The organism is Nocardia aurantia, from assembly GCF_009604425.1.
In the GTDB taxonomy this organism is placed as follows: Bacteria; Actinomycetota; Actinomycetes; order Mycobacteriales; family Mycobacteriaceae; genus Nocardia; species Nocardia aurantia.
Genome location: NZ_WEGI01000002.1, coordinates 396929 through 512271, shown reverse-complemented (window position 1 = coordinate 512271; position 115343 = coordinate 396929). Strand labels below are relative to the sequence as shown.

Annotated in this window: 100 protein-coding genes (2 of these 100 running past the window's edge); 78 read left to right on the top strand and 22 right to left on the bottom strand. The window is 70.4% G+C overall.

Annotated features, from left to right (window positions below):
• The 4 genes from qcrC to NRB56_RS05740 all read left to right on the top strand — a co-directional run.
• A protein-coding gene (gene qcrC / locus NRB56_RS05755; RefSeq protein ID WP_194290733.1) for a cytochrome bc1 complex diheme cytochrome c subunit crosses the window boundary here: on the top strand, positions 1–788 show its 3' portion. 91 nt of this gene lie to the left of the window's left edge; 788 of the gene's 879 nt are visible here — the last part of the coding sequence; the start codon falls outside the window, past its left edge; its stop codon occupies positions 786–788.
• A gap of 26 nt (positions 789–814) precedes the next feature.
• The gene (gene qcrA / locus NRB56_RS05750) at positions 815–1945 is read left to right on the top strand and encodes a cytochrome bc1 complex Rieske iron-sulfur subunit (protein ID WP_153339615.1); all 1131 of its coding nucleotides are present in this window, start codon (positions 815–817) and stop codon (positions 1943–1945) included.
• The gene (qcrB, locus tag NRB56_RS05745; protein WP_153339398.1) at positions 1942–3573 is read left to right on the top strand and encodes a cytochrome bc1 complex cytochrome b subunit; all 1632 of its coding nucleotides are present in this window, start codon (positions 1942–1944) and stop codon (positions 3571–3573) included. The genes qcrA and qcrB overlap by 4 nt, the downstream gene beginning before the upstream one ends.
• Before the next feature lie 177 nt (positions 3574–3750).
• Positions 3751–4110, top strand: a complete 360-nt coding sequence (locus tag NRB56_RS05740; RefSeq protein WP_153339397.1) for a hypothetical protein — start codon at positions 3751–3753, stop codon at positions 4108–4110.
• Positions 4111–4116: 6 nt separating this feature from the next.
• Here NRB56_RS05740 and NRB56_RS05735 read toward each other — a convergent pair whose 3' ends face one another.
• Both NRB56_RS05735 and NRB56_RS05730 read right to left on the bottom strand, forming a co-directional pair.
• A complete protein-coding gene (locus NRB56_RS05735; protein WP_153339396.1) occupies positions 4117–4392 on the bottom strand; it encodes an Lrp/AsnC family transcriptional regulator in 276 nt (91 codons plus the stop codon).
• Between the two features lie 273 nt (positions 4393–4665).
• Positions 4666–6585, bottom strand: a complete 1920-nt coding sequence (locus NRB56_RS05730; protein ID WP_153339613.1) for a DEDD exonuclease domain-containing protein — start codon at positions 6583–6585, stop codon at positions 4666–4668.
• 623 nt (positions 6586–7208) lie between these two features.
• On the opposite strand from NRB56_RS05730, the gene NRB56_RS05725 reads away from it, so the two are divergent.
• From NRB56_RS05725 to NRB56_RS05680, 10 genes are all read left to right on the top strand, one after another.
• Entirely contained in the window at positions 7209–7856 is a 648-nt protein-coding gene (locus NRB56_RS05725) for a C40 family peptidase (RefSeq protein WP_153339395.1), read from the top strand.
• Between the two features lie 240 nt (positions 7857–8096).
• A complete protein-coding gene (locus tag NRB56_RS05720; RefSeq protein WP_153339394.1) occupies positions 8097–9131 on the top strand; it encodes an NlpC/P60 family protein in 1035 nt (344 codons plus the stop codon).
• Positions 9132–9216: 85 nt separating this feature from the next.
• Positions 9217–10215: a hypothetical protein gene (locus NRB56_RS05715; RefSeq protein WP_153339393.1), complete on the top strand. Its 999-nt coding sequence runs from the start codon at positions 9217–9219 to the stop codon at positions 10213–10215.
• Positions 10216–10456: 241 nt separating this feature from the next.
• Entirely contained in the window at positions 10457–11620 is a 1164-nt protein-coding gene (locus NRB56_RS05710; RefSeq protein WP_153339392.1) for a glycosyltransferase family 4 protein, read from the top strand.
• Positions 11621–11630: 10 nt separating this feature from the next.
• Complete coding sequence (locus tag NRB56_RS05705) at positions 11631–12035, top strand: polyketide cyclase / dehydrase and lipid transport (protein WP_153339391.1); 405 nt, start codon at positions 11631–11633, stop codon at positions 12033–12035.
• A 59-nt stretch (positions 12036–12094) separates the two neighbouring features.
• Positions 12095–12532, top strand: coding sequence for an SRPBCC family protein (locus NRB56_RS05700; RefSeq protein WP_153339390.1), 438 nt, complete (start codon positions 12095–12097; stop codon positions 12530–12532).
• 20 nt (positions 12533–12552) lie between these two features.
• Positions 12553–13911 carry a TRC40/GET3/ArsA family transport-energizing ATPase gene (locus NRB56_RS05695; protein ID WP_153339389.1) on the top strand — a complete coding sequence of 453 codons (1359 nt, stop codon included), beginning with the start codon at positions 12553–12555 and terminating at the stop codon, positions 13909–13911.
• Positions 13904–14272 carry a hypothetical protein gene (locus NRB56_RS05690; RefSeq protein ID WP_153339388.1) on the top strand — a complete coding sequence of 123 codons (369 nt, stop codon included), beginning with the start codon at positions 13904–13906 and terminating at the stop codon, positions 14270–14272. The genes NRB56_RS05695 and NRB56_RS05690 overlap by 8 nt, the downstream gene beginning before the upstream one ends.
• The gene (locus tag NRB56_RS05685; protein ID WP_153339387.1) at positions 14269–15354 is read left to right on the top strand and encodes an ROK family glucokinase; all 1086 of its coding nucleotides are present in this window, start codon (positions 14269–14271) and stop codon (positions 15352–15354) included. Before NRB56_RS05690 ends, NRB56_RS05685 begins: the two co-directional genes overlap by 4 nt.
• A 159-nt stretch (positions 15355–15513) precedes the next feature.
• On the top strand, positions 15514–16239 hold the full coding sequence (locus NRB56_RS05680; protein WP_153339386.1) for a lysophospholipid acyltransferase family protein: 726 nt from the start codon (positions 15514–15516) through the stop codon (positions 16237–16239).
• 159 nt (positions 16240–16398) lie between these two features.
• Here the strand turns inward: NRB56_RS05680 and NRB56_RS05675 are convergent, their stop codons facing one another.
• The gene (locus tag NRB56_RS05675; protein WP_319942653.1) at positions 16399–16893 is read right to left on the bottom strand and encodes a polyadenylate-specific 3'-exoribonuclease AS; all 495 of its coding nucleotides are present in this window, start codon (positions 16891–16893) and stop codon (positions 16399–16401) included.
• A 143-nt stretch (positions 16894–17036) separates the two neighbouring features.
• Here NRB56_RS05675 and NRB56_RS05670 point away from each other — a divergent pair, with 143 nt between their 5' ends.
• Both NRB56_RS05670 and NRB56_RS05665 read left to right on the top strand, forming a co-directional pair.
• Positions 17037–18422 carry a class II 3-deoxy-7-phosphoheptulonate synthase gene (locus NRB56_RS05670; protein ID WP_319942598.1) on the top strand — a complete coding sequence of 462 codons (1386 nt, stop codon included), beginning with the start codon at positions 17037–17039 and terminating at the stop codon, positions 18420–18422.
• Positions 18423–18440: 18 nt separating this feature from the next.
• Complete coding sequence (locus tag NRB56_RS05665; protein ID WP_153339384.1) at positions 18441–18740, top strand: hypothetical protein; 300 nt, start codon at positions 18441–18443, stop codon at positions 18738–18740.
• On the opposite strand, the gene pknB is transcribed toward NRB56_RS05665, so the two are convergent.
• The gene (gene pknB, locus NRB56_RS05660; protein WP_153339383.1) at positions 18741–20702 is read right to left on the bottom strand and encodes a Stk1 family PASTA domain-containing Ser/Thr kinase; all 1962 of its coding nucleotides are present in this window, start codon (positions 20700–20702) and stop codon (positions 18741–18743) included.
• 137 nt (positions 20703–20839) lie between these two features.
• Here pknB and NRB56_RS05655 point away from each other — a divergent pair, with 137 nt between their 5' ends.
• Positions 20840–21208, top strand: coding sequence for an Rv2175c family DNA-binding protein (locus tag NRB56_RS05655; protein ID WP_319942597.1), 369 nt, complete (start codon positions 20840–20842; stop codon positions 21206–21208).
• Between the two features lie 29 nt (positions 21209–21237).
• Here NRB56_RS05655 and NRB56_RS05650 read toward each other — a convergent pair whose 3' ends face one another.
• A complete protein-coding gene (locus NRB56_RS05650) occupies positions 21238–22101 on the bottom strand; it encodes a hypothetical protein (RefSeq protein ID WP_194290732.1) in 864 nt (287 codons plus the stop codon).
• 450 nt (positions 22102–22551) lie between these two features.
• Positions 22552–23472, bottom strand: a complete 921-nt coding sequence (locus NRB56_RS05645; RefSeq protein ID WP_319942652.1) for a methylenetetrahydrofolate reductase — start codon at positions 23470–23472, stop codon at positions 22552–22554.
• Positions 23473–23750: 278 nt separating this feature from the next.
• Between NRB56_RS05645 and NRB56_RS05640 the strand changes: the two genes are divergently transcribed.
• The 4 genes from NRB56_RS05640 to NRB56_RS05625 all read left to right on the top strand — a co-directional run bounded on the left by NRB56_RS05640 (position 23751) and on the right by NRB56_RS05625 (position 29476).
• A complete protein-coding gene (locus tag NRB56_RS05640) occupies positions 23751–24890 on the top strand; it encodes a polyprenyl synthetase family protein (RefSeq protein ID WP_227837191.1) in 1140 nt (379 codons plus the stop codon).
• A gap of 389 nt (positions 24891–25279) precedes the next feature.
• Positions 25280–26815: a phytoene desaturase family protein gene (crtI, locus tag NRB56_RS05635; protein WP_319942651.1), complete on the top strand. Its 1536-nt coding sequence runs from the start codon at positions 25280–25282 to the stop codon at positions 26813–26815.
• A gap of 166 nt (positions 26816–26981) precedes the next feature.
• Entirely contained in the window at positions 26982–28544 is a 1563-nt protein-coding gene (locus NRB56_RS05630) for an alpha-(1->6)-mannopyranosyltransferase A (RefSeq protein ID WP_153339381.1), read from the top strand.
• A complete protein-coding gene (locus NRB56_RS05625) occupies positions 28541–29476 on the top strand; it encodes a phytoene/squalene synthase family protein (RefSeq protein ID WP_319942596.1) in 936 nt (311 codons plus the stop codon). Before NRB56_RS05630 ends, NRB56_RS05625 begins: the two co-directional genes overlap by 4 nt.
• Before the next feature lie 153 nt (positions 29477–29629).
• Here the strand turns inward: NRB56_RS05625 and NRB56_RS05620 are convergent, their stop codons facing one another.
• The 3 genes from NRB56_RS05620 to NRB56_RS38745 form a co-directional block, all read right to left on the bottom strand.
• On the bottom strand, positions 29630–30820 hold the full coding sequence (locus NRB56_RS05620) for a glycosyltransferase (RefSeq protein WP_319942595.1): 1191 nt from the start codon (positions 30818–30820) through the stop codon (positions 29630–29632).
• Positions 30817–31452: an LppM family (lipo)protein gene (locus tag NRB56_RS05615; protein WP_153339608.1), complete on the bottom strand. Its 636-nt coding sequence runs from the start codon at positions 31450–31452 to the stop codon at positions 30817–30819. Before NRB56_RS05615 ends, NRB56_RS05620 begins: the two co-directional genes overlap by 4 nt.
• A gap of 189 nt (positions 31453–31641) precedes the next feature.
• Positions 31642–32586, bottom strand: a complete 945-nt coding sequence (locus NRB56_RS38745; RefSeq protein ID WP_319942594.1) for a carotenoid biosynthesis protein — start codon at positions 32584–32586, stop codon at positions 31642–31644.
• 208 nt (positions 32587–32794) lie between these two features.
• Here NRB56_RS38745 and NRB56_RS38740 point away from each other — a divergent pair, with 208 nt between their 5' ends.
• Entirely contained in the window at positions 32795–33052 is a 258-nt protein-coding gene (locus NRB56_RS38740) for a hypothetical protein (protein ID WP_227837189.1), read from the top strand.
• A 142-nt stretch (positions 33053–33194) separates the two neighbouring features.
• Here NRB56_RS38740 and NRB56_RS05600 read toward each other — a convergent pair whose 3' ends face one another.
• Both NRB56_RS05600 and NRB56_RS05595 read right to left on the bottom strand, forming a co-directional pair.
• Positions 33195–34799 carry a phytoene desaturase family protein gene (locus tag NRB56_RS05600; RefSeq protein WP_319942593.1) on the bottom strand — a complete coding sequence of 535 codons (1605 nt, stop codon included), beginning with the start codon at positions 34797–34799 and terminating at the stop codon, positions 33195–33197.
• Complete coding sequence (locus NRB56_RS05595) at positions 34796–35422, bottom strand: GNAT family N-acetyltransferase (protein WP_153339380.1); 627 nt, start codon at positions 35420–35422, stop codon at positions 34796–34798. Before NRB56_RS05595 ends, NRB56_RS05600 begins: the two co-directional genes overlap by 4 nt.
• A 240-nt stretch (positions 35423–35662) precedes the next feature.
• On the opposite strand from NRB56_RS05595, the gene NRB56_RS05590 reads away from it, so the two are divergent.
• From NRB56_RS05590 to ileS, 22 genes are all read left to right on the top strand, one after another.
• Positions 35663–36103, top strand: a complete 441-nt coding sequence (locus NRB56_RS05590) for an SAV_6107 family HEPN domain-containing protein (protein WP_153339379.1) — start codon at positions 35663–35665, stop codon at positions 36101–36103.
• 125 nt (positions 36104–36228) lie between these two features.
• Complete coding sequence (locus NRB56_RS05585; RefSeq protein WP_026343131.1) at positions 36229–36648, top strand: DUF3040 domain-containing protein; 420 nt, start codon at positions 36229–36231, stop codon at positions 36646–36648.
• A gap of 426 nt (positions 36649–37074) precedes the next feature.
• Entirely contained in the window at positions 37075–37506 is a 432-nt protein-coding gene (gene mraZ, locus NRB56_RS05580; RefSeq protein ID WP_225053231.1) for a division/cell wall cluster transcriptional repressor MraZ, read from the top strand.
• 150 nt (positions 37507–37656) lie between these two features.
• Positions 37657–38673: a 16S rRNA (cytosine(1402)-N(4))-methyltransferase RsmH gene (gene rsmH, locus NRB56_RS05575; protein ID WP_319942592.1), complete on the top strand. Its 1017-nt coding sequence runs from the start codon at positions 37657–37659 to the stop codon at positions 38671–38673.
• Entirely contained in the window at positions 38670–39551 is an 882-nt protein-coding gene (locus tag NRB56_RS05570) for a hypothetical protein (RefSeq protein WP_153339377.1), read from the top strand. Before rsmH ends, NRB56_RS05570 begins: the two co-directional genes overlap by 4 nt.
• Positions 39548–41455 (top strand): peptidoglycan D,D-transpeptidase FtsI family protein, encoded by a 1908-nt coding sequence (locus NRB56_RS05565; RefSeq protein WP_194290731.1) that lies wholly within the window; start codon positions 39548–39550, stop codon positions 41453–41455. Before NRB56_RS05570 ends, NRB56_RS05565 begins: the two co-directional genes overlap by 4 nt.
• Before the next feature lie 153 nt (positions 41456–41608).
• Positions 41609–43207, top strand: a complete 1599-nt coding sequence (locus NRB56_RS05560; protein ID WP_406603436.1) for a UDP-N-acetylmuramoyl-L-alanyl-D-glutamate--2,6-diaminopimelate ligase — start codon at positions 41609–41611, stop codon at positions 43205–43207.
• Positions 43204–44748: a UDP-N-acetylmuramoyl-tripeptide--D-alanyl-D-alanine ligase gene (locus NRB56_RS05555; protein ID WP_153339375.1), complete on the top strand. Its 1545-nt coding sequence runs from the start codon at positions 43204–43206 to the stop codon at positions 44746–44748. The genes NRB56_RS05560 and NRB56_RS05555 overlap by 4 nt, the downstream gene beginning before the upstream one ends.
• Positions 44745–45821 carry a phospho-N-acetylmuramoyl-pentapeptide-transferase gene (gene mraY, locus NRB56_RS05550; RefSeq protein WP_153339374.1) on the top strand — a complete coding sequence of 359 codons (1077 nt, stop codon included), beginning with the start codon at positions 44745–44747 and terminating at the stop codon, positions 45819–45821. Before NRB56_RS05555 ends, mraY begins: the two co-directional genes overlap by 4 nt.
• Before the next feature lie 48 nt (positions 45822–45869).
• Positions 45870–47291, top strand: a complete 1422-nt coding sequence (murD, locus tag NRB56_RS05545) for a UDP-N-acetylmuramoyl-L-alanine--D-glutamate ligase (RefSeq protein ID WP_153339603.1) — start codon at positions 45870–45872, stop codon at positions 47289–47291.
• Positions 47288–48784 carry a putative lipid II flippase FtsW gene (gene ftsW / locus NRB56_RS05540; RefSeq protein WP_153339373.1) on the top strand — a complete coding sequence of 499 codons (1497 nt, stop codon included), beginning with the start codon at positions 47288–47290 and terminating at the stop codon, positions 48782–48784. Before murD ends, ftsW begins: the two co-directional genes overlap by 4 nt.
• A gap of 8 nt (positions 48785–48792) precedes the next feature.
• The gene (locus tag NRB56_RS05535) at positions 48793–49992 is read left to right on the top strand and encodes a UDP-N-acetylglucosamine--N-acetylmuramyl-(pentapeptide) pyrophosphoryl-undecaprenol N-acetylglucosamine transferase (protein WP_153339372.1); all 1200 of its coding nucleotides are present in this window, start codon (positions 48793–48795) and stop codon (positions 49990–49992) included.
• A 479-nt stretch (positions 49993–50471) separates the two neighbouring features.
• On the top strand, positions 50472–51905 hold the full coding sequence (gene murC, locus NRB56_RS05530; protein ID WP_227837290.1) for a UDP-N-acetylmuramate--L-alanine ligase: 1434 nt from the start codon (positions 50472–50474) through the stop codon (positions 51903–51905).
• Positions 51902–52756: a cell division protein FtsQ/DivIB gene (locus NRB56_RS05525; RefSeq protein WP_153339371.1), complete on the top strand. Its 855-nt coding sequence runs from the start codon at positions 51902–51904 to the stop codon at positions 52754–52756. Before murC ends, NRB56_RS05525 begins: the two co-directional genes overlap by 4 nt.
• Before the next feature lie 355 nt (positions 52757–53111).
• Positions 53112–54350 (top strand): cell division protein FtsZ, encoded by a 1239-nt coding sequence (gene ftsZ / locus NRB56_RS05520; RefSeq protein WP_153339370.1) that lies wholly within the window; start codon positions 53112–53114, stop codon positions 54348–54350.
• Positions 54351–54622: 272 nt separating this feature from the next.
• Positions 54623–55387 (top strand): peptidoglycan editing factor PgeF, encoded by a 765-nt coding sequence (gene pgeF, locus NRB56_RS05515; RefSeq protein ID WP_319942649.1) that lies wholly within the window; start codon positions 54623–54625, stop codon positions 55385–55387.
• A complete protein-coding gene (locus NRB56_RS05510) occupies positions 55384–56157 on the top strand; it encodes a YggS family pyridoxal phosphate-dependent enzyme (RefSeq protein ID WP_153339369.1) in 774 nt (257 codons plus the stop codon). Before pgeF ends, NRB56_RS05510 begins: the two co-directional genes overlap by 4 nt.
• A gap of 105 nt (positions 56158–56262) precedes the next feature.
• Positions 56263–57120 (top strand): cell division protein SepF, encoded by an 858-nt coding sequence (locus tag NRB56_RS05505; protein ID WP_153339368.1) that lies wholly within the window; start codon positions 56263–56265, stop codon positions 57118–57120.
• A 150-nt stretch (positions 57121–57270) separates the two neighbouring features.
• The gene (locus tag NRB56_RS05500; protein WP_319942591.1) at positions 57271–57573 is read left to right on the top strand and encodes a YggT family protein; all 303 of its coding nucleotides are present in this window, start codon (positions 57271–57273) and stop codon (positions 57571–57573) included.
• A 74-nt stretch (positions 57574–57647) separates the two neighbouring features.
• Complete coding sequence (gene wag31 / locus NRB56_RS05495; protein WP_153339367.1) at positions 57648–58484, top strand: DivIVA-like cell division protein Wag31; 837 nt, start codon at positions 57648–57650, stop codon at positions 58482–58484.
• Between the two features lie 113 nt (positions 58485–58597).
• The gene (locus NRB56_RS05490) at positions 58598–58795 is read left to right on the top strand and encodes a hypothetical protein (protein ID WP_153339366.1); all 198 of its coding nucleotides are present in this window, start codon (positions 58598–58600) and stop codon (positions 58793–58795) included.
• Positions 58796–59163: 368 nt separating this feature from the next.
• Entirely contained in the window at positions 59164–62355 is a 3192-nt protein-coding gene (gene ileS / locus NRB56_RS05485; protein WP_153339365.1) for an isoleucine--tRNA ligase, read from the top strand.
• A gap of 104 nt (positions 62356–62459) precedes the next feature.
• On the opposite strand, the gene NRB56_RS05480 is transcribed toward ileS, so the two are convergent.
• Entirely contained in the window at positions 62460–63080 is a 621-nt protein-coding gene (locus NRB56_RS05480) for a VOC family protein (protein WP_319942590.1), read from the bottom strand.
• Positions 63081–63432: 352 nt separating this feature from the next.
• Between NRB56_RS05480 and NRB56_RS05475 the strand changes: the two genes are divergently transcribed.
• Positions 63433–63912, top strand: coding sequence for an NlpC/P60 family protein (locus NRB56_RS05475; protein ID WP_153339600.1), 480 nt, complete (start codon positions 63433–63435; stop codon positions 63910–63912).
• A gap of 199 nt (positions 63913–64111) precedes the next feature.
• On the opposite strand, the gene NRB56_RS05470 is transcribed toward NRB56_RS05475, so the two are convergent.
• Entirely contained in the window at positions 64112–64987 is an 876-nt protein-coding gene (locus NRB56_RS05470; protein WP_153339363.1) for a UTP--glucose-1-phosphate uridylyltransferase, read from the bottom strand.
• A gap of 262 nt (positions 64988–65249) precedes the next feature.
• On the opposite strand from NRB56_RS05470, the gene NRB56_RS05465 reads away from it, so the two are divergent.
• From NRB56_RS05465 to NRB56_RS05455, 3 genes are all read left to right on the top strand, one after another.
• The gene (locus tag NRB56_RS05465; protein ID WP_406603435.1) at positions 65250–66590 is read left to right on the top strand and encodes a DNA polymerase IV; all 1341 of its coding nucleotides are present in this window, start codon (positions 65250–65252) and stop codon (positions 66588–66590) included.
• Between the two features lie 99 nt (positions 66591–66689).
• Positions 66690–67214, top strand: coding sequence for a hypothetical protein (locus tag NRB56_RS05460; protein WP_153339362.1), 525 nt, complete (start codon positions 66690–66692; stop codon positions 67212–67214).
• Positions 67215–67420: 206 nt separating this feature from the next.
• On the top strand, positions 67421–70693 hold the full coding sequence (locus NRB56_RS05455) for an arabinosyltransferase domain-containing protein (protein ID WP_319942589.1): 3273 nt from the start codon (positions 67421–67423) through the stop codon (positions 70691–70693).
• Between the two features lie 928 nt (positions 70694–71621).
• Here NRB56_RS05455 and NRB56_RS05450 read toward each other — a convergent pair.
• The 3 genes from NRB56_RS05450 to lspA form a co-directional block, all read right to left on the bottom strand.
• The gene (locus tag NRB56_RS05450; protein ID WP_153339361.1) at positions 71622–72296 is read right to left on the bottom strand and encodes a hypothetical protein; all 675 of its coding nucleotides are present in this window, start codon (positions 72294–72296) and stop codon (positions 71622–71624) included.
• Positions 72289–73197, bottom strand: a complete 909-nt coding sequence (locus NRB56_RS05445) for an RluA family pseudouridine synthase (protein WP_153339360.1) — start codon at positions 73195–73197, stop codon at positions 72289–72291. Before NRB56_RS05445 ends, NRB56_RS05450 begins: the two co-directional genes overlap by 8 nt.
• 92 nt (positions 73198–73289) lie before the next feature.
• Positions 73290–73937, bottom strand: a complete 648-nt coding sequence (gene lspA / locus NRB56_RS05440) for a signal peptidase II (protein WP_153339359.1) — start codon at positions 73935–73937, stop codon at positions 73290–73292.
• A 630-nt stretch (positions 73938–74567) separates the two neighbouring features.
• On the opposite strand from lspA, the gene NRB56_RS05435 reads away from it, so the two are divergent.
• The 18 genes from NRB56_RS05435 (at position 74568) to NRB56_RS05350 (ending at position 94041) form a co-directional block, all read left to right on the top strand.
• On the top strand, positions 74568–75494 hold the full coding sequence (locus NRB56_RS05435) for a hypothetical protein (protein ID WP_319942588.1): 927 nt from the start codon (positions 74568–74570) through the stop codon (positions 75492–75494).
• On the top strand, positions 75482–76204 hold the full coding sequence (locus tag NRB56_RS05430; RefSeq protein ID WP_153339358.1) for a hypothetical protein: 723 nt from the start codon (positions 75482–75484) through the stop codon (positions 76202–76204). Before NRB56_RS05435 ends, NRB56_RS05430 begins: the two co-directional genes overlap by 13 nt.
• 210 nt (positions 76205–76414) lie before the next feature.
• A complete protein-coding gene (locus tag NRB56_RS05425; RefSeq protein ID WP_319942587.1) occupies positions 76415–77137 on the top strand; it encodes a TetR family transcriptional regulator in 723 nt (240 codons plus the stop codon).
• Between the two features lie 450 nt (positions 77138–77587).
• Positions 77588–78874 (top strand): cytochrome P450, encoded by a 1287-nt coding sequence (locus NRB56_RS05420; RefSeq protein WP_153339357.1) that lies wholly within the window; start codon positions 77588–77590, stop codon positions 78872–78874.
• A 64-nt stretch (positions 78875–78938) separates the two neighbouring features.
• Complete coding sequence (locus NRB56_RS05415) at positions 78939–80237, top strand: MlaD family protein (RefSeq protein ID WP_153339356.1); 1299 nt, start codon at positions 78939–78941, stop codon at positions 80235–80237.
• A complete protein-coding gene (locus NRB56_RS05410) occupies positions 80237–81274 on the top strand; it encodes an MCE family protein (protein WP_153339355.1) in 1038 nt (345 codons plus the stop codon). Before NRB56_RS05415 ends, NRB56_RS05410 begins: the two co-directional genes overlap by 1 nt.
• 4 nt (positions 81275–81278) lie before the next feature.
• Positions 81279–82331 (top strand): MCE family protein, encoded by a 1053-nt coding sequence (locus NRB56_RS05405; protein WP_153339354.1) that lies wholly within the window; start codon positions 81279–81281, stop codon positions 82329–82331.
• On the top strand, positions 82328–83431 hold the full coding sequence (locus NRB56_RS05400; RefSeq protein WP_153339353.1) for an MCE family protein: 1104 nt from the start codon (positions 82328–82330) through the stop codon (positions 83429–83431). The genes NRB56_RS05405 and NRB56_RS05400 overlap by 4 nt, the downstream gene beginning before the upstream one ends.
• On the top strand, positions 83428–84561 hold the full coding sequence (locus tag NRB56_RS05395) for an MlaD family protein (protein WP_153339352.1): 1134 nt from the start codon (positions 83428–83430) through the stop codon (positions 84559–84561). The genes NRB56_RS05400 and NRB56_RS05395 overlap by 4 nt, the downstream gene beginning before the upstream one ends.
• Positions 84558–85838 carry an MlaD family protein gene (locus NRB56_RS05390; RefSeq protein WP_153339351.1) on the top strand — a complete coding sequence of 427 codons (1281 nt, stop codon included), beginning with the start codon at positions 84558–84560 and terminating at the stop codon, positions 85836–85838. Before NRB56_RS05395 ends, NRB56_RS05390 begins: the two co-directional genes overlap by 4 nt.
• Positions 85839–85871: 33 nt before the next feature.
• Positions 85872–86681: a hypothetical protein gene (locus NRB56_RS38225; protein ID WP_194290730.1), complete on the top strand. Its 810-nt coding sequence runs from the start codon at positions 85872–85874 to the stop codon at positions 86679–86681.
• 1 nt (position 86682) lies between these two features.
• Complete coding sequence (locus NRB56_RS05380) at positions 86683–87549, top strand: MlaE family ABC transporter permease (RefSeq protein ID WP_319942586.1); 867 nt, start codon at positions 86683–86685, stop codon at positions 87547–87549.
• Positions 87550–88404 carry an ABC transporter permease gene (locus NRB56_RS05375; protein ID WP_153339350.1) on the top strand — a complete coding sequence of 285 codons (855 nt, stop codon included), beginning with the start codon at positions 87550–87552 and terminating at the stop codon, positions 88402–88404. It begins immediately after the preceding gene.
• Between the two features lie 307 nt (positions 88405–88711).
• Entirely contained in the window at positions 88712–91054 is a 2343-nt protein-coding gene (locus tag NRB56_RS05370; RefSeq protein ID WP_319942585.1) for a xanthine dehydrogenase family protein molybdopterin-binding subunit, read from the top strand.
• Positions 91051–91926 (top strand): FAD binding domain-containing protein, encoded by an 876-nt coding sequence (locus NRB56_RS05365; protein WP_153339349.1) that lies wholly within the window; start codon positions 91051–91053, stop codon positions 91924–91926. Before NRB56_RS05370 ends, NRB56_RS05365 begins: the two co-directional genes overlap by 4 nt.
• A 13-nt stretch (positions 91927–91939) precedes the next feature.
• Positions 91940–92437 carry a (2Fe-2S)-binding protein gene (locus tag NRB56_RS05360; protein ID WP_153339348.1) on the top strand — a complete coding sequence of 166 codons (498 nt, stop codon included), beginning with the start codon at positions 91940–91942 and terminating at the stop codon, positions 92435–92437.
• Positions 92434–93126: an SRPBCC family protein gene (locus NRB56_RS05355; RefSeq protein WP_319942584.1), complete on the top strand. Its 693-nt coding sequence runs from the start codon at positions 92434–92436 to the stop codon at positions 93124–93126. Before NRB56_RS05360 ends, NRB56_RS05355 begins: the two co-directional genes overlap by 4 nt.
• A gap of 75 nt (positions 93127–93201) precedes the next feature.
• Positions 93202–94041: a mycofactocin-coupled SDR family oxidoreductase gene (locus tag NRB56_RS05350; RefSeq protein ID WP_153339347.1), complete on the top strand. Its 840-nt coding sequence runs from the start codon at positions 93202–93204 to the stop codon at positions 94039–94041.
• Positions 94042–94113: 72 nt separating this feature from the next.
• On the opposite strand, the gene NRB56_RS05345 is transcribed toward NRB56_RS05350, so the two are convergent.
• Complete coding sequence (locus tag NRB56_RS05345; protein ID WP_153339346.1) at positions 94114–94749, bottom strand: TetR/AcrR family transcriptional regulator; 636 nt, start codon at positions 94747–94749, stop codon at positions 94114–94116.
• 114 nt (positions 94750–94863) lie between these two features.
• Between NRB56_RS05345 and NRB56_RS05340 the strand changes: the two genes are divergently transcribed.
• The 3 genes from NRB56_RS05340 to NRB56_RS05330 all read left to right on the top strand — a co-directional run bounded on the left by NRB56_RS05340 (position 94864) and on the right by NRB56_RS05330 (position 98950).
• Entirely contained in the window at positions 94864–97278 is a 2415-nt protein-coding gene (locus NRB56_RS05340) for a cation-translocating P-type ATPase (RefSeq protein ID WP_153339345.1), read from the top strand.
• Positions 97279–97379: 101 nt separating this feature from the next.
• On the top strand, positions 97380–98195 hold the full coding sequence (locus tag NRB56_RS05335) for a PhzF family phenazine biosynthesis protein (RefSeq protein ID WP_153339344.1): 816 nt from the start codon (positions 97380–97382) through the stop codon (positions 98193–98195).
• A 371-nt stretch (positions 98196–98566) separates the two neighbouring features.
• Complete coding sequence (locus NRB56_RS05330; protein ID WP_153339343.1) at positions 98567–98950, top strand: group I truncated hemoglobin; 384 nt, start codon at positions 98567–98569, stop codon at positions 98948–98950.
• Between the two features lie 245 nt (positions 98951–99195).
• Here NRB56_RS05330 and NRB56_RS05325 read toward each other — a convergent pair whose 3' ends face one another.
• The 3 genes from NRB56_RS05325 to NRB56_RS05315 form a co-directional block, all read right to left on the bottom strand.
• Positions 99196–100419: an RtcB family protein gene (locus NRB56_RS05325; protein ID WP_153339342.1), complete on the bottom strand. Its 1224-nt coding sequence runs from the start codon at positions 100417–100419 to the stop codon at positions 99196–99198.
• Between the two features lie 68 nt (positions 100420–100487).
• The gene (locus NRB56_RS05320) at positions 100488–100955 is read right to left on the bottom strand and encodes a cupin domain-containing protein (protein ID WP_153339341.1); all 468 of its coding nucleotides are present in this window, start codon (positions 100953–100955) and stop codon (positions 100488–100490) included.
• A complete protein-coding gene (locus NRB56_RS05315) occupies positions 100952–101884 on the bottom strand; it encodes an MBL fold metallo-hydrolase (protein ID WP_319942583.1) in 933 nt (310 codons plus the stop codon). Before NRB56_RS05315 ends, NRB56_RS05320 begins: the two co-directional genes overlap by 4 nt.
• Positions 101885–102080: 196 nt before the next feature.
• Between NRB56_RS05315 and NRB56_RS05310 the strand changes: the two genes are divergently transcribed.
• The 4 genes from NRB56_RS05310 (at position 102081) to NRB56_RS05290 (ending at position 107353) form a co-directional block, all read left to right on the top strand.
• Positions 102081–103568: an amidase family protein gene (locus tag NRB56_RS05310; RefSeq protein ID WP_319942582.1), complete on the top strand. Its 1488-nt coding sequence runs from the start codon at positions 102081–102083 to the stop codon at positions 103566–103568.
• Between the two features lie 48 nt (positions 103569–103616).
• Positions 103617–104369, top strand: a complete 753-nt coding sequence (locus NRB56_RS05305; protein ID WP_153339339.1) for a cysteine hydrolase family protein — start codon at positions 103617–103619, stop codon at positions 104367–104369.
• A 490-nt stretch (positions 104370–104859) separates the two neighbouring features.
• Entirely contained in the window at positions 104860–106323 is a 1464-nt protein-coding gene (locus tag NRB56_RS05300) for an HNH endonuclease signature motif containing protein (protein ID WP_153339338.1), read from the top strand.
• Between the two features lie 634 nt (positions 106324–106957).
• Positions 106958–107353 (top strand): DUF6188 family protein, encoded by a 396-nt coding sequence (locus NRB56_RS05290; RefSeq protein ID WP_153339336.1) that lies wholly within the window; start codon positions 106958–106960, stop codon positions 107351–107353.
• 626 nt (positions 107354–107979) lie between these two features.
• Here NRB56_RS05290 and NRB56_RS05285 read toward each other — a convergent pair.
• Entirely contained in the window at positions 107980–108927 is a 948-nt protein-coding gene (locus tag NRB56_RS05285; protein ID WP_153339335.1) for a PDR/VanB family oxidoreductase, read from the bottom strand.
• 57 nt (positions 108928–108984) lie between these two features.
• Positions 108985–109590, bottom strand: a complete 606-nt coding sequence (locus NRB56_RS05280; protein ID WP_319942581.1) for a helix-turn-helix domain-containing protein — start codon at positions 109588–109590, stop codon at positions 108985–108987.
• Between the two features lie 192 nt (positions 109591–109782).
• On the opposite strand from NRB56_RS05280, the gene NRB56_RS05275 reads away from it, so the two are divergent.
• The 5 genes from NRB56_RS05275 to NRB56_RS05255 all read left to right on the top strand — a co-directional run.
• The gene (locus NRB56_RS05275) at positions 109783–111042 is read left to right on the top strand and encodes an amidohydrolase family protein (protein WP_194290729.1); all 1260 of its coding nucleotides are present in this window, start codon (positions 109783–109785) and stop codon (positions 111040–111042) included.
• A complete protein-coding gene (locus NRB56_RS05270; protein WP_153339333.1) occupies positions 111039–111809 on the top strand; it encodes an ABC transporter ATP-binding protein in 771 nt (256 codons plus the stop codon). The genes NRB56_RS05275 and NRB56_RS05270 overlap by 4 nt, the downstream gene beginning before the upstream one ends.
• Before the next feature lie 224 nt (positions 111810–112033).
• Positions 112034–112870: an ABC transporter permease gene (locus NRB56_RS05265; protein ID WP_406603439.1), complete on the top strand. Its 837-nt coding sequence runs from the start codon at positions 112034–112036 to the stop codon at positions 112868–112870.
• Positions 112871–112924: 54 nt separating this feature from the next.
• Positions 112925–114082 (top strand): substrate-binding domain-containing protein, encoded by a 1158-nt coding sequence (locus NRB56_RS05260; protein WP_227837187.1) that lies wholly within the window; start codon positions 112925–112927, stop codon positions 114080–114082.
• Positions 114079–115343, top strand: the 5' portion of a protein-coding gene (locus NRB56_RS05255) for an FAD-binding oxidoreductase (RefSeq protein WP_319942579.1). The gene runs 55 nt beyond the window's last position; 1265 of the gene's 1320 nt are visible here — the first part of the coding sequence; it begins with the start codon at positions 114079–114081; its stop codon lies beyond the right edge, outside the window. Before NRB56_RS05260 ends, NRB56_RS05255 begins: the two co-directional genes overlap by 4 nt.

Sequence of the window (115343 nt, the reverse complement as noted above, 5' to 3'; positions counted from 1 at the left end):
GGCTGCGCCGCAAGCTGGCGGGCAGCCTGGTTCTTCTGATGGGCCTGGTCGGAGCCGGTTTCGCGGCGTCGGCGCTGACCCCGCACGCACAGGTCGCCACCGCCGACCAGGATCAGGCCGCACTGATCCGCGAGGGCAAGCAGCTGTACGACACCTCGTGTGTCACCTGCCACGGCGCCAACCTGCAGGGTGTGCAGGACCGGGGTCCGAGCCTGATCGGCGTCGGCGAGGCGGCCGTCTACTTCCAGGTGTCCACCGGCCGCATGCCGGCCGCGGCGAACAGCTCGCAGATCGTCCGCAAGCCCCCGAAGTTCGACGAGCACCAGACCGACGCGCTGAGCGCCTTCGTCGCCTCCAACGGCGGCGGACCCTCGCTGGTGCGCGACCCGGACGGCTCGGTCGCGCAGGACTCCCTGCTGAAGGGCGCCGACCTGGGCCAGGGCGGCGAGCTGTTCCGGATGAACTGCGCGTCCTGCCACAACTTCACCGGTAAGGGCGGCGCGCTGTCCTCCGGCAAGTTCGCGCCGCCGCTCGAGCCGGCCAGCGCGCAGCAGATCTACGCCGCGATGCTCACCGGCCCGCAGAACATGCCCAAGTTCTCCGACCGCCAGCTGACGCCGGAGGAGAAGCGCGACATCGTCGCGTACCTGAAGAACCGGATGGATTCGCACCCCGAGGGCGGCTACGGTCTGGGCGGACTCGGCCCGGCCACCGAGGGCCTGGCCATCTGGATCATCGGCATCGTGGCTCTGGTCGGGTCTGCGATGTGGATCGGGTCCCGATCATGAGTTCTACAGAACAGGAGCGCAGCGACATGCCCAGCGGGCACGACGACCTGAACCCCACCGAGGACCAGCTCGACGCGATGTCGCAGGAGGAACTGGTCGCCCTCGGCACCAAGCGCGACGGCGTCGAGGTCGTCTATCGCGAACCGCGGTGGCCCGTCCCGGGCACGCGCGCCGAGAAGCGCGCCGAGCGTCAGGTGGCGTTCTGGTTCCTGGTGTCGGCCCTGTCGGGCGCCGGTCTGATCGGCGTCTTCCTCTTCTGGCCGTGGCGCTACAAGTCCCGCGACGAGTCGGGCGCGGGCATCTACTCGCTGACCACGCCGCTGTACGGCCTGCTGCTGGGCCTGTCGGTGCTGGCCATCGGCGTCGCGATGGTGCTCATCCGCAAGAAGTTCATCCCGGCCGAGATCTCGATCCAGGACCGTCACGACGGGCCGTCGGACGCGGTCGAGCGCCGTACCCTGGTCGCCCAGCTGCAGGACTCCCTGGAGACCTCCACGCTGGCCCGCCGCAAGATGATCACCCGCACCGCGGGCCTCGGCATCGGCGTGCTCGGTGTCGGCGCGCTGCTGGTGTTCGTCGGCGGCCTGATCAAGAACCCGTGGGCGCAGCGCGAGAAGTCGCCGCTGTGGGTGTCGGGCTGGACCCCGGACTACCCGGGCCAGACCGTGTTCCTGCGCAAGGACACCGGCCGTCCCGACGACATCGTGCTGGTCAAGGCCGAAGACCTGGACGCCGGCGCGATGGAGACGGTCTTCCCGTGGAAGGAAGAATGGCGTGGCAACGAGGAGGAGACCCTCCAGTCGCTGCGCGGCATCCGCAACGCGGTCATGCTGATCCGCTTCCGCACCGAGGATGCCCAGAAGGCGATCAAGCGCAAGGGCCAGGAGAGCTTCAACTACGGCGACTACTTCGCCTTCTCGAAGATCTGCACCCACCTGGGCTGCCCGACCTCGCTGTTCGAGCAGCAGACCAACCGCATCCTGTGCCCGTGCCACCAGTCGCAGTTCTCGGCGCTGGAGTGGGGTAAGCCGATCTTCGGTCCCGCCGCCCGCGCCCTGCCGCAGCTGCCGATCACCGTCAACACCGAGGGCTACGTGGTCGCCGCCGGCGACTTCATCGAGCCCCTCGGCCCGGCCTACTGGGAGCGTCGTTCATGAGCCCGAGTAAAGCGGCCGCACAGGCCAACGAAATGGACGAGCGCTATCGGGCAGCGGCTTTCGTCAAGCGGTCGATCAACAAGGTCTTCCCGACCCACTGGTCGTTCCTGCTCGGCGAGATCGCGCTCTACGCGTTCATCATCCTGCTGTTGTCGGGTGTCTACCTGACTCTGTTCTTCGATCCGTCGATGACGGATGTCGTCTACAACGGCTCGTACCAGCCGCTGCGCGGCGTCACCATGTCGCGGGCGTACGAGACCGCGCTGAACATCAGCTTCGAGGTGCGCGGCGGCCTGTTCGTCCGCCAGGTGCACCACTGGGCGGCGCTGTTGTTCGCGTGCTCGATCATCATCCACCTGTTCCGCATCTTCTTCACCGGCGCGTTCCGCAAGCCGCGCGAGGCGAACTGGGTGATCGGTTCGCTGCTGCTGGTCCTGGCGATGTTCGAGGGCTTCTTCGGCTACTCGCTGCCGGACGACCTGCTGTCCGGTACCGGCCTGCGTGCCGCGTTCGGCGGTATCACGATGGGCATCCCGCTGGTCGGCACCTGGATGCACTGGCTGATCTTCGGCGGTGACTTCCCGGGCACGATCATCATCCCGCGTCTGTACGTGGCGCACGTGCTGCTGTTCCCGGGCATCATCCTGGCCCTGATCGGCGCGCACGTGGCGCTGGTCTGGTACCAGAAGCACACCCAGTTCCCCGGCCCGGGCCGCACCGAGAAGAACGTGGTCGGCGCCCGCATCATCCCGGTGTTCGCCGCCGACCAGGGCTCGTTCTTCATGTTCACCCTGGGCATCGTCGCGATCATGGGTGGCGTGCTGCAGATCAACCCGATCTGGAACCTGGGCCCGTACAACCCGTCCCAGGTGTCGGCGGGTTCGCAGCCCGACTTCTACATGATGTGGACCGACGGCATGGCCCGCCTGATGCCGCCCTGGGAGCTCTACCTGGGCCGGTACACCGTGCCGGCGGCGTTCTGGGTGGCGCTGATCATGGGTCTGGTGTTCACGGTCCTGATCGCCTACCCGTTCATCGAGAAGCGACTGACCGGCGACGACGTCCACCACAACATCCTGCAGCGGCCGCGCGATGTGCCGGTGCGGACCGCGATCGGCGCGATGGCCATCGCGTTCTATCTGGTGCTGACGCTGGCCTGTGTCAACGACATCCTGGCGATGAAGTTCGACATCTCGCTGAACGCGACGACCTGGATCTTCCGGATCGGCCTGCTGGTGGCCCCGCCGCTGGCGTACCTCGCCGCCTACCGGATGTGCCTGGGCCTGCAGCGCAGCGACCGCGCGGTGCTGGAGCACGGCATCGAGACCGGCGTGATCAAGCGCCTGCCGCACGGCGAGTACATCGAGGTGCATCAGCCGCTGGGCCCGGTCGACCACCACGGTCACCCGATCCCGCTGGAGTACCAGGGCGCCCCGGTGCCCAAGAAGATGAACAAGCTCGGCGCGGCCGGCAAGCCCGGCATCGGGTCCTTCCTCCGCGCGGATCCGCTCGACCAGCAGCAGACGCTGGTCGAGGTGGAACACGAGCAGGAGCACAAGCAACTGGCGATCCTGGCCGACTACCAGGCGCAGATCACCGGCGGCAGTGCGGATCACGACCACCACTGACGAAACACTCGTCCGGAACACCGGGGCCTCGAATCGAATTCGGTTCGAGGCCCCGGTGCGTTTCGATATGTCGTGTTTCGCTGTGCCGCAGACGAAGCCCGCACATTCGAGCCGAATTCCGTGCACACCGGGCGTAATTCTCCCGGCCGGCGGGTGACTGGGATTAAAGTCTGTCGCGTGAACAGGCCGATTGCCCGAGATGTGCGGGGTGACCGCATCCCGATGCCCGCGGCGGGCGCCGGGCCGAAGACCGGCGCCGCGCTGGCGCTCGGTGTATTCGCCGCAGTCGTGATGACTTTCGCGGTCCCCGGTGTCGCCCAGGCGAGCCCGAGCGGCGTATTGATCAACGAGCGTACGTATTCCGGCGCCCGGGGCTGTGTCACCGTGCGCGGCTTCCCGATTCGGCTGCGCGTGGACAACCGCGGCGCCGCACCCGCCCGGGTCTATCTCCTGCCCGGTTGCACGGGCGGCGTCACGAAGACGATCGAGGCCGGTCGCAAGGCGGCCCCGATCGGCGCCTCGGTCCTGTTCGGCTAGCCTCGTTCACTCTCCGATGGAGAATCCGGCCTCGACGTCCGCGCGCGCGTACGACTTGAACGCGATGTGGGTATCGGTCCGCAGCACCCCGGCCGTCTTGTTGATCCGCTGGGTGACCACCTCGGCGATCTGCTCGTGATCGCGCACCCGCACGACCGCGATCAGATCGACGTCCCCCGCGCACGAGTACACCTCGGCAACCCCCTCGAGATCGGCCAGCGCCTGCGCGGTCTCGGGGATGCGGGCAGCCTCGGCGTGGATCATCACGATCGCGGTAATCATGCGACCGAGTCTAGATCGCCCCAGCTCGCCGCCCTGCCACGACCGAGCCGATGAGCTCGCCCGGTGCGTCAGGTGCGGCCCGCCGGGAACAATGCGGACGCACATGCCCTGCCGACCGTCATCGTGCAGCTCGATCACGCTCGAACCTTGATCTGTCGCCGCACGCCCGGTCACCTCGGGACCCGATGCGGTCCGGACGACGTGAATGGTGAGCCCGCCCGCCGGTCGACGGTCCGCATCGCTACGGCACCGCCGGAGACGCACAGCGTCCGATCACTCGTGCACGGAATCCGCCTGCGTCGCGGCCTCGGCCAGCGCCACCCACTCCGTCCACGCTGCGGCGCCGAACCGCGGCACCGCGTACCCCTCGGTGGTCCGCACGATCCGCACCCCCGGCTGCTCCAGCCAGCGCACGATCAACCCCGTCTCCTCGGGCGAGGCACCGCGCAGCGGCGGGTAGACCCCGTCCTGCCCGCACCACCCGCGCCGCACGTCGTCGTCCTTGCCACACCGCAGGCACACATCCCCGAGACCGTCCAGCACACCGTCCAACAACTCACCCCCGGAGTCCGGAACGCGCCGCCCGATCTCGAGAGCACATGGGTAACTCCCCGGGAAACTCCCACCCGAGCGCTCCTCACGCAAGACCTGAGACCGACCACCGAGGCTCCTACTCGTATGGCCTGAAACGCGGAGAGGCGGGCAGCCGGAGTCCGGGGGCGGCACAGCTTCTGCTGAGGCGGTCAGGGCGGCCACGACGGGCATGGGTGGGGTGCCACGGCGGGCGGTGCCGGCGGCGGCGAGGCGGCCGTAGCGGACGATCGCGAATTCCCAGCCGCCCGCGCCGTCGGGGCGGGCGGCGACGAATTCGGCGAGGCGGGCCAGGGCGGCGAGCCGCTGGGTGCGGCGCAGGGCGCGGATCACGGTGACCGTGCGGTCGCGCAGCCGGGCCGCGGTCTCGAATTGTTCTGTGGCGGCGCAGGTTTCGATGCGGTCGCGCATCGCGTGCAGTGGCGCGTCGGTGCGGCCGGCGAACAGATCCCGGACCAGATCCGTGGCGGCCGCGTATTCCGTTGCATCCGAGAGCTTTCCGCCGACACTGGCCGGACATCCGCCGACCGCGGCGGGCGGGCAGTCGGGGCCGTGGCGGCCGTCGCGGGGGATCCGGGTGGTGCAGGTGCGCACGCCGCACCGGTCGGCCAGCGTGCCGGCCACCTCCACGGCGTCGGCGCGGGAATTGAAGGGGCCCAGCGCATCCGGGGTCGGTGTACGAGTCGTGGTGAAACGCGGGAAGGCCTCGTCGGTGAGGGTGAGCCACCAGGCGCGGCGTGGGAATTTCGAGCGGCGGTTGTAGGGCGGGGTGTGCGCGACGAGCAGGCGTAGCTCGCGGACGCCCGCCTCGAGGCCGTGCGCGCATTCGACATGATCGACACACGTCGCGAGCGCGACCATCTCGCGCATCCGGGTGCGGGTGTCGGAACCGGTGAAGTACGAGTGCACCCGGCGGCGCAGATTCACCGCGGTGCCGATGTAGAGGACCTCGTCGCCCGGACCGCGGAACAGATACACGCCGGGGGTCGTGGGCAGTTCGGCGGCGAGATGCCGTTTGGCGCGCTGCCGACGGGTGACCTCCGGTAGATAGTCGATCAGTTCGGCGAGGGTGCCGACCCCGAGGTTGCCGACGCGCTCGATGAGCGCGTGCAGCACGTCGACGGTGGCGCGGGCGTCGTCGAGCGCCCGGTGGGTGGGGCGGGTCCGGGAGCCGAGCACCTGCGCCAGCACCGACAGCCGGACGGACGGCGCCTCGTCGCGGTCGAGCACGCGCCGGGCCAGCTGGACCGTGCACAGCACCGGCGCGCCCGGCCACGGGGTGCCGCAGCGTTCCGCGGCGGCCTTCAGGAAGCGGGTGTCGAAGCGCGCGTTGTGGGCGACCAGTACGGCGCCGGCGGCGAACTCCAGGAAGCCGGGTAGCACGGCCTCGATGTGCGGCGCGTCGCGGACCATCGCCGTGGTGATGCCGGTGAGTTGCACCACCTTGGGCGGGATCGGGCAGCCCGGGTCGACCAGGGTGGCGAATTCGCCGAGGATCTCGCCGCCGCGCACCTTGACCGCGCCGATCTCGGTGATGGCATCGCCGTCCGCGCTGCCGCCGGTGGTCTCCAGGTCGACGACGACGAAGGTGGTGTCGTACAGCGGGAGGTCCGGGTCGTCGCGGGGGTGCTCGTCGGGGAACGCGAGGGCGAGCTGGGCCTGGCGCGGCCGTCGAGCGGGCTGGGACACGGCCTGGAGCGTAGGGGAGGGGGACGACACATCCGGGCGCCGCGAAGGGTACCCGCGCTACCTGAAAGGTCCCTACGTGCAAGGTTCGGATCCCCCGAATACACCTCACTGTGACCAGGCTCACATATATTCGTTTTCGAGATCAGTCCCGGGTGTGGCGCCCCCGGACGCACCCCCTGTCGCCGGGCGGTTCGGCGCCTGCCCGCTGATCGATTCTTTTCAAGAACCATTCGGTCTGTTTCAAGGTCGCCGGGGCGTTGCCGACCTGGCTCCGAGGGGTTTCCGCCCGGTCCCGCCCCGGGCGTGTCCGCGGTCCGGCGACCCGTGCCGGCGGCCCGCCGGTATTCGGAAGTTACGCTTTTGTGATTGGTGTGAGATACATCTCGAGGCTTAGAGGGAACGTTTATGTATTTCCGGCCTTCCGCATCGCCGCAGCTTTACAGCGCACTGTTATGCGTTCGTAATTTCTCCGAGACCTCACGGAGTTCGACGCGTCACCCGGCGCAGTGCCGTGGGGCAGATGAGGAGAACGCAACATGGCGATCAAGCGACAGGGCCGGTTACACCGGGCCGTTGCGGCCGGAGCCGTCGGAGCCGCCACCCTCAGTGGGCTGCTCGTGCCCGCGGTTCCCGCTGGGGCGCAGACGATCACGGTGGCCGGCATCGGACAGGTCGATCTGCCCGACGGCATCCCGGTCCCGGCCGACATTCCCGGCGTGAACGTCGATCCCGCCGCCGGCGGCCCCGCCGACATCGTCCCCGGACCCGCGCTGCCGCCCCCGCCGCCGCTGCCGTTCGCGCTGCCGCCGCTGCTGTTGCCACCGCCGCCCGCCGCGTTCGAGACGCCCGGTCAGCGGGCCGCCGACGCCGCGCTGAGCAAGATCGGCTCGCCGTACAGCTACGGCGCCACCGGACCCGACGCGTTCGACTGCTCCGGCCTGGTGCAGTGGTCCTACGAACAGGCCGGGGTCGACGTGCCGCGCACCAGCTACGAGCAGGAGAGCGCGGGTGCGCCGGTGTCGCTGGACGATCTGCAGCCCGGCGATGTCATCACCTTCTACGGCGGCAGCCACTCCGGGATCTATGTCGGCGACGGCAATGTCGTGCACGCCGCCGACTACGGCCAGCCGGTCGATGTCGCGCCGCTGTACTCGATGCCGGTGACCAGCGCGCATCGGTACTGAGCGCACTCGGCAGCGGTACCGGACGCGCTCGCGCGGCCGTCCGGGCGCTGCCGCGCAGGCGGTCCCGATGCGCCTGCGCGAGATCGGTAGCGGCCGTGGTCCGTCCGTGGTCCACTGGACACGCCCCGCTGCCGTTTCGTAACCTCATCGAGACCTTCCGATCCACCTGAATATCAGTTCGAGAACGGGGCACGGCAGCTCGTGGCAGCACACCCGGACACCAACCGCACCAAACGCCTGATGAGCGGCTCGCTCGCAGTCGGGGCACTGGTCCTCGGCGTCTGTGCCGCCGGCGGTGTCTCGGCCGACCCACCGGCCACCGCCGGGGATGCCGTGCAGCGACTGTTCGACCTTTCCCGGCAGTCCGAGCAACTCGGCCAGCAGGCCCTTGCCGCCCAATCGGATCTGGACGCCAAGGAGGCCGTCGCCCGCGACGCCGACGCCAAGCAGGCCGTCACGGGCCAGGCGCTCGACGCGGCCGAGGCGGAGGTCGCGCGGTACCAGCCCGACGTCGACGTGGCCGCGATCGCCGCCTACACCGGCGCCCGCACCGATCGGCTGTTCTCGATCCTGGTCAGCGATTCGCCGCAGCAGATGCTCGACCAGATGTCCGCGCTGGACGTGATCTCCGCCCAGACCGCGCAGCAGTACGGCAGTCTCGCCAAGGCGGACAAGGCCGCGACGGTCGCCGACACCGCCGCCCGGTCCGCCTCCGACGCCGCGCACAGCGCGGCCGAGCAGGCCGACGCGGTGCGGGCCGATCTGGAGAAGAAGCGCTCGGACCTCCAGGCCGCCATGGCCCAGACCATCCAGGCGTGGGGCCAGCTGTCGGCGGGGGACAAGTCGAGCCTGAGTGGTTCGCTGTTCCCGCCCGGTTTCGACCGGGAGACGTTGCTGCGCGGGCTCGTTCCCGGCAGCGGCACCAGCGCGCTGGCCGCCGGGCTCACCCGGATCGGCGACCCGTACGTGTGGGGCGCGACGGGCCCCGACGAGTTCGACTGCTCGGGTCTGGTGCAATGGGCCTTCCACCAGGTCGGCATCAACCTGCCCCGCACGAGTTACGCACAGGCCGCGGTCGGCACGCCGGTCTCCCGCGACAACCTGCAGCCCGGCGATGTGGTGTTCTTCTATTCGGATGCCTCGCATGTCGGCATCTACGCGGGCAACGGGCTGCTGTTGCACGCGTCGACGTTCGGAGTGCCGGTCGCGGTCGCGCCGATGGGTTCGACCCCGTTCCACTCGGCCCGCCGGTACTGGATGGGAATGCAGCAGTAACCCGGACGCGCGTCACCGGGAGCCGCCCCGCGCGGCGGTCGGCCGTTCGCCCGGCGAGCGGAGCCCATCGAACTCAGAGGTGAGGATGAGCGCACTGCGGCGGTTCCGAGGGTGGCTGGCGGCTCGGCAGCGATTCGAGTTCGTCGTCACCGTCGCGATGGTGGTGGCGCTGACCGCCGTGGGCGGCGCGCTGATCCTGCTCCCGAAATCCGTTCTGCCCGCGGTCGGGCCGGCGCCGGCGCGGGCCGCCGGCGAGGAACCGGCCGCCGACCCGCAACTGCCGGAGGTGCGCCGGCTGATGGAGAGCTACGGGCCGGTGGTGGCCCAGCAGGTGTCGGCCGAGGACGGGCGGCTGTCGGTGGTCTTCGGTCATGCCCGGCAACGCGGCGACGTGGATCTGCTGGCCAAGGAGGCCGGGCCCGCGGTCGCCGCGGTCACCGAACTGTGGGGTGCGGACTGGTCCCGGGCCGCGGTCGTCGTGGTGGCTTCCAGCACCGCGGAATTCGCGTCGCTCACCCACGCCACCGGCCCGGTGTCGCCGGAGGTGGCCGCCGCGTCGGTCTCCGATCCGTACCTGCCCGGCTCCCGGCCCGCCGGTCAGCGGGTGGTGTTCGCCCCCGACGCCGCGCGCCGGCTCGGGCCCGACGGTCTGCGGGAAACCCTGCGGCACGAGCTGACCCACGTGGCGGCCCGCGCGCGGACCACCGACGGATCGCCGCAGTGGGTGCTGGAGGGGTTCGCCGAATACTCCGGCCATCGCGGCGAAGACCGCTCCCTCGCCCAGCAGGCCCCCGCCCTGACCGCCCGCATCCGCTCGGGCGCCCTGCCCGCCGACCTGCCCCGCGACGCGGATTTCGCGCCGGGCCCCGGCGCCGCCCTCGCCTACGAGACCGCGTGGTCGGCGAACGCCTTCGCCGCCGCCGGATTCGGCGAGCCGAGGCTGGTGGACCTGTACCGGCACGCGGCCACCGGCCCGAAGGCTCCGGCCGCACTCGACACCGCTTTCCGCGACACGCTCGGGGTCGGCCACGACGAATTCGTCGCGGCCTGGCGGGACTGGCTCGCGGCGCACACCGCGGCGTAAGAGGTCGGCTCCAACGGGACCGGCTCGCGGCGCGCACCGCGGCGTGAGTGGTCGGTTCGGGCGGGACCGGCTCGCGGCGTGAGTGGTCGGTTTCGGCGGGAACGGCTCGCCGCGCATCTCGGCGGGCGTGTGGCGGCGGCGCCGTCCCGGCCTCCGGTGCTCGATCCCCGTTGTCCCGCAAGCGGTTCGCGGCGGCGGGGGCTGGGATACGGCGATTCGGGCAGGGCAATAGACTCGCGGCATGGCGCGCACTCTGTTGGTGACCAACGATTTTCCGCCTCGGCCCGGCGGCATCCAATCGTATGTGCACACCCTGGCGATGCAGCTGCCGCCGGATCAGCTCGTGGTGTACGCGCCGCGCTGGCGGGGCGACAGCCATCTGCGGTTCGACGCGCAGCAGCCGTTCCAGGTGGTCCGCCACCCCACCACGCTGATGCTGCCGTCCCCGCTGGTGCTGCGCCGGGCGGCCAAGCTGCTGCGCGACGAGCGCTGTGACAGCGTGTGGTTCGGGGCCGCGGCGCCGCTGGCGCTGATGTCGCCGCTGCTGCGCCGCGCCGGAGCCCGGCACATCGTGGCCAGCACCCACGGGCACGAGGTGGGCTGGTCGATGCTGCCCGCGGCGCGGCAGGCGCTGCGCGCGATCGGCGAGAACACCGACACCGTCACCTACGTCAGCAAGTACACCCGGCGCCGGTTCGCGGCCGCGTTCGGTCCGCAGGCGGCGCTGGAGTATCTGCCGCCGGGGGTCGACAGCACGGTGTTCCGGCCGGATCCGGCGGCGCGGCAGGAACTCCGGGCCCGGTACGGGCTGGGCGACCGGCCGACGATCCTGTGCCTGTCCCGGCTGGTGCCGCGCAAGGGCCAAGACGCGCTGATCGTGGCGATGCAGCAGATCCGGGAGCGGATCGACGGCGCGGTGCTGGTGATCGCGGGCGGCGGCCCGTACGAGGACCGGCTGCGCGGCCTGGTCGCCGCCACCGGCCTCACCGACGACGTCGTGTTCACCGGCCGGGTGCCCGCGGCCGAACTCGCCGCGCACCACACCGTCGCGGACGTGTTCGCGATGCCCAGCCGCACCCGGGGCGCGGGCCTGGACGTGGAGGGGCTCGGCATCGTCTATCTCGAGGCGTCGGCCACCGGCGTGCCGGTGGTGGCCGGAAGTTCCGGCGGCGCCCCGGAAACCGTGCTCGAGGGCCGGACCGGCACCGTGGTCGACGGCCGATCGCAGCGGCAGATCGTGGACGCGATCGTCGACATCCTGTCCGATCGCGACGCCGCGGCGGCCATGGGCGCGGCGGGTCGCGCCTGGGTCGCGGAGCAGTGGCGGTGGGACGTGCTCGGGAACCGGCTGCGGGAACTGCTCGACCTCACCGTGCCGTCCGGTTCGGTGGGGTTCTCGAGCTAGGCTCACCGGCATGAGCAGTATCCAGATCGCCGACCAGACCTTCGTCGCGGCGCCGGGCGTCGCGGTGGCCGGGCTGCTCGGCGACCGCGGGCGCTGGCGCGGGTGGTGGCCGGATCTGGTGCTCGAGGTCCGGGAAGACCGCGCCGACAAGGGAATTCGCTGGACCATCGGCGGTTCGCTGATCGGCACCATGGAGGTGTGGCTGGAGCCCTGCCTGGACGGCGTGGTGCTGCACTACTTCCTGCACGCGGAGCCGCAGCAGGCGCTGTCGCCGCGCGCGCTGCCCGCCGCCAACCGGGCCCGCCGGGTGGCCGGCCGCAAGATGGCGTTCGAGATCAAGGCCCGGCTCGAGGCCGGCCGCCCGGCCGGTGTCGCCCCCGGCGCGCCGCCCCGGGCCGTCGCCGCCGTGCCCTGAGTCCTGTTCCCGCAGAACGAAATCCAGTCCCTACTACCGATAAGGAAGCGCTGTCTGTCATGGCCGACCGCACCCAGAGGTCGATCATCATCGACGCCCCGTCGGATCGGGTGATGGCCGTCATCGCCGACCTCGAGTCGTATCCGGAGTGGGTATCGGCGGCGCGTTCGGTGGAGATCCTCGACAAGTCCGGCGACGGTCGCGCTCGGACCGCGCGGTTCGTGCTGGACGCGGGGGTGGTCAAGGACACCTACGTGCTGTCCTACACCTGGCGGCCCGACGGCAGGGCCGTGAGCTGGCACCTGGTCAGCGGTGAGCTGCAGAAGGCGCAGGACGGCAGTTACGAGCTGATCGACCAGCCCGACGGCGCCACCCAGGTCGTCTACGAGTTGACCGTCGACCTCACCATCCCGATGATCGGCATGTTCAAACGGAAAGCCGAGAAGGTCATCACCGATACGGCGCTCAAGGAACTCAAGAAACGGGTCGAAGGCTGACGGACGCTCCGGCAACTCCTCTGGAACTCTTCATCGGCAAGGGCGGGGTCGGCAAGACCACGCTCGCGTGCGCCACCGCGATCACCCGGGCCCACGACGGCCGGCGGGTGCTGCTGGCATCCCTGGACCAGGCGCATTCGCTCGGCGACGCGCTCGGCCGATCGATCCCGCGCGATCCCGCGCCGGCCTCGGTCCTGCCGAATCTGGATGTGCTCGAGCTCGATTCGCTGTCCCTGGTCGAAGACCGGTTCGCGGCGGCCGTGCCGCTGCTGTCCGGTGTCGGCCGCGACCACGGCGTCGACCTGACCGCGCTCGATCCGGCCGAACTGACCGGACTGCCGGGTGTCCAGGAGTTGCTGCTGCTGCTCGAGATCACCCGCCTCGCGGACACCGGCGACTGGGACGACATCGTGCTGGACTGCCCGCCGACCGCCGATCTGCTGCGCATCCTGTCCACACCCGCGACCCTGCTCGGCTATCTCGACCGGGTCTGGCCGACCGCGGCGCGGATGCCCGGCCTCAGCGGCGGCGATCTGCGCCGCGCGCTGGTGGCGCTGGCCGTGGACCGGATCGCCGCCGAGGTGGCCGCCGCCCGTGACCTGTTCGCGGATCGGAGCCGGACCATCGCGGTGCTGGTCACCGCCGCCGAGCGGGTGGCGCTGGCGGAGACCGCGCGGGTGCGGTCGGCGGCGACGCTGCTGGGCCTGAACCTGGACCATGTGGTGGTGAACAAGGTGTTGCCGCCCCAGCCGCCGGTCCCGCCCGACGCGCATCCGGCCGCCCACTGGTACGAGCGGCGACGCGCGGCGCAACTCGCCGCGATCGAGGGGCTGCGCGCGCGTTTTCCGGGTATCCCGGTGTCGACCGTGGAATACGGTGGCGCCGAACCGATCGGGATCGAGGAACTGACCGGGCTGGTTCCGCCGCCGTCCGGCGGGACCGGCGACGGGACTTCTATGCTGGGCCACGACGTGGGCACCGAGTCGCGAGACGGCGTCGGTTCCCGGCAGCACGGCGAGGCCGGTACCGGCCGGAGCGGCGGCGGGCAGCGTGGCGAGGCCGACACCGGCTCGGAGCGCGGCGTCGGCGGCCGGGGGAGCGACCGGCGCGCCCGGGCCGGGGAGCCGTACGTCGGACTCGAATCCGGCACGGGCCTGGGTTCGGTGTTCGCACTGCGCATGCAGATGCCCGTGGCCGATCCGGCGACGTTGCGGCTGGGACGAGTGGAGGACGATTTGATCGTGGGAGCGGACGGGGTCCGGCGCCGGTTGCGCCTGGCTCCGGTGTTGCGGCGATGCGTCGTCGACGCCGCCGAACTCGACGGTGATCAGCTGATCGTGCGCTTCCGTCCCGATCCCGAGGTGTGGCCCGATGAATGACGCCGGCGCCGGGCACTCGCCCGCGGACCACATGGCCGAATTCACCGAGGAACTGCGGCTGCTCGCGGAGGCGGTCCTGGAACGGGTCGAGCCGATCCTGCGCCGCGCCACCGAGGACGACCGCCCCGAATGGGACGGATGCGGCTGGTGCCCGGTGTGCGCGACGGCGGCGCTGGTCCGCGGCGAGCACCACGAGGCGATCGCCACCATCGCCCAGCACGGCACCGCGCTGGTCACCGTGCTGCGGGAGGCGCTGGCCGGGGTGCCGGTGGACCCGGTGATGCCGGACGAACCCGAACCGGCCGCGGATCGGCCCGCACCCGCTCGCTACCAGCCGATTCCGGTCCAGATCAAGTCATGACGACACAGCTCGGGCGGGAACGGCCGCTGACCGTCGGCATCGATGTCGGCGGCACCAACATCCGGGCCTCCGTGGTCGACGGCGCCGGCGAGGTGCGCGACACCGTGCAGGCCCAGACCCCGCACTCGGAGCGGGCCCTGGAGGACGGGCTCGCGCGCGTGGTGCGGGAACTGCTGGCGCGGCACGACATCGGCGCGGTCGGCCTGGCGGTCGCGGGCTTCGTCGACGAGACCCGGACCTCGGTGCGCTTCGCCCCGCACCTGCCCTGGGAGGACACGCCCGTGGCGCGGCGGCTGTCGGAACGCCTGGGGCTGCCGGTGATCCTGGAACACGATGCGAACGCGGCGATGTGGGCCGAATACCGGTTCGGCGCGGCGGCCGGCGCGCGCAACGGGGTGCTGGTGGCGATCGGCACCGGCATCGGGGCGGCGCTGCTGGTCGGCGGCGAGCTGTACCGCGGCAGTTACGGCGTGGCGCCGGAACTCGGCCATTTACAGGTGGTTCCGCACGGCCGGGCCTGCCCGTGCGGCAAGCGCGGTTGCTGGGAGCGGTACTGCAGCGGGACCGCGCTGGTGGACACCGCGATCGAGGCGCTGGCCACCGATCCGATGCGCTCGACGATCCTCGCCCGCGAGGTGACCCGCGACCCGGGCTCGCTGACCGGGCGGCGGGTGGCGGGGGCCGCGCAGGACGGCGATCCGGTGGCGCTGCAGGTGCTGGCCGAGTTCGCGCGCTGGCTGGGGCTGGGCCTGGCGGCGGTCAGCGACCTGTTCGATCCGGACCTGATCGTGATCGCCGGGGGCGTGAGTTCCTCGGCGCCGCTGTATCTCGACGACGCGCGCGAACACTACGCGGCGGCCATCACCGGCGCCCGGCACCGGCCGCTGGCCCGCATCCGGACCACGCAGCTCGGGGAGGCGGCCGGCATGATCGGCGCCGCGGAACTCGCCCGGACCGCCCTGGCCCCCGGTCGCGACGCGGGAATTCCGGCGGGCCGTGGTGGTACCGCGGCGAGCCGGGGTAGTACCACTGCGAGGGGCCGGGATTCGGCCGGCGACGGCAAAGCTCCGGCACACCGCTGAACACCTCGAAACAGCGGTGGTTCACCGTTGTGAATTCCCCGTTGCGGGCTTGGTCACGGCTGCTACGCGGCGGTAGAGTCGGCAACATATGGCGGGGACCGCGGGCGGCCGACGATGCTCCCCACGGGTGGCGAGATTTGATCCTCCGGAAAGGACGCGATGTTCTACTGGCTGCTGAAGTTCGTGTTGGTCGGACCTTTTCTACATTTTTACAATCGGCCCCGAGCCGAGGGTGTGGAGAACATTCCTGCCAACGGCGCAGTCATCCTCGCCGGGAACCATCTGTCGTTCACCGACTGGTTGTTCACCCCGTTGATGAGCCCGCGCCGCATCACCTATCTGGCGAAGGCCGAATACTTCACCACCCCGGGACTGAAGGGCCGGCTGCAGAAGTTCTTCTTCTCCGGCACCGGCCAGTACCCGATCGACCGCAGCGGCGCCGACGCCGCGGAGGACGCGCTCAACACCGCTCGCAAGTTGCTGGAGGAGGGCCGCGTCGTCGGCCTGTACCCGGAGGGCACCCGTTCCCCCGACGGCCGGCTGTACAAGGGCAAGACCGGTGTGGCCCGGCTGGCCCTCGAGGTCGGCGTCCCGGTGATCCCGGTCGCGCTGACCGGAACCGACGAGGTCTGCCCGCCCGGACCGTTCAAGTTCCGCCGTCGCCAGGTCACCGTCCGCTTCGGTAAGCCGATCGACTTCTCCCGCTACGAGGGTATGGGCGGCAACCGCTTCGTCGAGCGCGCGATCACCGACGAGATCATGTACGAACTGATGCGGATGTCCGGTCAGGAGTACGTGGACGTCTACGCCGCCAGCCTGAAGAAGGACGTCCCCTCCGGCAGCCGCCCCCAGTCCGCCCGAGTCCCGGAGTCCCTGGCGGGATAGGGTTTCCGCCGCCGACACCCCCCGCAGTGCTCACCCCGTTGTTCGCGGCCCGTCTCGGTCCTGGACTGACGGAGGGAGGGAGCGCAGCGACTGACCGGAGGAGGGAAGGACCGAGACTAGGGGGGCCGCGAACCCGCCGAAGCGAAGCGGAGGCCAAAACTACAGCCTGCGGTACGCCTCTATCGCCTCGAATTTCGCGAAGTTGTGGCGGGCGTCCGCGAGGGCGTCGTGGGCGTCCGGGGGGACCGGCGGCAGGGGTGGGCGGCCGTGGTAGTCCCAGTGCTGGCGCAGCTCGTTCGTGTAGCGCGGCAGGGTGGTCGGCAGGTCCACCATCGAGCCCCACAGCTGGCACAGGGCGACGTGATCATAAGCACTCACCCAGGCCCACAGTTCGGGGTTGACACCGGAGCGCGGAACGAGGAAGCGGTACAGGTCGTCCCGGATGCGTTCCCGGCTGCGCCACAGCGGCGACTGCGGGGAGGGCAGTTTCGGGAGCACATTGCGGCGCACCCATGGGCCCGCCCGGTCGGGATCGAATTCCGTTGACACCGCGTAATATTCGCGTCCGTCCTCACAGACCACGCCGATCGAGATCAGGTCGATCGTGATCCCGTCCTCGACGAATTCGCAATCGTAGAAGTATCTGAGTGCGATCGGTCCGCTCCTAGTCGTCCGCGCCGCCGGATCCGTCCGATCCGGCGATCGCCTCGAGGTTACGACCTCGGCGGACCGTGATCATTGCGCACCCCCTACCTCCGGGTTACCGTCCGGTTCCGAGGGGTATCTATTCTTGACTGGTGAACTGGACTGTCGACGTACCCATCGACCGCCTGCCGGAGTTGCCCCCGCTGCCCACCGAGCTGCGCCGGCGACTGGACGACGCCCTGTCGCGTCCCGCTCTGCAACAGCCGTCGTGGGACCCGGAAGTGGCCGGACAGATGCGCACCGTACTGGAGAGCGTGCCGCCGATCTGCGTGCCCGCCGAGGTGGAGGAGCTGCGGCTGCGGCTCGCCGAGGTCGCCCGCGGTGAGGCGTTCCTCCTGCAGGGCGGCGACTGCGCCGAGACCTTCGCCGACAACACCGAGCCCCACATCCGCGGCAACATCCGCACCCTGCTGCAGATGGCCGTGGTCCTCACCTACGGCGCCAGCCTGCCGGTGGTGAAGGTGGGCCGCATCGCCGGCCAGTACGCGAAACCGCGCTCGGCGGACGTCGACGCGCTCGGTCTCAGGTCCTACCGCGGCGACATGATCAACGCGCTGGTCGCCGACGCGACACTGCGCGAGCACGATCCGTCCCGGCTGGTGCGCGCGTACGCCAACGCCAGCGCCGCGATGAACCTGGTCCGCGCCCTCACCGGCGCCGGCATGGCCGATCTGCACGCGGTGCACGACTGGAACCGCGACTTCGTCGCGCAGTCCCCGGCCGGCGCCCGGTACGAGCAGCTGGCCGAGGAGATCGACCGCGGCCTCCGGTTCATGACCGCCTGCCGGGTGCAGGATCCCAGCCTGCAGGCGGCGAAGATCTACGCCAGCCACGAGGCGCTGGTGCTCGACTACGAGCGGGCCATGCTGCGCCTGGCCGAGAACACCGCGGGCGACCCGGTGCTGTACGACCTGTCGGCGCACTTCCTGTGGATCGGCGAGCGCACCCGCCAGCTCGACGGCGCGCACATCGCCTTCGCGGAGCTGCTGTCCAACCCCATCGGCCTGAAGATCGGCCCGACCACCAGCCCCGAGCTGGCCGTCGAGTACGTCGAACGGCTCGATCCGAACAACGAGCCGGGCCGGCTCACGCTGGTCGCCCGGATGGGCAACGGCAAGGTGCGCGACGTGCTGCCGCCCATCATCGAGAAGGTACAGGCCACCGGCCATCAGGTCATCTGGCAGTGCGATCCGATGCACGGCAACACGCACGAGTCCTCCACCGGGTACAAGACCCGGCACTTCGACCGCATCGTCGACGAGGTGCAGGGCTTCTTCGAGGTGCACCGCGCGCTGGGCACCCACCCGGGCGGCCTGCACATCGAGCTGACCGGCGAGAACGTCACCGAATGCCTCGGCGGCGCCCAGGACATCTCCGATCTGGACCTGGAGGATCGCTACGAGACCGCGTGCGACCCCCGGCTCAATACGCAGCAGTCCCTGGAACTCGCGTTCCTCGTGGCCGAGATGCTGCGATGAGGGACCGGTAGCCCGGCATTGTTCGTGCTCTTCCGCGGCGATTTCACCCGATGGGTGGAGGAGGCCGACCGAACCATTCTGCGGCTGTTGCGCGACCGCGACCGCGACGGTGTCCCGTCGGAGGTCGTCCTGCGCGACGGCAGCCGCTTGCTGACCTTCAACATCTCCTGGGGTTACGACCCGAACGGGGCGACCGCCCAGGTCGCGACGAACATGAGCCCGAGCATCGAGGGCGTGGCCGTCGAATTCTTCACCACCAACGCGGTGGTGGCGATCAACGACCCGGAGACCGGGGCGCCGCTGCTCGCCGTCGCCTGATCAGAACGGCAGTACGGTCAGCGAGACCGTACTGCCCGGCTCGACCCGCGCCCCGGCGCCCGGTGACTGGAGACGCACCGTGCCGCGGTCGTTGCTGAAGATCTGGCTCACGTTCACCTGCAGGCCCGCGGCCTCCAGCAGGGCCCGCGCGGCGGCCACGTTGCGGCCGCCGACATCGGGCACCTTCACCGCGTTCGATACGAACAGGGTCACCGAATCGCCGGACAGCAGGCTGGTGCCGTTGTCCGGATCCGTGCCCACCACGTCGCCGGCGTCGAAGCCGCGGTCGAACTGCGACTGGATGCCGCGCACGCTCAGCCCGGCGGCGGTGAGCGCGCTGGTGGCCTCCTCCTGCGTCTTGCCGCGCAGGTCCGGCACCTTCACCTGCTGGGAACCCTTGCTGCGGTAGACGTTCACCGTCGCACCGCCGGGCAGGACTGTGCCGGGGGCCGGGTCGAGCTGCATGACCGTGCCCTTCGCGGCGGTGCTCGGCCGCTCGCCGCCGTCGACCGGGACCAGTCCGGCGTCGCGGATGGCCTGGTTCACCGATTTGCTGTCCTGGCCGACCTGAAAGTCCGGCACCCTCGGCTGGCCGCTGGACACCAGCACCGCCACCGTCGAGCCCTTGACGATGCGGGTGCCGGCCGGCGGATCGGTCCCGACCACCCCGCCGACGGGGACGACGTCGGAGGCCTTGTTGCGGACCGTGGTCGCGAAGCCGGCGTCCTGCAGCGTGACGGTGGCACGGTCGGCGTTCAGGCCCGCGATCGGCGGTACCGCCGCGTACCGTTCCACGCCGAGCCACCAGCCGCCGCCACCGAGGACCAGAGCCAGCACCACGACCACCGACGACCAGATCAGCACCCGGCGCCGGGACCGTTCCCGCTCGGCCGTGTACGGATTGTGCGGGGGCGGAGGACCGTAGCCGTCGGCGCCGGGATAGCGATCGTCCGGGAAATAGGTGGCCCGGGTCTGCGGCTGCGCGGCGGTCAGCACCCGGGTGCTGCTCGCCCGCGGTTCGGCCGGTGGCATCCGGGTGGTCGCCTCGGTGTAGACCGGCTGCGGCACGGGCTGGATCCGGTACCGCGCGGACTGATGTTCGGCCGAGTCGCGCGGCGCGGGCACCCGATAATCGGGCAGCCGCAGCTCGGTGGCGATCCGGCGCAGCTCGGCGGCCATCTCGGCGGCGTCGGCGAAGCGGTGCGCGGGCTCCCGGCTGGTGGCGCGCGCGACCAGCTCGTCGAATTCCGGTGGGACGCCCCCGATGAACTCGCTCGGCCGCGGCACGTCGCGCTCCACCCGCTGATAGGCGATCGACAGCGAGGTGTCGCCGGTGAACGGGGTGCGGCCGGTCAGCAGTTCGAAGATCAGGACGCCGAACGAGTACACGTCGCTGCGGGCATCCGACTGCCCGGAGGTGACCTGTTCCGGCGCCAGATACGCGGCGGTGCCGAGGATGACGCTCGCGGAGGTCATGTTCGAGGCGGCCACGGCCCGGACCAGGCCGAAATCGGCGATCTTCACGTCGCCGGCGTCGGAGACGAGCACGTTCTCCGGTTTGATGTCGCGATGGACCAGCCCGGCGTGGTGCGCGACGCCGATGGCCTGCAGCACCGGTTCGGCGACCGCGCGCACCGCGTGCGGCGGCATCGGGCCGCGCTCGCGCAGCAGTTCGCGCAGCGTGCCGCCCTCCACCAACTCCATGATCAGGAACGGGTGCTCACCGTCGACACCCTGGTCGTACACGGCCACCAGCGAGGGGTGCTTCAGTTTGGCGACCGCGCGGGCCTCGAATTCGAACCGGGTCAGGAACTGGGGATCGCCGGCGAATTTCGGGTCCATCACCTTGATCGCGACCGGCCGGTCCAGCCGGGTGTCCACACCCCGGAACACCATCGACATGCCCCCGCGTGCGATCGGCGCGTCGATGCGATAACGCTCGTCCAGCAGCTGGCCGATCAACTCTGGTGCCCTCGACTTTCCACAGCGGTCTCGCTCGCGAGCGACAGCCGCCGGGACGACGGCTCACCCGATGGTAATGGTGGAATCCGTCAGGGGCTCTCAGGACGTGACTTCGCACACGTACTACCGTTGTCGGCGTGAGTGCATTTCCCTGCAGCGATGACGTCCTCCCGGAGTCGGCGGCCCTGCTCCCGCTGCCGGATGTGGCCGATCAACTGGGTCTCGCGGTGACCCGAGTGCATCAGATGTTGCGCGATCACGAGCTTCTCGCGGTGCGGCGCGACGGCGTCGCCGGGATCCCGAAGGATTTCTTCGATTCCACCGGCGCGGTCGCCAAGCACCTCACGGGCCTGATCACCGTGATGCGCGATGCCAAATACACCGATGAGGAAATCCTCGAATGGATCTACACCGAGGACGACACCCTGCCCGGCCGGCCCATCGACGCGATCCACGGCCCGCTGGCGCGCGAGGTGCTGCGCCGCGCCGCCGCCGATCCGTTCTGAGCCGGACGTCACGTCAGTCGCCTTGACGCTCAGGGCACCTCGGTGATGCCCACGGTGGGCAGGAACCAGCAGGTCCGGTTCCCGTTGCGGATCGATCCGAAGACCGCGGCGAGCACCGTGCCGGAACCGGTCTCGACCGGCACCGCGCGAATCCCGCCGACGGGCAGGGCCTGCCCGAACACGCCCTGCACCACCTGTTCGGCCAGCGGCCGCAACGCCGGTGGCACCTGCGGCGGGACCATCGTGCCCAGCACATCCGACAGCGTGCCCATGGTGGCCGAGCCGGCGCGGTGGGTGTCGGCGTTCCACCAGATCACCCGCATCCCCGAGGTGTCGGTGCCGTCCGGATCCACGCCGTACGGCACGAACGCGAACATGGTCTGCCCGGATTTCACCGCCGCCAGGTCGAGACCCGGCAGCGTGACATTCGTCTTCGGCCACGGCCCCGGCACCGCACCGGCGTAGGCCGGGACCAGGCCGAGGGTGCTGCCGTCGTTGCAGAACGGCGACGCCGACGGATAGAGGAACGGCTTCACCCCGAGCGCCTCGAGCGCGTCGAGCCCGCCCGCGGTAGGAGCCGGGTCGGCGATCTGTCCAGCGGCGTTCAGCGCACCGCCGGTCCGCGCACTGCCGTTCGGTGCACTGCCGTTCGGCCCACTGCCGGTCGACGCGATGCCGTTCGGTACGGCGTCGACAGGAGCCGCGCTCCGAATGCCGGTCGTGCCCGCGGCCGCTGTCGCGGTTCCCGGCGGGGGCGTCGTGTCCCGCCCCGCGGCGGTCGTGGCGGTACCGGCGACAACTGCCAGGATCGCCCCCGACACGACGAGCGGTGCGGCCATCCGGCTTCGACGGCCGGCGGCGGAGCGACGGGTGACGCGGGACAGCAGGGGCATCCGGAAGCTCCTCGGATTCGACGCTCGGACAGGACGAGCCGAACCGTAGCCAACGGCCGGATCATCGCCCGGGCGAAACGCCGGATCGGACCCTGACTGCGACCGGCCGCACCCGACCGCCGGGATTCGCCGATCGGCCCGGGCAAGGTGAGCGCACCGTGGCCGGCCCGCCACCGGCAGCCGCTCGGCGGCGGGCCGGAATCGAACGCCAATCAGACCTGACTGCGGCCGGAACTGATCACCCGGGCCGGCCCGACTGTGGCCGGAATCGAACGCCGGGGCCGGCTTGACTGTGGCCGGACTCGAACGCCGGGGCCGGCTTGACTGTGGCCGGAATCGAACGCCGGGGCCGGCTTGACTGTGGCCGGACTCGAACGCCGGGGCCGGCCTGACCGCGGTCGGAACTGAACGCCGGAGCGGGCCCGACCGGGGCCGAAATCGAACGCCGGATCAGGCCCCGACCGCGGCCGGCCGCACGGTGTAGCCGAGATTGGCCAGCACCTCGCCGGTCGCCTTGGCGAAATTGAGCGTGATGAAGTGCAGGCAGGGGGCGCCCTCGGCGATCAGCCGCTGCCCGAGTTCGGTCGCGATCTCGATGCCGACCGCCCGCACGGCGGCCCGATTCCCTTCGGGATCGTTGCCCGCCGCCCGCTCGAGCCGCTCCCGCAGGGCCGCGGGCAGGGGCCGCCCGGACAACTCCTCCGCACGCTGCACGGTCCGCAGCGAGGTGATCGGCATCAGCTCCGGGATGATCGGCTTCGCGCCCTCGACCGGATCGGCGGCGGCGACCCGATCCCGCAGCCGCAGATAGTCGTCCGCCTCGAAGAACATCTGGGTGATCGAATACTCCGCGCCCGCACGCAGTTTCGCGATGAGGTGCCGGGTGTCGTAGTCCAGGTCGGGGGAGCGGTGGTGACCACGCGGGAACGACGCCACGCCCACATGGAAATTGCCGAGGCCGCGCACCAGCCGCACCAATTCCTCCGCGTACTCCACCCCTTCGGGATGCCGGTGCCACTCGCCGAGCGGATCGCCGGGCGGATCGCCGCGCAGGACCAGCAGATTGTGAATCCCGGCGTCCGCGTAGGCGCCGACGATCGATCGCAGCTCCGCGATGCTGTGGTCGACGGCGGTGAGATGCGCCACGGTCAGCAGCGTGGTCTCCTGGGCGAGCCGGCCGGTGAGCCGGACCGTCCGGTCGCGAGTGGAACCGCCGGCCCCGTAGGTCACCGACGCGAACGCCGGATGCATGCACTCGAATTCGCGTGCGGCACGCCACAGCCGGTCCTCACCGGCGGCATCGCGCGGCGGATTGAATTCGATCGAGAAGGGAACGGTCCCGTCCGGGCGTGGGCCGAGCCGGCCCACCACGGACCGGGCGGCGGTGACCGGCGACGTCCGGGAATGCCGGCCGGTGACCGAGGGGGTGATACGGCCGTGCGCCCGCACGTTGTCGACACTCACCGGTCCAGTGTAGTGGGAACGGTGTCCGGTTCGGCCCGGCCACCGCCCGGATGTCGTCCCCGCCGGACCTGGACCGACATCCCGGGGGGAGCGCGCCCGGAATGCGCGGATGCGACTCGGTAGAGTTCCGGTCGGGACGCCCCCGCGCCCCGAACCACATGTCGTGAGCAGGGATCACGCCCGGCATGTCGAGGACACCCTGGGAGGTTCCGTTGTCCGCTGGACCGAGCGCCCCGCCCCGTCCGGCGCCGACCGACCGGGCGGCGGTGGTCACGGCCGTCGAACGCGCGCTGACCGACTTCTTCGCCGACCGCCGGGCCGCCGTCGCCGAGATGGGCCCCGTCGTGGTCGCCGCCGCCGAAGCGCTGCAGGATTTCGTGCTGCGCGGCGGCAAACGCACCCGTCCGGCGTTCGCGTGGACCGGCTGGCTCGGCGCGGGCGGCGACCCGGACGCCCCGGCGGCTCCCGCGGTGCTGACCGCCTGCGCCGCCCTGGAACTCGTGCAGGCGTGCGCGCTGATCCACGACGACATCATCGACTCCTCCCGCACCCGCCGCGGCTTCCCGACCGTGCACACGGATTTCGAACAGCGCCACCGCGATCGCGAATGGGGCGGCGGCGCAGCGCATTTCGGCACGAGCGTCGGCATCCTGGTCGGTGATCTCGCCCTGGCCTGGGCCGACGACATGATCGCCGCCGCGGGCCTGGACCCGGCGGCCTTCGCCCGCTTCGGCCGCGTCTGGGCGGCGATGCGCACCGAGGTGCTGGGCGGCCAGCTGCTCGACATCCACGGCGAGGCCGGCGGCGACGAATCCGTCGAAGCGGCCCTGCGGATCAACCGCTACAAGACCGCGGCCTACACCATCGAACGCCCGCTGCACCTCGGCGCCGCCCTCGCCGACGCCGACCCGGCCCTGATCGCCGACTATCGCGAATTCGGCACCGACATCGGCATCGCCTTCCAGTTGCGCGACGACCTCCTCGGCGTCTTCGGCGACCCGGCGGTCACCGGCAAGCCCTCCGGCGACGACCTACGCGAGGGCAAACGCACGGTCCTGATCGCCGAGGCCCTGCAACGCGCCGACCGCACCGACCCGGCCGCCGCCGACCTGCTGCGCACCAGCCTGGGCACCGACCTCGCACCCGACGAGGTCACCCGCCTCCGCACGCTCATCGCCCGCCTCGGCGCGGTCGACGCCGTCGAACAACGCATCACCACCCTCACCGACCGCGGCCTCGCCGCCCTCGACCGCAGCGCCACCACCCCCGCCGCCAAACAACACCTGCGCACCATGGCGGTAGCCGCCACCTCCCGCGTCGCATGACAGCCCGCCGGGCCGGTACGGACGGCGGCCGGGCTAGTGCGGACGGCGGCCGGGCCAGTGCGGATGACGGCCGGGTCGGTGTGAGCGGCGGCCAGCCTGGTGCGGATGGCGGCTGGGCCGGTACGGACAGCGGCCGGGACGGTGCTGATGACTGTCGGGCCGGTGCGGGCGGCAACCTGTCCGGGGTGGACGGCAGCCGGACCGGGGCAGACAGCCGCCCGGTCGATCTCGATGAGGACTGTGCTGAGGTGCGCGACAGGGGAGGCCGCGGGGGTGGCACCCGGTCCGGTGCGGGCGACGGTCGGGTTGTGCTGGGGGGCAACGGGATCGGTGTGGATGACGACCGGGCGGGTCGGCCGGTCGGCGGAAAGGGCTTGCGGCGTCGGAAGATTCGGACCGTCGGCGGGCCGACCGACCGGGTGGTGGTGGTCGGGGCGGGGCTCGCGGGGCTGTCGGCGGCGTTGAATCTGACCGGGGCCGGGCGGACTGTCACGCTGCTGGAGCGCGCCGACCATCCCGGTGGCCGGGTCGGTGTGTACCGCGGCCCCGACTACGAGATCGATTCCGGTGCAACGATTCTCACCGTGCCGGAGCTGATCGGTGACGCGCTGGGGGCGGTGGGTGCGCGGGCGGAGGCACTGGGGTTGCGGATCCGTCCGCTGGCACCGGCGTACCGGGCCCGGTTCGCCGACGACTCGGTCATCGACGTGTACTCGGATCCCGAGGCGATGGCCGCCGAGGTCGCCCGGACCTGCGGGCCCGCCGAGGCGGAACGCTACCGCCGGCTGCGGGCCTGGCTGGCGGCGATCTACGACGCCGCCTACGACGAGTTCATGGACACCAACTTCGATTCGCCGCTGGACATGGTGCGGGTCCCGGCCAAACGCGCGGCGCTGCTGCGGCTGGCCCGGCTCGGCGGCTTCGGCCGCCTCGGCCCCCGGGTCGGCCGCATCCTCGGCGACGAGCGGCTGGCCCGGCTGTTCACGTTCCAGGCCCTGTACGCCGGCGCCGCGCCCGCGCAGGCGCTCGGCGTCTACGGCGCGATCCCGCACATGGACACCTCGCTGGGCGTCTACTTCCCCGAAGGCGGGATGCGCGCGGTCCCGGCCGCGCTGGCCGCCGCCTTCACCGCGGCCGGTGGACGGCTCGAACTGGACACCGAGGTGACCGGCATCGACTACGTCGCCGGCCGCGCGGAGCGGGTGCGAACCGCCGACGGCCGCCGCCTCGACTGCGACGCCGTCGTGCTCACCGCCGACCTCGGCAGCCTGGCGCGGTTCGGCCTGCCGCGGCGATCGGTCCTGCCACCGCGCCGGCTGCGCGCCGCGCCCTCCGCGGTGGTCGCGCACGGCACGGTGCCCGCCGAGGTGGCGGCGGGCTGGCCGGTCCAGGCGCATCACACCATCGACTTCGGCCGGGCCTGGGATCGCACGTTCGCCGAGATCGCGGCGCGGCCGGGCCGGGGCGCGACGATGAGCGATCCCTCCCTGCTGCTGACCCGCCCCGCGCTCACCGATCCCGGGATGTTCGTGGATCGCCCGACCGGCCGCCACGAACCCCTGTCGCTGCTCGCGCCCTGCCCGAACCTCGACGCCGCGCCGCTGGACTGGGATCGGACGGGCCGCGCGTACCTCGACGGCCTCCTGGAGTTGCTGGAGGATCGCGGATATCACGGTATAGCCACCCATTTCACCGTCGACCACCTCGATACCCCGTCCACCTGGCAGGCCAAGGGCATGCTCGCGGGGTCGCCGTTCTCGGCCGCGCACCTGTTCCGGCAGACCGGCCCGTTCCGCACCCGAAATTTGCCCGCAACGGCCACGAATGTGGTGCTGGCAGGTTGCGGAACGACCCCCGGAGTGGGGGTGCCCACCACCCTGCTGTCCGGAAAACTGGCCGCTGAGCGGGTCGCGAGTGAACTGTGACCGATGCCTGAGCGAGATCCGGGCGAACCGGCGCGCTAGTGTTGCCGACATACCACTAAACTAGCGGCGACCTATCAGCCGCGGTTTCCCGACCGCACCGACTTTCCGGGGGGAACGACGAACTATGCCGACCCCTGAACCGGATACCGCCACCAGGCCCCGACCGATGACCGCCCAGGTCACCGGCCTGGAGTCGGTCGTGCTGCCCGACCCTCCCCGCCGGCGGATGCGTACCGCCGCCGACTTCTTCCGCAGCCCCGAGGGCCATGCGGCGTTGCTCGGCTTCTGGGGTTCTCTGATGATGACCGCCGGCGGACTCGGCGCGGGCGCCGTCCGCCGCCGCGACCCGCTGCTCGAGGAGGCGCACCTGTCCTGGCTGCGGTTCGGGCACGGGTACGCGCTCGCGACCATCGTGGTCTGGCTCGGCGTCCTGGCGATGATCCTGGCCTGGGTGCGGCTCGGCCGCATCACGCTCGGCTACGCCGGTTACGAGAGCACCGTGAGCCTCACCGAGCTGCGCTGGATCGTCGGCATCTGGATCTTCCCGCTGCTGTTCTCGGTGCCGATGTTCAGCCAGGACGTCTACTCGTATCTCGCCCAGGGCGCGCTGCTCCGCGACGGGTTCGACCCGTACCGGGTCGGCCCGGTGGTGAATCCCGGTGTGCTGCTGGACAACGTGAGCCCGGTCTGGACCACCACCACCGCGCCCTACGGCCCGATCTTCCTGCTGATGGGCCGGCTCATCACCATGGTCACCGGCTCGAACGTGGTGGCGGGGACCATCGCCATGCGGCTGGTGATGCTGCCCGGCCTGGTGCTGATGATGTGGGCGGTCCCGCACCTCACCAAACACCTCGGCGGCAAGCCCACGGTGGCGCTGTGGCTCGCGGTGCTGAACCCGCTGGTGCTCATCCACCTGATCGGTGGCGCCCACAACGAGATGCTGATGGTCGGCCTGATGGCCGCCGGTATCGCGCTGGTGCTGGAACACCATCACGCGGGCGGGATCGTCGTGGTCGCCGTCGGCGTCGCCATCAAGGCCACCGCGGGAGTCGCGCTGCCGTTCCTGGTGTGGATCTGGATGATCCACGAACGAGAGAGACGCGCGGCCGAGAACAAGGGCCCACTACCGCATCCGCTGTGGACCTTCGCGAAGATCGGCGGACTGGGCCTGTCGGTGTTCGCGGCGGTGTTCGTCGCCGCCTCCGCGGCCGCCGGGGTCGGCCTCGGCTGGCTGAGCGCGCTGTCCGGCTCGAAGAAGATCATCAACTGGCTGTCGCTGCCGACCATCCTGGCGCACATGGTCACGTGGGTGACCCCGCTGCATCTCGGTGACGTCCTCGTCTATACCCGGCTGTTGTGCATGCTCGGGCTGGTGGCGATCCTGGCGTGGGCCTGGTGGCGATTCAAGCACTCCGAGCGCGAGGCCGTCCTCGGCATCCTGATCGCGTTCGTCGGCATCGTGATCCTCTCTCCGGCCGCGCTGCCGTGGTACTACTCCTGGCCGCTGGCCCTGGCCGCCGGGTTCACCCTGTCGACCCCCACGCTCATGCTGCTGGTCGGCCTGTGTACCTGGCTGATGCTGGTGTTCCAGCCGGGCGGATCCATCGGCCTGTACAACTTCTGGCACGTCGCGGCCGCCACCTTCGTGGCGCTGGTCGCGGCCTTCTCACTGCGGACGGTGGACCCGCTGCGGTTGCGGGCCGACACGGGTAAGCCCCGGCCGTGAGCGCCGGCCCGGCCGGATCACTCACCGATCGGGAGACCCTGGCCGCCGCCTACCGGTATTGCCGGGCCGTCGCCGCCGCCCACGGCCGCACCTACTTCCTGGCCACCCGGCTGCTGGCACCGGACCGCCGCGTCGCGGTGCACGCGCTCTACGCCTTCGCGCGCACCGTCGACGACATCGTCGACCACGCCACCCCCGATGCTGCGGCCCGTCTCGACGACATCGAGACCCGCCTGCGCGCCCGTCTGCGCGACACCGCGCATCCGGACCCGGACGACCCCGTCCTGTCCGCCACCGCCGACACCGTCGCCCGTTTCGGCGTGCCCCCGGCCCACCTGTGGACCTTCCTGGCCTCGATGCGAATGGACGTGCCCGGCACGACCCGATTCCGCAACCGCTACGCCACGATGACCGAACTACGCGAATACATGAGCGGCTCGGCGGCCGCCATCGGCCTGCAACTGCTCCCGATCCTCGGCACCGTCGTCCCCACCGCCGACGCGGAACCGGCCGCCACCGCCCTCGGCGAGGCCTTCCAGCTGACCAACTTCCTGCGCGACCTCGCCGAGGACCTCGACCGCGACCGCGTCTACCTCCCCCTGGACGAACTCGCCGCCTTCGGCGTCGACCCCGGCCTGCTCACCCACTGCCGCCGCACCGGCCACACCGACCCCCGCGTCCGCCGCGCCCTGGTCCACCTGATCGCCACCAACCGGGCCCTCTACCGGTTCGCCATCCCCGGCATCGACCTCCTGAACCCCCGGGTGCGTCCCGCCATCCGCACCGCCGCGATCCTCTACGCCGAAATACTCGACGAGATCGAGAAGTCCGGCTACGCCGTCTTCCAGCACCGCGCCACCGTCCCCCGCCACCGCCGATATCGCGTAGCCGCAACCCAATTCGCGACCGCCACCCTGCGCTCCGCCCGATAGCCGCTGCGATACGGCGCGTCCGGTCGAGCCCGCCGACCGGCTACCGGGCCGGCGCGGATGGGGATCGTTCTTTCTCACGAAACAGGCTGTCGCAGTCCGCTTCCGGCCGGACTTCGCCTGGCAGGTCGGGTACCGCCGGTCATTTCGCTCCGCCTATTGCGGCTGAGCGCTTTTCGCTGCCTCAGGGGGCTGCGGGAGGAGACGGCCCTTCCATTGCAGCGTCCCCGCCCGATGGCGGCGGTGTGATCGGGCCGAGAGCGCGAGGTAAGCGGCGATCGACAACGGATGGGCCAGTGCGGCGCCGGCGTCGGAAAGGCTCGGGGCGCGACCGGATTCCAGGGAGCGGGCCAGCAGCCGGCCGCCGGCGGCGCTCGCGTAACCGAGCAGGCCGAGGCGGCGGGTGGGGCCCCGGCCGAACAGGGCGGCCGCGGGCGGAACCAGGTAGGCGAGGCCGGTGAGGGCGCCGACGGCGACGCTGCCGGTGGGGGAGCCGTACGCCGACCACAGCCAGCGGGTGTAGCCGTTCTCCAGTTCCGTTGCGCCGGAGTACATCCGGGTGCTCGCCAGCCGGCCCGCGGCGACCAGGGCGGTGCGGTGGCCGGCGCGGCGCAGCAGGCGGGCCAGGGCCAGGTCCTCGGTGACGGCGCCCGCCACCGCGGCATGCCCGCCCACCGCCCGGTACGCGGCGGCGTCGAGGGCGAGGAACTGCCCGCAGGAGACCACCGTCGACGGTCGGCGGCTGCGGTTGGCGAGGGCGATCGGCAAAGTGGTGGCCCAGGACCAGCAGAGCAGCGGCTGCACCAGTGCCTCCGCCGCCGAGCCGGTGCGCTGGAACGGCCACGGGGCCACCAGAGCCGCCGCGCCGGAACGCAATTCGCCGACCGCCGCCGCCAGCGCGCTGGGTTCCAGTCGGACATCGGCGTCCAGGAAGATCAGCACCCCGGCCGGCCCCTCCTCGGGATCGTCGGTGGCGAAGGCGAATTCGGCCAGCCGGGTGCAGGCGGCCGTCTTGCCGGTCCAGCCGGGCCCGGGGCCGGCGGCGCTGTCCAGGAGGGTGAACCGGGTGTCGTCACCGATCGCCTCCAGGGCCGCGGCGTTGGTGTCGTCGGCGGAGTCGTCGTCCAGGATCAGCACCCGCAGCCGCGAGATCCCGCGCTGCGCCTGCAGATCGGCGATCAGGCCGGGCAACCTGCGGGCCTCGTCGCGGGCCGGGATGCACACCGTGACCGGTTCGATCACCGCCGGAGTCCGGGGTCCGAGCCGCCGCACGGTCAGCCGGTTCACCGCCGCGAGCGCGCAACCCACGGCCGCGATCCCGGTCCCGGCGGCGACGAGGATCTTCACACGTGCTGCCGCCGCCGGACGGGCCGCTGTGGGTCGGGATTGCGGCTGACATAGGCCAGCACGGCCGCGAGCGCGGCGGCGGCGAGGGTGATGCCACCGACGATGCCCGCCCAGGCGGCGAACGACCGGGTGTTCGGATCGGCGTAACTGGCCTCGGCGCGCAGGGTGCTCACATCACCGGCCGGCACCTTCCAGGACACGATCGAATCACCCTCGCGGGTGCCGTTGGTGGTGGCGACCCGGGCCGGGAACGCGACCTTGAATTGGATGTCGGAACCCTGCTCCGGCACCGACTTCAGGTCGACGCGGCCGGTGAGCGAGACATTGTCGCCCGAACGGACGAACGTGAGACTGAACATGCCCTGGGTCTGGTCCGACAGGCTACCCAGCTGCTGCACCTCACCGAAGGTCAGATCGTCGAAGTAGACCTGACTGCCGGAATAGCCGTCCTGCGAATACGGTTCGACTCGCACCTTGCTACTGAGGCTGTCCGGCACCTTGAGCTGCGGCCCCTTGTCGGCGGGCCCGTTCGGTACCACCGCGGCGACGATGCGCCCCGACACCCGATCGTTGGACGACACGCCCATCGACACCTGCACCCGCAGGCATCCGGCCAACAGCGGCGTCAACATCGCCACCAGCAGCAACACCGACCAGATCCGGCGGCGTCGCGGCCCCGGAGTTCTGTCCCGTTCGTGCCGGGCTGGTTCGGGCTGGAAATGAGTCGGACTCGGCTGCACGGCTCTTATCGTGCCACGATCGGCCGGTCCGAGCCGCATACAGCGGGACGCAGCATGATCACGTTCGGCGCGCCCGGTTGGTCACGTTCGCCGGGACGTGCCGAGCGACCACATCAACGGCACCCCGAGCACACCCATCCCGGCAAACCCGTACCCCGCCGACCACGGCAAGTGCAAGAACACCCCATGCGCCAGCGCCGACCCGAGCCACGTCCACAAGAACATCCCAATCGGCACCACAACGAGCGGATCCACCTCGCGCCCGCCACCCCGCCGCCCGAGCGAAGCCTCCCGATACCGGCCCGGAGCCACCCGACACCGGACTCGCTCCCGACCCGAACCCTCCAGGTGCCGGATACGGCGCCGGCCGGACGGAACCGTCGCACTCGGGGCCGGTTCTCTCCCATGTCCGGTCGATCGCCGATCGCGCGGAACCCGCTCGCTCGCGATCCGCCGGCGATCGACCCCCTCCCACAGCCCGGCCATCACCAGCGCCACCGCGAACCACCCCAGGAAGTTGGTGAACGGAATCCCGGTCAGCCCCGGAAGCCCGCGCCAGGTCGAACACCACACCCATTGCCCGTCCGCGACCATCTGCGGATCGAGGAACAGATCCCAGCCGACGGCCCCGACGGCCGTCAGCACCACCCGCACGGTGGCCCGCTGGGACAACCGCCCGGCCACCACCCGCACCGGATACCACCCGCCGACCCACGCGAGCGGCACCACCGCAGGCACCCCCGCGATCTCCGGTCCGAGCCGCCCGGCCGCATAGCCGTAGCACCCGAACGGGAATCCCCAAGCGGTACCGGCGATTTCGGCCACCAGTCCGATCCCCGCCACGACCACCAGCAATCCCAGCGCCCGCCGCGCTCCACCGCTCGTCCAGGCATGCCACCCCGCGATCCCGGCCGCCAGCACCACGACCACGACGGTCACCGCATCCCGGCCGCTCCCCGCGGTCAACGGATACGCGATCTGCGCGAGTACCCAGATCGTCACCAGCCCGCCCAAGCCCCACCGCACCCCCGCGCCGGGACCCGCAACACCGGCACCACGGACATGGGGGATATCGGCGGTAATGCGACTCGGGACACCGGCACCGGGGGCATGAGGGACCGTTCCTGCCGGACCGCTCGGCTCAGGCGGACGAACGCGATTCGCCGCGCCGATCGAACGTGTCGCAGTCGGCCCCGCCGCGGTCGCTGCCCCGGTTCGTCCGGGTGTGTCCTCGATGGATCGCGCCGAATCGCTCAGCTGCGGTGAGGTGGATCGCGCGGAATCGCTGAGCGGCGGTGAGGTGGATCGCGCGGAATCGCTCGGCTGCGGCGAAACGGATCGGGCAGAGTCGCTCGGCTGCGGCGAGTCGGCGCGACGTCCCCTACGGGTCGGCGATGCCGATGCGGCCGGTGATCCGCCGCCGGCCGCTCGCGCCCCGGCGCGCCCCGAGGCGCGACGCAGCGCGGCCGGATCCGGCGCGGTCACGGCGTGAGCGACCGGTCGCCCCGACTCGCCGGATGCTGCGCCCGGCGGATCGGCGCGTTGTCCGGCCTGCCCGGTCGAACAGGTCGTGCCCGGAGGCATCGAGGCGGCACCCCGCGGTGACAGCGGATCGGGCTGGGCGAGCGGCGGATTCATCGGCGGCGGGACAGGCGGGAGAGCAGGGTGCGGCGGGTGCGGTCGCGGAGGACCAGGCGAGCGGCGGTCCGGCCGCTGGCGCCGGAGACGCCGCCGCCCGGATGGGTGGAGGCGCCGGTCAGGTAGAGCCCGGGGGCGCCCGGCACCCGCTGACCGGCGAGTTCGGGCAGCGGCCGCCAGAAGAACATCTGGTCCAGCGACATCTCCAGGTGCATCACGTTGCCGCCGTGCAGGCCCAGTTCGCGTTCCAGCTCGGCGGGGGTCTGCACGTACCGGTCGAGCACGGTGCCGGCGAAACCCGGTGCGGCCGAATCGACCTCGGCGATGATCCGGTCGGCCTCGCGCTCGGCGTGGTCGGACCATGTACTCCCGTCGGCGAGCCGATAGGGATGCCACTGCGACCACAGCGACAGCTGATGCTGTCCCGCCGGCGCGATCGAGGGGTCGAGGGCGCTGAAACTCATCGCCAGCACCACCGGGCGCGGCGGCAGGCAGCCCGCCAGCGCGGCGCCGTGGGCCAGCCGCAGCTGCTGCCGATCGGTCGCGAGCAACTGCAGCCCGTGCGCGGATTCGGCGGCGGTGGCGCCGGGATAGTGCGGCAGGTCGCTGGTGGCCGCGCGGACCACCATGCCGAGACCCGGCCCGACCCGGATCCGCCGTCGCCAGTCCTCGACCACGCCGGGGTCGAAACCGCCGCGCCGCAACAGATCCAGGGTGGTCAGGATGTGGGTGCCCGCGATCACGGTATCGGCGGCGAGGTCCCGGCCGGACGCGGTGCGCACCCGCCAGCCGCCACCGGCGCGCCGCAGTTCGGTGACCGCGTCACCGGCGGTGACCGTCCCGCCGTCGGCGCGCAGCCGCGACACCAGCGCGGTGGTCAGCGCGCCGCTGCCACCGACCGCGCGTCCGGGCGGCAGCGTGTGCATCGCGGCGGCGAAGCCGACCATCGACGCGGTCCCGGGTTCGGACATCGGCGGCCCGGACTGGGCGCCGAACCAGGCCAGCGCCGCCTTCAACCGCTCGTCGGTGAACAGCTGGTCCAGCAGCGCGTCCCCGGGTTGCAGGAAGTCGCGCGACAGCGCGCTACCGGCGGCGGCGCTCGGGCGACCGCCGCCGGTCCCGTTCATGTCCAGCCCCCAGAACGCCCGGAGGAAACGCCCGGGCCCGGGTGCGCCGGCGAACGCGCGCATGACCCGTTCCGCGCGCGGCGCCCACACCCTGACGAAGCGGCGGTAGGCGTCGGCATCGCGAGATCCGCACGCGGCCTCGATCGAGGCGCAGGTGCGGTCCAGGTCGCGATGGAAGACGATCGGCGGCTGATGCGAGCCCGGCGGCGCGGGCGCGAAACCCCAGGGGTCGCAATCGAGATAGCGCAGGCCGTGGCGCTCGAGTTCCAGCTCCTCGACGATCCCGGTGTGCCGGATCATGATGTGCGCCGAGGAGCCGCGGTCGACCAGATGCCCGGGGAACCGCGCGACCGTGGACACCGCGCCGCCGAGCACCTCGTCGCGTTCCAGCACCTCCACCGGCTGCCCGGCGCGGGCCAGATAGCACGCGGCCACCAGGGCGTTGTGCCCGGAGCCGACGATCAGGATCGTCACTGCGGCGGGTCTTCCAACGGCAGCCGCCGGCCGAGCACCGCGAACCGGCGGGTGTCGCCCGCGAAGACGAAATGCCGCACCACGTCGGTGAATCCCTGCCGGCGGTACAGCCGCCAGGCCCGGTTGTCCTCCCGATCGACCTCGGGGGTGGACAGCAGCGCCGCCCGCTCGGGCCGGTCGCGCAGCAGTCGCATCAGCAGGTTCTCCCCGATCCCGAGACCCTGTGCGGCGGGATGCACGTGGAGTTCGGTGAGTTCGAAGTAGTCCGAGAGCAGTTCGCGGATGGCGTATTCGGGCCAGCCGCTGCGGCGCATCCCGTTGTGCACCTGCTGATGCCACCACTGGTGCGGGGCGCCGTGGTAGCCGTAGGCGATCGCGATCAGCGGCGAGGTGCGCAGGTCGACGGTGCCGCTGTCGTCCGGGATCACCGCGCCGACGGCCTGCCAGCCGGGGCGCGTGGTGTGCTCGGTCCACATCGGCGCGCGGTGGTATTCGGTGCCGCGCGGATAGTCCATGGCCGCGACGTAGATCGACAGCGCGTCGTGCAGCCGCGCTCGTAGCGCCGCGACGGACAGGTCGACGACGACGGGGGCTGGGGTGGAGCGGGGTCTGGCGGCGGTCATAGGGGTCGGCGCGGCTCTCGTGATCCGAGTTTGTCGGTGGTCGACTCTATATTCACACCTGTCGAACATTCGAATGCCTGTTCGGTCCCTTGGATGTCCACTGCGTGCCCGTGCGGTCGGTTTGATCCGCCGGCGGTGATGCGGCCTCATCCGGGTTCGCGCTCGCCGGACACGCCGGGAAAAGCCCTGGCACGGTGGGGTCGCGGGGCCGCAGGCATGAGATGGGCTGGAGGAACGGCAATGGCAGGTCGAGTGGAGCGCCCGGCTTTCTCCGGGCGCGCAGGCGGGTTACTGGATCGTGCGGACGGGCTGCTGCTTCAGGCCGGGGGCGAGCCCGACCCCCGGGAGCGTTTCCGCACCGCGTATCTCGCCGCACTGCGCGGCGCGGGTGCGGTGCTCGCGCTCACGGGGGCCGATCGCGCGCCCCGGGCCAGGTCGCGGAACGCCTGGGTGCTGATGCAGCAGGCGGCCCCGGAATTCGTGATGTGGGCGGATTACTTCAGTTCCCACTCCGAGACCAGGGCCGCGCTGGAAGCGGGACTGGACAGACCGGTGGACACGGCACGTGCCGATGAGTTCGCCTCGCGGGTCGGCGCCTTCCTGCACGACGTGGCAGATCTGATCAATGCGGCCGCCCGTTTGCGACCCGCCGCGGAATGGGTTGGGGACGGTACCGCTTGAAGATGTGAGACTAGGTGGTAGCGCACTGATCGAACTCGTATCATTGGTGACAGATAGCCGCCAAGGTCGGCTATCTGTCGTCTACCCGGAGACGACAACCACTACCTAGTGCCGGGGGAGGTACCGTGCCACTCTCCGAGCACGAGCAGCGCATGCTCGAACAAATCGAGAGCGCGCTCTATGCTGAGGACCCCAAGTTCGCATCCACCGTCCGAGGCGGGCGGCTCCGTTCGGCCACCGGTAGACGCAGACTTCAGGCGGCCGCGCTCTTCGTCCTCGGCCTGGTCCTACTCGTCGCGGGAATCGCCCTGCCCGTCAAGCCGGGCGGCTTTCCCGTGATCAGCCTGCTCGGGTTCATCGTGATGTTCGGTGCGGGCGTGCTGCTGTTGATGGGCGGCTCGGGTATCCCGGGCGTCGGCCGTCGCGGCGGTGACGCACAACCCGGCACGGGTCCCGCCGGCGGCCGCGGCAAGCAGCGCAAGTCGGGCGGATTCTCCGCCCGCATGGAGGACCGCTTCCGCCGCCGCTTCGAACAGGACAACTGAATCCACGCCCGGGCTCCGGCCCGGGCCCGGAGGGGAGCCGCGACGGACAGCGCCGCGACACCACCGGAACTAGCGAGACCACAGCGACACGCCGTGCGATGCACGGCGTGTCGCTTTTGTGTATCCGGCCACTCCTCGGCCCCGCCGGCTCTCGCGCCACCACCCCCCACCACGCCCCACCACCGGCCATCCAGCCGGGGGATTGCTGCTGGTTGTCGGGGCCACGGCCGTGTCGTGGCCGCGTGTCGCGGGAACTCGCAGAAACCTCCCCACCCCGGTGATAGCTGACATGACCTGCGAGATTCGTTGCGCCGAGGTCCGGATCGGGGACGCTTTCGATTGAAAGTGGGGGAAAGTGGGGTAATGTGGAGCCCGCACTGACGAAGACCGACCAGGCCGAGGTGATCGAGCGGGAGGTGTCGAGACGTGTTTCTCGGTACCTACATGCCTCGCCTGGACGACAAAGGGCGACTGACGTTGCCTGCGAAGTTTCGCGACGAGCTGGCAGGAGGGTTGATGGTCACGAAGGGCCAGGACCACAGCCTTGCCGTGTACCCGAAGGACGAGTTCACCGCGCTGGCGCGGCGGGCCGCCGAGGCGTCGCGAAGCAATCCGCAGGCGCGGGCGTTCGTCCGGGCACTCGCGGCCTCCACGGACGAGCAGCGTCCGGATGCGCAGGGCCGGATCATGTTGTCGGCGGAACACCGTCGCTACGCGAACCTCTCGAAGGATTGCGTGGTGATCGGCTCGGTCGACTTCCTCGAGATTTGGGACAAACAGGCGTGGGAGTCCTACCTCGCTGAGCACGAGGAGGACTACTCGCAGGCCAGAGACGAGTCGCTGGGCGGAATCTTCTAGCCCCGCGCGAGGCGGGTGCCCTGCGGCCTCTGCCCGACGGCGGACCCTGACGTACTTCCCCAACGCCAGGTGCCGTCGCTCGGTCAGAGACCAGGGGGCATCGGTCACCGACGCGCGCACCATCGTGAGGCAGGATCCCGGGAGGTCGAGGTGAACCGTGAGAACACCAGCTCCCGCCATGTTCCGGTGCTGCTCCGCCGAGCCGATGAAATCCTCGGTCCCGCACTGGAATCCGGCGGCGCCCTGATCGATGCCACGCTCGGCCTGGGCGGGCACGCCGAGCATTTCCTGCGGACCTATCCGGAGATCCGGCTGATCGGCCTGGACCGCGACACCGAGGCACTGCGCCTCGCCGCGGACCGGCTGCACCCGTTCGCGGACCGGATCACCCTGGTGCACACCCGATACGACGGCATCCCCGCCGCGCTGGCGCAGGCCGGGCTGCCGGACCGGCGCTCGGTGCGCGCGGTCCTGATGGATCTCGGTGTGTCGTCGATGCAACTGGACGAGGCCGATCGTGGTTTCGCCTATTCGGTCGACGCGCCGCTGGACATGCGGATGGATCCCAGCACCGGCCCCACCGCCGCGGACGTGCTCAACACCTACACCCACGGCGATCTGGCCAGGGTGCTGAAGGTCTACGGCGAGGAGCGATTCGCCGGGCGGATCGCGTCCGAGGTCGTGAAGCGCCGGGACCGGCAGCCGTTCACCACCAGCGCGCAGTTGGTCGAACTGCTCTACGACGCGATCCCGGCGGCCACCCGCCGGACCGGTGGCCATCCGGCGAAGCGCACCTTCCAGGCGCTGCGCATCGAGGTCAACCGGGAGCTGGAATCCCTCGAGGCCGCCCTGCCGGCGGCCCTGGACGCACTGGAGATCGGCGGGCGGATCGTCGTCATGTCGTATCAGTCCCTGGAGGACAAGCTGGTCAAGCAGCTTTTCGCGCAGGAGTCCGCCTCACGGACCCCGGTCGATCTGCCGATGGAACTTCCCGGCATGGGCCCGGTGTTCCGGACGCTGACCCGAGGCGCGGAGAAAGCCACGCCGGACGAGATCGAGGAGAACCCGCGCGCCGCACCGGTCCGGATGCGCGCGGTGGAACGGATCGCGGACGGCACGGATCGGGGCGACAGTCATCCGAACAGGTCAGGGGAGGCGAGACGATGAGCGTGCGGACACGGGTGGACGCACCGAAGCGGCGAACTGCGGCATCGAAACAGACCGCGCAGCAGGCTTCGGGTCAATCAGCGCAGCAGGCACCGCATCCGGCGCTGCCGAAACCGGCGGGCAAGCCGGTGACCGGATTGCCGGCGATACCGGACCAGCCGCCGGTGGGCCCGCGGCGCGTGGCGGCCGACCGGGAGAAGTCCGGTGCGGCCGAACGGGCCTACGCCAAGCGGCAGAACCGCACGACGCGGCGGGAGAAACTGCCCCCGTTGCCCGCCCGGACCGGTTCGGTGATGTCGGGCCGGATCCCGTTCGTGACCGCGATCCTCGCCATGCTCGGCTGCGGCCTGGCCGCGACGCTGCTGCTGACCACCCGGGCCGCCGAGGACAGCTACCAGCTCGGTGACGCCCGCCGCACCAACCGCGAGCTCGCCGACGAGCAGGCGGCGCTGCAACGCGAGGTGGCCAAGGACGATTCGGCCCCCGCGCTGGCCGACCGCGCCCGCGAACTGGGCATGATCCCGGCCAAGGATCCGGTGCGCCTCGTGGTGGCGCCGGACGGCAGCGTCACCGTGATCGGCAAGGAGACCCCGCAGCAGGGTGGCCCGGTGCCGCCGCTGAACGTGTCGCCGACCGCGCCGACCGCGCCGCCGCCGAAACTGGCCCAGGCACAGGGCGAACGGGTCGTCCCGGTCAGCCCGCCGCGGGCGTCCACCAGCGTCCAGGCGGCCCCGACGGCGGGGGTGCCGGCGGCGCCCAACGCCGTCGCCTCGCCCGCCGCGCACGCGGTGGCCCCGCAGGCGGCGCAGGCGGTGCCCGGCCAGGTGATCCCGAACCAGCTGGTGACGGCGCCGGCAGCCGCCGGGGCCGTTCGATGAGTCCGGGCGGCCGGGCCCAGCAGCCCCGCGGCCGGGCTCCGGCTCGGGTGCCGCGGCCGGGCCGGCCGCGCAAGTCCACCTCCCGATCCGGAGCCGCAGCTGATTCCTCGCTGCGGCTCCGGTTCGGAGTGGGCCGCATCATCATGCTGATCGCACTGCTGATGGTCGCGGTGCAGCTGCTCTGGATCCAGACGGTGTCGGCGCCGAAGCTGTCGGCGGAGGCCGCCAGCCAGCGCATCGTCAACACTCCCGACTACGCGTTGCGCGGGCCGATCACGGATCGGTACGGCAAGTCGCTCGCGTTCACCATCACCACGAAATCGCTGACCTTCCAGCCGGTCACGGTCCGCAAACAGCTGGCCGCCGCGCACGCGAAGAATTCCAAGGCCCCCGAACCGGACCAGCGGCTGCAGGCGATCGCGAAGGGCATCCGGCAGCGGCTGGGCCCGGACGGCCCGTCGGAGAACGATCTGCTGGCGAAGATGCGCGGCGACGACACCTTCACCTATCTGGCCCGCAACGTCGACGCGCGCGTGGCGACCGAGATCACCGACCAGTTCTCGGAGGTGGGTGGCGACCGGCAGGACACCCGCATCTATCCCGGCGGATCACTGGCCGCGAACGTGCTCGGCGCCACCGGCTGGGACGGCCACGGGCAGATCGGCCTGGAGTCGTCGCTGGACGCGGTGCTGGCCGGCACCGACGGGTCGCACACCTACGACCAGGGTTCCGACGGCGCGATCATCCCCGGCAGCGAGCGCGATCGGCAGCCCGCGGTCAACGGCAACGGCGTGGAACTGACCCTCGACTCGGACCTGCAGTACTACGTGCAGCAGCAGATCCAGCAGGCCAAGGAGATGTCCGGCGCGCAGGACGCGTCGGCGGTCGTGCTCGACGCGCACACCGGGCAGGTGCTCGCGATGGCCAACGACAGCACGTTCAATCCGAGCCTGAACGCGCAGTACTGGGGTTCGACGAATATGGGCAACCCCGCGGTGACCGACGGTTTCGAACCCGGTTCGGTGAACAAGATCGTGACCGCGGCCGCCGCCATCGAGTACGGGCTCACTACCCCCGACGAGGTGTTCGAGGTGCCCGGCAGCATCGATATGGGCGGCGTCACCGTCGCCGACGCCTGGCAGCACGGGGTCACGCCGTTCACCACCACGGGCATCTTCGGCAAGTCGTCCAACGTCGGCACGCTGATGCTGGCGCAACGCGTCCGTGAGGACCGCTACGCCGACATGCTCAAGCGGTTCGGGCTCGGCCAGCGCACCGGGGTCGGCCTGCCCGGCGAGAGCGCCGGCATCGTGCCCGCGCGCGACCAGTGGTCCGGCTCCACCTTCGCCAACCTGCCCATCGGCCAGGGCCTTTCGATGACCCTGCTGCAGATGACCGGCATGTACCAGGCGATCGCCAACGACGGCGTGCGGGTGCCCCCGCGCATCGTGCGGGCGCGGGTCGGGCCGGACGGCACCCGCACCGAGGAACCGGCGCCGCCGGGCACCCGGGTGGTCGGCGTGGACACCGCGCGCACCCTGCGGCAGATGTTCGAGGCGGTGGTGCAACGCGATCCGATGGGATACCAGCAGGGCACCGGTCCGTCGGGAGCCGTGGAGGGCTATCAGATCGCCGGGAAGACCGGGACCGCGCAGCAGATCGATCAGCACTGCAAGTGCTACTCCAACGATCGGTACTGGATCACGTTCGCGGGCATCGCACCGGCCGACGAGCCGCGCTACGTGGTCGGCATCATGCTCGACGCGCCGATCCGCAGCTCCGACGGCAGCGGCGGTCAGTCGGCGGCGCCGCTGTTCCACAACATCGCCTCCTGGGTGTTGCAACGTGACCGCATCCCGCCCTCCACGGAACCGGTGAAACAGCTTGTCCTACAGGGCATGTAGCCTTCCCAGGGGTAGGGCCGCAGCGCGGCGGCACGGCGATTCGGCGGCCGCGTTGCCCGACCGTGATCGATCGTCGGTAACCTGACTCGTCGATCCGATTCCGTCCGTTGTGAGATAGCACCACCAGACCCTGCCCCGATCGAGAGGAGCCACGTGCCCGTGCCGCCCAGCCCGCCGGCGCTGCGCCCCGCCGTGCCGCCGTCGACGGCGTTGCGTGCGGTCGCGGACCTGGCCGCAGCCCGCTACAGCGGCGATCCGGACCGGCTCGCGCGGGTCGTCGTCACCGGGATCGAACAGCGCTCCCAGGCGGTGCGGCCGGGCGATCTGTTCGCCGGGCTCGCCGGGGCGCATGCGCACGGGGCCCGGTTCGCGCCCGACGCGATCGCCGCCGGCGCGGTGGCCGTCCTGACCGATCCGGCCGGCGCCGAACTGATCGGCGAGGTGGACGTTCCCGTGCTGGTGCACGACGATCCGCGCGCTGTCCTCGGCGGCCTGTCCGCCGCGATCTACGGGCATCCGTCGCGGCGGTTGCAGATCATCGGCATCACCGGCACCTCGGGCAAGACCACCACCTCGTACCTGGTGGAGGCGGGCCTGACCGCGGCCGGCGTGCGAACCGCGCTGATCGGCACCATCGAGACCCGCATCGACGGGCAGCGGGTGCCGAGCGCGCTGACCACTCCCGAAGCCCCGCAACTGCACGCCATGTTCGCGCTGATGGTCGAACGCGGGGTGCAGGCGGTGGTCATGGAGGTGTCCAGCCACGCACTGGTGCTGGGCCGGGTCGACGGGGTCGAGTTCGAGGTCGGCGCGTTCACGAATCTCTCGCAGGATCACCTGGACTTCCACGCCGATTTCGAGGACTACTTCGCCGCCAAGCGCCGGCTGTTCGAGCCCGAGTCGCCGACCGCCGCCCGCACCTGCGTGGTCTGCGTCGACGACGCCTGGGGCCGGCGGCTGGTCCGCGAGGTCGGCGGCCGCACCACGGTCGTGACGACGGCGACCCAGCCGCAGAGCCCCACCGGTGAGGCCGAACCCGACTGGACCCTGGTCGGCGCCACCACCGTGCGTGGCGGCGGCCAGGAGTTCACCATCGCCGGTCCCGGCGTGAAAACCGATGTGCGCCTTCGGCTCCCGGGTCACTACAACGTGGCGAACGCGCTGCTGGCGGTGGCCGTGTGCGCGACCGCGGGCATCGACGCCACGGTGGCCGCGGCGGCGCTGGCCGAGGTCGACGTGCCCGGCCGGATGCAGCGGGTCGACGCCGGCCAGGACTTCCTCGCCGTGGTCGACTACGCGCACAAGCCGGCCGCGGTGGAATCGGTGATCGCCACCCTGCGCGAGTACTCGAAGCAGACCGCCGGTCGGCTGGCCGTGGTGGTCGGCGCCGGCGGCGATCGCGACGCCGGCAAGCGCCCGCTGATGGGCGCGACCGCGGCCCGCGGCGCCGACCTGCTGATCATCACCGACGACAATCCGCGCAGCGAGGACCCGGCCGAGATCCGGGCCGCCGTGCGGGCCGGTGCGCTCGGGATCCCGGAATCCGAACGCGGCGAGGTGGCCGAGATCGGCGATCGCGCCGCGGCGATAACCGCCGCCGTCGACTGGGCCCGGCCCGGCGACATCGTGCTGGTGGCGGGCAAGGGCCATGAGACAGGGCAGGAGATCGCCGGGGTGAAGTATCCGTTCGACGACCGCGAGGTAGTGGCGGCGGCCCTGCATCGGAAGACGAAGGACCAGACAGCTTCATGATCGAAATGACTCTGCGGGAGGTCGCGGAGGTCGTCGGCGGGACACTGCACGACGTCCCCGATCCCGCGGTGACGGTAACCGGCGCGGTCGAATTCGACTCGCGCCGCATCACTCCCGGCGACCTGTTCCTGGCCCTGCCCGGCGAACACGTCGACGGGCACGATTTCGCGGCGGCCGCGGTGGCCGCCGGTGCGGTGGCCGTGCTGGCCGCCCGGCCGGTCGGGGTGCCGGCGATCGTCGTCGAGCCGTCGGCCGGGCAGTCCGGCCGCGCGCTGGCGCTCGCGCACGACGTCGGCGGGTCCGGCGCGGCGGTGCTGGCGGCGCTGGCCGCCTTGGCCCGCGCCAACGTCGACCGGCTGGTCGCGGCCGGCGGGCTGACCGTCGTCGGCGTCACCGGCTCGTCCGGTAAGACCTCGACGAAAGACCTACTGGCCCAGGTGCTCTCGCCGCTGGGCCCGGTGGTGGCCCCGCCCGGCTCCTTCAACAACGAACTCGGGCATCCGTGGACGGTGCTGCGCGCCGACGCCGATACCCGTTTCCTGGTGCTGGAACTGTCCGCGCGCGGGCACGGGCACATCAAGGCGCTCACCGAGATCGCGCCGCCGAGTATCGGGGTGGTGCTCAACGTCGGCACCGCGCACCTCGGCGAATTCGGCAGCCGCGCGGCCATCGCGCAGGCGAAGGGCGAACTGGTGGAAGCTCTTCCGCCGACCGGCGTCGCGGTGCTCAACGCCGACGACCCGAATGTGATCGCGATGTCGAGCCGGACCAGCGCCCGGGTGGTGTCCGTCGGGCAATCGACCGGCGCGGATGTGCGGGCCACCGACGTCCGGCTCGACGAGGCCGCCCGGGCCCGGTTCACGGTGCACGCCGGGGGATCGAGTGTCGAGGTGCGGCTGGGCGTGCACGGCGAACATCAGGTCGGCAACGCGCTGTCCGCCGCGGCGGTGGCGCTGGAATGCGGCGCCGACCTCGCGACCGTGGCCGCGGCGCTGTCCGAGGCACGGGCCGTCTCGGCCCATCGCATGGACGTGCGCACCCGCCCCGACGGCGTCACCGTCGTCAACGACGCCTACAACGCCAATCCGGATTCGGTCCGCGCGGCGCTGAAGGCCCTGGTGACCATGTCCCGCACCGGCGACACTCCGGCCGGGCAACCGCGCCGCAGCTGGGCCGTGCTCGGCGAGATGGCCGAACTCGGCGACGACGCCGTCCTCGAGCACGACCGGATCGGCCGCCTCGTGGTGCGGCTGGACGTCGACCGGCTGATCGTGGTCGGCACCGACCGCCCCGCCCGCGCCCTGCATCAGGGGGCGGTGCAGGAGGGTTCGTGGGGCGAGGAATCCGTGCTGGTCCCCGATATCGACGCGGCGCTCGAACTGCTCGACGCCGAGGTCGCCGCCGGTGACGTGGTCCTGGTCAAGGCGTCGAACTCCGCCGGATTGTGGGCGGTCGCGGAACACCTCGTCGCGGCCGGACCGGGCGCGTCGCAGTCGAGCACGCCGCGCGCGTCGCAGTCGAATTCGGAGGCCGCCCGATGAGGCAGATTCTGTTCGCCGCGGCGATCGCGCTGACGGTGTCGATCCTGTTGACGCCGTTGCTGATTCGCATGTTCGCGCGGCGCGGCTTCGGCCAGGAGATCCGGATCGACGGCCCGGAGAGCCACAAGGCCAAGCGCGGCACCCCCACCATGGGCGGCGTCGCGATCATGCTCGGCATGTGGGCCGGCTACCTCGGCTCGCACCTGATCGGCATCGGGTACCGGGCCGAGGGCCCGACCGCCTCCGGTCTGCTGGTGCTGGGACTGTCCACCGCGCTCGGCGCGGTCGGCTTCCTGGACGATTTCATCAAGCTGCGCAAACAGCGCAACCTGGGCCTGACCGCGGCCGGCAAGTACATCGGCCAGCTCGGTTCCGCCATCGTGTTCGGGGTGCTGGCGCTGCACAGCGTCGGCGCGGGCGGCCGGACCCCGGCCAGCCGGCACCTGTCCTACGTGCGCGACATCAACACGGTGTCGATGAGCGTGGTCGTGTTCCTGGCCTTCGTCTGCCTGGTCGTGGTGGCCTGGTCGAACGCGGTGAACCTCACCGACGGCCTGGACGGGCTCGCCGCCGGCTCGATGAGCCTGGTGCTGGGTTCCTATGTGGTGATCAGCTTCTGGCAGTACTACCACGCCTGCGAGGTCAAGGTGGAGCCCGGCTGCTACAACGTGCGCGACCCGCTGGACCTCGCCTTGGTCTGTGCCGCGGGCGCCGCGGCGTGTATCGGATTCCTGTGGTGGAACGCGGCTCCCGCCAAGATCTTCATGGGCGACACCGGCTCGCTGGCCCTCGGTGGCCTGCTGGCCGGGCTGTCCATCACCACCCGCACCGAACTGCTGATGGTGGTCATCGGCGCGCTGTACGTCGCCGAGGCGGCGTCGGTGGTGCTGCAGATCGTGGTGTTCAAGACCACGCGTAACCGGTTGTTCAAGATGGCGCCGTTCCACCACCACTTCGAACTGTCCAAATGGGCAGAGACTACGGTGATCATTCGGTTCTGGTTGCTGGCGGGTATCGCGGCGGCGGTCGGATTGGGCTTGTTCTACAGCGAATACCTCTCTCAGGTCGGGTAACAGGCGATGGTCGAACACACTCCGCGGGCTCTGCGCTCACCGGGCCCCATGCTCGAATTTCTGCGCGGCAGAGACGTTCTGGTGGCCGGTTGGGGCGTGTCCGGCCGGTCCCTGATCGAGCCGTTGCACGACATCGGCGCGCGCCCGGTGGTCACCGACGCCGGGGAGAAGGCGCTGGCCGAGGCCGCCGAGCTCGGCCTGGCGACCGCCCCCGGCGAGGAACTGGGCCTGCCCGGCGCGCTGGGCCGGTTCGCGCTGGTCATCACCAGTCCGGGCTGGCGGCCCGACTCGCCGGTGCTGGTCTCGGCCGTGACCGAGGGCATCCCGGTCTGGGGCGACGTCGAATTCGCCTGGTGGGTGGATCAGGCCCGGCTGTACGGGCCGGTGCGCAAATGGCTGGTCATCACCGGCACCAACGGCAAGACCACCACCACCCAGATGACGCACGCGATCCTGCGCGCCGCCGGCGTCCCCAGCGTCGCCTGCGGCAACATCGGGCTGCCGATCCTGGACGCGCTGCGGCGCACGCCGGGCCCGCAGGTGCTGGCGGTCGAGCTGTCCTCCTTCCAATTGCATTGGGCCCCTTCGGTGCGCCCGGAGGCGGGCGTGGTGCTCAACGTCGCCGAGGACCATCTGGACTGGCACGGCGGCCTCGACGCCTACGCCGCCGCCAAGGCGCGCGCGCTGACCGGCCGGGTCGGCGTCGTCGGCCTGGACGATCCGGTGGCCGGCGCGCTGGCCCGCAAGTCCCGGGCCCGCCGCACGGTCGGCTTCCGGATCGGCGTACCGGCCGACGGTGAGCTGGGCGTGGTCGACGGCAAACTGCTGGACCGGGCCTTCACCAAGGCCGCGATCCTCGCCGAGGTCGGCGACATCAGCCCGCCGGGCCCCGCCGGGGTCGCGGACGCGCTGGCCGCCGCCGCGCTGACCCGATCCATCGACGTGGCGCCGCAGTTCGTCAAGGAGGGGCTGCAGGAGCACAAGGTGGGCCCGCACCGGGCGGCGTTCGTCCGGGAGGTCGGCGGAGTCGAGTTCATCGACGACTCGAAAGCCACCAATCCGCACGCGGCCCGCTCGTCGATCCTGGCCCACCCGCAGGTGATCTGGCTCGCGGGCGGACAGCTCAAGGGCGCGCACGTCGAGGATCTGGTCGAGGAGGTGGCCGAGCGGCTCGTCGCGGCGGTCCTGTTCGGTCTCGACGCGCGCACGATCGCGGAGGCGATGTCGCGACACGCCCCCGATGTCCCGGTGGTGGTGCTCGATTCGGGCGACGATGCCGGTATGGGTGTGGACGCGGTGATGGCGCGCGCGGTGCGGATCGCCGCCGGCTACGCCGGACGCGGCGACACGGTGCTGCTCGCACCGGCCGCCGCCTCGCTGGACATGTTCACCGACTACACCCATCGCGGCCGCAGCTTCGTCGCGGCGGTGCAGGCGCTCGACGAGGGAGACATCGGGAGCCCGCGATGAGCGAGGCGGGCGCCGCGTCGACGGCTACCGGGCGCAAGGCCGCGGGTGCCACCTGGTTCGGCGCCTGGCTCGCCCGCCCGCTGGCCTCGTTCCACCTGATCGTCACCATCGCGACCCTGCTGACCCTGCTGGGCCTGGTGATGGTGCTCTCGGCATCCAGTGTCGAGGCGTACGCCGCCGACGGGTCGGCCTATTCGCTGTTCGTGCAGCAGGCGATGTTCGCGACGGTCGGCGCGGTGCTGTTCTATTTGGCGCTGCGGGTGCCGCTGTGGCGGTTGCGGCAGTTGTCGTTCCCGATGTTCGCGCTGTCGGTGCTGGCCCTGGTGCTGGTGCTGATCCCGGGAATCGGTTCCTCCGTACAGGGTTCGCGGCGCTGGTTCATGATCGGGCCGCTGTCGATCCAGCCGTCGGAGATCGTCAAGGTGACGCTCATCGTCTGGGGCGCGCATCTGCTGGTGGCGCGCCGCGCGCTGGTCGGGTCGCGCGCGACCTACAAGGACGTGATGGTGCCGCTGGTGCCCGCCGGTCTGCTGGTGTGCCTGCTGGTGGTGTTGCAGCCGAACCTCTCCACGACCATCGCGCTGGGCCTGATCCTGGCGGCGCTGCTGTGGTTCGGCGGCCTGCCGGTGCGGCTGTTCGTGACGATCTCGGTGTCGGGCCTGGTCGCCGCCGGCGTGCTGGCGCTGTCGGCCGGATATCGGTCCAATCGCATGCGCGCCTTCTTCAATCCCGGCGACGATCCGCAGGGCATCAACTATCAGGCGCGGCAGGCGTTGTTCTCCCTGGCCGACGGCGGCATCTGGGGCCGCGGGCTGGGTCAGAGCCGGGCCAAGTGGAGCTATCTGCCCAACGCGCACAACGACTTCATCTTCGCGATCATCGGCGAGGAGCTGGGCTTCCTGGGCTGCGCCCTGGTGCTCGGCCTGTTCGCCCTGTTCGTCTACACGGGCCTGCGGATCGCGAGCCGATCGGTCGATCCGTTCCTGCGCCTGCTCACCGCGACCGCGACCACCTGGATCACCGGTCAGGCTCTGATCAACATCGGGTACGTGGTCGGCCTGCTGCCGGTCACCGGCCTGCAGCTGCCGCTGGTCTCGGCGGGCGGCTCCTCGCTCGCGATCACCCTGCTGATGTTCGGCCTGATCGCCAACGCGGCCCGGCACGAGCCGGAGGCGGTGGTGGCGCTGCACGGCGGTCAGGACGGCCGGTTCAGCCGCCTGCTGCGGTTGCCGAAGCCGGAGCTGTACACCGCGCCGCGCCCGCGCGCGGCCGCGAAGGCCGCGCCGCAGAAGAAGACCCAGCCGGCCCCCCGAGGTGACTCGGCCAAGGGCCGGCGGAGCGGTTCGGGCCGGCCGGCCCGCCGCTCGGTGGATTCGGATTCCTCGCGCCGCGCGGGCAACCAGCCGCGCGGCAGCCGATCGTGGCGGTCCACCCGGGCCTGGGAACCGAGCTATCCGACGACACACGCACGAGACAGGGGCAAACCGAGGTGACGGAGTCGATGGCCGTGGAACGACCGTTGTCGGTGATCGTGGCCGGTGGCGGGACGGCGGGGCATATCGAGCCCGCCATGGCCGTCGCCGACGCGTTGCGGCGCCGGGATCCGGCGATCCGGATCACCGCGCTGGGCACCGAACGCGGTCTGGAGACCAGGCTGGTGCCCGAACGCGGTTATCCGCTGGAGCTGATCCCGCCGGTTCCGTTGCCGCGCAAGCCGACCGCCGACCTGCTGCGGCTGCCGGGCCGGGTCCGGGCGTCGGTGGCCCGCACCCGCGCGATCATCGACGCCGTGGACGCCGATGTGATCGTCGGCTTCGGCGGTTACGTGGCGCTGCCCGCCTACCTCGCGGCCGGGCGCGGCCTGCTGCGTAACCGGCGCCGGGTGCCGATCGTGGTGCACGAGGCGAACGCGAAGGCGGGCATCGCCAACAAGATCGGCGCGCGGCTGGCCACCCGGGTGCTGGCCGCGGTGCCGGGATCGGGGATACACGGCGGCAGGCGGCCCAAGGATGACGGCCGCGGGCGGCCCGGGGATGACGGCCGTGGGCGGTCGGCGGTCGGCGGCTCGGAGGCGGAGATCGTCGGGATCCCGGTACGGCAGTCCATCGCTACCCTGGACCGGTCGGCCCTGCGTGCCGAGGCCCGCGCGCACTTCGGCCTGCCCGCCGACGGCCCGGTGCTGCTGGTGTTCGGCGGTTCGCAGGGCGCCCGGTCGCTGAACGAGGCCGTCTCGGGCGCGGCCGCGCAGCTCACCGCGGCGGGGATCTCGGTCCTGCACGCGCACGGCCCCAAGAACACCCTCGATGTCTCGGGCGTGGACCCGGATTCCCCGGCGAAGTACGTCGCGGTCCCGTACCTGTCCCGGATGGATCTGGCCTACGCCGCATCGGACGCGGCGGTGTGCCGATCGGGTGCGATGACCGTCGCCGAGGTATCGGCGGTCGGGTTGCCCGCGTTCTACGTTCCGCTGCCGCACGGCAACGGTGAGCAGGAGCTCAACGCCCGCCCGATCGTGTCACTGGGCGGTGGCAGAATCGTTCCCGACGCGGAACTCACGCCGAAGTACGTGATCGACGAAGTGATCCCCGTGCTCAGCGACGCGACCCGGCTGTCCGATATGGCCGTGGCCGCCGCCGGTGCCGGGCATCGGGACGCCGCCGACGCGGTGGCACGAATCGTGGTGGAGGTGATCGGCCGATGACGGAAACGGACAAGACGATCGACGACAACCCGGGCGTACGCGGCGCCACCCCGGACCCGGGTGGCGACAACCCGGGCGTGCGTGGCAACACCCCGGACCCGAATGGCAACGACCTGGGCGTGCGCGGCGACGCCTCGGACCCGGATGGCAACGACCTGGGCGTACGCGGCGCCACCCCGGACCCGGGTGGCGACAGCCGGGGCGTACGCGGCGACACCTCGGGCGCAGGTGGCGACAGCCGGGGCTTGGGCGGCGATGCCTCGGGCACAGGTGGTGACGTCCGGGGCCTGCGCGGTGACGCGCCGGGCGCGGGTAGCGACGTCCGGGGCCCGCGCGGCGACGCCCCGGACGTAGGTGGCGACGTCCGGGGCCTGCGTGGCGACACCCTGGGCGCGTCCGGCTCGGCGCGGAGTGTGACCACCGATCGCCCGCGGGCCGCGGAGGAGACCGAGCTCCCCGAGTTGTTGCGCCGGGTGCACATGGTCGGCATCGGCGGGGCCGGCATGTCGGGTATTGCCCGCATCCTGCTGGCCCGCGGCGGTGCGGTGTCCGGTTCGGACGCCAAGGAGAGCCGCGGCGTGCTGGCGTTGCGGGCCCGGGGCGCCGCGGTGCGCATCGGGCACGACGCCAACGCGCTGGATCTGCTGCCCGGCGGCCCGACCGCGGTGGTCACCACCTACGCGGCCATCCCGAAGACGAATCCCGAACTGGTGGAGGCGAACCGGCGCGGTGTGCCGGTGCTGCTGCGGCCCACCGTGCTGGCCGACCTCATGCGCGGCCACCACACGCTGCTGGTGTCGGGCACCCACGGCAAGACCTCCACCACCTCGATGCTGGTGGTTTCGTTGCAGCACTGCGGTTTCGACCCGTCCTTCGCGGTCGGCGGGGAGCTGAACGAGGCGGGCACCAACGCGCACCACGGCACCGGCGGCATCTTCGTCGCCGAGGCCGACGAGTCGGACGGCTCACTGCTGCAGTACGAGCCGGATGTCGCGGTGGTCACCAACATCGAGTCCGACCATCTGGACTACTTCGGCACGCTGGAGGCATACGTCCAGGTCTTCGACGATTTCGTGGCGCGGCTGCGGCCGGGTGGGCTGCTGGTGGTGTGCCTGGACGATCCGGGCGCCCGCGCGCTGGCCGAACGGGTCACCGCGCGCGACGATCTCGACATCCGGGTGCTCGGCTACGGCTCCGGCGAGCTCGCCGACGCGCCGGTGCCGGTGGGCGTCCGGCTGCTGAACTGGGAGCCGCGCGATGTCGGCGGCCTGGCCACCGTGCGACTGGCCGACGAATCCGCCCCGCGCACCCTGCGATTGTCGGTGCCGGGCCGGCACATGGCGCTCAACGCGCTCGGCGCGCTGCTGGCCGCCCGCGACGCGGGCGCCGAACTCGCCGAGGTACTCCAGGGGCTACAGGGTTTCGGCGGCGTGCACCGGCGGTTCCAGTTCGTCGGCCGGGAGAACGGCGTGCGGGTCTTCGACGACTACGCCCATCATCCGACCGAGGTGCGCGCGGTGCTCGGCGCCGCCGCGGAACTCGTCCGGCAGGAGGCCGCCGACGGCGCGCGGTCCCGGCCGGGCCGGGTGATCGTCGTGTTCCAGCCCCATTTGTACAGTCGCACGGCGACATTCGCGGCCGACTTCGGCGCCGCCCTGGATCTGGCCGACGAGGTCGTGGTGCTGGACGTGTACGGCGCCCGCGAGGAACCACTGCCCGGGGTCAGTGGCGCGCTGGTCGCCCAGTCGGTCACGAGACCCGTGCACTACCAACCCGATATGTCGCGGGTGGGCAGGCAGGTGGCGAACCTGGCCCGGCCCGGCGATGTGGTGATCACCATGGGCGCGGGCGATGTCACCATGCTCGGCAGCCAGATCCTCGACGGTCTGCGGGTGCGCCCGTCCGGTCGATGACCGGCGGAATCGACGATCCGGACAGCGAGCCGGCCGCCGGATCCGGGCGCGCCGCAACGGCATCGGCGAGCCGGGGCGCCCGGGCGGCATCCCGGTCCGCGGCGGACACCCTCGAGTTCGAGGCGTCCGATCCCGACGGTCCGCACGGCCCGGGGGGCGCCGCCGCGCAGTGGCGCGGATTCGCCGGCTCGCCGGCGGGCCGGCTGGCCGTGCGGGTGCTGCCGGTACTCGGCGTGCTGGTCCTGGTGGCCGGGATCGCCTGGTTCTCCCCGGCGCTGGCGGTGCGGACCCTCCGGATCGAGGGCCTGTCGGCGTTGTCCGAGCAGCAGGTTCGCGCGGCCCTGGCGGTGCCCTCGGGCCGATCCATGCTGCGCATCGATACCGATGCGATGGCCGCGCGGGTGGCGGCCCTGCCGCGGGTGCGCACGGCGCGGGTGCAGCGGGTGTTCCCGTCGACGGTCCGGGTGACCGTCGACGAGCGAATGCCCGCGCTGTACTTCGACGGTCCGGACGGGTCGCACCTGATCGACAGCGACAGCGTCGAATTCGCCATCGAGCAGGCGCCGGCCACGCTGCCCAAGCTCACCACCGATCATCCCGGCGGTAGCGATCCGGTTACCAGGGCGGCGGTCGAGGTGCTCGACGCCACCCCGCCGGAGTTGCGGGAGCAGGTGGGAGAGGTTGTCGCGCGGTCGGTTTCGGACGTGGCGCTCACCCTGCGGGACGGCCGCATCGTGTTGTGGGGCGGCCCCGGCGATTCCGCGCGCAAGGCGGCGGTAGTGCTGCCGATCCTGTCCCGGCCCGGCACGCTGTTCGATGTGTCCAGCCCGGATCTGGTCACGGTAAGGTAGTGACAACCGTTGCGCCTTCGGAGTTTTCGATGAGGACCCCGATCCCGCGCGGGCGCCCCGAGGCCGATTCACCGTGCCGTGAACGGCCGTTCGCGATACGATGCGGGGCGGGCTCTGACGAGATATGAATCGCACAAGATTCTGACCTCGTCTCGGCGCGCCTGCGCGCGGATTGCGACCGGTGCGAATAGCGTTCCGCACCAGTCACATACTTGACATAACGCTAACCCTATGGTTGAGGTTTAGGGTTTGCCCGGGGGGCTACCCCCGGTGGACCAGCCGAGTCGTCCAAGTGGTCGGCGCTGTGCCGAGCATCCAAAACGACAGGCTTGAGATCGAAGGAAGGCGAGAGCCCATGACGCCCCCGCACAACTACCTTGCTGTGATCAAGGTCGTCGGTATCGGCGGCGGCGGCGTGAACGCCGTCAACCGGATGATCGAGCAGGGACTCAAGGGAGTCGAGTTCATCGCGGTCAACACGGACGCGCAGGCGCTGCTCATGAGTGACGCCGATGTCAAGCTCGACGTGGGGCGCGAGCTCACTCGCGGCCTCGGCGCCGGCGCCGACCCGGAGGTCGGGCGCAAGGCCGCCGAGGACCACAAGGACGAGATCGAAGAGGTGCTCAAGGGCGCCGACATGGTCTTCGTCACCGCCGGTGAGGGCGGTGGCACCGGTACCGGTGGCGCGCCCGTGGTGGCCAGCATCGCCCGTAAGCTGGGCGCGCTGACCATCGGCGTGGTCACCCGCCCGTTCTCGTTCGAGGGCAAGCGCCGCAGCAACCAGGCCGAGGCCGGTATCCAGGCGCTGCGCGAGTCCTGCGACACGCTCATCGTCATCCCGAACGATCGGCTGCTACAGCTCGGCGACGCCCAGGTCAGCCTGATGGACGCGTTCCGTTCCGCCGACGAGGTGCTGCTCAACGGTGTTCAGGGCATCACCGACCTGATCACCACCCCCGGCCTGATCAACGTCGACTTCGCCGACGTCAAGAGCGTCATGTCCGGCGCCGGCTCGGCCCTCATGGGTATCGGCTCCTCGCGCGGCGACGGCCGGGCGGTGAAAGCGGCCGAGGCGGCGATCAATTCGCCGCTGCTCGAGGCGTCCATGGACGGCGCCCACGGCGTGCTGCTGTCCATCGCGGGCGGTTCGGATCTCGGCCTGTTCGAGATCAACGAGGCCGCCTCGCTGGTGCAGGAGGCCGCGCACATCGAGGCGAACATCATCTTCGGTACCGTCATCGACGATTCGCTCGGCGACGAGGTGCGGGTCACGGTGATCGCGGCCGGCTTCGACGGTTCCGGCCCGTCCCGCCGCGTCGAGACCGTCACGCGCAGCACCTTCACCGCCGGCCGGTCCGGTGAGGTCGGCCAGAGTCAGCAGCGCGGCAGCGAATCCGCCGCCCCGGCCCCCGCTCCGGCGGTGGCCCCGGCGGCCGCGCCGCCGCAGGCGGTCACCCGCGGTCCGGCCCCCTCCTACGAAACCCCGCGTCCGGGTGCGGATCCCACGGTCGCGCAGAATCCGCGCTCGCACATCCAGCCGCCGGACGAGGATTCCGACGACGACGTCGACGTCCCCTCCTTCATGCGGCGCTGAGCCGACCCGAAGCACGCCCGCGCGGCCGGTCCGCGCGGGCGTATTCATGTGTGGCCGACCGGGATTCACCTCCCTCGGCCCGCGCGGCCGCACGACTTCCCGGAAAGGTGTGCGACGTCACTCTCGGCGGGTGCGGTGCTGTGTGCTTGCTGGTACACAGTGGGTATGTCCCAGTCGACAGCAGATCACGATGGCACCGGGGTGCTTCCCCGCCGTACGTCCCGCCGAGCGCCCCTCGGAGGGGACCTGTGACCAGATCCGGAGGCGTCGACGTGCACGACCGATCGGGCGAGCGTGCGGACCGGCAGGTCCGCACCCGCCGGGTGACCACCACGCGGGCGGGCGGGTTCTCGCGGGCCCCGTACGACTCGTTCAATCTCGGTGATCACGTCGGCGACGACCCGGAGGCCGTACGGCGCAATCGGATCCGGCTGGCCGAGGGCATCGGCCTCGCGCCGGACCGCCTGGTCTGGATGGAGCAGGTCCACGGCCGCAACGTGGAGATCGTGGACGGCCCCCGGCCGGAGGCCGTACCCGTCACCGACGCGCTGGTGACCACGACGCCGGACCTGGCGCTGGTGGTGCTGAGTGCCGACTGCGTCCCGCTGCTGCTGTCCGACGACGAGGCCGGCGTGATCGCGGCCGTGCACGCGGGCCGGGTGGGCGCGCGGATCGGCATCGTGCCGCGGGTGCTGGAGGCGATGCGGTCGGTCGGCGCGAAACCGGAGCGGATCGGCGCTTTCCTGGGCCCGGCGGCGAGCGGGCGGCAGTACGAGGTACCCGCCGCGATGCGCGCCGATGTCGAGGAGCATCTGCCCGGTAGCGCCACCACCACGGCGAAGGGCACCCCCGGCCTGGATCTGCGGGCGGGTATCCACCGGCAGCTGACGGAGGCCGGCGTCGGCGCGATCGCGATCGACCCGCGCTGCACCATCGAGGACCGGACGCTGTTCAGTCATCGCCGTTCCGCGCCGACCGGCCGGATCGCCGGAGTCGTCTGGATGGAGTACGTCACGCCGGGGGAGCCCGCGCTATGACCACCGGATCCGGTCCCGCGGCCGCCCGGGGGCCGGTGGCCGCCGCTCCCGCGGCGGACCGTACCGCCGAGCTCACCGCGGCTCTGACCGGCCTGCTGGACCGGATCGCGGCGGCCTGCCGGGCCGCCGGACGCGATGCCGCGAGCGTGCAATTACTTCCTGTCACGAAATTCTTTCCGGCCTCGGATATCGAAATCCTCTATCACCTGGGCCGCCGGGAATTCGGCGAATCGCGCGAACAGGAGGCGGCCGCCAAAGCGGACCGACTGAGCGGTCTCTCACCGATCCGCTGGCACATGATCGGCAGTGTGCAGCGCAACAAGGCGAAATCGGTCGCGCGCTGGGCGGCAGCGGTGCATTCCGTGGACAGCGAACGGCTGGCAATCGCCCTCGACCAGGGCGTTTCCGCTGCCCGTGACGCAGGTCACCGGGACGGTCCGCTGCGGGTGTTGCTGCAAGTGAGCCTGAACCGCGATCCGGGCCGGGGCGGCGTCGCGCCGGCCGATCTGGCCGCCCTCGCCGACCTGGTCGAGGGCGCCGAAAACCTGCAGCTGGCAGGCCTGATGGCGATTCCGCCGCTGGATACCGACCCCGAGCCGGAGTTCGCGCGGCTCGCCGGAATCCACGCGCGGCTACTGGATGCTCATCCCGGAGCGACCGAGTTGTCGGCCGGGATGAGCGGAGATTTGGAGGTCGCGATAGACCACGGCTCGACCTGCGTGCGTGTCGGTACTGCCCTCATGGGCAGTCGACCGATAACCTCGCAGTAGCAAACAACCTCATCAGTCACATTCGAAACATATGCTGGGACTGGCGAGTATTGCGCAGGACTTCAACACCCCAGGCAGCCGGGGGCCGGAGGAAGGTCGACCAGGATGAGCACGCTGCACAGGTTCAAGGCGTACTTCGGCATGGTTCCGCTCGAGGAATACGAAGACGATTACGTCGACGACCGCGCACCGCGTACCGTCGACGAGCGTGGTCCGCGCAGTGCCGACGATCGTGGGCCGCGGCGGGTGGACGACCGTGCGCCGCACCGCGTGGACGACCGTGGGCCGCACCGCGGCCGTGAGTACGGCGAGCCCCGGTACGAGGGCGCGGGCCGGCCCGGCCGCTACGCGGACGAGTCCGGCTACCCCGAATCCGCCTACCAGGACTCGTATCAGCCCGGCTACACCGGCGCCCGACGCGAGTTCGGCGACGATCCGTACCCGAGCGACCGGTACGACCCGGCCCGGCGCCCCGCGCGGATCGAGGCGGTGCCGGCCGCGCGCCCGAGCCGGCCGGTCGATCGGCCGGGTGGCAGCGCGCCGGTGGTGCGCGGCACCACGCACGGCGCCCTGGCGGTCGATCCCGAGGCCGAGCGCCGGTTGGAAGAACGGCGACTGGAGGAGCGCGCCCGCTACGAGCCGACGCCGCGCCGCACTCCCGCGTTCGCCGAGGAGGGTGGGCCCTTGTCCAAGATCACGACCCTGCGTCCGCGTACGTACGCCGAGGCCGCCATCATCGGTGAGCGCTTCCGCGACGGTACCCCGGTGATCATGGACCTGGTGGAGATGTCCAACGCCGACGCCCGGCGCCTGGTCGACTTCGCCGCGGGTCTGGCGTTCGCGCTGCGCGGCTCCTTCGACAAGGTGGCCACGAAGGTGTTCCTCCTCTCACCGGCGGATGTCGACGTATCGGCCGAGGAGCGCCGCCGCATCGCCGAGACCGGGTTCTACAACCAGAAGTAATTCACAGGTCGGACACAACCCCCGGGGCCACCAGGACCCGGGGGCTCACCTGCGCCGACGGGCCCGGCGGCGCCCCGGCGCGCCGCCGTGGCGCGCCCGGTCGCGGCGCGGGGAGTTTGCAGGACACCGATTCTGAGGCAGAGTGGACCCGTGGCCCTGTTCCTGGTGCTGTACTACGTACTCTTCTTCTTCTGGCTGCTGCTGATCGGCCGAATCGTCGTCGAGTTCATCCGTAGCTTCGCGCGCGACTGGCATCCGCGCGGCGTCGTGGTGGTCGTGCTCGAGGTCGTCTTCTCGATCACGGACCCTCCGGTGAAACTCCTGAGGCGGTTGATACCGCCAGTCAACTTGGGAGGAATTCGCCTGGATCTCTCGATTATGGTCCTGATATTCATTGTCTTCATCCTCATGTCGATCACCAGCAGGCTCGGGCAGCCGGTAGCCCCGGTGTGACAGAATGGGCAGTGAGGAAAAGCTTGCTAGATCTAACCGCTAGATCTCCGTACGAAGCGTGAAGGGATCCGTCCATGCCGCTGACCCCAGCCGATGTGCACAACGTCGCGTTCAGCAAACCGCCGATCGGGAAGCGCGGCTACAACGAGGACGAGGTCGACGCCTTCCTCGATCTGGTGGAGCAGGAGCTCTCACGCCTCATCGAAGAAAACGCGGACCTGCGCCAGCGGGTTGCCGAGTTGGATGCCGAACTGTCCGAGGCCAAGAAGGCCCCGCGCCCGGCGCCGCAGGCGGTGAAACCGGTCCCCCCCCAGCCGGAGCCGCCCAAACCGGTCCCCGTCCCGCAGCCGGCCCCCATGCCGATGGCCCCGCCTCCGGCGCCCAAGGATGTCGGCGCCGCGGACGCCAATCTGCAGGCCGCCAAGGTGCTGAGCCTCGCCCAGGAGATGGCGGACCGGCTCACCAGCGATGCGAAGACCGAGGCCGAGCAGCTGCTCGCCAATGCCCGGGCCAATTCCGAGCGCCTGGTCAGCGAGGCTCGCACCCGTTCCGACGCGATGGTCGGTGAGGCCCGGCAGAAGTCCGAGGCGCTGCTGTCGGACGCGCAGAACCGGTCGGACAGCCAGTTGCGGCAGGCCAAGGAGAAGGCCGACACGTTGCAGGCCGACGCCGAGCGCAAGCACACCGAGATCATGGCCACCATCACCCAGCAGCGCAGCGTGCTGGAGAGCCGGATCGAGCAGCTCAAGACGTTCGAGCGGGAGTACCGGGTGCGGCTGAAGTCCTACCTGGAGTCGCAGCTCGAGGAGCTGGAGAACCGCGGTTCGGCGGTGCCGGTCGACGGCGGCGACGCGTTCGACGGCATGGGCTCGAGCCACGCGTCGGCCGGATTCGGCAAGGGCGGCAAGTAGAATCGGTACGGGCTCTGCCCTTTCCCCGGGACCCCTCCCCGGCGGGAAGTGGCGGCAGAGTGCCATGGTCGATTGTCCTCGGCTGGACGCCGAGGCCCGCCTAGGGGGTGACCATGCTCGTCCTGACGCTCGTACTGGCCGCGATCGGTTTCGCATTGCTGGTGACCGCGCTGACCACCGGTTCGGTGGTGTGGGCGTGGGGGTGCATCGTCGTATGCGTAGCCGGCGCCGTGCTGCTGCTGGTGAGCGCGCTGTCGACGCGCGAGACCGAGGATTCTCCGGTCGGACCCGGCCGGCATGCCAAACGCTGACGGTGCTGCCCGTCCCGGTCGCCACGCTGCCACCCGGCCTGACAAATGGGTTGCCCGCGGTGGCTACAATCAAACCAGATAGTGATCGGAAGTAGCGGCGGAGATCCGGCCATCACCGGGGAGCCTTCGGAAGAACGATGTATCGGCGCCCGCGAGGGCTCGGGCATCCAGTAGAACCGAACGGGTGAGCCCGTCACAGCTCGCGAACGAAGCGGCCCGGCGAGCTCGGACATCCCGAGGGACCGGGCAAGCGGGGTGGTACCGCGGTTCCGGCGCACGCGCGCCGTCGTCGTCCCCGTGACCGAAACCATGCGTCGTCGAGCGGCATCCGCCGCGGCGGCGCCGGCACGAGGAGACCACAGCCAGCGATGGCGGACGAAACCCCCACACTTGTCGGCTCTGCCTACCCCCGAGTGGATCTCGGCGAGGGCGGCCAGGTGTCGTTCCCCGATCTGGAGCGACTGGTACTCGACTACTGGGCCGCCGACGGCACCTTCCAGGCCAGTATCGACAACCGCAGCGGCCGTGACGAGTTCGTCTTCTACGACGGACCCCCCTTCGCCAACGGGTTGCCGCATTACGGGCACCTGCTCACCGGATACGTGAAGGATTTGATCCCGCGTTTCCAGACCATGCGCGGCAAGAAGGTCGAGCGGCGATTCGGCTGGGACACCCACGGCCTGCCCGCGGAAATCGAGGCCGAGAAGCAGCTCGGTATCACGGACAAATCACAGATCGATGCCATGGGTCTCGCGGAATTCAATGCCGCGTGCAAAAGGTCCGTTCTGCGGTACACCGACGAGTGGCGCACCTATGTGACACGTCAGGCCCGCTGGGTCGACTTCGACAACGATTACAAGACACTGGACATCGACTTCATGGAGTCGGTGCTGTGGGCCTTCAAGTCGCTGTACGACAAGGGCCTCATCTACCAGGGTTTCCGGGTGCTGCCGTACAGCTGGTACGAGCAGACGCCGCTGTCGAATCAGGAGGCGCGCCTCGACGACGCGTACCGGATGCGACAGGATCCGGCGGTCACCGTCGACATGACCCTCGTTGTGCCGGAGGATCATCCGCTGCACGAACTCGACGGGGTCCAGGCATTGATCTGGACCACCACTCCGTGGACCCTGCCGTCGAACCTCGCGATCGCGGTGCATCCCGATATCACCTACGCCCAGGTGCGCGGCCGGGACGGCAAGCGTTATCTGCTCGCCACCGAACGGGTTTCGCACTACGCGCGCGAACTCGGCGACGAGGTCGAGGTGTTGTCCGAACATGTCGGCGCGGCGCTTGCCGGTCTGCGCTACACGCCACCGTTCGATTTCTTCGCCGGACACCCGAATTCGCATCGGGTGCTCACGGCCGACTACGTGACCACCGACTCCGGCACCGGAATCGTCCACCTTGCACCGGCTTTCGGTGAGGAGGACATGGCCGTCTGCGTCGAGCACGACATCGAGCTGGTACAGCCGCTGGACCAGGGCGGCAAGTTCACCTCGATGGTGCCGCCGTACGAGGGCCTGATGGTGTTCGACGCCAACCCGGTCATCATCAAGGATCTCAAGGCCGCCGGAAAACTGTTGCGGCACGAGACGATCGAGCACTCCTACCCGCACAGCTGGCGCTCGGGCCGGCCGCTGATCTACATGGCGGTGCCGTCCTGGTTCGTCGCGGTCACCACCTTCCGCGACCGCATGGTCGAGCTGAACAAGCAGATCACCTGGGTACCGGACCACATCCGCGACGGCCAGTTCGGCAAGTGGCTGGAGAACGCGCGCGACTGGAACATCAGCCGTAATCGCTACTGGGGCGCGCCGATTCCCGTCTGGATCTCCGACGATCCGGCCTATCCCAGGGTCGACGTGTACGGCTCGCTGGACCAGCTGGAGCGCGACTTCGGCGTGCGCCCGGCCGATCTGCACCGGCCCGGCATCGACGAACTGGTGCGGCCGAATCCCGATGACCCGACCGGCAAGTCGATGATGCGCCGGACGCCCGAGGTGCTGGACTGCTGGTTCGAGTCCGGGTCGATGCCCTATGCGCAGGTGCACTACCCGTTCGAGAACAAGGAGTGGTTCGACGGCGGAGCCGTCACATCGGAGACCTCGGGGACTTCCGTTGTCCGTCCGCACAACCCGGGTGACTTCATTGTCGAGTACAACGGTCAGACCCGCGGCTGGTTCTACAACCTGCACGTGATGGCGACCGCACTGTTCGACCGGCCCGCGTTCTCCTCGGTGATCGCGCACGGCATCGTGCTCGGCGACGACGGCATGAAGATGTCGAAGTCGAAGGGCAACTACCCGGACGTCAACGAGGTCTTCGACCGCGACGGCTCCGACGCCATGCGCTGGTTCCTGATGGCCTCGCCGGTGCTGCGCGGGGGCAACCTGATCGTCACCGAGCGCGGCATCCGCGAGGGTGTCGGCCAGGCGCTGCGACCGCTGTGGAACGCGTGGACCTTCCTGCAGCTGTACGCCTCGGAACCCGGTACGTGGCGGACGGATTCGCCCCACGTGCTGGACCGCTACATCCTCGCGAAGCTGGCGGCCACCCGCGACGTCATGACCGAGGCGCTGGAGGTCTACGACATCGCGACCGCCTGCGACGAACTGCGCACCTTCGCCGACGCGCTCACCAATTGGTATGTGCGCCGGTCACGTTCGCGGTTCTGGGCGGAGGACCGGGACGCGGTCGACACCCTGCACACCGTGCTGGAGGTGACGTCGCGGCTCGCGGCCCCGCTGTTGCCGCTGATCACCGAGGTGATCTGGCGCGGCCTCACCGGCGAGCGCTCGGTGCACCTCACCGACTGGCCGGAATCCGATGCGCTGCCGCACGATCCGGAGCTGGTGACGGCGATGGACGAGGTGCGTTCGGTGTGCTCGACGGCCCTGGGCCTGCGCAAGGCGCGGAACCTGCGGGTGCGGCTGCCGCTGTCCGAGCTGACCATCGCCGCGCCGGACGCGGATCGGTTGCGCCCCTTCGTGGATCTGGTCGCCGACGAGGTGAATGTCAAGCGGGTCGACCTGACCACCGACGTCGCCGCGCACGGCCGCTTCGAACTCGCCGTCAACGCCCGCGCCGCCGGCCCGCGCCTCGGCAAGGAGGTGCAGACGGTGATCAAGGCGGTCAAGGCGGGCCAGTGGTCCGAGAGCCCCGAGGGCGTGGTCAGCGCGGCCGGGATCACGCTCCTGCCGGAGGAGTACACCCAGCGCCTGGTCGCCGCCGAACCCGAGTCCACCGCCGCCCTGCCCGGCAATGCCGGTCTGGTGGTGCTGAATTCGGAGGTCACCGAGGAACTGGAGGCCGAGGGCTGGGCCCGCGACCTGATCCGCGATCTGCAGGAGACCCGGAAGTCGCTGGGCCTGGAGGTTTCCGACCGGATCACCGTGGTCCTGGAGGTCCCGGCCGAGTTCACCACCTGGGCACAGACCCATCGCGACCTGATCGCCGGCGAAATCCTCGCCACCACACTGACATTCGGTGCGGCCGGACCGGGCGCCACCGAGGTGGCGGGCGGCGTCCGGGTCACGGTCGAGAAGGCCGGCGCCTGAGCCCGATCTACCGCCCGCCGCCGATCGCGCGGCGGCCGGTAGATCGCGGGCTGTGCCGCTTCGCTGTGACTTCCGGGGTGGTCGGAGTCGTGAGGTGGCCGCGTTCAGTGCAGTGTGATCGGTCCGGCCGGGCCGATTACGGTGGCCAGCAAGGTGTTTCGGAGGCCCGGCCGGACCGGCAGCTCGGCGCCGAGCGCGTGCAACCGCTCCGAGACGGTGGTCGGGTCGGGGCCGATCGCGACGAGGGATTCGAGGGTCGCCTCGGGTAGGTCCTGTGCGGGGTGGGCGGTGGTACCCCAGTCGATCAGGAACGGCACGGTTCCGCCGGGACCGCCGGCGCGCTCGGCGGTGAGCCGCCAGCGCAGGGTGTCGCCGGCCGGGGTGGTGCGGCTCATCTCCCGCGCGTCGCCGGGGTCGTAGCCGGCCGCGCGGGCCCGGTCGATCGCCGCGTCGATGTCCGGCACCGCGACCGCCCAGGTCACCAGGCGGGCCTGGGGCAGTTCGTCGATTCCGAAGGGCCGCGGGCGATCCGGGGTCGGCTGCGCCGGATCGGGTCCGATGAGCTCGAGGTAACCGCCGTCGCCGAGGCCGAGCAGGAAGTTACGGGTGCCGAGGCCGGGATGCCGCCCGCCGGCCACCGGCGCCACGCCGAGCAATCGGGTGACGAGCTGGACGGTTTCCGACAGATGCGGCGTCGCCAGCACCAGATGATCGAGTCGGGTCACCCCGGAAACCCTAGGCAACCGGACGCCGGGTTGCAGATCGGCCAAGGATCCCGATCGTCCCTTGTGAGACTCTTGTGGCCTGGGATACAAAACCATGCTGTAGAGGCCATTGGTGCCCAAGTGATTCAAGTGGTTCTTGTGATGTCCGAACGCACTGTGTGACTCCGCCCGCGATCGCGCGCGGCGGTTGAAGCGACCGAAAGGTACGTGCATGACGAGAACGGCGCGCGCGACGGCCCGGCTGTGCCTGGTGGCCGCGACGATGTCCCTGGCCGGGGCGATCTGGGCGGGCCCGGCCACCGCCACCGGTATCGACCTCGGCGAGGTGCTGCCGGCGGGACTCGATCTGCCGATGGAGGTCTCGGTGGATCTGCCCTTCGATCTCGACGGTCTCATCAATCCCACCGAGGATGTCGCCGGGGGTTTCGGTACCGGTTCGTTCGCCGGCCCCGCCTCGCTCGCGGCTTCCGTGCCGGTCGCCAGCCCACGGGCGCTCGCGGCGTTGAGCGCCGCCGGGACCCAGGTCGGCAAGCCCTACGAGTGGGGCGCGACCGGACCCGTCGCCTACGACTGCTCGGGCCTGGTGCAGTGGGCGTTCCGCCAGGTCGGGGTGACCCTGCCCCGGACCACCTACCAGCAGGCCCGCGCCGGCAGCCCGGTGCCGATCGGCGCCCTGCAGCCGGGTGATGTCATCGTGCTCAACCGGGACGGCTCGCATGTGGGCATCTACGCCGGGGAAGGCATGATTCTCAACGCCTACGACCGCGGCTACCCGGTCGGCCTGACCCCGCTGAACCGCTTCTCCATCTTCTCGATCCGCCGCTTCTACTGAGCTCGGTACCGCGGGTGCGGGCTGTCCACACCGTCCGAGGGGATCGGGCCCGGCCGACCACCGCACCCGCATCCGGCGCGCCGCACCCGTGGGCGCCGGGCAGCAGCCACCTCGGCCGCCGTCCGCGATCGCTCACGGGACCGGGACGATCGCGGCATCGCCCGGTATCTTCTTCGCTACGCCGCCGCCGGCCGCTGAATCAGTCGATCAGATTGCGCAGTGACGGCCCGAACTCCGGATGGGCCAGCGCCGAGGCGAACTGCGCGATCAGGTAGTCGGCCGGATTACCCGTGTCGTACCAGCGACCGCGGATGACCTGGCCGTACACCGCGTTGGAGGCGGCGAACGTGTTGATCGCGTCGGTCAGGTACACCTCGCCGGTGCGGTGGGTGTACCACTTCGACACCTGGGTGCGCAGTTCCTCGATGATGCCCGGGGTGACGACGTATCCGCCGATGGCCGCGTACGAGGAGGGCGCGTCCTCCGGCTTCGGCTTCTCGACCAGTCCGGTGATCCGCATGAGGCCGTTGTCGAAGGTCTCCTCGACCAGCGGCACGCCGTAGCGCTTGGAATCCGACGGATCCATCGGCATCAATGCCAGCACCGGCGAATTCGTCTTGTAGTACGCGTCGATGAGCTGCTGCGCGCGCGGCACCTCGGCGACGAACACGTCGTCCGGCCACAGCACCAGCATCGGCTCGTCGCCCAGGTTGCGGGCGGCGTTGAGCACCGGGGTGCCGTTGCCGTACGGCCCGTTCTGGTCCAGATAGGTGATGTGACCGAGGCGGCTGAGCTCACCGACCTCCTCGACGGCGTCGGCGTAGGCGGTCTTGCCGTCGGCGCGCAACTGCTCGACCAGCGCCCGATTGGGACGGAAGTGGTCCTGGATCAAGGATTTTCCGGCACTGACCACGATCGTGATGTCGGTGATACCCGAGGCCACCAGTTCGCGCACGGTGTGCTCGATCACCGGCTTGTCGCCGACGGGCAGCATCTCCTTCGGAATCGCCTTCGTCAACGGCAGCAAGCGGGACCCGATGCCGGCGGCGGGTATCACGGCCTTGCGGATAGTCATGATTCGATCATCACATACTCGGCGCGCCGGAGATGTCGGTAGCGGGGCGTAGATTACGCGTGTGAATTCCCGTCCGCACCCGGCTACACCAGGGTTTTTTCCTGGTCGGCGGCCGTCTTCTCCGGTGGCGGCGGGTAAGTCGGCGCGCCCGGGAGCGGGGTCCGATTCCCAGGAATTCATCAGCAATTCCGCAGCCGATCGCCCCCGGCCGCAGGCGCCGGACACCGGCGCCACGGAGACTGCTCGCCGCTGGGTGCTGCACATGGACATGGACGCGTTCTTCGCCTCCGTCGAGCAGTTGACCCGGCCCACGCTTCGCGGCCGGCCGGTGCTGGTGGGCGGTACCGGTGGCCGCGGCGTGGTGGCGGGGGCCAGTTACGAGGCGCGGGTGTTCGGGGCCCGCTCCGCGATGCCGATGCATCAGGCCAAGCGTCTCGTGGGCGCCACGGCGGTGGTCGTGCCGCCGCGCCCGGTGGTCTACAGCGCGGTCAGCGCCCGGGTGTTCGAGGTGCTGCGCGAACGGATCCCGGTGCTGGAGACGCTGTCGTACGACGAGGCCTTCGGCGAGCCGGTGGAACTGGCCGGGGCGAGCGCGGCCGACGTGTCCGAATTCTGCGCACTGGTCCGGCGGCAGGTGCGCGAGCGCATCGGCCTGGTGGTCTCCATCGGGGCCGGCACCGGTAAGCAGCTGGCCAAGATCGCCTCGGGGCTGGCGAAACCCGACGGTATCCGGGTCGTTTCGCCGGGCGAGCAGCAGGCGTTGCTGGCCACCCTGCCGGTGCGCCGGCTGTGGGGGATCGGGCCGGTCGCCGAACAGCGGTTGCGCGCACTGGGTATCGAGACCGTGGGCGCGTTCGCGGCGCTGCCGGAGTCGGAGGCGGCGTCGCTGCTCGGCGGCAGTGTGGGCACGGCCCTGCACCGGCTGGCCCGCGGCATCGACGACCGGCCGGTGGCCGAACGCGCCGAGGCCAAACAGATCAGCGCGGAGACCACCTACGAGCGCGACATCGTCACGCTCGGTCAGTTGCGCGCGGCCATCGAGGAGATGGCCGCGGCCGCGCACCGCCGGCTCGGCGACGACGGCCGCGCCGCGCGCACGGTGGTGCTCAAGTTGCGCAAGGCCGATATGAGCATCGTGACACGCTCGTTCACGCTGCCCTACGCCACCGAGGATCCGGCCACCCTCACCGCCGCCGCGCTGCGCTCGGCCATAGATCCCGTCGAGCTGGGGCCGATCCGCCTGGTGGGCGTGGGTTTCGGCGGCTTGTCGGAGGTGCGGCAGGAGTCGTTGTTCCCGGAACTCGATCAGGAGGATCCGGGCCGATCCGCCGCCGACGAGGCCGAAACGCCTTCGGAGCGGCCGATTCCGGAGCCGGACCGCACGCTCGTGCCGCCGGCCACCCGTTCGTTCACCACCGAATTCTGGTATCCCGGAAGGGATGTCGCGCACCGTGAGCACGGGCACGGCTGGGTGCAGGGAAGCGGCCACGGCCGCGTGACAATTCGTTTCGAGTCACGCTCGACAGGACCGGGTCCAGCGTATACGTTCGCTGCCGACGATACCGAGCTCTCCCCGGCCGATCCGCTCCTTAGTCTGCGTTGAATTTTGACGGGTAGCGTGAGGCCACTCGTGCGCAGTGCCGCCATCGGGTGGTGCTGCCACGGAACGGAACTGAATCAACTCGAACGCAAAGGACGAGCATTGAAGCTTCAGAGGACTGGACGCGTCGCGGTCGCCACCCTGGCCGTCGCCGCTGCGCTCGGCATGTCGGCCTGTGGCAGCGGGGACAAGCACTCCGACAGCAGTAGCACCTCCAGCAAGGCGTCCACGTCGGCCAACGCGGCCGTCGCGCCGACTTCGGCGCTGCCGCCGGTGCCGACGGCCGCCCAGCTCAATCAGGAGCTGTCGGAGGCGCTGGACCCGAACGTCCCGGCCGATCAGAAGGTGCAGTACCTGGAGGACGGTCAGGACGCGCTGGCCAAGGATCCGGACATGCTCAAGAAGCTCACCGATGCATACCAGCAGAACAACGCGCACATCGAGGTCACCGACGTCACCTCGCTGGGTGACACGCTGACCGCGACCGTCAGCTTCTCCGTCGGCGGCGGCGCGCCGCAGCCGGCACAGGTCCCGTTCATCGCGCAGGACGGCAAGTGGAAGCTGCAGAAGAGCTGGGCTTGCGCCGGTTTGCAGAACCTGGGCGCGACCTCGCCCGCCTGCACGTAGTTCTCGTTTCGCCACGACTCGATCGCGGCGTTGTTCCCGCACCCCCTTCGATTCCCGCACCGCGTCGTTCGACGTCCGGTGGGAGATCGGAGGGGGTGCGTTCGTGTGTGACGAAGTCACGACCGGCCGGTCCGAACCTCAAAGAAGCCTGAGAATGGGGAGACGACCTGGCCGGTGACGAAACCGTGACGCTAACATCTGCCTCCGTGACCGACACGATGGTGAAGGCGGGCGACTCGCCCACCGATGAGGCGAGATCCGCAGCCCGCGGGTCGGTACGGGCCGGGTGGGCCGCGCGGATCGCGCTGCTGGCCGGTCTGCTGGGCGCGGTGTTCGCGATCGCGGTACCACTGCTGCCGGTGCACGTCGACAAGACCACCCTGAGCTGGCCGCAACCAGGCGCGACCCGCAGCGTGACCGCGCCGCTGGTGTCGTACGCCCCGGCGGCGTTCGACGCGACCGTGCCGTGCCGGGCCACCGCGGAACTCGCCGCCCAGGGCGGACTGCTGGCGTCGACCATGCCCAAGGGCGCGCCGGATCAGGAGAAGTACGGCTTCGTCGCCCGGGTGCGGGCCGCGACCGAGGCCAAGCCCGCGCAGTTCGAGGCGATCCTGCGCAACCAGTCGCTGGTCAGCGTGCCGCTGGAACAGCTCGGCGACTGCACGCTGACCGTGCACGCCGACTTCACCCATGCGACGGCGGAACTCTCCGGTGCCACCGGGGTGAAACCGGTCGACCTGCCCGGCGACCATCGCCCGCAGCTGGTCGGCCTCTACAGCGATCTCACCAGCGCCGACGGTGCGACGATGACCGCGCAGGTGGACAGCCGGTTCTCGGTGGTGCCCACGGCCGCCAAGCGGATCGCGACGGTACTCGCGCTGGCGCTGTCCCTGGTCGCGCTGGTCGGCCTGTTCGTCCTGGACCGCCGCGACGGCCGCCGCGGCCGGCTGGTGCCGCGCCGCTGGCTGACCTTCACCGGCGCCGACGGGACCGTGCTCGGGTTGCTGCTGGTCTGGTACGTGATCGGCGCCACCACCTCCGACGACGGTTACCAGTTCGGCATGGCCCGCACCTCGCTGGTGTCCGGATACATGGCGAACTACTTCCGGTACTTCGGCGTGCCGGAGACCCCGGTCGGCACGCCGCCCTACGATCTGCTCGCCTACATGTCGCACGTGAGCACGGCGAGCCCGTGGATGCGACTACCCACGCTGGTCGCCGGCGTGCTGTGCTGGCTGGCGATCAGCCGTGAGGTGATCCCGCGACTGGGCGTCGCGGTGCGGCACGACCGGATCGCGGTGTGGACCGGTGCGTTCGGCTTCCTGGCGGCCTGGCTGCCGTACAACAACGGGCTGCGGCCCGAACCGGTGGTGGCGGTCTGCCTGCTGCTCACCTGGTGCCTGACGGAACGTGCGGTCGCGACCCGCCGGCTGCTGCCCTACGCGCTGGCGATCCTGGTCGCCGCGTTCAGCTGTACCGCCGCGCCGTCCGGCGTGGTCTGTGTCGCGGCGCTGCTGGCGGGGATGCGGCCGGTGTGGCGGGCCGGGGTCGCGCGGGCGCGGCGGCTGGCCGGCCTCGCGCCGGGGCTGTGGTCGTGGATCCGGGCGTACGGCGCCCTGCTGGCGCCGCTGGCGGCCGCGGGCCTGCTGGTGCTGGCCGTCTCCTTCTCGGTGGAGCCGATCTCGGCGATGTTCGAGATGCGGCGGGTCCACCAGGCCGCGCTGCCCAACGACCCCTGGTACAACGAATATCTGCGCTATCAGTGGCTGTTCATGCCCACCGTCGACGGTTCGATCGCCCGGCGATTCGCCATGGTGGCGCTGTGGCTGGGCATGCTGGCCTCGACCTTCGTCCTGCTGCGCCGCGGTGGCCGGATCCCGCTGCTGGCCGCCGGACCGGCCCGCCGCCTGCTCGGCACCACCTTCGGCGCGATGCTGCTGATGATGACGACGCCGACCAAATGGACCCACCAGAACGGCGTCTACGCCGGGCTCGCCGGTGCGGTCGCGGTGCTGACCGCGGTGGCCGTCGGCCCGAGGGTGCTGCGCTCGGCGCGCAACCGGGCCCTGTTCGGCGCCGTCGTGGCGCTGGCGCTGGCGCAGGTGTTCACCAGCGTCAACGGCTGGTGGTACGTCTCCAGTTTCGGCATCCCGTGGTGGGACAAGCCGCCGTCGGTCCACGGTTTCGCGCTGGACCGGCTGTTCCTGCTGATCGCGGTGCTGCTGCTGGTGCTGGCCGGCTGGTTCCATGTACACGACCCCGAACCCGGTGCGCCGCAACGCGATCCATCCCGTTTCCGCGGCCTGCTGCGGATCCGGCCGCTGAGCGTGGCCGTGGTGTTCGTGGTGTTGTTCGAACTCGGCTCGTTCGCCAAGGGCGCGGTCGCGCAGTATCCGGCGTTCTCGCTGGCTCGCTCCAATGTCGATGCGGTCCTGGGCAAGCCGTGCGGCCTGGCGCAGGACGTGCTCGTGGAGACCGATCCGAACGCGGGTCTGCTGTCACCGCTGTCCGGCGACCCCTTCGCCACCTTCGCCGGTGGCGCACAGGGTTTCGTGCCCAACGGGGTCGGTGACCTGAATCCGGACGACACCGGCAGCGGCAGCAGCACCATCTCGACCTCGGTGACCCCCAAGGCCGGCGCCGACGCCGGCTCCGAAACCGGCGGCGCCGCACTGCCGTTCGGGCTCAACTCCGGCACCACGCCGGAACTCGGCACCTCCGGCCAGTCCGGCCCCGCCGAGCTGACCACCGGCTGGTACAAACTGCCCGCCGACCGCAGCGGCATCATCGCGATCGCCGCCGCCGGCCGGATCCGCTCGGTCGACAAGGACGGCGTCGTGACCGGCGGCCAGTCCGTCGAGATCGAGTACGGCACAGCGGGTTCCGGCGGTACCGCCGAATCGCTGGGCAAGCTCACCCCGCTCGACATCGGCCCGGCCCCCGCGTGGCGGAACCTGCGGGTCCCGTTCGCCGACATCCCGGCGCAGGCCGACGTGGTCCGCATCGTCGCCGCCGCGCGCGACCGCGATCCGGCCCAGTGGCTTGCCCTGACCCCGCCCCGGGTGCCGCAGACCCACACCCTGCAGGACGTGGTCGGCTCGCACGCCCCGGTGCTGCTGGATTGGGCTGTGGGACTGCAGTTCCCGTGCCAGCGCCCGTTCGACCACAAGGACGGTATCGCCCAGGTCCCGAACTGGCGGATCCTGCCCGACCGGGGCGGCGCCCACGACACCAACCTGTGGGAGGACCACAACGGCGGCGGCCCGCTCGGCTGGACCCAGGAACTGCTCCGCCCGCAGACCGTCGCCACCTACCTGAAGGACGACTGGCGCCGCGACTGGGGTGAGCTCCAGCGCTTCACCCCGATGGATCCGACGGCCGCGACCGTCGACCCCACCCGCGCCAACCCGGCGGTCACCGTGACCCAGGAGACCCACACCGGTATGTGGAGCCCGGGGCACATCAGCACTGCTTGGTAGACAACGGATTTCACCCCGATTCGGCTTCGGCCGGCCCGCGTGCCGGCCGGGGATCGGCCGCTGCGTCGTTTCCACCTCGGCTGTTCGAGGCGACCCCATCGGCGCGCAGCCGGGTTCGAGACCGGTGACAGCATGTGCTCGGCCCGCAAACCGGCTGCCTCGCGGTAGCCACCCGAGTCGTCCCGGATCGGTCGCTGTTCTCCGCGCTTGCTCTGAATTCGCTGGCGGGCAACCGTATTCACGCGATGTGTGCCGATGATCGGCTGCGCTCCAGGATGCCGGACGGCGTGCCGGTCGTCGCCGAGCGTGGCGGTCCGGCGGAGTCGGCGGCGGGCGTCCACACCGCGACCGGCCGTCGGGTGAATGCTGCGTGCGACAACCCGCACGACGGCTTCGTCGCAGGCGCGGCGAAATCGGCGTACTGGCCGGCTTGCGTACTCGGGCGTGCGATCGAGTGGACGTGCCAAATGAGGTACCTACAACGACCGCGATAAGTCTTGCGCAGGAGTTGAATTCGGTGTTCGCCGCTCGGCGGCACGGACCGGATGCGGGCTCCGCGCTCGTTGTGCGACTGCCATCCGACCGTGAGCGGCCGGGCGACGCCTGCAGAGAGAACATCCGTGGCGTGCCGGTATGGCCCGAGACCGAGGTCAGGGGCCGGGACCGGTGTCGTGGGGCGGAAGCGGGACAGGGGCCGGGTCGAAGGGGGCCCGGAGCGGGTTGCGGGCCGGGACCGGGGTCAGGGACCCGTGACCGGGTCGGCCGTGACCGGGTCGGCCGGGATTGGGGTCAGCCGTGACCGGGTCGGCCGTGACCGGGTCGGCCGGGATTGGGGTCAGCCGTGACCGGGTCGGCCGGGATTGGGGTCAGCCGTGACCGGGTCGGCCGTGACCGGGTCGGCCGGGATTGGGGTCAACCGCGATTGAGGTCAAGGGGCCGGGACCGGGTCAGGGACCGGGATCGGGCCGTCGTCGGGGCCGGGGACGGCGGTGCCGGTCTGTTCCGGGAGCAACGGGACAAGGGCGAAGGTGCCTGCGGACGCGTCTGCGGGGAGGACCTGGATCGCTCGAACATCCTTGCCGGAGGCCAGGTTTCGGAGCTCATCCAGAGCGCCGCGGAGGACCAGGCCGGTGACGCAGGGGCAGTCGGCGCGCAGGCGGGCAGTGACGGTCGCGGCGACCTGCCGGGCGCGGTCGTCGGCGGGCGTGGCGTATCGCAGGGTGCCGGCGGCGGCGTGTTGCGCGTCCAGGGCGGCGGCATCGCCCGCGGGCACCGGGACGATGATCGGCGGGGTGTAGACGCGATCGATCGGGACGTGCAGGATCACCTGGGAGATCCGTAGTCCGCCCGCGTGTTCCGGGATCGCCGCGGCGGGGATGCCGGTGGTCAGGGACAACAGGGCCCAGTGGTCGCCGGTGTCGGTGCCGGACAACGACTCCCGGGCACGGGCGAGGTAATCACCCACGGGCTCACCGGATTCCGGACCGAGCCGGTCGGTGGAGATCACGTCGGGGCGTGGGGGAGTTGCCGCGCCGAGTGCGACGATCGCGACCATCGCGGCGACGGCGGCGCCGATCGACGCCGCCGCACGCCGGTCAGACATGACGCAGGAGGTCCAGCGCGTGTGCCAGATCGGCGGGGTACTCGCTGGTGATCTCGATCCAGCGGCCGTCCGCCGGATGTGCGAAGCCCAGCGAACGGGCGTGCAGCCATTGGCGTTCCAGCCCGAGCCGCTCCGCCAGGCGCGGATCGGCGCCGTAGGTCAGGTCGCCGCAGCAGGGGTGCCGGATCGCCGAGAAGTGCACACGGATCTGATGGGTGCGCCCGGTCTCCAGGTGGACGTCGAGCAGGCTCGCCGCTTGGAACGCCTCCACCGTGTCGTAATGGGTGATGCTCGGCCGCCCGTCCGCGGTCACCGCGAACTTCCAGTCGTTGCCGCGGGCCCGGCCGATCGGCGCGTCGATCGTGCCGCTGGACGGATCCGGATGTCCTTGCACCAGCGCGTGATACCGCTTCTCCACCGTGCGGTATTTGAAGGCCCGCTTGAGCACCGTGTAGGCGTGCTCCGACTGCGCCACGACCATCACACCGGAGGTGCCCACGTCCAGCCGGTGCACGATGCCCTGCCGTTCGTGCGCGCCGGAGGTGGAGATGCGGTAGCCCATCGCGGCCAGCGCGCCGACCACGGTCGGCCCGGTCCAGCCCACGCCGGTGTGCGCGGCCACGCCGACCGGCTTGTCGACGGCCACGATGTCGTCGTCGGCGTAGAGAATCTTCATCCCCTCGACCGGGGTCTCCTCGACGGTCAACTCCCGCTTCGGTTCCGGGAACGCGACCTCCAGCCAGGCGCCGGCGGTGAGCCGGTCCGATTTGCCGGCCGCCGAGCCGTCGATCTGTACCGACCCCTCCTCGGTGAGCGCCGCGACCGCGGTCCGCGACAACCCGAGCAGCCGGGACAGGCCGGCGTCGACCCGCATCCCCTCCAGCCCGTCGGGCACCGGCATGGACCGAGTTTCGCGACTCACGCTGTGCACATCCGGCATGAGCGGGGCGCCTTCGTAATCGTGCTCCGCTGCCGCCTTCGGCCCCTGACCCCTCATGCCGCCGCCTCGTGACGGGTGTGCGACCCGTCGGGTTCGAAGCCGAAGACGGTCAGCGCCACCAGCAGGATCGCGCCGCAGACGATGGCCGAGTCGGCCAGATTGAACACGGGCCACCAGCGGGTCACCGCGATGAAGTCGACGACGTGGCCCTCCAGCGGGCCGGGGGCGCGGAAGACGCGGTCCACCAGATTGCCGACGGCGCCACCGAGCACCAGGCCCAGGCCGATCGCCCAGCCCACCGAGCGCAGCGACCGCCCGATGCGGATCACACCGATCACCACCGCCGCCGCGATCAGGGTCAGCAGCCAGGTCATGCCGGTCGCCATGGAGAAGGCGGCGCCCGGGTTGCGGATCAGGGTCAGCCGGACCACGTCACCGACGATCGAGATCGGCTCGCCGGGCGTCATGTTCGCCACGACCAGGACCTTCGTGCCGAGGTCGGCGGCGAAGGCGAAAGCGGCGACGACCAGCAGCACCGGTAGCCGACGTGGGCGCGGGGCCACGCCCACGCCCACGGCTTCCGCGGCGGCGGCCGAGGGCTCCGGGACGGCGGCTCCCTCGTCGCCGGCGACGGATCGGGGCGACTCCTCGTGCTGGTCGGTGCGTTGCTCGTGCGGCCGGTCGGTACTCACAGCACACATCATCCCCTATCGCCGGACCGGCACCGCCGTGGCCACGGCCGGGACCGGCACCGCCGTGGCCACGGCCGGACCGGCACTGCCGTCGGCACGGCTGGACCGGTACCGCCAGGGTCACGGCTGGACCGGTACCGCCAGGGTCACGGCTGGACCGGTACCGCCAGGGTCACGGCTGGACCGGCACCGCCGTGGCCACAGCCGGACCGGCACTGCCGTCGGCACGGCTGGACCGGTACCGCCAGGGTCACGGCCGGACCGGCACTGCCGTGGCCACAGCCGGACCGGCACTGCCGTGGCCACAGCCGGACCGGCACTGCCGTCGGTCGGCTGGACCGATACCGCCAGGGTCACAGCTGGACCGGTACCGCCGCGGCCATGGCTGGACCGGTACCGCTTGTGGCTGTGGCGGGATCGGTCCTATGCAGGTGTGGCTGGAGCGGTGTCGTTGTAGTTGTGGCCTGCCCGGCGCAGCAGTGAGCAGGGCCGCGTCGGGCGGCTGTGGCCGTGGCTTGTCCGGCGTCGTGCGGTGGTTGTGGCGCGAGCGCCGCTGCCACGGCGGTCCGATACAGCCCGATCGGACACGGCCGCCCGACATCCCAGCTGTTTTTCAGGAACCGGTCGTACGCTGTGGGCGTGACGGTGTTGCCATCCCGCTCGAGTGCACTGCTACTGGTGCTTGCGGTCGCGCTGGCCGGCTTGGGCGCCGCCGGGTGCACGGCCGGCTCCAACGCCGAACGCGATGCCGAGGTGGAGCCGTCCGGGCTGGGCAAAGAGGTGACCATGCCGATCTCGGCGTCCGTCGCCACCCTGGTCGAACCCGGCGCCGAGCCCCGATCGGTCCTGCGTCCCGCCTACGTCACCGACCACACTCAACAGGTCACGCTGCGCACCGACCACCACATCGAGCAGCAGCTCAACGATCAGCCGATGCGGGACTTCTCCCCGCCGGCCGTCACCATCCCGCTCACCGCCCAGGTGTCCCGCGAGGGCGTGGATCTGACCCTCGGCACCGCCACCTCCCCGGATCCCGCGCTGGCCCAGCAGTTGCAGTCCGCGGACGGATCGCATGCCGCGTTCGCGATCAGCGACGTCGGCGCGATCACCGCCCTGCGGCTGGCCCCGAAGCCGGCCACCCCGGACGCCGCGCGCGCCGCGCTGGAACAGGCCTTCTACCAAGCGGTCTACCAATCCATCGCCTTCCCGCCCGACCCGGTGGGCGAGGGGGCGATCTGGAAGGTCCGGCAGCGGGTGTCCAGCGGTTTCCCACTGGTGCAGGTCACCACCGCGACCCTGACCCGCCGTGACGGCAATCTGCTCACCATCCAGCTCGACGTCACGCAGAAGCCCACCTCGACGGTGTGGAATCTGCCCAACAGCGCCGGATCGCTGGACATCGTCGACTATCTGATGCACGGCGCCGGCACCATCACGGTGGATCTCGGTCTGCCGCTGCCGGTCTCGGGGTCGGTGCGGGTCGGCGGCCGGCAGGTGTACCGCGATCCCCGTACCTCGGTCGCGCTGTGCCAGGACATCAGCACGCAGGTGCAATGGGGCGACTGAGCCGCGGACCGCTGGTGGCCGCCGTGGCCGTGCCGGCCGTGCTGGCCGCGGGGTGCGGCTCCGCCCATCACGGTGACGCGCTGCCGGGCCTGGGCACCGCGGTGACCGTCGCGCCGCCGGCCGCGCCGGGGCTCACCGATTCGGTCGCGCTGCGGGCGAAGCTGCTCACCACCGCCGATCTACCGCCGGGTTACACCCAGCTCGAGGACGGCCCGCCGGCGAAAGACGGTCCCGCGCAACCGGACCACTCGCGCACCGAACCGGCGGCCTGCGCGCGCGTGCTGGCCCCGGTGGCCGATCAGCTGCCGGGCGCGTCCGCCCGCGGCGCGGTGCACTACGCCACACCGGATTTCGACAGTATCGACATCGATGTGGCCAGCTATCCCAACGGCGGTGCGGCGCAAGCGTTCTCGGTCGTGCAGTCGCTGCTGCGGGACTGCGGGAGCTACGACGGCACGGATGCCGACGGCACCGCCGTGCACTACCGCCTGGGCGGACTGGCACAGCCTGCCACCGGCGACGCCTCGGCCTCGTTCCAGGTGCGGACCACCAGCGGGGGCATGACGCTGTATTCCGTGGCGACGGTGGCCGTGGTCGGTTCCAGCGTCGTGCAACTGGCCGACACCTCGCCGAAGGCGATCGACCCCGCGGTCCTGCACGACCTCGTCGGCAAGCAGGCGAGCCGATTGCAGGGCCTGACCGGACCCTGAGTACCGGTCCCGGTGCCCGTTCGCCGGACCGCGCCGGCCCGCCGCGTCACCCGTTCCCGGCTCGCGCCGACCAGCCGCTGTCCCGCCGTCGCCGGCGGGTTGCCGCGAGATCATGAAGGCCTCTACGAAAATCCGATGTCCCGCTGGAGAGAATATGGTTTACGCGAGAGGATAACCCGGTTACTCTAGTAACCGTGTTACAGTTCCGGCGTGAGCAGAGCGGCTGGCCGCGACCCGAGGGAGCGCATCATCGAGGTCGTGCTCACGCTGTTGCAGACCGAGGGTTACGACTCGGTGCAACTGCGCCGGGTGGCGCGGCTGTCGCAGGCCTCGCTGGCCACCGTCTACAAACTCTTCTCGACCCGCGACGAGTTGATCGTCGCGGCGATCGTGGACTGGATGGCGGTCAACGCCTATCCGGACCTGGCCGCGCCGGCTCCCGAAGAGACGGTGTACGAGGGTCTGATGCGCTTGCTGCGCAGCGTCTTCCAGCCGTGGGAACGCAGTCCGGGGATGCTGGAGGCGTTCCATCGGGCGCGTTCGGGCCCGGGTGGTACGAGTCTGGACGTGCAGGGCTTCGACGCGGTGGTCCCGGTCGCCGGTCAGATCTTCGGCGGAGCGGATCCGGAGTACGTCGCGGATGTCGGCCTGGTGCTGACCAACATGATCTACGCGCTGATCGCCCGGTTCGCCGAGCGGACCATCGAGATCGGCGAGATCCTGCCCACCCTGGAGCGGGTGGTCCGGCGGCTCACCGTGAACAACGAGATCCCCGCCGGGCAGGCGCTGAACCGCCGGCCCGCGCCCGGACAGGAACAACCCTTCTACCTCGACCCCGCCGTCATGGCGCCGCTGCGCCGGCGTGCCGAGGGTCGTCCCGCATCGACGGATTCGGATCCGGAGTCGCCCGCGCATCGCCACGGCACCGGCTGACCGGATCCGGACACCGTCCGGGCGCCGGTCGGTATCGGCGATCGAACGGGGGGTGGTGATTCCGATCGAATATCCGATCGGCGGAAATACATTGTGAACAATATCGTCGGGTGACTGCGCAAAGCCGGTCACCGCATTCTCGACGCCTGTTGCGCAGGGGGCAGGAGGCGCATTCCCCTGTACCCCGGAAAATATTCAGAAACATCATCGAATACCTTTCCGGCACCTATTGACTCGGGCCTGTGACGGTCGGCACAATCTTCGCGGAAGCCAATCGGGAAAAAGCCGCCACCGGCGCACAGCCCCCCGCCGAACGGTCCACTGCCGGTAGATATTCGCCGCAGGCAAGGTCCGTCGGCACGTGCCGGAGAGTTTCGCGATCGGCCGGTAGAAAATGCCGGTCGCCGCTTCGAGTCGTCCTTTTCTCGATGACCAGATCCAGGAGTTTTCATGACCGACTTCGACACGGTCGATTATTTCACCGATCCCGCGCTCGTTCCGGATCCGTATCCGTACTACGACCATCTGCGCGCCAAGTGCCCGGTCGTTCGTGAGCCGCACTACGGAGTGCTCGCGGTGACCGGATACGAAGAATCCGACAAGGTGCTGCGGGACACGGACGGGAATTTCTCGTCGTGTATCGCGGTCGGCGGCCCGTTCCCGCCGCTGCCGTTCGAGCCGGTCGGCGACGACATCGGCGCGCTCATCGCCGAGCATCGCACGCAGCTGCCGATGTACGAGCACATGGTCACCATGGATCCGCCGGACCACACCACCGCGCGTTCCCTGCTGAGCCGGTTGCTGACCCCGGCCCGGCTCAAGGAGAACGAAGAGTTCATGTGGCGGCTGGCCGACCGGGTGCTCGACGAGTTCGTCGCCAACGGCAGCTCCGAATTCGTCGCCGACTACGCGAAGCCGTTCTCGCTGCTGGTGATCGCCGATCTGCTCGGCGTGCCGGAGGAGGACCACGAGGAGTTCCGCTGGGTGCTCACCGGCGACCGGCCCGGCAGCCGGGTCGGCGCGATCGACGGCGACATCGTCGAGGCCAACCCGCTGGTCTACCTGGACGAGAAGTTCTCCGCCTACATCAGCGACCGCCGCGAGAACCCGCGCGACGACGTGCTGACCCAGCTGGCCCTGGCCAAGTACCCCGACGGCAGCACCCCCGAGGTGCTCGACGTCGTCCGCACCGCGACCTTCGTGTTCGGCGCCGGCCAGGAGACCACCGCCAAACTGCTCGCCGCGGTGATGCGGGTCTTCGGCGATCAGCCCGAACTGCAGCAGGCGTTGCGGGCCGACCGCAGCCTCATCCCCGCCTTCATCGAGGAGACCCTGCGGCTGCACGCTCCCGTCAAGAGCAGCTTCCGGCTGGCGAAGAAGACCACCAGCATCGGCGACGTCCCGGTACCGGCCGGCTCGATCGTCATGGTGTGCCCGGGTGCGGCCAACCGCGACCCGCAGCGCTTCGAGAACCCGCACGAGTTCCGCGTCGACCGCCCGAACTTCCGCGAGCACATCGCGTTCGGCCGCGGCCCGCACACCTGCCCCGGCAGCCCGCTCGCGCGGGTCGAGGGCCGGGTGTCGATCGAGCGGATCCTCGACCGGATGCTCGACATCACCATCGACGAGGACAAGCACGGCCCGGCCGACGCGCGGCGCTACACCTTCGAGCCGACCTTCATCCTGCGCGGCCTCACCGATCTGCACATTCGGTTCACCCCGGGACCCGCTCGCTAGGACCCCCGGATCGGCGCCACATCGGAGTAGCAGCCAGCAGGTAGGTAGGTAGCACGTGTCGACCATGTTCGAACCAGACGGCCGCGGTCCGTCGGCGGCGAAACTGCTGTTGACGGGGATCTGTTTCGTCGCCGTCGCCGCCGTCGCCGCGACGGCCATGATTGCGAATTCGCAAGGGGTATTTCGCAAGTCCGTGACCGTCGTGGCCGTCATGGCGAACGTGGGCGACGGCCTGCCACCGAAATCCGATGTGAAGTACGAGGGAGTCCGGGTCGGTTTCGTCACCGACGTCACCCCGGCGGCCGCGGCCGGGACGAACGAGGTGCACATCCGGCTCGGCCCCGAGTACGCACCGCACATCCCCGCTACGGTCACCGCCCGGGTGGTGCCCAGCAATGTGTTCGCGGTGCCGTCGATCCAATTGCTGGACAACGGATCCGCGCCGGCGCTGGTCTCCGGCAGCCGGATCGCTCAGGACCGCAGCCTCGCCACCGTGCGCCTGCAGACCTCGCTGGATCAGCTGCGGCAGATCGTCGCGGCGGTCGGCAGGCAGGGCACGGACTCCGCGGTCGGCATGCTCGCGACGCTTGCCACCGCCACCGACGGGCGCGGCGCGGCGCTCGGTGACGCCGGCTCGCAGCTGCGGCAGATCGTTGCCGCACTGCGGTCGGTGGTCTCCACCCAGGACTCGCCGACCACCCTGGACGCGCTGTCCGCCGCGCTGCGCGAATTGCAGACGACCGCACCGGAACTGCTGGATGCCCTGCACCACTCGGTGGTGCCGATGCTGACGATCGCGCAACAGCGCGAGCAGCTCACCGCGCTGCTGAGCGGCGGGCTGCACACCACCGGCACGGTCGGGGACGCGCTGGACCGCCGCATCGACCAGATCGTCGACATGACCGGCCACATGGGACCGGCGCTGGACGCTCTCGGCGACGGCGCCGCCACCTTCCCGCGGATCACCCTGTCGGTGACGAGGCTGACCACCGCCTTCGTCGGTCTGTGGAATCCCGACACCCAGCGGATCACCGCCAAGGTCATCGTGCAGATGACCCCGAACCGGCAGTACACCCGGGCCGACTGCCCCCGTTACGGCGATCTGGCCGGTCCGAGCTGCGTCACCGGCCCGACCGAGGCGACGCCCGCCGCCGGGCAACTGCCGTCCGGCCTGGATCCGAAGAACTTCCGGCCCCCGGCCTCGCTGGGACCCGACATCGGTCCGGTCGGCAGCCCACAGGAACAGCAGCAGATCGCGGGCATCCTCGGCGGGCCGCCGAACGCCGCCGCGGACCTGCTGTTCGGCCCGCTGGTGCGCGGCACGACCGTCACGGTCGCACCGGACCCGAACGGAGGTTCGTGATGAGTTATCGCCGGTCGTTGGTGGTACTGGTGGTCTTCCTGATCGTCTCGGCGGTGCTGAGCTGGACGGTCGTGGTCACCCTGGAACGTGGTGTCGCGGGCGGCACGTCGAAGTATTCGGCGCTGTTCAGCGATGTGTCCGGGCTGCGGGTCGGCGACGACGTGCGCGTGGCCGGCGTCCGGGTCGGCCGGGTCGAGTCGATCGGCCTCGCCGGAACCGTTGCCCGCGTGGGCTTCCGGGTGCAGAACGATCAGGTCCTCTACGGCGACAGCACCGTATCGGTCACCTACCAGAATCTGATCGGGCAGCGGTACCTCGGCATCGCGCGCAGCGGGCAGGGCGACCTCGCCGCGCTGCGGCCCGGCGCCGAGGTCCCGATCGAGCGCACCGAGCCGTCGTTCGACATCTCCAAGCTGCTCAACGGTTTCGAGCCGCTGTTCGGCACCCTGGACCACAAGGCGGTCGACAACATCAGCGGCGCGCTGATCCGGGCGCTACAGGGCGACAACGGCGCGATCACCACGCTGATCGCCGAAACCACCCAGCTGGCAGAGACTTTCGCCGGACCGGACGAGATGCTCGGCCGGGTGATCACGAATCTCACCACCATCGTGGACAATCTGGCGAAGCAGAGCGGCAACCTGACCACGGTCATCCAGCAGACCCGCACGGTCTTCGAGGGGCTGGACGCCAACCGCCAGGCGCTGTTCGACTCGGTGGACGAGATCGCGAAGGTGGTCGGCCGTGCCTCCCAGATCATCGTCGCGGACCGGCCCGCGCTGAGCGAATTCATCAATCGCGAGCCAGGTTTCGCCCAGCATTTCGTCGACAACAAGAACAAGTTCGAATTGATGGGGGACAACCTGCCGTTGGTGCTGAAGGGGATGGCCCGGATGACGCAGGACGGTGCGTACGTGGAGGCCTACCCCTGCGACGTGCGGTTGTCCCTCACTCCCGGACTGGGCCCGCTGATCCCGGAGATCGTCGACAGCGCGACCCCGGGCGGGGTCGCCAAGCACACCTCGAAATGCAGGTGAGCAGATGAGCATCGGTCAACGATTGAAGAGTTCCGGAAATCGCCTGCGGCGCTTACCACTCGAGGAATATCCGCGAGTGTGGCTCGGCTTCGCCGCCATCGGCCTGCTGGTGGTGGTGATCCTGGCGGCCCTGGGGATCAATTCGCTCAATGTCGGCGACCGCCGGCTGGAGGCCGATTTCGCGCAGGCCGCCCAGCTCGGCGCGGGCGATCAGGTCACGGTCGCGGGCGTCCCGGTCGGCCATGTGGCCGATATCCGGCTCGCGGGCGACCACGTGACGGTGACCTTGAGCGTGCACCACGACGTGCCGCTGGGCGCCGACACCGCCGCCGCCATCAAACTGACCACGCTGCTGGGCAACCGATACGTCGAGCTCGCCCCCCGGGGCCCCGGCAGTGCCGGACGAATCCCGCTGGCGCACACCACTGTTCCCTACGATCTGCAATCCGCGCTGACCGATGTGACCCGCACCTTCGACCAGGTCGACGCCGACCAGGTGGGGCAGGCGCTGACCGATCTGTCCGGCCAGCTGACCGGCCTGCCCGCGCTGGTGCCCGCGGCGATGCAGAACGTGAAGACCCTGTCGGCGGTGATCGCCCAGCGCCGCGATCAACTCGGCGCGCTGCTGGCCAGTACCGCGAAACTCACCGAGATCGTGCGGGCGCAGCAGGCGAACATCGGTTCCCTGGTCACCCAGGGCCGCAGCCTGCTCGCCGAGGTGCAGGCCCGCCGGCAGGCGATCGAGTCGATGATCGCGGCGAGCAGTCACCTGATCGACTCGCTGAAGCCGCTCGTGGTGGACGATCAGCCCGAACTCCAGGGCCTGCTCACCAATCTGAACGAGATGACGGGGATGCTGAGCCGGCACGACGACCTGCTGCGCAACCTCCTGCAGATCCTCCCGGTGCCGTGGCGATCGTGGGCCAACCTCACCGGCACCGGCCCGGAACTGGACGCCAACGCGCCCTACGGCGCCTTCCTCGACTCGTTCATGTGTGCCCTGGTCGGTCGGGCGCCGCAGGTCGACATCGCTCCGTACACGAAGGACTGCAAATGAGCAGACTGTCCCGCCGGATCGTGCTGGCGCTGCTGATCGTGCTCACCGTCGTGGCCGTGGGCGCCGCCGCCGGGCCGTTCTCCGGCGACGGCACCCTCACCGTGACCGCCCAGTTCGACAACGCCGCCGGCCTGTACGTCGGCAACGCGGTCGACATGCTGGGCATGAAGATCGGGAAGGTCGAGTCCATCACCCAGCGTGGCGCCTACGTCGAGGTGCGGATGAGCGTGCGGAGCTCGGTGCCGATCCCGGCCGACGCGACGGCGGTGACGGTGTCGGATTCGGTGCTCACCGACCGGCACGTCGAATTCACCCCGCCCTATCGCGGCGGCCCGGTGCTGCGCGACCACGCCACCCTGGACCCGGACCACACCCGGACCCCGATCGAATTCGACAGTGTGCTGGCGATGGCCGACAAACTCTCGAAATCGCTGGACGGCGACGGCGCCGGGCACGGCCCGATCGCGGGCCTGGTCGACGTCGGCGCGTCGACCGCCGGGCACGGCGAGGACATCAAGGCGGCCCTGGACCAGCTCGCCGGGGCGCTGCGCACCGGTCCCGACCAAGGCGCGGCCACCAAGGACGCGGTCACGAAGATCGTCACCGATCTGGACTCGCTGACCGCGGCGGCCGCGGCCAACGATCAGCAGATCCGCGACTTCGGTTCCGGCGTGCACCAATTGAGCGATCTGCTGGCCGACCAGCAACTCGGCACCGGCGACACCGGCGCGAAGCTGAACCAGATCCTCGCGGCCACCACCGATCTCATGCAGCGCAACCGGGGCGCGATCGCCTCGACGGCCGGCAACGCGAACGTGATGATGCGCAGCCTGTCGGATTACCAGCGCAACATCGCGGAGTTCATGGACCTGTTCCCGCTGGCGGTCGACAACGCCTACGCCGTCGTCGATCCCGATCTGCGCGTCGGCCGGGTGCACATCAACGTGGACAAGGTCGTCCTGGACGGGCAGATGGTCAAGGAGGTGTGCAACCTGCTGGATCTGAAACAGCTGGGCTGCAACACCGGCAAGATGTCGGACATGGGCCCCGACTTCGGGGTGGTGGCCATGCTGGCCGGAATCGCGGGGTTGCCGAAATGAGTTCGGGTACAACGAGTTCGAATGTGCGACGCGGCACCGGCGCGGTACTGCCGGTGGTGGTGCTGGCGCTGGCCGCGGCCGGTTGCTCCTCGGGCGGACTGGATCAGGTGCCGCTGCCGGCGCCGTCGATCGGCCCGAGCTATCACCTGACCGCCACCTTCGCCAACGCGCTCAACCTGCCGGCGAAGGCGCCGGTGAAGGTGAACGGCGCCGACGTCGGCCAGGTCGAGTCGATGCGGGCGCACGACTACAACGCGGTGGTCACCGTGCGGGTCCGGTCCGGGGTGTCCCTGCCGGTCGGCACGACGGCCGAATTGCGTTCGGCCACACCGCTGGGCGATGTGTTCATCGCGCTCACCCCGCCGCCGGACCCCGCCGTCGCGGGCGGCCGGACGCTGCGCGACGGCGACGCCATCCCGCAGTCCGGCACCTCGGCCGCCGCGACGATCGAGGAGGTGCTGACCCGTGCGGCACTGCTGGTGAACGGTGGCGTGATCCGTGATCTGACCAAGGTGATCAACGGCGCCGGTGCCGAACTCGACGGCCGCGGCGACCGACTCGCCGACCTCATCGCCGAGACCACCCAGCTGGTCCGGACCCTGTCGGCGCGTTCGGATCAGATTCGGTCCGCGGTACGTGACGCCGCCGCGCTCACCGATACCGTTGCCGCGCAACAGTCCACGGTGAACGATGCCGTGGCCGCCGCGGGACCGGCGCTGGACGCCATCGGGTCGAATACCCGGAACATCGTCGACCTGGTCGGCCGGCTGAACCGGATCGCCCTACTGCTGCAGAAGTTCCCGACGATCAACGGCACCGGGGGGCGCAGCATCGTCACCGATCTGAACAACCTCGCCGCCGGACTCAACACCGCCGCAACCGATCCCGAGGCGAACCTCGATTCGCTCAACAAGACCTTCGCGATCGTCGGCGGCAAGGTCGCCAACGCCACCGGCGCCACCGCCGACGCCGACATCATCCAGTTCGCGCTCGGCACCGGGCCCGACCCGAACTTCCCCGGCGATCCGACGGCGAAGGTGCCCGACGGAACCGACTGGGCCAACTTCGTCGGCTCGCTGGCCTATACCCTCGGCCGGCTGCACGACCGCGTGATCGGACCGGGACGATGAGCGAGAATGCCGGGCGCGCAAGCAGTTCCGGACCCGTCGACGCGGTGGCCGGGGTGGTGGTCGGGGTGTTCGGCTTCCTGACCCGGCAGCGGGCCGTGGTGTCACTGGTCGCCCTCGTCGCGGTGCTGCTGCTGGGCGCGTCCTACCTGACCTTCGGTTCGCTCCAGGTGAATCCGTTGCACTCGACCTATGCGGTCCGGGTGCACCTGCGCGATTCCGGTGGCCTGCTGGCGGATCGGGACGTCACCGTGCGCGGTGTGCGGGTCGGCCGGGTGTCGTCGGTGGACATCGGCACCGGCGGGGTGACCGCGATCGCCGTCATCGACGGCAACGTGCACATCCCCGCCGACAGCGACGCGCGCGTCCTCGGATTGTCCGCGGCGGGTGAGCAGTACCTGGACTTCGTGCCCACCAAGAGCTCCGGGCCCTACCTCGCCGACGGCGCGGTCATCGGAGTGGACCGGACCACGACCCCGGTCACCCTGGCCCAGCTGCTGGGCGACCTGAACGGCACCATCGTGCAGCTGGATCCGGCGAAACTGCACGCCATCGTGCAGGAGCTGGGCGTGAGCTCGGCCGGGCCGGAGAAGCTCACCGCGATCGTCAACGGCGGGGTGTTCCTGCTCGATACCCTCGGCGGGGTCCTGCCGCAGACCACCGACCTGCTGCGCAACAGCCGGGTGGTGCTCGGCACCGTCCGCGATCTCGCGCCGGGCCTGCGGGCCACCGCGGCCGATCTGGACAGCACGCTCGCCGGGGTGGAGAAGATGACCGGCGGCTACACCACGCTGGTGGGGCTCACCCCGGACGCGCTGCGGACGATGGACGGCATCATCGCCGACAATTCGCCGACGATGGTCCAGCTGCTGGGCAGTCTGGCGACCGTGGCGCAGATGTCCTATCTGCACGTGCCCGCGATGCGCGAGGTGTTCTTCCCTACGCAGCGCGACGGTTCGGCGGCGGACCGGCTGACCTCGGCCTTCCACGACGGCTACGCCTGGGCGCTGGCCAGCATCTACCCGCGCAAGCAGTGCGACTACGACACCCCGCGGCTGCCGGTGAGCGCGCCGAATTTCCCCGAGCCGTACCTCTACGCCGATTGCCGGGATCCGGATCCGACCCTGGTGCCGCGCGGCGCCCGCAACGCGCCCCGCCCGCCCGGCGACGACACGCTGAATCCGCCGCCGGGAGCGGATCCGCTCGCGACCGCCGACCCCACGCCGCGGCAGCCGCAGACGATGCCGACCCCCTACGGCGGTCCCTATGTGCCCAGATAGCCCGTACTTCCGATGATTGCAGGGAGGCCTTCAATGGAGAAGACGACACCGGGGACGGTGCTCGAAGCCGACACCGACGAAGCGACCGATGCCACGAAATCGACTACGGGACAGAGTGTCTCGGAGTCGGAGGCGAAGGCGCCCGAAACCAGCGCCGAAGAGTCCTCCGCCGCAAGCGGTGACGAGCCTGCCGCCGCGAGTGGTGCGAAGGCTTCCGCCGCCGGCGCCGAGAAGCCTTCCGGCACAGTCGCCGACGAGCCTTCCGCGGCACTCGCCGTGGCGCCTGCCGCGACCGCCGACACGTCCGCCGGTACCGCGAAAGCCGGCCCGGCCGGAAAGACCGGGGCCGAGCCCGGACGCCGGCGCCTGCTCCTGCGCGGCGGCCTCGCCGCCGGCGCCGTGCTGCTGGTCGTGGCCACGGTGCTCGCCGTGGTCTTCGCCTGGAAGCTGCACAACCGGGACCGAGTGGATGCCGCGGCCCGGGAGGCCGCGGCCACCGCCCAGTCCTACGTGGTCACGCTGACCAGCATCGACTCCCAGCATATCGACCAGAATTTCACCGACGTGCTCGGCGGCGCGACCGGCGACTTCAAGGATATGTACGCCCAGTCCAGCACCCAGCTGAAAACCCTGCTGGTGCAGAACAAGGCCGTCAGCAAGGGCCGGGTCGTGGACGCCAGCATCAAGTCCGCGTCCGTGGATCGCGTGGAGGTCATGCTGTTCGTGGACCAGGAGGTCAGCAACTCCGCGAGCCCCGATCCGCGCGTCGACCGCAGCCGCATCCTGATGACGATGCAGCGCGTCGGCGGCCACTGGCTGGCCGCCAAAGTGGAAATGGTCTGATGTGACTGCCGGTGAGTTGGTGATCGATCGGCCCTCCGGGCCGGCGCCGGTCGACGCGATCAAAGGCTGGGCCCGGGGTTATCTGCGACGGCATCCGATCGCCTCGCTGGAGACCGTCGGCGCGCAGTTCGTGATGGGCGTGCGGGCCTTCCAGTATCTGTTCTTCGACCTCGTGACCGGGAAGTTCGCCTTCCGGGAGTTCGTCTTGCAGTCGGCGTTCATGATCAAGACGTCGATTCTGCCGACGATCGCGGTGGCGCTGCCGATCAGCGCCACGCTGTCCATCCAGTTCGGCCTGCTCGCCGGGCAGGTCGGCGCGACCTCGCTCGCGGGCGCGGCCAGCGGGCTGGCGGTGATCCGGCAGGCCGCTCCCGTGGTGACCGCGATGCTGCTGGCGGCCGCGGTCGGCTCGGCGATCTGCGCCGATCTGGGCTCGCGGACCATCCGCGAGGAGATCGACGCGATGGAGGTCATGGGCGTGCCGGTGATGCGCCGGCTGGTGGTGCCGCGGGTCGCTGCGGGCGTGGTGGTCGCCGTCGGTCTGACCGGCCTGTCCGCCTTCGTCGGCTTCCTCGCCGGCTACCTGTTCAACGTCTACATCCAGGGCGGTACGCCGGGCAGTTTCGTGGCGACCTTCTCCTCCTTCGCCACCATCGGCGATATGTACCTGGCGGTGGTGAAGGCGGTGGTGTTCGGCCTGATCGTGACGATCGTCGCGTGCCAGAAGGGCTTGAGCACCAAGGGCGGTCCCAGCGGCGTGGCCGATTCGGTGAACGCGACGGTGGTCGCCTCGATCGTGCTGCTGATGCTGGTGAACGTCGGTTTCACGGAGATCTACACGATGTTGTTCCCGCGGGCGGCGCTCTAGATGGCCGCGCAGTATTACCCCCTGTCGCTCGGCACGATCGTCCGGGCCGCCGACCCGCCGGCGAAGCTGTTCATGCGGCTGGGCCACATGGCGCTGTTCTTCCTGAAGTCGCTGGCCTCGATACCGATCGTGCTGCGGCACTACCGCCGCGAGTTGGTGCGGCTGATCTCCGTCGTCACCTGGGGCAACGGCTCGCTGATCGTCGGCGGCGGCACGGCCGGGATCATCATCGTGCTCGGCGGCAGCGCCGGGGCGCTGGTCGGGATCGAGGGTTACAGCGCGCTGAAACTGCTCGGCATCGGCCCGGCCACCGGCCTGATCTCCGCGACCGCCTCGACCCGGGAGCTCGCCCCGATCATGGCGTCGATCGCCTTCGCCTCGCAGGCGGGCTGCCGTTTCACCGCCCAGCTGGGCGCCATGCGGATCTCGGAGGAGATCGACGCGATGGAGACGCTGGCGATCCGCTCGATCCCCTATCTGGTGACGACCCGGCTGATGGCCTCGATCGCGGCGATCGTGCCGCTGTACGTCGTGTGCCTGGTGGTGAATTTCCTTGCGGTGCAACTGACCATCGGGCTGGCGGGCAGTCAGTCGCCCGGTACCTACGACCACTACTTCCGCATGGTGCTCAGCGGTACCGACGTCGTCTACTCGCTGGTGAAAGCCGTTGTCTTCGTGATCATCACGACCACGATCCAGTGCTACTACGGCTACTACTCGAGCGGCGGCCCGGAGGGCGTCGGCGTGGCCGCGGGGCGGGCCATGCGGGCCGGCATCACGGTGATGATCTGCGTCAACCTGCTCATGACGATGGCGTTGTGGGGATTCGACGCCGGCGCGCGGATCAGTGGGTGATGCGGTGTGAGAACGGTATTCACTTCTCTCGAGACCTTCGTTTTCAAATACGGCATAGCGGCTATTGACAGGGGTCTGGGGCAATGTTAGACAGGTGTACAGCATCGGCGAGCGGCCGTCGACCGGCCGTCCGCGCAGTCCGCACTCGAACCCTGTCCGCGCTCCTCCGATCCCCGATCCCGCTCACCGTGCTACCCACCCGTGGCGATCCCCGGCAGCCCCCGGTGACCGCCGTACCCCTGACCGACGACGGTTCCCGGCCTGTGCCCGATCCGCGCCGGCATCCGAAGCGAATGGAGGGCCTGTCGTGACGACCGGTACTGCCACAGCGGGTTTCGTCGGCGCGCGGGTTCCGCGCATCGAGGATCTGCGGCTGGTGACCGGCGCGGGCGAGTACGTGGACGACATCGTCCGGCCGGGCATGGCCCACGTGCATTTCGTCCGCAGCCCGTTACCGCGCGCGCGAATCCTCGACATCGACGTCTCCGAGGCGCTGGCGCTGGAGGGGGTGCGCGCGGTCTATACCGCCGCGGACCTGAACTCCGAGGTTCACGAGCTGGTCTACGCGCTGGACCTGCCCGGCATGCCGCCGGTGCCGCGGCCGCCGCTGGCCGAGGGCGAGGTGCGGTTCGTCGGTGATCCGGTCGCGCTGATCGTCGCCGTCGACCGGTACGTCGCCGAGGACGCGGCCGAACTGATCGTCGTCGACTACGACCCGCTGCCGCCGATCGTCGACTACACCACCGCCGCGGAGAACCCCGAGCTGGTGCACGCCGACTGCCCGGCCAACCTCGCCGCCCTGATCCCCGGTATGCCGGCCGAGCAGCGGCAGCAGATCTACGACGACGCCGCACATGTGGTGCGGCAGCACATCTTCCAGCAGGGCTACGTGCCCGTGCCGATGGAGACCCGCGGCCTGATCGCGGAATGGTCCGCGCCGACCGGCGAGATGACCATCTGGGCCTCCACCCAGTCCCCGCACGGCATGCGCGGCTTCTGCGCGCGGCTGCTGGGCATCCCGGAACACCTCGTGCGCGTGGTGGCCCGCGACACCGGCGGCGGCTTCGGCCAGAAGGTCGTTCCCGGCCGCGAGGACATCTCGGTCATGCTCGCCGCCCGCAAGCTGCGCGCCTCGCTGAAGTGGATCGAGGACCGGCAGGAGAACCTGATCGCCGCCGGCTCCGCGCGCCACGAATCCGGCATCGCGCAGATGGCCTTCGACGCCGACGGCCGAATCACGTTCGCCGCCATCGACTATCTGCAGAATGTCGGCGCCTACCCGATCCCGTCGCCGCTCACGGCGGCCTTCCCGGTCGGCATGCTCTTCACCGGTCCGTACCGGGTGCCGGCCGCCACCTTCGACCTGAAGCTGGTGTACACCAACACCGTCGGCCGCGTCGCCTACCGCGGTCCGTGGCAGTTCGAGTCGGTCGCCCGCGAGATCCTGATGGACACCGCGGCCCGGCAGATCGGCATCGATCCCATAGAACTGCGGCGGCGCAACATGATTCGCCAGGACGAACTGCCGATGGTCAACCCCAGCGGCATGCCGTACAGCGACATGACACCGCTCGAGACCTTCGAGAAGGCGATCGAGGCCCTCGATTACGAGGCGTTCCGCAAGGAACAGGAACTCGCCCGCGAGCAGGGCCGTTACCTCGGCGTCGGCACCTGCACCTACGTCGAGCCGACCGCCGGTTCGACCCCGTTCTACGCCACCGAGGGCGGCACCATCCGGATCGAGCCGTCCGGCGGCGTGAACGTCTACGTCTCCGGCGGATCGGCCGGAAACAGCCTGGAGACCACGGTCGTCCAGCTCACCGCCGACGCGCTGGGCGTGAACGTCGAGGACGTGCACACCATCCAGGGCGACACCGCCGTCACCCCGTTCGGCGGCGGCACCGGCGGCAGCCGCTCGGCCTCGGTGACCGCCGGCGCGGTCGCGGAAACCGCCGCGGCACTGCGGGATCGGATCGTGGCCATCGCGGCGCACAAGCTGAACACCCCCGCCGAGGACATCGAGTTCACCGGTGGCCGGGCCACGGTCCGGGGTGTCCCCGACGTCGCGCTGACGCTGCGGGAGATCGCCGAGATCGCCTACTTCCAGCCCGAGGCGCTGCCGCCCGGCATCCCCGCCGGACTGGAGGCCAGCGGCCGGTATCGCGCCGCGGCGCCGATGATCTGGGCCAACGCCACCCACGTGTGCACCTGCGAGGTCGACATCGAGACCGGCCGGGTCACGTTGCTGCGCTACATCGTCGGCGAGGACGTCGGCCCGATGATCAACCCGAACGTGGTCGAGGGCCAGATCTACGGCGGCACCGTACAGGGCATCGGCGGCGCGCTCTACGAGTCGCAGGCCTACGACGACGACGGCAACCCGATCGCCACCACCTTCATGGACTACCTGCTGCCGACCGCCACCGAATCGCCGACCATCGAGGTGGTCCACGTCGAATCGCACAGCGCGGGCCCCGGCGGCTTCAAGGGGGTCGGCGAGGGCGGCGCCATCGGCTCGGCCCCCGCGGTGATCAACGCGGTCGCCGACGCGCTGGCCCCGCTCGGCGTCGAGGTCGGCGCGCTGCCGCTGTCGCCGGCGACCATAGTGGGCCTGATCGACGCGGCTCGCGGAAAGGATGCCCAGTCATGAAACCGGCTGCCTTCGAATACCATTCGCCGGCGACCGCCGAGGAGGCGGTGAACTTGCTCGCCGAACTCGGCGACGAGGCGAAGGCCATCGCCGGTGGCCAGAGCCTGGTGCCGATGCTCGCGCTGCGGCTGGCCGTGTTCGACCATCTGGTGGACCTGGGCCGGGTGACCGAACTGCGCGGCATCGAAGTCCGCGGCGACACAGTGTGGATCGGCGCGGGCACCACGCACGCGGCGGTCGGCCGCTCCGAGGAGGTCCGCCGCGCGGTGCCGCTGCTGTCCCGGGCCACCCCGCACATCGGGCACTTCCAGATCCGCAACCGCGGCACCATCGGCGGCTCCATCGCGCACGCGGACGCCGCGGCCGAATATCCCGCGGTGGCACTGACTCTGGACGCCCAACTGGAGGCGCTGTCCCCGCGGGGCCGGCGCACCATCGCCGCGGCCGACTTCTTCACCGGCATGTGGAGCACCGCGCTGGAACCCGATGAACTGCTCACCGGCATCGTGTTCCCGGTGTGGCACGGCCGATCCGGCTTCGCCGTCGAGGAATTCGCCCGGCGCAGTGGCGATTTCGCCCTCGCGGGGGCCACGGTCGCGGTGCGGATCGACGCCGACTCGTGCGTGGAGCGTTGCGGCATCGGCCTTTTCGGCCTCGCGCCGACCACCGAACGTGCGGCCGCCGCCGAGGCGGAACTGATCGGCCGCCGCGTGTCGGAGATCTCGGCCGACGAGGTCGGCCACGCCGCGACCGCGGGCCTGACCTCGGTGCCGTCGGACATGCACGGCTCCGGCGACTATCGCAAGCGCATCGGCGCGCAGATGGTGGCGCGCGCCTGGCGCCGCGCCGTCGACGAGGCCGGAAACGACTGAGGAGACGGGAACAATGACCGATATCGACATCGAAGTGCGGATCAACGGCGATCTGCATCGGGATCGGGTGCCCCCGCGGCTGGTGCTCGCCGACTACCTGCGCACCCGGCGCGGCCTGACCGGAACCCATCTGGGCTGTGAGCACGGCGTGTGCGGAGCGTGCACGGTCCTGCTGGACGGCGCCGCGGTGCGGGCCTGCCTGATCTTCGCGGTGCAGGCCGACGGATCGGAGATCACCACGGTCGAGGGCATCGCCTCCCCGGACGGCGAGCTGTCGCCGGTGCAGGCGGCGTTCCGCGAGCACCACGGATTGCAGTGCGGTTTCTGCACACCGGGATTCATCGTCTCGGCCACCGCGTTCCTGCGCGAGAACCCGGAGCCGACCGAGGGCGAGATCCGGGAGGCCATCTCCGGCAACCTGTGTCGCTGCACCGGGTACCAGGGGATCGTGAAAGCCGTTGCCTCCGCGGCCGAGACGATGAAACAAGCATCTCTGGAAGGATCAGCGTGAAACTCGAGAACACATTCGGCATACCCGTCCCGGCGGCGGACGCCTGGAAGGTGCTGCTGGATCTGGAGCGCATCGCGCCCTGTGTTCCCGGCGCCACCCTGACCGGCAGCGACGGGGACGCCTTCCAGGGCCGGATCAAGGTGAAGCTCGGCCCGATCGGCCTCACCTACAACGGCACCATCCGGATCGTGTCGGCCGACGAGGACGCGCGGATCGCGGTGCTCGAGGGCGGCGGCCGGGAGGCGCGCGGCAACGGCACCGCGAAGGCGACCATCACCTGCCGGCTCGTCGAAACCGGCGACAAGACAGAGGTTTTCGTCGACACCGACCTGAACATCACCGGTAAGCCGGCCCAGTTCGGGCGCGGTGCGCTGGCCGAGGTGGCGGGCGCGCTGATCGGTCAGTTCGCCGACAACCTGGCGGATCTGATCATCGCGTCCTCCTCCACCGCAACGACTTCCGAAGCGGACTCGCCCGAACCGGAGGCGGCGCCCGGCGCCGCCGTCGCGCCGGCGTCCGCTCCGGCCGGAAACGTGCAGCCCGCGGCGCGGCCGGCTGCCGAACCGATCGACCTGCTCTCCGCCGCCGGAATCGGCGGAGAGCGGGTCGGTCTGGTTGCCGCCGTGGCGGCGCTGGCGCTGGTGCTGGTGCTGTGGCGTCGTGACCGCCGCCGCCTGGCCGCCCGCTGAGCGACGGCCCGTGGGCATCCCGATGCGCGGCCGGCCGGCGGCGCATCTTCACCGAAGCAGAAAGTGAGCAGTCAGATGACGGGAAGAGTCGAGGGCAAGGTTGCCCTCATCAGTGGCGCGGCACGTGGTCAGGGGCGTAGCCACGCCGTGCGGCTGGCCCAGGAGGGCGCCGACATCATCGCCGTCGACGTGTGCAAGCCCGTCAGTGGCACCGACCTGATCCCGAGTTCGACCCCCGAGGATCTGGCCGAGACCGCCGATCTGGTGAAGGGCCTGGGCCGGCGCATCGTCACCGCCGAGGTCGACGTCCGTGACTTCGACGCCCTGTCGGCGGCCGTGGACAGCGGCGTCGAGCAGTTGGGCCGGCTGGACATCATCTCGGCCGGCGCGGGTATCGGCAACGGTGGCGCCACGCTGGACAAGACCAGCGAAGAAGACTGGACCACCATGATCGACATCAACCTCGCCGGCGTCTGGAAGACGGTGAAAGCCGGTGTGCCGCACATCCTCTCGGGTGGCAACGGCGGGTCGATCATCCTCACCAGCTCGGTCGGCGGCCTGAAGGCCTACCCGAACACCGGTCACTACGTGGCCGCCAAGCACGGTGTGGTCGGCCTGATGCGGGCCTTCGCGGTCGAGCTGGGCCAGCACAACATCCGGGTCAACTCGGTGCACCCGACCAACGTGAACACCCCGATGTTCATGAACGAGGGCACCATGAAGATGTTCCGCCCCGACCTGGAGAGCCCGACCATCGAGGACTTCAAGCCGGTCGCCCAGTTCATGCACGTGCTGCCGATCGGCTGGGTCGAGCCCGTCGACATCAGCAACGCGGTACTGTTCCTGGCCTCCGACGAGGCCCGCTACATCACCGGTCTGACCATGACCGTCGACGGCGGCAGCACCCTGAAGTAAGCCGGGCATCGCGGTGGCGGAGTTCGATCCCGCCACCGCGCGGCGCCGGGCACTTGTCGGGGCGCTACCGGCTCAGCCGCGGGGCGGTTCCGCCGCTTCCGCCGCGACCGGCTCCGCTGCCTCCCGCGTCTCCGGCTCCAGCAGCGCCAGTTCGCGTTCGATCATCGTGAGCGCCTCGGCATGACCGCCGTCCATCCCGATCGCCTGCTCCAGCACCAGCGTCCGGGCCACCCCGGTCAGCATCACCGCCAGCGCACCCGCCGGGAAGCGCTCCGCGTCCACCCCCGCGGCGGCGATGATCCCCGTCAGCGTCTCGGTCTGGATGGCGCGAAATCGTTCCGCCGCCTCCGCGAGCGCGGCCCGGATCACCGGGCGGTGCACCGACAGCCCGACGAATTCCAGGGTGATCCGCACATCCGCCGGATCGGTGCCGAACCGCCACAGCGCGTGCAGCGGCCGGTCCGCGCGCAGCAGATCCGCCTGCAATTCCACCGCGCTCTCCACCCGCCGCTCCAGGATCGCCAGGAACAGATCGTCCATGGACCGGAAGTAGTAGTGGACCAGCTGGAATTTCAGCCCGGCCCGCTCGGCCACCCGGCGCGCGGTCACCGCCGAATACCCCTGCTCCAGCATCAACTGCTCCGCGGCCTCGACGAGGATGCCGCGATTCTTCGCGTCGGGGCCGGCGACCCTGCGCGGCGCTGCCATCCGGCTCCTCCTCACCACTGCCCGGTCATGGGATCAATGATCATGCTAGCCCGCCGATGCGCGTCGCAGCCGTGGTCCGGTTTGCGACGATCGCCACGTCGTAGGCTGTCGATCATGTCGAGCACCGAACAGGTAGCGAGAACGTCGGGGCTGACCGCCGACGAGGTGGCACAGCGGATGCGGGACGGCCGGGTCAACGACGTCCCCGAGCGCGCCGCCCGGTCGGTGTCGGACATCGTCAAGGCCAACGTCTTCACCCGGATCAACGCGATCCTCGGCGTCCTGCTGGTCCTGGTCCTGGTGACCGGTTCCTACATCGACGCGATGTTCGGCCTGCTGATCGTCGCCAACAGCGTCGTCGGCATCGTGCAGGAGCTGCGGGCCAAGCGGACCCTGGACGCGCTGGCGATCGTCGGCCGCGCGGAGCCGGTGGTGCGCCGCGACGGCGCCGCGCGGCCGGTGCCGCCGAACGAGGTGGTACTCGACGACATCATCGAACTCGGTCCGGGCGACCAGATCGTCGTCGACGGCGAGGTGATCGAGTCCGGGCAATTGGAGATCGACGAGTCGCTGCTGACCGGTGAGGCCGATCCGATCGACAAGGCCGTCGGCGACCGGGCGATGTCGGGCAGCTACGTGTCCGCCGGATCCGGCGCCTACCGGGCCACGAAGGTCGGCCGCGACGCCTACGCCGCGAAGCTGTCCGCCGAGGCCAGCAAGTTCACACTGGTGAACTCGGAGCTGCGCAGTGGCATCGACACCATCCTGAAGGTGATCACCTGGCTGCTGATTCCGGCGGGCCTGGTCACCATCTACAACCAGCTGTTCTCCAGCCACCAGTCCTGGCGCGACGCCCTCGACGGCATGGTCGCGGCCCTGGTCCCGATGGTGCCGGAGGGTCTGGTGCTGATGACCTCCGTGGCCTTCGCGGTCGGCGTGGTCCGGCTCGGCCGCCGGCAGTGCCTGGTCCAGGAGCTGCCGGCCATCGAGGGCCTGGCCCGGGTCGACGTGGTGTGCGCCGACAAGACCGGCACGCTCACCGAGAACGGCATGACGCTGTCGGAAGTCCGTGCGGTGGGCGATGTTCCGGAGGATCGGCTGCGAGAGGTGCTGGCCGCCATGGCCGCCGCCGATCCGCGCCCGAACGCCAGCATCGCCGCGATCGCCGAGGCGCTGCCGGACGGCCCGGCCTGGGAGCCCACCGCCGTCGCGCCGTTCTCCTCGGCGAAGAAATGGAGCGGAGTCTCCTACGGCGAGCGCGGCAACTGGCTGCTCGGCGCGCCCGACGTGCTCCTGGACGCCGGCAGCGAGATCGCCCGCACCGCACAGGATCTCGGCGGCCAGGGCCTGCGCGTGCTGCTGCTCGCCCGCGGCGACCGCGGGGTCGACGCCGCCGACGCCCCCGGCACGGTCACCCCCGCGGCGCTGGTGGTGCTGGACCAGAAGGTCCGTCCCGACGCCCGGCCCACCCTGGAGTACTTCGCCGACCAGCAGGTGGCGATCAAGGTGATCTCCGGCGACAACGCCGTCTCGGTGGGCGCGGTGGCGACCTCCCTGGGCCTGCCCGGCGGCGACCACGCGGTGGACGCCCGCACCCTGCCCGACGGCGCCGCCGACCTGGCCGACGTGCTCGACCACGAGACCACCTTCGGCCGGGTGCGCCCGGATCAGAAGCGCGCCATGGTCGGTGCGCTGCGCTCGCGCGGCCACACCGTCGCGATGACCGGCGACGGCGTCAACGACGTGCTGGCGCTCAAGGACGCCGACATCGGCGTCGCGATGGGGTCGGGCAGCCCCGCCACCCGCGCGGTGGCGCAGATCGTGTTGCTGGACAACAGATTCGCCACCCTGCCGTACGTGGTGGGGGAGGGCCGGCGGGTGATCGGCAACATCGAGCGGGTGTCGAATCTGTTCCTCACCAAGACCGTCTACTCGGTACTGCTGGCCTTCACCGTCGGCATCGTGGGGATCGGATCCCAGGTGTTCCACTACGATCCGCTGCCGTACCCGTTCCTGCCCCGGCACGTCACGATGGTGGCCTGGTTCACCATCGGCATCCCCGCCTTCATCCTGTCGCTGGCGCCCAACAACGAAAGGGCGCGAACCGGTTTCGTGCGCCGGGTGCTGCGGCTGGCGGTGCCGTCCGGGGTGGTGATCGGCACGGTCACGTTCGTCGCCTACCTGTTCGCCTACCGGGGCGCGGAGGCGTCCGAGGAGCAGCAGGTGCGCGCGGGCACCACCGCCCTGATCACGCTGCTGATCGTCGCGGTGTGGGTGCTGGCGATCGTGGCGCGGCCGTGGAACTGGTGGAAGATCCTGCTGATCGCCGGTTCGGTGGCGTTCTACCTGGTGTTGTTCGCGGTCCCGTTCACCCGGCACTTCTTCCGGCTGGACCCCTCGGATGTGGCCCTGACGTCGGTGGCGGTGGGCTGCGGGGCGATCGGCATCGTGCTGGTGACCGCCGCCTGGTGGTACCTCGGCGAGCGGCGCGGCCTGCTGCCGTCGGCTCCGGCGGTCGAAAAGAGCTGAACCCGGCCATCTTTCGGGAAGCCAACTGGTCGGCCGATATGGCGCGCCGTGAACCGCGTTGTGCCGCGTGTTGATTGGCCGACGCGGGTACCTTCGGCGGTATGGAGGTTCTGCTGCATCAGATCGATGCGTTCGCCGACGCGCCGTTCACCGGAAACCCGGCGGCGGTGATGCCGCTGCTGTCCTGGCTGTCCGACGACCTGCTGCAACAGCTCGCCGAGGAGAACAATCTCGCCGAAACGGCCTTCTACACTTCGGCTCTGCCGATCGGGGCCGGCCTCCCGCCGGGCGAGGGCCCGGCGTTCCACCTGCGCTGGTTCACCCCGATGCTCGAGGTCGACATGTGCGGTCACGCGACGTTCGCGACCGCCGCCTACCTGCTGGAGGATATGCACCCGGAGGCGGAGCAGGTGCAGTTCTTCACCCGCAGCGGCTGGCTGTCGGTCGAGCGCGCGGGCGACGCGCTGCGGATGAGCCTGCCCGCCCTGCCGTCGATCGACGTCGAGCCCGATCCGGCGCTGGCCGCCGCGCTCGGGGTGCGCCCGCTGCGCGCGCTGTCCGGCCAGGACGAGATCATCGTGGTCGCCACCGAGCACGAAGTCCGCAGCGCCCGACCGGATTTCGGGGCCTTCCCGCCGCTGCCCCGGGGCGTGATCCTGACCGCGCCCGGCGACAGCGCCGATTTCGTCTCCCGCTTCTTCGCTCCCGGCGCCGGCATCCCCGAGGATCCGGTCACCGGATCCGCGCACGCCCAGCTGACCCCGTTGTGGAGCCGCGACTTCGGCCGCGCCGAGTTGTCCGCCCGGCAACTGTCGCGCCGCGGCGGCCTGCTGCACTGCGCCCTCGCCGGCGACCGGGTGCTGCTGACCGGTCACTGCCACCGCTACCTCGACGGCGTGGTCCAGCTGCCCGATTGAAAGCCGATGGCCCGCAGAACGTCTGCGCTCCCCGCCGCGCGGCCGCCCGGTGTAGGGGCCGAATTCGCTTGCAGGACACGAGTTCGACCCGAACCCGCAGCGGAACCCGACACAATAGTCACCCGTACGCAGTAATCTGGCGCCACCCCGGTCGCCCGCGATCGGGGTGGCCCGGCCGCCCACCTGATGAGGGGCGAGCGGCCGGGCACTCCCGGACCGGATGGCGCCGCAGCGCCTCCGGCCGGCCGGTAGCCACGCGGTGCGGTCGCGTTCACCTCACAACGCCGGGCCGGCAGCGGTGAAATCGGGGCAACACGGCCCAACACGGTGGCAATCGCCGACTGATCGATCGGCAACACCCCGGTGTTGTCATGGTCGCCATGAGCGTCACAGAACCCACCACGATCTATGAGCGGATCGGCGGCCGCGAAGCGCTGGAAGTGGTTGTCGACTCCTTCTACATCCGTGTCATGGCCGATCCGGAACTCGCCGGATTCTTCACCGGCACCAACATGTCCCGGCTGAAGGGCAAGCAGGTCGAATTCTTCGCCGCCGCCCTGGGCGGCCCCGACCCCTACACCGGCGCCCCGATGAAGCAGGTGCACCAGGGCCGCGGCATCACGCTGCACCATTTCGGTCTGGTCGCCGGCCACCTGTCCGACACCCTGACCGCCGCCGGGGTTCCGCCGGAAATCGTCGAGCAGATCATCGGCGCCGTCGCCCCGCTGTCCGGTGAGATCGCCTCGGGCGGCTGACAGGACCGTCACCTCACCCAGGGATTGCCTGCGCTGCCCAATGGGATCGCCGCGGCCTCTCGGCTTCCGGGATACGGTTCGGTGCGAACCGCACAGACGCGAGGCCCAGCGGGCATTCGAGGATGTGCACTACACCCGGTGCACCCCGCACCACCTCGGTCGTGCGGGCGCACCAGGGTTGCGTCGTGTGCACCACCCGGGCGACGCGCGGGCCCTTGGCGTCCGGTGCGCACTTTCGCCCGACGTCAGCCCTTCACGCACAACACCTGGCGCAGTGTCGCGACCACCTCGACCAGATCCGCCTGGGCGGCGATGACCTCGTCGATGTCCTTGTAGGCGGCGGGAATCTCGTCGACCACCCCGGCGTCCTTACGGGACTCCACCCCCTCGGTCTGTGCGATCAGGTCCGCCACCGTGAACTGCTTCTTGGCGGCGCTGCGGCTCATCCGGCGTCCCGCGCCGTGCGAGGCGGACTCGAACGACGCCGGATTGCCCTTGCCACGAACCACATACGACCGCGTCCCCATGGAACCCGGGATCAGCGCGAGATCCCCGGCGCCGGCGCGCACCGCGCCCTTGCGGGTCACCAGCATCGGCACACCGTCGATGGTCTCCTCGGCCACGTAGTTGTGGTGGCAGGAGATCGGATCGTCGAATGTGACCGGCACTCCGGTGAATTCGTCCCGCACCGCCGAGCACACCAGCGCCAGCATCACCGCCCGGTTGCGGGCGGCGTATTCCTGCGCCCAGGTCAGGTCGCGCCGGTAGGCGGCCATCTCCGGTGTGCCGGACAGGAATACGGCCAGATCGCGATCGGGCAGATCCCGGTTGTGCGGCAGTGCCCGAGCCACGGTCATATGCCGCTCGGCCAGCTCCTTGCCGATGTTGCGGCTGCCCGAATGCAGCAGCACCCACACCCGATCGGTGGTGTCCAGGCACACCTCGATGAAATGGTTGCCACCCCCGAGGGTGCCCATCTGCTTGTGCGCCTTCGACTCCCGCGGTCCCGCGACCGGATCCAGCTCCGCGAACGCCCGCCAGAACCGCTGCCACCCGGCACGCAGGGTGGTGCCCGCGGCATGCTGCCCGACGACCCGCGCCTCCAACCGGGTCACGTCGACCGGATCGTCGTGCGCGGCGAACCCGACCGGAACCGCGCGCTCGATCCGGGTGCGCAGCCCGTGCAGGCCGGCGGGCAGGTCGGCGGCGGTCAGGGAGGTCCGCACGGCCTCCATCCCGCAGCCGATGTCGACCCCGACCGCGGCCGGGGCGACCGCGTCGCGCATGGCGATGACCGAACCGACGGTGGCGCCCTTGCCGAGATGCACGTCCGGCATCACGCGGACGCCGTGCACCCATTCCAGTTGCGCGATATTGCGCAACTGCCGCAACGCGGCCGGCTCGACCTCGTGCTCGTGGGCCCACATCAGCGTCTGCGCCCGGGTACCGCGCAGCTCGACGGGAAACATTCCGGACTCCTTCCAGCGGTGTACGTTTCCACCACGGTAGGAAACCGGACGCCCCGGGCGCATCCGATTTACGCCGTGTCGCGCCCCGAATCCGGATCGGTATCCGCCGCAATCCCGGTCAGGACACGAATATCGCTGGTGTGCAACGGAACCCGGGTACCCGCGGCGACCAGCGCGGCGAACCCGCCGTCGTCGGCCATGACCGTGACCGTGTACAGCCGTTCGCTCGCCGAGGTGTTGACGATCCGATGCGCGGAACCCGGCTGCAACACCAGGATGTCGCCCGCGGTCAGCTCGGCGACATGCTCGTCGCTGTAGGCGAGGGCCGTCCCGGCCAGCACCAGGAAGATCTCCGCCGAATCGGGATGCGAATTCACCGGCTGCGCCCCACCCGGTTCCCAGATTTCCAGGAAAACACTTGCGGCGGAACCGTGTTCGGGACCGGCGAGGGTGCACAACCGGACCGTGTCGGCCGGGGAGATGAGCGAGGCGTGCAGGTCGCCGAGGCGACGGACGACGGGCGGAGCGCCGGTCATGATGATTCCTTTCCGAGGGCGGGGGTGAGCAGGGTGACCGGTCCGCAGTCGTGCCGGACGACCGGATTCCCGAGCAGATCGGCGCCGGGCGCGGCGGCGGTGGTCCCGGCGAGCAGCGCGGCCGCCGCGGCAGCGACCTCGCCGGCCGCGCGCCCCGGAAGTTCGGTGATCAGGTTGTGCGCGGGCAGGATTCGCCGGATCGGCAGACCGGCCAGCCGCGCGGTGGACGCGGCGAAGGCCGCCGGATCGGCCCCCGGCCCGTGCAGCCAGTGTGCCGCGGTGAGCACGGTGTCACCGGACAGCAGCGTCCCGGAGGCGCGGTCGAACAGGCACAGCGCGTCGGGCGCGTGACCCGGCGTGTGCAGCACCTCGAACCGCCGATCCCCGAGGTCGAGGATCTCCCCGTCGGCGAGCGTCCGCGTGACCTCGGTGGCCGGAATCGCCCACCCGCTCAGATCCGGCAGCGCCCGCATCGCGTCGACCCGGGCCTGGCTGAAGAAGTATCGCCGATCCGCCTCCGCGAAGCGCCGATACGCGTCGACGACACCGGCCATCGCCGCCGCGTAGGCCCCGAGAAAGGCCGGATCGGCGGCGGCGTGCGCACATCCGGACGCCGGATTCCGCGCCGCCGGATGCGCCGCGAAGTCGGTGATGTCCGCGTGCGCGGCGAGATCGGCGTTCCCACCCCGGTGGTCGGTGTGGTGATGCGAGGAGACCACCAGGATCGGCAACGCCGTCAGCCCGCTGACGATCCGCGAGATCGCCGCGATCCCCATCCCGGAATCGAACAACAACGCCGACCGGCTGCCGACCACCAGATAACTGGCCACATGCCCGGGTTCGTTGATCAGGTACATCCCGTCGCCGAGATCGCGCACCGCGAACCACTCCTCGGCCACCGCGCAGAATTCCCCTCGCGCCGACCCCACGGGACCTCCAAAATGTTGATCACACTTACATCGGCAACCCTATTCGGACTGTATTGCGCCGACGTAAATCTCTCGGGACGGCCTCGGCATGAACCTCCACCCCTGTTGACCACCGCACCGGCCCGGCCGGTCAGCGTTCACACCGCCGTTACGCGACATGTTCATGCCATCAACATTTCTGGCTAGGCTCGGAACGGTGAGCAGCCCTCCCGTCACACCCGTCGACGAATTCCCCACCGACACCTCGATGTGGCGAGTGCTGCCGCCGGACGGCCCCCTGGTACCCGGCGACTACGGCCCCCTGAACCACGCGAGGGTGGCGGTGAAGGACCTCTTCGCCGTGGCCGGTCAGCAGATCGGCGCGGGCAACCCCGCCTGGCTCGCCGAGGCCCCCGTCGAAACCTCCCACGCCGACGCGGTCACCGCGCTGCTGAACGCCGGCGCCGACATCACGGGTATGGCCCTCACCGACGAGCTCGCCTTCTCCCTGGAAGGCGCGAACATCCACTACGGTGCGGTCCCCAATCCGGTAGCGCCGCAACACCTCTGCGGCGGATCCAGCAGCGGCCCGGCCGCCGCCGTGGCAGCGGGCGTCGCCGACATCGGCCTGGGCACCGACACCGCCGGCTCGATCCGGGTCCCCGCCTCCTACTGCGGACTGTACGGCCTGCGCACCACCCACGATGCCGTCTCCCGCACCGGATTACTCGGCCTGGCACCGAGTTTCGACACCGTCGGCCTGCTCACCCGAGACCTGGACCTGCTCACGCGAGCCGCCGACGCCCTACTGCCGCCGCAACCGCGGCATCCCATCACCACGATCCTGCTCGCCCCCAGCCTGATCGACCTGCTACCCGAATCGGCCCGAACCCTCTTCACGGCCGCGGTGCACGCCCTCGGAGTGGAGGTGCGACCGGTCGAGGTACCCCTGCCCGATCTCTCCGAAGCCACCGATCCGGGACCCGATCGCCCCGCCAGAGATTCGGTCCCGGCCGAAATCGACGATGCCGCAACGGGTATCGGGCCCGAGGTCGCGGTCTCCCGATCCGCTCTCCCGGCGGATCCCGCGCCGCCTGCCGTCGCGAGTGCTCCGTCACCCGACGTGGCGAGTGCCTCGTCAACCCACACGGCAAGCGCCCCGCCGCCTCACACGGTGAGTACCTCACTGCCTCACGGTCCGGGCCTTCCATCACCGCCGTCGTCAGATCGGCCCGACCGGCCCGCGTCCACCGAGGCCTTGACCGCCGTGCTCGCCGCCTTCCGGGCCGTGCAAGCGGCGGAAGCCTGGCGCCTGCACGGCGATTTCGTCACGAAGCATCCCGGCGCCCTCGCCCCCGAGATCGCCGCCCGATTCGAGTTCGGCCGTTCGGTCACCCCCGCAACCGAAGCCGAAGCCCGAGAAGTGTTGCGCCGCACCGCAAAAGCGTGGCATGCCGCACTACCCTCCGGCACCGCCTTCGCTCTCCCCGCGGCTGCCTCCCCGGCGCCGCACCGCAACGCCGACCCGGCCACCGTCGAATCGACCCGCCAGGCAACCCTCCGCCTGACCTGCCACGCCTCCCTGGCCGGCCTGCCCGCCCTGACCCTGCCCGGTCCGCAACTCGACGGCCTGCCCCTCGGCCTGTGCCTGCTCGCCGGCCCCGGCCAGGATCGTAGCCTGCTGTCCTTCGCGGCCCGCTCATGATCGGCCCGCCCTTCGCGGTCCCGCACCCCTGAAGACATCCGGACAGAAATGAGCAGCACCGTGCACGACCGAAATCGCTGGACGCTGACGCCGGACCGGGCCGATCTGCGCCGCCCCGCCCGCCCGCCCCGGTCGATCGAATTGTCCGCGCTCCCACAGGATCTGTCGCTGGACCTGGAGCGTGCGGCCTTGCTGATCGTCGACCTCCAGAACGATTTCTGCCACCCGGACGGCTGGCTGGCGAGCATCGGCGTCGACATCTCCGGCACCCGGGCAGCCGTCGAAACCGTCGCCGCCGCACTGCCCGCGGTGCGCGCCGCGCAAATCCCGGTGATCTGGGTGAACTGGGGCAACCGTCCCGATCGGGTCAACCTGCCCCCGAACGTGCTGCACGTCTACGACCCGGCCGGGGACGGCAACGGAATCGGCAGCCCCGCAAGCTCTCTCAGCACCGCCGTCCTGGAAGCGGGCAGCTGGGGCGCCGCAGTGGTCGACGACCTGACCATCGTGCCCGAGGATATCCGCATCGACAAATATCGCATGAGCGGATTCGTCGACACCCCACTGGATTCCGCACTCCGTAACCTCCGAGTGGACACCCTGCTGTTCGCGGGCGTCAACGCCGACCAGTGCGTCCTCGCCACCCTGATGGACGCCGCGAACATCGGCTACGACGTGGTCATGCTCACCGACGCCGTCGCCACCACCTCCCCTTCGTACTGCCTGGACGCCACCGTCTACAACGTCCGCCAGTGCTTCGGATTCACCGCCACCGCAGCGGATCTGGTAAAGACGCTGTAAGTCGGAGGGCAGGATCGTCGGCACGCGACCGGCCGGTCCGGCAGGTGCGCGACCGGCGACGCATGTCGTCCACGGCAACGAGCCAACGGGTGCGGGCTGCGGATGACGGGCCCGTGAGTTTCGAGGTTGAGCTCGAGACAGTTCGTCCGGCTGTCCCGAAATATTATGCGCGGCAACGCCGGATGCGTGTCCAGGTCTTCTCTCGACTGCCGTACCCCGGGCCAGTCGAAGGTGTCGACTCCTCCACTCGTGGCTCCTCCGGTGAGCGGCCCGATCCGGCAGGTCGATCGTGGCAACAGCAATACGGCCCAGTCGCGCGGGGCCGAACCGGAACAACGCTTCCCGGCGTTGATCGACCTCCTCTGTGCCGAGGCCGGGTAGCCCGGTGGAGGATCGGTGCCGCGACCGTCGCACCCCGACACGCCCGAATGCGCAGGTAGAGACAATTTTTCGCTAGCGTGTCCGATCCGGCGACGGATATCATGGGAACATGCGTTCGAGCCTGCAAGCAGTAGACGACCCCGCCGCGGAGGCTGCCCTCCGTGCGCTGGAGGCCGCTGCCGCTCAGGTCTCGGCCTTGTCCACCCAGGCACTCTCGAACCGCGACCGCCTCACATTGATCTCCAGGGTCGAGACGGTGGTGCGTATGCTTCCCGCGGCCGGTCTCGAGTGGATCGCGCAACTGCAGGAACAATGGTCGAATACGGAGTTCCCGGCCAACAATCTCGTGGATACGCTCGCCGACAGCCTCCGCATCACCCCGGCCGAAGCCCGTGCCCGCTGGCATGCCGCCGACGATCTGGCCCACCATGTCGGCATGACCGGGGAGGCGGTGGCACCGTTGTTGTCGGAGACGGCGGCAGCCCAGCGTGCCGGTGCGATCGCACCCGCACATGTGAAGATCATCCGCGATGTGATGCACCATCTGCCGGTCACCGTCGACGCGGCGACCCGCGCGGAAGCCGAGGTGATGCTCGCCGGTCACGCCCGTGAATTGCGTCCGGATCAGTTGCGGAAGGTCGCCGACAAGCTGGAGGCGTTGATCAACCCCGACGGGACGTTCACCGACGCCGATCGTGCCCGCCGGCGGGCGTTCACCATGGGCAGGCAAGGCCCCGACCTGATGTCGAAGTGCACCGTCGTCGCGGATCCCGAACTGCGCGCGTATCTGGAGGCGATCTTCGCGAAGTTCGCCAAGCCCGGCCTGCTGAACCCCGAGGACCCGGCGCCGCTGACCGATGGTGACCCGGACGAGGTTGTCGCACAACGCGATACCCGCAGCGCCCCGCAGCGTCAGCACGATGCGATCAAGGCGGTGCTGCGGGACGGTATCGCCTCGGGCAGGCTGGGGCAGCACCGTGGCCTCCCGGTCACCGTGGTGCTGTCGATGACGTTGCAAGAGCTGGAAGACGCTGTCGCTCAAACAACTGCGACGGGTTCGGCAGTCGAGATCTCCGGCCCCGCGGTGGCGACTGGTGGTGGCGCGATGATTTCGATCGGCGACGCCGTGCGGCTGGCATCGCACGCCCATCATTACCTCGCGGTGTTCGATCGCCACGACGGCCGCCCGCTCTACCTCGGCCGCGCGAAGCGGATCGCCTCCGCCGACCAGCGGATCGTCCTGCATGCCCGCGATATCGGCTGCACCTTCCCGGGCTGCACCAAACCCGGCTACCTGTGCCAGGTTCACCACCGTACCGATTGGGCCGCCGGTGGTAGCACCGACGCGGATCAGCTCACGTTCGTCTGCGAACCCCATCACCAGCAGGTCGGAACCCACTCCACCGGATGGGGCACCAGCCCTGCCGCGCCGGGAGCCCGCGACGCCGGTCGTACCCGATGGATCCCGCCGGTCCACATCGATCCAGCCCGGCGGCCGCGAGTCAACAAATATCATCATCCGGGCGAATACTTCGCGCCCACAACAGAACCGGTGTATCGAAAACCGAGCTGACCGAAGTGCCGATACCTGTCGCCACCCGCCCCGTCACCGACGGAGGCGGGCAGCGGCACGTGGTCGCCGTGCTGGTCGAGCGTCACCGGCACGTGGTCGCCATGCTGACCGAGCGTCACCGGCACGTGGCTGACATGCTGGACGAGCGCCGCCGGCATGCTAATTGTCGGCGATATCAACTGCGACACAGTCATTCTCACGCGCGTTCATCGGGCCTCTCCCGGTGTTTCCACTACAGCGCCGAGAACAGGGCAGTCAGGTAAGTTCGACGTGGTCATGACAGCTGTGCGCCGACTCCGAATCTGTGTGAACGGATCATGCCACAGGATCTCTACGGCTGGAGCGGTGGGCAGACATGCTGCTGGACAATGCTTTCCGCATCAGCGCCGGTCTACGGCTCATATGAAGTGAGTCGCGATCCGTATGCTGTCAGCTGTGACCAGATCCCGTGAGATCGTTACGGCAATGTTGGCCGATTCTCGAGAGCTCGCTGCTATCGATTGTCGAGGCGGAGGCAAGCGTCGCTGGTCCCGATGAGCTCGAATGCTGGGGCCGCGCTACATCGCGCCGACACGTCCCGGCTACCACCGCCGACCACAATCAAGCGGGACGCTGTACAAGGAATGAGAATGGCATGAAGAGGCCCACGGCGCTGGTAGGAGCTACGGTCGAACGCGTCGCATTCGACTGGCAGACTCGGCTTCTCCTGGTTGCCAGAAACCCGGACACGAGATACCGGGTGAACGCCGAGCTGGTGATCGAGACACCGTTCGTGTTGCGCGACGCCGACGGTCTACCGCACGAGCTCGAGCCCGGCACCGGCTCGGCCCAATCGTCCATGCTCGATCTGTTCACCAAGACCATCACTGACCTTCACATCGGCGACCGTGGAGCACTGACCCTGCATTTCGACAACGGCGCACAACTGTCCATCGACCCACATCCCGGCCACGAGTCCTGGAACCTCGCGGGCACGGGCATCGACGGGATCCTCATCGGCCCAGGCGGGGAAACCGACTGGGCCGAGTGAGTACAACCCACCGGCAACCACACATCACGAAGTCCGGGCTGGAGTGCTAGTCCGTATTCGACGGCCGCTCTCAGCGTAATTCGATCTGTTGCGCAATCTGTAGGGCAGATCGGTGATTCGGGTCTGAGTCTTCGTGTCCGCCGGTCCCTGAGGTCGGCGAATGGTGACGCCTGTTCGCCGCTTCGGCTCTGGCGCCCGTCGAAGTACCGCTCGTCATTTCCCTGTGCCCTCGGCGATTCCCCGTGCTACCAATGCATTATGGCGAAGACGATCAGAGCGCGTGAGTATCCCGACAGATCCGCTTCCGTGCTCGAGAAGGTGGAATCCAGGGAGGTCTGTGCTGACTCGGTATGGGACATCGGCAGCCGACGCCCGCTCACTCCGGGTGAAACACAAGGCGAGCATGGCGGAATTGCAGCAGCTCTTCGCATCGATTCCGGCACCGGATTACCGCGCGTTGCGCTCGGAACTCGATGAATACTTCGGTGCGGATCGCCTCGACGACGAGTGAGTGTCGGCACACCGGCAACTCCAGCGGTCTGCGGCGCATAGTTGCCCGTCGACCTCGACCATTCCGTCTTCGCAGTAAGCGCCCGACCGTCGTTGCCGTGACCCTCCCTGAGCCCTCAGAGCTCCAGCACCAACCGTGGCCCGCACCCCCGCGACACACAGATCATCATCGTCTCGCCCTCCGCGCGTTCCTGCGGGGACAAAATCGCGTCGCGGTGTTCGATTTCGCCGCTGACGACCGGGGTTTCGCAGGTGCCGCAGGTGCCCTCGCGGCAGGAGGAGACGGTGACCACGCCGTGTTCCTCGGCGATGTCGAGGATGGAGCGGCCCGGTGGAACCGTCAGCACCAGACCGGAATTCGCGAGTGAGACCTCGAAGGGGGTGTCGGCGGCGCTGTCCGTGGTGGTGGCGACGAAGCGTTCGGTGAACACGTCGACGGCCGGCAGCGGTGCGCAGGCACGCTCCACGGCGTCGATCAGGCCGGCCGGGCCGCAGACGTAGACGGCGGTGCCGCGCGGGGTGCCGGCCAGCAGGGTGGCGGGGTCGAGGCGGCCGGCGACGCCGGAGTGGTGGACGGTGATCGCGTCGCCGTGGCGGGCGCGCAATTCGGTTGCGTAGGCGGCTTTTTCGGGGCTGTGCGCGGTGAGGACCAGCCGCCACGGCCGGCCGGTGCGGGCGGCGGCCGCCAGCAGGGCGGGCATCGGGGTGATGCCGACGCCACCGGCGACGAAGACGTAGCCGAGGGCGCGCACGAGCGGAAAATGGTTGCGGGGCGGGCGAATCGAGAGCACTGTCCCGGGGATCAGCTCGTGCAGGCGCACCGAGCCGCCGCGGCCCGCGGGCTCGCGCAGGACGGCGATGCGGTAGGCGGAGAGGTCCGCCGGATCGGAGCACAGCGAGTACTGGCGCTCGGCGCCGGTGTCCAGGAGCACGTCGATGTGCGCGCCGGCCTCCCAGGGCGGCAGTGCGGCGCCGTCGGGGCGGGTGAGGGTGAATTCGTCGATGTCGCGAGCCACCGGGCGGCGGTCGCGGACAACGACATCGATCGTTTCGTTCGTGTTCATGAGGGCCCTCTCGGAGGTCGGCCCCACCGGATTGTGTTCCCAGCCACGGGATCTCGATTACGCGCCGGTCTCCGGCTGCCCGGCGGCCTTCACGACGATCAGCCGGGCGCTCACGCAATCCACCACCCGCCAGCGGTGTGGTGTGCCGCCAGTGTAGTAGAGACTGTCGCCCTCGGTGAGCCGGGCTTGGCCGTGATCGCCGAGATCGGCGACGATCGTCCCGCCGACCACGTACAGCCACTCGTCCTCGTCGTGCACGAAATAGGGGCCGAAGTCGGTGTGCACCTCGATGAACTCCTGCGGGTAGAACGCCGCGCGGCCGTGCACCAGCAGCCGGGTGGAACCCTGGTCGGAGCCGGTCCGGGCGATGCCGCGGGGTAGCTGCAGGCCGTCGTGCGCGCGGACCACCCGCATCGAGCCCGGCTTCGCCGCGCCGTCGGACCGGGAGTCGGCGGCGATCATCAGCTCCACCTGGGTGGTGCCCAGCGCCTCGGCCAGCCGGGCCAGCGTCATCATGCTGGGGCGGGCCAGGCCGCGTTCCAGCTGGCTGAGGAACGGATGCGAGATCTGGGCCTGTTCGGCCAGCGATACGATGGTGAGGCCGAGGCCGCGACGTCTGCGGCGTATCTCGGCGCCGAGGGCGTGCTGTTCGTCGTCGGGCACGATGTCTGTCTCCCAGCTCGTCGTCTCCGGCCGGAGACGGTTTAACAAGACGAAGCCGCGCTGTTCATGGGATCGAAATATTGCGGTTCGATAGTTCCTAAATGTTGATGTCATCAACATAGCTCACTGTAGAGCCCCGCCACACCAGCCACGGGCGGATCCCGAGATCTTCGCACAGTCCGAGGGAGCTATATGGAACAGCCACTGCCACATCGTGTTTCACGGTTGTGTGGTGCGATGCTGCCGGACGGCTCGGTGGTCGATGTGTCCCTGCGCGACCCCGGGGTCGTCGCGGCGGTCGAACCGCATCGCGCGGAGCGGCCCGTCGACTCCGCCGCGGGCGAGGTCGACCTGCGGGGCTACGTGTTGCTGACCGCCCCCGCCGAGCCGCACGCCCACCTGGACAAGGCGCTGTCCTGGGACACCCTGGCGCCGCCGCTGGGCGATCTCGGCGCGGCGATCAGCAGCTGGCGGGCCGGCTGCGCCGTGTTCACCGAGCAGTCGTTCCACGAGCGCGCGCTCGCGGCGGCGCTGGCGCTGCTGCGCAACGGCACGACCGCGGTGCGCACCCATGTCGACCTGCTCGACGGGCCCGATCCGCTGCGCGGGCTGCGCGCCGTGGTGGGAGTCCGGGAGCGGCTGCGCGAGCTGATGGACGTGCAGATCGTCGCGCTCACCCCGAACACCGCGCCCGCGGCACTGGTGCACGATGCGCTGGACGCCGGCGCCGACTTGGTCGGTGGCGCACCGCATGTCGCGCCGGATCCGATCGCCGAGACCGATCGGCTGCTCGACATCGCCGAGCGGCGCGGGGTCGGGGTGGATCTGCACGTCGACGAATTCCTCGACGGCGACCACTTCATGCTCGGTCACTTCGCCGACCGGGTCGCGGACTGGCCGGCCGAGCGGATCCGCACCGCCGGGCACTGCTGCCGGCTGTCCACGCTCCCGGCCGAGGAACTCGAACCGCTGCTGAAGACGGTGGCGCACAGCGGAATCGGCGTCGTCAGCCTGCCGGTGACCAACCTGTACCTACAGGGCCGCGCGCACCCGGTGAGCACGCCGCGCGGGCTCACCGCCCTGTCCGCGCTGCTGGCGGCCGGTATCCCGCTGGCCGCCGGCGCGGACAACGTGCGCGACCCGTTCAACCCGATCGGCCGCAGCGACGCCCTGGAGACCGCGGCGCTGCTGATCGCGGCGGGACATCTGGACCCGGCGACGGCCGCGCATCTGGTCACCGACGGCGCGCGTGCCGTCCTGGGCCTGCCCGCGGCCGGTCCGCGGCCCGGCGCGGCCGCCGAACTGCTGGCCGTGCGCGGCACCGGCCTGCTCGGCGTGATCGCCGACGCACCCGCCGACCGGGTGGTCGTGCATCGCGGCGCGATCGTCTCGGTCAGCGAAACGACTTACCGGACAGCAGAACTCGCGGCTACGGAGGTATCAGTTCCATGAGCGTCACGATGAACACGGCACCACCGCGACGGGGCAGTCAGGTGCTCGGCTTCGAGGACGTCGAGCTCACCTACCCCAACGGCACGGTGGCGCTGCGCGACGTCGATCTGGTCGTACGGGCCGGTGAATTCGTCAGTGTCGTAGGCCCTTCCGGCTGCGGCAAGTCCACGCTGCTGCGGATCGCCTCCGGCCTGGACCGCGCCACCGGCGGCTACGCGCAGGTCGGCGCGAACCGGATCGGCTACGTCTTCCAGGACGCCACGCTGCTGCCGTGGCGGACCGTCCGCGACAATGTCGCGCTGCTCGCCGAACTCGACCGGGTCGGCCGCGCCGAGCGCTACCGTCGCGCCGACGAGGCGATCGAACTGGTGGGGCTGGCCGGATTCGCGGATCACCTGCCGCGCATGCTGTCCGGCGGCATGAAGATGCGGGTGTCGCTGGCCCGGTCGCTGACCGTCGACCCCGAACTGTTCCTGTTCGACGAGCCGTTCGGCGCGCTGGACGAGATCACCCGGGAGCGGCTCGGTGGCGAGATCAGCGAGCTGTTCGCCGCGCGCCGCTTCGCCGGGCTGTTCATCACCCATTCGGTCGCGGAGGCGGTCTTCCTGTCCTCGCGGGTGGTGGTGATGTCCGGCCGGCCCGGCACCGTCGTCGACGAGATCGACATCCCCTTCGATTTCCCGCGCCGCCAGGACCTCCGGTTCACCCCGGAGTTCGCCGCGCTGGCCGGGCGAGTATCCGAGGCGCTACGAGGAGGTCATCAGTGAGGACCGGGACGACAAGCAGGTCGGATACGCAAAAGCCCGGCGGTACAGCGGAATCCGGGCAGGATGGCGAGTCGGGTGTGGCGGCGGAACAGGTGCCGGAAGCCGGTTCGCCGAGCGGGCCTGCCACCGAGTCCGACTCGGCTTCGACGGATGAACCCAACACCGCGGCGGTCGAACTCGACGCACCGAATACGGCCGGCGGTACCTCGGCGGCTTCCGGGCCGGTGCGGCGGACCGGCCCCGGCGCAACGGAATCCGAGCCGCCCGCGCCCCGATCGCGGCGCTGGAATCCCGCCGCCGTGCTCGCCCCCACCGTGGTGCTGGCGCTGGTGATCGGCCTGTGGTACTTCGCGTCGTACGAGATCCTCGCGCCCTCCCGGCGTTTCCTGCTGCCGCCGCCGCAGGATGTGCTCACCAAGGGCCTGCTCGGGCCCTCCGGACCCGACATGTGGCAGGCGCTGGAACGCACCACCGTGGTGGCGCTGACCGGGCTGGCGATCGCGGTGGTGCTCGGCGTCGCCTGGGCGATCCTCATGTCGCAGGCCGGCTGGGCCGAGCTGGCGCTGTTCCCGTATGCCGTGGTGATGCAGTGCGTCCCGATCCTCGCGCTGGTGCCCCTGATCGGCTTCTGGTTCGGATTCGGTTTCGTCGCACGGGTTTTCGTGTGTGTATTGATCGCCTTGTTCCCGGTGGTGTCCAATACCCTGTTCGGGCTGAAGTCGGTCGACCAGGGCCTGCGGGATCTGTTCGCGCTGCGCGGCACCGGCCGGCTGACCGTGCTGCGCAAACTGGAATTCCCGGCGGCCCTGCCCGCTACGTTCGCCGGGGTGCGGATCTCCGCCGGGCTGTCGGTGGTCGGCGCCATCGTCGGCGACTTCTTCTTCAAACAGGGCGATCCCGGAATCGGCATCCTCATCGACAACTACCGCTCCCGGTTGCAGGCCCCGCAACTGTTCGCCGCGATCCTGCTGGCCTCGGCCCTCGGTGTCCTCGTCTTCGGCCTGTTCGGCTGGATCTCCCGCCGCGCGGTCGGCAACTGGTACGACTCCGCCCGCCGCTGAACCCCACCTCTCCGCATCCCTCGAACCCCTTGTGAGACAACGATGATCAATGTAATGTCCCGGCGCTCCCGCACCCTGCTGGCGGCCGCGGCCGCTGTCGGGCTCGCCGTGCTGACCGGCTGTTCCGACTCCTCGTCGCCGGCCGCCTCCTCCGGCTACAGCGGCCCGATCGGCTCGGTCGACCTGAAGTCGGTGTGCCCGGCCAAGGTCGTGCTGCAGACCGACTGGAATCCCGAGGCCGAGCACGGCATGCTCTACCAATTGCTCGGCCCCGACCCGAAATTCGACGCCGGCGCGAAGCGGGTCAGCGCCCCGCTGTTCACCCACGGCGAGTACACCGGCGTCGACGTCGAGATCCGCGCGGGCGGACCGGCGATCGGTTTCCAGACGGTGACCTCCCAGATGTACCAGGACCAGTCGATCATGCTCGGCATGGTGGACACCGACACCGAGATCCAGAACGCGGCGACCAACCCCACCACGGCGGTGTTCGCCACCCTGGACAAGAGCCCGCAGATGATCATGTGGGATCCGGCGACCTATCCGAACGTGCACGGCATCGCCGACCTGAAGGCCGCGAAGGCCACCGTGCTGTACTTCCAGGGCGTCGCCTACATGGACTACCTGACCGGCGCGGGCATCCTGGACAAGGGGCAGATCGACGGCAGCTACGACGGCACCCCCGCCAACTTCGTCGCCGCCGGCGGCGCCAAGGCGCAACAGGGCTTCTCGAGTTCCGAGCCCTACCTGTACCAGCAGAAGATCGCGCAGTGGCACAAGCCCGTCGCCTACCAGCTGGTGCACGATGTCGGCTTCCCGACCTACAAGTCCGCGATGTCGATCAGATCCGCTGAGCTGGAGAAGAATTCGGCCTGCCTGCAGAAGCTGGTACCGGTGCTGCAGCGCGCCGAGGTCGACTACTTCGCCGATCCGGCCCACGCGAACGACCTGATCGTCGCGGCGGTGCAGAAATACAACACCGGCTGGGTCTACGACACCGGCAACGCCGACTACGCGACCAAGACCATGAAGGAGACCGGGCTGATCGCGCGCACGGAGATGGGCGGTTTCGACGAGGCCCGCGTGCAGCACATGATCGACATCACCCGGCCGGTGTTCAGCGCGCAGAAGGTGAACGTGCCCGCCGATCTGAAGCCGGAACAGCTGGCCACCAACAGGTTCCTCGACAGCAGGATCGGACTGCCGTCGTGACGGCCGCCCTGACCCCCACGCGGCCCGAGTTCGGGCGGGAGGACGTGGACGCGCTCGTCGACGATCTGCTCGCCCTGCTCGGCCCGCGCGGGGTCAGCACCCTCGACCGCGCGCTGGATCGCGCGGCCCGGGACGGCTCCGGCCTCAGCCCCATCCTGTCCGCGCAGGACCTCGGCCGCCCGGACGCGGTCTGCTACCCCAAGTCCGCCGATCAGGTGCCGGCGATCGTGCGGGCCGCGATCCGCCGCGGGGTCCCGATCACCGCGCGCGGCAAGGGAACCGGCAACTACGGCCAGGTGGTTCCGCGCTTCGGCGGCTTGGTCATGGACATGACCTCGCTGTCGGCCGTCACCGGCCGCACCGACACCACGATCACGGCCGAGGCCGGGGCCCGCATGGTCACCCTGGAGCAGGCCGCCTGGGAGGCCGGCCGGCAGCTGTGGATGTACCCGTCCACGGTGCAGTCCACGCTGGGCGGCTTCCTCGCCGGCGGCTCCGCGGGCACCGGCACGATCGTGCACGGCCGGAACCACATGGGTTTCGTCGAATCCCTCGATGTGGTGTTCGGGCACGAGGACGCGGAGATCGTGCATCTCACCGGCCTCGACGCGCAGCCGCTGGTGCACACCTACGGCGTCGCCGGGATCATCGTCGCCGCGACCGTGCGGATCGAGCCGTTGCAGCAATGGCGTTGTCCCTACGTCAGTTTCGACTCGCACCACGAGGCGTTCCCGGCGGCGCGGGCGGCCGGCGCGATCGCGCCGCTGCCGCGGCTGCTGTCGGCCGACCGCGCCGAACTGGTCGGCGCGCTGCCCGCCGATCCGGCACTCGTCCGCGACCGGGCCAATGTGCGCGGCATCGTCGACGCGGCCGCGCTGGACGAGACCGTGGCGGTGCTGGAGGCCGCCGGCGGGCGGGTGGAGGCGGTGCGCGAGGGCCTGCCGCAGACGCTGCGGGTGAGCACCCTGTCCTACAACCATCCCACCTGGTGGCTGCAGAAAGCGGTGCCGGACACGTACTTTCACATGGAGGTCTCCGGCGACGCGCTGGTGACCCGGCTGCGCGAGGTGGAGGCCGTGTACGAGGGCGGCATGCTGCACCTCGACGTCGGGCACGGCACGGTGTTCGGAATGCTCAACGGCGTCTACCGCTCCCCGGAGCAGGTGTACGCCGGGGTGCCGGCGCTGCGCGCGCTCGGCGTGAGCGTGCATTCACCACATCAGTCCTATGTGGATCTCGACGCGGACCGGGTCCGGGCGAT

Bases quoted from the DNA above. Each gene is read 5' to 3' on its own strand.
- NRB56_RS05650 (WP_194290732.1), bottom strand. From the start codon at position 22,101: ATGCCCCTGCTGTCCCGCGTCACCCGTCGCTCCGCCGCCGGCCGTCGA.
- NRB56_RS05710 (WP_153339392.1), top strand. From the start codon at position 10,457: ATGGCGCGCACTCTGTTGGTGACCAACGATTTTCCGCCTCGGCCCGGC.
- NRB56_RS05595 (WP_153339380.1), bottom strand. From the start codon at position 35,422: ATGACCGCCGCCAGACCCCGCTCCACCCCAGCCCCCGTCGTCGTCGAC.
- NRB56_RS05400 (WP_153339353.1), top strand. From the start codon at position 82,328: ATGAGCAGACTGTCCCGCCGGATCGTGCTGGCGCTGCTGATCGTGCTC.
- wag31 (WP_153339367.1), top strand. From the start codon at position 57,648: ATGCCGCTGACCCCAGCCGATGTGCACAACGTCGCGTTCAGCAAACCG.
- NRB56_RS05685 (WP_153339387.1), top strand. From the start codon at position 14,269: ATGACGACACAGCTCGGGCGGGAACGGCCGCTGACCGTCGGCATCGAT.
- NRB56_RS05350 (WP_153339347.1), top strand. From the start codon at position 93,202: ATGACGGGAAGAGTCGAGGGCAAGGTTGCCCTCATCAGTGGCGCGGCA.
- NRB56_RS05415 (WP_153339356.1), top strand. From the start codon at position 78,939: ATGTTCGAACCAGACGGCCGCGGTCCGTCGGCGGCGAAACTGCTGTTG.
- NRB56_RS05705 (WP_153339391.1), top strand. From the start codon at position 11,631: ATGAGCAGTATCCAGATCGCCGACCAGACCTTCGTCGCGGCGCCGGGC.
- NRB56_RS05570 (WP_153339377.1), top strand. From the start codon at position 38,670: ATGAGCGTGCGGACACGGGTGGACGCACCGAAGCGGCGAACTGCGGCA.
- NRB56_RS05410 (WP_153339355.1), top strand. From the start codon at position 80,237: ATGAGTTATCGCCGGTCGTTGGTGGTACTGGTGGTCTTCCTGATCGTC.
- NRB56_RS05260 (WP_227837187.1), top strand. From the start codon at position 112,925: ATGTCCCGGCGCTCCCGCACCCTGCTGGCGGCCGCGGCCGCTGTCGGG.
- NRB56_RS05375 (WP_153339350.1), top strand. From the start codon at position 87,550: ATGGCCGCGCAGTATTACCCCCTGTCGCTCGGCACGATCGTCCGGGCC.
- NRB56_RS05275 (WP_194290729.1), top strand. From the start codon at position 109,783: ATGGAACAGCCACTGCCACATCGTGTTTCACGGTTGTGTGGTGCGATG.
- NRB56_RS05725 (WP_153339395.1), top strand. From the start codon at position 7,209: ATGGCGATCAAGCGACAGGGCCGGTTACACCGGGCCGTTGCGGCCGGA.
- NRB56_RS05565 (WP_194290731.1), top strand. From the start codon at position 39,548: ATGAGTCCGGGCGGCCGGGCCCAGCAGCCCCGCGGCCGGGCTCCGGCT.
- NRB56_RS05285 (WP_153339335.1), bottom strand. From the start codon at position 108,927: ATGAACACGAACGAAACGATCGATGTCGTTGTCCGCGACCGCCGCCCG.
- NRB56_RS05475 (WP_153339600.1), top strand. From the start codon at position 63,433: ATGGAGGTCTCGGTGGATCTGCCCTTCGATCTCGACGGTCTCATCAAT.
- NRB56_RS05390 (WP_153339351.1), top strand. From the start codon at position 84,558: ATGAGCGAGAATGCCGGGCGCGCAAGCAGTTCCGGACCCGTCGACGCG.
- NRB56_RS05700 (WP_153339390.1), top strand. From the start codon at position 12,095: ATGGCCGACCGCACCCAGAGGTCGATCATCATCGACGCCCCGTCGGAT.
- ileS (WP_153339365.1), top strand. From the start codon at position 59,164: ATGGCGGACGAAACCCCCACACTTGTCGGCTCTGCCTACCCCCGAGTG.
- NRB56_RS05450 (WP_153339361.1), bottom strand. From the start codon at position 72,296: ATGTCTGACCGGCGTGCGGCGGCGTCGATCGGCGCCGCCGTCGCCGCG.
- NRB56_RS05630 (WP_153339381.1), top strand. From the start codon at position 26,982: ATGACCGCCCAGGTCACCGGCCTGGAGTCGGTCGTGCTGCCCGACCCT.
- NRB56_RS05430 (WP_153339358.1), top strand. From the start codon at position 75,482: ATGGGGCGACTGAGCCGCGGACCGCTGGTGGCCGCCGTGGCCGTGCCG.
- NRB56_RS05395 (WP_153339352.1), top strand. From the start codon at position 83,428: ATGAGTTCGGGTACAACGAGTTCGAATGTGCGACGCGGCACCGGCGCG.
- NRB56_RS38740 (WP_227837189.1), top strand. From the start codon at position 32,795: ATGGATCGCGCCGAATCGCTCAGCTGCGGTGAGGTGGATCGCGCGGAA.
- NRB56_RS05525 (WP_153339371.1), top strand. From the start codon at position 51,902: ATGACCGGCGGAATCGACGATCCGGACAGCGAGCCGGCCGCCGGATCC.
- mraY (WP_153339374.1), top strand. From the start codon at position 44,745: ATGAGGCAGATTCTGTTCGCCGCGGCGATCGCGCTGACGGTGTCGATC.
- NRB56_RS05325 (WP_153339342.1), bottom strand. From the start codon at position 100,419: ATGTTTCCCGTCGAGCTGCGCGGTACCCGGGCGCAGACGCTGATGTGG.
- NRB56_RS05340 (WP_153339345.1), top strand. From the start codon at position 94,864: ATGTCGAGCACCGAACAGGTAGCGAGAACGTCGGGGCTGACCGCCGAC.
- NRB56_RS05405 (WP_153339354.1), top strand. From the start codon at position 81,279: ATGAGCATCGGTCAACGATTGAAGAGTTCCGGAAATCGCCTGCGGCGC.
- NRB56_RS05345 (WP_153339346.1), bottom strand. From the start codon at position 94,749: ATGGCAGCGCCGCGCAGGGTCGCCGGCCCCGACGCGAAGAATCGCGGC.
- NRB56_RS05510 (WP_153339369.1), top strand. From the start codon at position 55,384: ATGACCACCGGATCCGGTCCCGCGGCCGCCCGGGGGCCGGTGGCCGCC.
- NRB56_RS05505 (WP_153339368.1), top strand. From the start codon at position 56,263: ATGAGCACGCTGCACAGGTTCAAGGCGTACTTCGGCATGGTTCCGCTC.
- NRB56_RS05715 (WP_153339393.1), top strand. From the start codon at position 9,217: ATGAGCGCACTGCGGCGGTTCCGAGGGTGGCTGGCGGCTCGGCAGCGA.
- NRB56_RS05270 (WP_153339333.1), top strand. From the start codon at position 111,039: ATGAGCGTCACGATGAACACGGCACCACCGCGACGGGGCAGTCAGGTG.
- NRB56_RS05680 (WP_153339386.1), top strand. From the start codon at position 15,514: ATGTTCTACTGGCTGCTGAAGTTCGTGTTGGTCGGACCTTTTCTACAT.
- lspA (WP_153339359.1), bottom strand. From the start codon at position 73,937: ATGTGTGCTGTGAGTACCGACCGGCCGCACGAGCAACGCACCGACCAG.
- qcrA (WP_153339615.1), top strand. From the start codon at position 815: ATGCCCAGCGGGCACGACGACCTGAACCCCACCGAGGACCAGCTCGAC.
- NRB56_RS05640 (WP_227837191.1), top strand. From the start codon at position 23,751: ATGTCGAGGACACCCTGGGAGGTTCCGTTGTCCGCTGGACCGAGCGCC.
- NRB56_RS05365 (WP_153339349.1), top strand. From the start codon at position 91,051: ATGAAACCGGCTGCCTTCGAATACCATTCGCCGGCGACCGCCGAGGAG.
- NRB56_RS05305 (WP_153339339.1), top strand. From the start codon at position 103,617: ATGAGCAGCACCGTGCACGACCGAAATCGCTGGACGCTGACGCCGGAC.
- NRB56_RS05470 (WP_153339363.1), bottom strand. From the start codon at position 64,987: ATGACTATCCGCAAGGCCGTGATACCCGCCGCCGGCATCGGGTCCCGC.
- NRB56_RS05330 (WP_153339343.1), top strand. From the start codon at position 98,567: ATGGTCGCCATGAGCGTCACAGAACCCACCACGATCTATGAGCGGATC.
- NRB56_RS05300 (WP_153339338.1), top strand. From the start codon at position 104,860: ATGCGTTCGAGCCTGCAAGCAGTAGACGACCCCGCCGCGGAGGCTGCC.
- NRB56_RS05535 (WP_153339372.1), top strand. From the start codon at position 48,793: ATGGCCGTGGAACGACCGTTGTCGGTGATCGTGGCCGGTGGCGGGACG.
- NRB56_RS05320 (WP_153339341.1), bottom strand. From the start codon at position 100,955: ATGACCGGCGCTCCGCCCGTCGTCCGTCGCCTCGGCGACCTGCACGCC.
- NRB56_RS05555 (WP_153339375.1), top strand. From the start codon at position 43,204: ATGATCGAAATGACTCTGCGGGAGGTCGCGGAGGTCGTCGGCGGGACA.
- NRB56_RS05360 (WP_153339348.1), top strand. From the start codon at position 91,940: ATGACCGATATCGACATCGAAGTGCGGATCAACGGCGATCTGCATCGG.
- NRB56_RS05420 (WP_153339357.1), top strand. From the start codon at position 77,588: ATGACCGACTTCGACACGGTCGATTATTTCACCGATCCCGCGCTCGTT.
- NRB56_RS05690 (WP_153339388.1), top strand. From the start codon at position 13,904: ATGAATGACGCCGGCGCCGGGCACTCGCCCGCGGACCACATGGCCGAA.
- murD (WP_153339603.1), top strand. From the start codon at position 45,870: ATGCTCGAATTTCTGCGCGGCAGAGACGTTCTGGTGGCCGGTTGGGGC.
- NRB56_RS05615 (WP_153339608.1), bottom strand. From the start codon at position 31,452: ATGTTGACGCCGCTGTTGGCCGGATGCCTGCGGGTGCAGGTGTCGATG.
- NRB56_RS05445 (WP_153339360.1), bottom strand. From the start codon at position 73,197: ATGCCGGTGCCCGACGGGCTGGAGGGGATGCGGGTCGACGCCGGCCTG.
- NRB56_RS05465 (WP_406603435.1), top strand. From the start codon at position 65,250: ATGGACATGGACGCGTTCTTCGCCTCCGTCGAGCAGTTGACCCGGCCC.
- NRB56_RS05490 (WP_153339366.1), top strand. From the start codon at position 58,598: ATGCTCGTCCTGACGCTCGTACTGGCCGCGATCGGTTTCGCATTGCTG.
- NRB56_RS05290 (WP_153339336.1), top strand. From the start codon at position 106,958: ATGAAGAGGCCCACGGCGCTGGTAGGAGCTACGGTCGAACGCGTCGCA.
- NRB56_RS05735 (WP_153339396.1), bottom strand. From the start codon at position 4,392: ATGATTACCGCGATCGTGATGATCCACGCCGAGGCTGCCCGCATCCCC.
- ftsW (WP_153339373.1), top strand. From the start codon at position 47,288: ATGAGCGAGGCGGGCGCCGCGTCGACGGCTACCGGGCGCAAGGCCGCG.
- murC (WP_227837290.1), top strand. From the start codon at position 50,472: ATGGTCGGCATCGGCGGGGCCGGCATGTCGGGTATTGCCCGCATCCTG.
- ftsZ (WP_153339370.1), top strand. From the start codon at position 53,112: ATGACGCCCCCGCACAACTACCTTGCTGTGATCAAGGTCGTCGGTATC.
- qcrB (WP_153339398.1), top strand. From the start codon at position 1,942: ATGAGCCCGAGTAAAGCGGCCGCACAGGCCAACGAAATGGACGAGCGC.
- NRB56_RS05590 (WP_153339379.1), top strand. From the start codon at position 35,663: ATGGCAGGTCGAGTGGAGCGCCCGGCTTTCTCCGGGCGCGCAGGCGGG.
- NRB56_RS05335 (WP_153339344.1), top strand. From the start codon at position 97,380: ATGGAGGTTCTGCTGCATCAGATCGATGCGTTCGCCGACGCGCCGTTC.
- NRB56_RS05720 (WP_153339394.1), top strand. From the start codon at position 8,097: ATGAGCGGCTCGCTCGCAGTCGGGGCACTGGTCCTCGGCGTCTGTGCC.
- NRB56_RS38225 (WP_194290730.1), top strand. From the start codon at position 85,872: ATGGAGAAGACGACACCGGGGACGGTGCTCGAAGCCGACACCGACGAA.